Consider the following 111,745-nt stretch of genomic DNA (forward strand, 5'->3'; position numbering starts at 1 on the left):
GCGCATGCCGTCCACCACGCCAGCCGCCCGCCGACCGCCTGGGCGGCGATGGCGTTTCACCCGATCGAGGCGCTGACCGGCGCTGTGGTAATTCCGCTACTCGTCTTCCTCATTCCGATCCACGTCGGTGCGCTTGGACTGGTCCTGACCATCATGACAGTTATGGGTGTCACCAATCACATGGGTTGGGAGATTTTCCCGCGGTTCATGTGGAAAGGCCCAGTGGGGGCATGGCTGATTACCGCCAGCCATCACCAGCGGCATCATGAGCGTTACGGGTGTAATTATGGTTTGTATTTCCGCTTCTGGGACCGGCTGTGTGGCACCGACGACGGGCTCGGCGATTTCACGCGCAGCCACGAGCGGAGCCGGGCGCGCGCTGCTGCTGGCGCTCGGGGCGGGAATGCTGATCGGGGCGGCGCCGATCGCGCGGCTTGATGTCGGGTTCGATGCCGTCCGGTCGAACAAGGGGATGCTGCGCATCTGCCTGACCGGCGATCCCGCCAATTTCCCCGATTGCGTCGATGATACGAACGCCACTACCCGTTCGGTGTCCGCCGATATCCGGAAGGTCCGCTTCGAAGGACTGCCCTATGGCGACTATGCCGTTGCGGTTATCCATGACGAGAATGGCAATGCCAAGCTGGACACGTTCGCCGGCATCCCGCGCGAAGGGTTTGGCTTCTCGCGCAATCCGCCGATCCGCTTCGGCCCGCCCAAGTTCGACGCCGCGCGTTTCAGCATCAAGGATGATGCGGAAAAGCAACAGGTGAAGATGCGTTACATTCTGTAAACGGGCGCGCCGGAGCCAAATCGCGAGGCGAGTGTTACGGTGCGGACCATTAGGGGACGTTTTCCGTGACCGCCAAATGCCTGTTCGGCCTTGCTGCCGCTCTTTCCATGTTCCCGACCATCGCTGCCGCGCAGGACAGCGCACCCGCCGCGGGCCCCGCTGCCGCGCTCGCCGATCGTGCAGGGGGCGATGCGATCACCGTCGGTCTCGGCGCCGGCTACATGCCGGATTACGAAGGCTCCAACGATTATCAGTTCACCCCCGTCCCCGGCGTGATCGGGACGGTGAGCGGCATCAATTTCCAGGTGCTGGGCAATCGCGCCAACGCCGATCTGATCCCGAGCCAGCCCGGCCCCAGCTGGGACTTTCAGGCCGGACCCATCGGCGTTTTGAACTTCATGCGCACCAAGCGGTCGAGCATCGATGACCCGCGCGTCCGCGCGCTGGGCACGCGCGCCACGGCGCTTGAGCTCGGCGGGTTCGTCGGCGTTGGCAAGACGGGCGTCATCACCAGCCCGTACGACAAGATTTCGCTGTCGGTCAGTTACCGCCACGACGTCACCGGCGTGCACAAGAGCGGCATCTGGCAGCCGACGATCAACTATTTCACGCCGCTGTCGACCAGGGCGGCGGTGGCGCTGTTCGGGTCGGCCGAGCGGGTAGAGACCAAATATCTCAGCACCTATTTCGACGTGGCGCCGAGCCAGGTGGCGGCGAGCGGCCTTCCCGCCTTCCGTGGTCGCGGCGGCTGGAAGAGCTGGACCGTCGGCGCGGTCGGCACCCATTCCATCACCGGCGACTTGCTGAGCGGATTCAAGGTGGTAGGCGGCGTGACCTATCGCAAGCTGATCAACGATGTGGGTGACAGTCCGATCGTCAGCATCGCGGGTTCGCGCAATCAATGGCTGGGCGTGCTGGGACTGGCCTACACGTTCTAAAACTTGCCTGAGCCGCCGCGCCACCCGTTGATCCGCCGCTGCCGGTGGCGCATAGGGTGGCAATGGTTCACCTTTCGTTCGGCGGGCATGACCTGACGCCCCTGCCCCAAGGTGCGATATTCTGGCCCGCGCGGCGCGCCCTGCTGGTCGCCGATCTGCATCTGGAAAAGGCGAGCTGGTTCGCGCGCGCCGGGCAGATGCTGCCGCCGTACGACAGCTTCGTCACATTGGCGGACCTGACCGCGCTGGTGGAAGAGACCGGCGCGCGGGAGGTCTGGTGTCTGGGCGACAGCTTCCACGATCCGGAAGGATGCGCGCGATTGCCGCAGCGGGCGCAGGACATGCTGCGGTCGCTGACCAGCGCGACGCAATGGACGTGGATCACCGGCAATCACGATCCGCACGGCGTTGATCGCTGCGGCGGCGAGGTGATGGACGAGGCGGTGGTGGACGGGCTGGTGCTGCGGCACGAAGCGACGCTGAGCGAGACGCGACCCGAGCTGTCGGGCCACTTTCACCCCAAGCTGCGGATCCGGATCCGTGGCAAATTGGTGTCGCGACGCTGCTTCGTCGCGGCGAGCCACAAGCTGATCCTGCCGGCCTTCGGCGCACTGACCGGGGGGCTCGACGTTGACCATCCGGAGATCGTGCGGGCGGTGGGGCGTTCGGCACAGGCGCTTATTCCGGTCGAGAATCGCCTTCTTCGCTTTCCGCTGGCGGCGTAAACGAGCCCAGCGCGAAACGGGCCGCGCTGGCGCCGATCAAGCGGACCAGATCGACTTGGCCGCGCGTGCGCGTCTTGGCGAACAGGCGCTTGGAATAGTTACGCGTCGTTTCGATCGTCAGGCCGAGCTGCGCCGCGGCGTCGGACAGGGTGGCGCCCGCGGCGATGGCGGCCGCTAGGCGCGCCTCGCTGCCGGTGAGGCCGAACAATGCCGCGAGCAGCGCCGGTTGGGCATCATCCCCAGGTCCTGCGTTGAGCGCCATTAGGCCAAGCGCCACGGGGGCGGTGGCGAGCGGCGTCCGGGGCAGATCGAGCGGAATGAGCAGCATCGCCGCGGCCTCCTTTGGCCGCAAACTCACGACCATTGGCCTGCGTTCGGCCACGCAGGCGGCAACGTCGGCCGCTATTGGCCAGAAGGAACCGCCGCGCGCCGCAAAGACCTCCGAGCGCGCAAGCGGGCGTCCATCGGCGCCGAACGACGCCCAGGCGATCCGGCCGGCGGAGACCGCCCGCTCGACCACCGACGCGGTGGTGGCGGCATGATCGAGTGCCGCACGCGTGCGCAGCGCGATCGCGAGATGCGGTGCGAGGCGGGCAAGAAGGGCGCCGTCGGCCGCACTGAAATCGGACTGCGCACGGCGAATCACGAGCACCGCGGCGGCACCGCCGGGATCATCGACGCGGATCAGCCGCGCGTAGCCGCCTTCCTCCTCCGCATAGACGCGGTGCGCCCGCAAGGCGGTGAGATGATCCTGATCAGGCGGCGGAGCGATTCTAGAGTCGAGCCAGCGCCATTCCCCCTGCCCCGCACGCACCGCCAGCACGGCCTGATCGGCGCGTACGCGGCGCTTCAGTCGCTGGAGGAAGACCGCGAACGGTGCCTGCTCATGCGCGCCGTCGTGCAGCGGCAACAACAGGTCGGTCTCGTCGGGGCGGGTGATCGCCATATAGCACCACTCCCATATGGGAGGTGCCGTGTCACCCCGGCGCGGCCATGTTGCAGATCAGCCGGATTGGCGTTGCGGGGATTTTTCGATGACGGCGCGGACACTGACCCACCTCGAGCGGCTGGAGGCCGAATCGATCCACATCATGCGCGAGGTGGTGGCGGAGAGTGAGCGGCCGGTGATGCTCTATTCGGTCGGCAAGGATTCGGCGGTCATGCTGCATCTCGCGCGCAAGGCGTTCCACCCTGCCCCGCCGCCGTTCCCGCTGCTGCATGTCGACACGACGTGGAAGTTCAAGGCGATGTACGCGCTGCGCGATCGCATGGCGCGCGAGAGCGGCATGGAGTTGCTGGTCCACCGCAATCCCGAGGCGGAAGCACGCGGGATCAATCCGTTCGATCACGGCCCGCTGCACACCGACATGTGGAAGACGGAAGGGTTGAAGCAGGCGCTGGATCAATATGGCTTCGACGTCGCCTTTGGCGGCGCGCGGCGGGATGAGGAAAAGAGTCGGGCCAAGGAGCGGGTCTTTTCCTTCCGCTCGGCCAACCATCGCTGGGACCCGAAGAACCAGCGCCCCGAGCTCTGGAACCTCTACAACACCCGCAAGGCACGTGGTGAATCGATCCGGGTCTTTCCGATCTCCAATTGGACCGAGCTGGATATCTGGCAGTACATCCAGCTGAACGACATTCCGATCGTGCCGCTCTATTTCGCCGAGCGACGACCCACCGTCGAGCGCGACGGCATGCTGCTGATGGTCGATGATGATCGCTTTCCGCTGCGCGACGGCGAAGTGCCGGTCGAACGATCGATCCGCTTCCGCACCCTGGGCTGCTATCCGCTGACGGGCGCGGTGGAGAGCGAGGCGGCGACGCTGGAAGAGGTGATCCAGGAGATGCTGCTGACCACCACCAGCGAACGGCAGGGACGCGCGATCGACAAGGATGGCGGCGCGGCCAGTATGGAGAAGAAGAAGCAGGAGGGGTATTTCTGATGGCGTCGCAGTCATTGGCGCCGGCGGCGCCTTCCTATCAGGCGGATCGGCTGATCGCCGACGACATTCATGCCTATCTGGCGCAGCATCAGAACAAGTCGCTGCTGCGCTTCATCACCTGCGGGTCGGTCGACGATGGCAAGTCGACGCTGATCGGGCGGCTGCTGTACGATTCGAAGATGATCTTCGAGGATCAGCTGGCCGCACTGGAACAGGATTCACGCACCGTCGGGACGCAGGGCGACGCAATCGATTTCGCGTTGCTGGTCGATGGGCTGGCGGCAGAGCGCGAACAAGGCATCACGATCGACGTCGCTTACCGTTTCTTCGCGACCGAGAAGCGCAAGTTCATCGTCGCCGACACGCCGGGGCATGAACAATATACCCGCAACATGGTGACAGGTGCCTCCACCGCCGATCTGGCGGTGATCCTGGTCGATGCGCGCAAGGGCGTGCTGACGCAGACCAAGCGGCATTCCTATCTCGCGCATCTGATCGGCATCCGGCACTTGGTGCTGGCGGTGAACAAGATGGACCTGGTCGACTATGACCAGTCGGTGTTCGACGCGATCGTTGCGGATTATCAGGCGTTCGCGACGACCATCGGCATCGATGGGTTTACTGCCATTCCAATCTCGGGCTTTCGTGGCGACAATATCACCGCCGCATCCGACCAGACGCCTTGGTACAGCGGGCCGCCGCTGATCACGCATCTGGAGGCGGTGCCGATCGATGCTGAGGCGGACCAGGCGCGGCCGCTCCGCCTGCCGGTGCAATGGGTCAACCGGCCCAATCTCGATTTCCGGGGGTTCGCCGGGCAGATCGCCTCGGGCGTTGTGCGACCGGGTGATCCGGTACGCATTCTTCCGTCAGGCAAGACGACGACGATTGCGCGGATCGTGACGCTGGACGGTGATCTGGGCGAAGCGGTCGCCGGCCAATCGGTCACGGTGACGCTGGCCGACGAGGTGGATTGTTCGCGCGGCGACGTGATCGCCGCCGCGGGTGATCCGCCGCAAGTTGCCGACCAGTTCGAAGCGACGATCGTCTGGATGGCGGAGGAGGACATGCTGCCCGGCCGCGCCTATTGGCTGAAGCTGGGCACGCAGACGGTCAGCGCGACGGTGCAGGCGCCCAAATATCAGGTCAACGTCAACACGCTGGAGCAGCTGGCGGCCAAGACGCTGGACCTGAATGCGATCGGGGTCGCGAATCTTTCCACCGACAAGCCATTGGTGTTCGAGCCCTACGCCGACAGCCGGACGCTGGGCGGGTTCATCCTGATCGACAAGCTGAGCAATGCCACGGTGGCGGCGGGCATGCTGCACTTCAGCCTCCGTCGATCGCAGAACATCCATTGGCAGCCGACCGACGTCAGCCGCGAGACGCTGGCCGCGCTGAAGAACCAGAAGCCGGTGGTACTGTGGTTCACCGGCCTGTCCGGGGCGGGCAAATCGACCATCGCCAATCTGGTCGAGAAGAAGCTGGTGCGGATGAACCGCCACACCTTCCTGCTCGACGGTGACAACGTCCGCCACGGGTTGAACAAGGATCTGGGGTTCACCGACGCCGACCGGGTGGAGAATATCCGCCGGGTGGGTGAAGTCGCGCGGTTGATGACCGATGCCGGGCTGATCGTCGTCACCGCCTTCATCTCCCCCTTCCGCGCCGAGCGGGAAATGGTGCGCCAGATGATGCAGCCGGGCGAGTTCATCGAAGTGCATATCGACACCCCGCTCGCGGAAGCGGAACGACGCGATGTGAAGGGCCTGTATGCCAAGGCGCGCGCCGGGCAGCTGGCGAACTTCACCGGCATCGACAGCCCCTATGAGCCGCCGGAGGATCCCGAGATCCGCATCGACACGACGGCGATGACGCCCGAAGAAGCAGCGGACCTCATCATTGCCAGGATCATCCCGTGACCAACGCCATGACCGACGCCGCGCTCGCCGCCCACCTTGCCGAGACGGCCGGGCAGATCCTGCTGGCGGTGCGCGGTGCCACGGTGTTCAGCCCGCAGGCGCTGGGCAAGGCAGGCGACCAGACCGCCAATCAGTTCCTTGTCCAGGCGATCCGCCATGCGCGACCCGACGATGGCCTGCTGTCGGAAGAGATGAGCTGTGATGGCGAGCGGCTGACCAAGCGCCGCACCTGGATCGTCGATCCGGTCGACGGGACGCGCGAATATGGCGAGGCGCGGCACGACTGGGCGGTGCATGTCGCGTTGGCGATCGATGGTGTCGCCGCGATCGGGGCGGTGGCGCTGCCCGACGCCGGGCTGGTTCTGCGATCGGATCAGACGGCGGCGGTCCCTCCCCCGGCGTCCCCGCTACGGATGCTGGTGAGCCGCACCCGGCCCGCGCCCGAGGCGGTGGCGGTGGCCGAGCGGCTTGGCGCGACGCTGGTGCCGATGGGGTCAGCCGGGGCGAAGGCGATGGCCGTGGTGCAGGGGGAAGCGGATATATACCTGCATTCGGGCGGACAATTTGAGTGGGATTCGGCCGCCCCGGTGGCTGTGGCGGCCGCTTTCGGCCTGCATTGTTCGCGCATCGACGGCAGCCCGCTGCGGTACAATCAGGAGGATGTGTACCTGCCCGATCTGCTGATCTGCCAGAAAGAACTGGCCGGCGAGGTGTTGGCGCTGGTCCGCGAGATCAACGCCCGCTGAGCGAAAGGCGCCTCCCCCGCGCGTGGCGGAGGAGGCGGGTGCCGATTACTTCAGATGTTCGGCGAAGAAATCGGCCGTGCGTTGATCCGCGAGATCAGCAGCAGCCGGCGAGCGGCGGTCGCCCATTTCGGTCGCGAAGCCGTGATCCTCACCCGGATAATCGTACAGCGTGACTTTGGGGTGATCGTCCAGCCCCTCGTGCATCTTCTGCTGGGTGGCCTTGTCAACGAAGCCGTCTTCGCCGGCTATATGGAGGAGAACCGGGTTGGCGATGGCGTGCTTCTCACCCAGCAGGCCATCGATGCCGACGCCATAATAGCCGACGCTGGCATCGATATCGGTGCGGCAGGCGGTCATGAACGCCAGGCGCCCGCCGAGGCAATAGCCGACCGCGCCGATCTTGCCCGACCCGCCGAGCAGCGACCGGGTTGCGTGGATGGTCGCTTCGATGTCGCGAATGCCAGCGTCCTGATCGAACTGGCCGAACAGGTCGAGTCCGCGCTGCAACTCTTCGGGAATGTCCGGGTTCAGCTCGACGCCCGGCGCGATGCGCCAGAACAGATCGGGCGCGATGGCGAGATAGCCCTGCTCTGCCAGGCGATCGCACTTTTGCCGGATGCCCGGGTTCACGCCAAACACTTCCTGGATGACGATGATGGCAGCGATCGGCGTGCCAGCCGGATCGGCGCGATAGGCCTTGAAGCTGCCCTCATTGTTCAGCGCGGTGATGTCGATCATCTGACCCATGAAAATCCTTCTCCTTGTGATGCAGCCCGCTCCCGCAGTTGCGACGGCAGCGGCAGAGCGGGCATAGATGGTGCACGGGTGACGCTATCGCTCCCCGCAGCACGGCTCAAGCGGAGGCGGCCATGAAGATCAGCATTGAGGTGGATTGTTCTCCGGAAGAAGCGCGCCGCGCCATGGGGCTGCCGGACCTGTCGCCGCTGCACGACCGCTACGTCGCGTTGTTGCAGCAATCGCTGGAGCAGAAGGCCGTGGCGCCGGAGGTGCTGGAGGGATTGATGCGCAGCTGGGCGCCCATGGGTGAGACCGGGGCCAATTTCTGGCGCAGCATGTTCGAGGCGGGCTCCAAGCCCGGCGGCTGATGGACACGATCTTTGCCGTATCGAGCGGCCGCCCGCCGGCCGCCATCGCCGTGCTGCGGGTCAGCGGGCCGAGCGCCATAGTGGCAGCAAAGACACTTGCGGGCCCCCTGCCCGCGCCTCGGACCGCAGCATTGCGCACGCTGCGCCATGATGGGCTGGTGCTGGATCAAGCGCTGGTCCTGGTGTTTCCGGGACCACGGACCGCCACTGGGGAGGATCTGGTCGAGCTTCATCTGCATGGCGGGCGAGCGGTCGTTGCAGCGGTAGAGCGCGCGCTCAGTGAGCAACCGGGACTGCGGCCGGCGGAGGCTGGCGAGTTCACGCGGCGGGCGCTGGCCAATGGTCGGATCGACCTGATCCAGGCGCAGGGGATTGCCGATCTTCTCGAAGCGGAAACCGAGCAGCAGCGGCGGCTGGCGATGGACAGCGCCGATGGTGTGGTCAGCCGATTGGTCGCGCAGTGGATGGCCGAGCTTGCGCGTATCGGCGCGCTGATCGAGGCGACGATCGACTTCGACGATGAGGATGATGTCGAGGCGGTCGATACCGTCCGGATTGATGCGGAAACCAGAGCGCTGGCGGATAAGCTGGCGGGGGTTCTCGCCCGTCCATCGGTCGAGCGATATCGCGATGGTATTCGCATCGTTCTGGTCGGCCCGCCAAATGCGGGCAAATCATCGCTGCTCAACGCGCTGCTCGGGCGTGAGGCGGCGATCGTCTCGCCGATTGCCGGGACGACGCGCGACCGGGTTGAGGCGCAGGTCGTTCGTCGTGGGCGGGCCTATACGCTGATCGATACGGCCGGGTTGCGGGAGGAGACGGATGATCCGATCGAGCGGATCGGGATCGAGCGCGCACGCGCCGCGCTGGCTTCGGCGGACATCATTCTGGACCTCGCGGGGACTGAGGACAGCGAACGTGCGATCCGTGTCTTCGCTCAGGCCGACCGCCAGGGCGACACGCCCATGGGCGCCATACCCACGTCGGTCTATGATCCGGCGACCATTGACGGTCTGTGGGGTGAAATCGAGCGCCGCGGGGATGCTGTGTTGGGCGGTGGAGCGGAGGCGACGTTCCACGTGGAACAGCGCCGCGCGATTGACGCCGCGCACCGCGCGCTTGTCGCTTCACTAAACAGCGACGACTTGCTGTTGCGCGCAGAAGAGGTACGAACGGCAACGCGCGCGCTCGCCGGTCTGCTTGGGGTCGACGCCACCGAGACCATGCTCGATGCACTGTTCGCGCGCTTCTGTGTTGGGAAGTGATGTTTCACGTGGAACAATCCATGGATGTTATCGTCATCGGGGGTGGACACGCCGGGACAGAAGCCGCGGCCGCGGCTGCCCGACGCGGCGCCCGGGTCGCGCTGGTCAGCCATGATCCTGGCAAAATCGGCGCCATGTCGTGCAACCCGTCGATCGGCGGGTTGGGCAAGGGTCATCTTGTTCGCGAGGTAGACGCCTTTGACGGCCTGATGGGACGAGCGGCCGATGCTGCGGCCATCCACCATCGGATGCTCAACCGCAGCAAGGGACTGGCGGTTCAGGGACCGCGAATTCAGGCCGATCGTAAGCTCTACTCCGCCGCCATCCGGACGATGTTGGCGGACCAGGCCGGCGTAACGATCGTTGGTGGCGACGCGGTCGCGCTTCGCCTGGAGGGTGACCGCGTGACCGGCGTTACGCTTGCCGACGGCACGACCATTTCAGCCGGCGCGGCCGTCCTGGCAACCGGCACGTTCCTTGGTGGGCGGATCTTTCGTGGCGAGGTGCAGGAAACCGGTGGTCGCGTCGGCGAGACGGCAGCACTGCCGCTGGCTACGCAGCTTCGCGAATTGGGGCTGCCGATGGGGCGGCTGAAGACCGGCACCCCTCCCCGCCTTGACGGCCGCACGATCGACTGGGCGCGGCTCGAACCACAGCCATCGGACGTCGATCCCTGGACGATGTCGCCCATGACGCACGGCCGCCGCCTTCCGCAGCTTGCCTGCGCCATCACCCGTACCACCGGTGAGACGCACGCGATCATCGGTGACAATCTGCATCGCTCACCGCTGCAGACCGGTGCGATCGAGGGCCTGGGTCCACGCTATTGCCCGTCGATCGAGGACAAGATCCGGCGCTTTGGCGATCGCGACGGGCATCAGATCTTCCTTGAGCCCGAGGGACTCGATGATGCCACCGTTTATCCCAACGGCATCTCCACCTCGCTCCCGACCGATGTGCAGGACGCGTTCATTCGGAGTGTGCCGGGGCTTGAAGACGTGCGGATCACCATGCACGGCTATGCGGTCGAATATGATCACATCGACCCACGCGCGCTCGACGCCACGTTAGCGCTGCCGCAGCTGAAGGGCCTGTTCCTGGCTGGCCAGATCAATGGCACCACCGGCTATGAAGAGGCCGCCGCACAGGGACTGGTGGCGGGGGCCAATGCGGCCGCTGCTGCGCTTGATCTAACGCCTTTCCAGCCGGATCGGACCGCCAGCTATATCGGCGTCATGATCGACGATCTGGTCCTGCAAGGCATCAGCGAACCCTATCGCATGCTGACGGCGCGGGCCGAATATCGTCTTGCACTGCGCGCCGACAATGCCGAGGCGCGGCTGAGCGGGGAAGCGGAGCGGCTGGGGCTGCTGTCCCCACGGCGGCAGCGTCATGTCGCGACACGCATGGCGCAGCGCGCTCAGCTCCGCAGTGGCGAGGCAGACCCAGACGGCGCGATCGACGCTGACCTGATCCGCGAGCATGAGGAGGACGTTCGCTACGCCCCCTATCTCGAACGGCAGGCGGCGGAGATTGCGCGGATGAAGAAGGACGAGAAGATCGTGATCGCCAGCGATGTGGCGCTGGACCGGATTGCCGGCCTGTCGAACGAGATGCGCGAGCGGCTCCGGGCAGCGCGGCCGCGTACGCTGGGTGAGGCGTCGCGCGTGCGCGGGGTCACCCCTGCCGCCCTCACCGCCTTGTGGCTTGATGCGAAGGCGGCGCAGCGATGAACGAGGAAGAAGCACGCGCCGCGGTCCGTGCGATCGTTGGTGACGCAGCGATGCCGCGGCTTGAGCGGTTTGCCGATATTGTCCGCGCGGAGAGCGAGCGACAGAATCTGGTCGCCCGGCGGACGCTCGACTCCTTGTGGAACCGGCATTTCCTCGATTCCGCGCAGCTGCTTCCCTTGGCCGATAAGCATGACGGGACGTGGATTGACGTCGGCACGGGCGCGGGTTTCCCAGGCATGGTCGTCGCGCTGGCGAGTGATCGTCCCGTCGTCATGATCGAACCCCGCCGGATGCGGGCAGACTTCTTGCGGGGCGTGATCGAGCAAGAGGGTCTGACAGCGCGCGTCACGGTTCAGCAGGCGAAGGTCGAGCGCGTCGCCGAGCCCAAAGCCGCGGTGATTTCTGCGCGGGCGGTCGCCTCGTTAGCGGAATTGTTGCAATCCACGGCGCATCTGGCGTCGATGAGCACGCTTTACTTGCTACCCAAGGGACAATCGGCCACCACAGAGGTCATGGAAGCGCAGCGCCGCTTCGCGGGATTGTTCCACGTGGAACAGAGCATCACCGACCCTGCCTCCGGCATCGTCGTCGTGACAAATGTGAAGGAACGGCGATGATCCGCATCGCAGTGGCCAACCAGAAGGGCGGGGTTGGCAAGACAACGTCGGCGATCAATCTGGCGACCGCGCTGGCCGCGACGGGCAAGCGCGTCCTGCTGATCGACCTTGATCCGCAGGGTAACGCCTCGACGGGGCTGGGGATCACTCAGGCGCAGCGCGCTGCATCGAGCTATCATGTGCTGGTGGATCAGGCGCCGGTGGAAAGCGCCGTCGTCGCGACGGGCGTTCCGCGGCTCGACGTGCTGCCGGCGACGGTTGACCTGTCCGGCGCAGAGATCGAACTGGTCGAGCTGGAAAACCGGACTCATCGCCTGCACCGCGCGCTCGACGCAGCGCCGCCGCGCTGGGACATTGCGTTGATCGACTGCCCCCCCTCCCTCGGGCTGCTGACGATCAATGCGATGGTGGCGGCGGATTCGCTGCTGGTGCCGTTGCAGTGCGAGTTCTTCGCGCTGGAGGGTCTCAGCCAGCTGTTGACGACCGTCGAGAGGATCCGTGCCAGGTTCAATCCGGCACTGGCGATCATCGGCGTCGCGCTGACGATGTACGATCGGCGTAACCGGCTGACCGAGCAGGTATCGGCGGACGTGCGCGCCGTGCTGGGCAAGGTGGTGTTCGAGACGGTGATCCCGCGCAACGTACGACTGTCCGAAGCGCCCAGCCACGGCCTGCCCGCGCTGATCTACGATCACCGGTGCAGCGGATCGCAAGCCTATATTGCCCTGGCGCGGGAGTTGATTGCCCGGTTGCCGCATGCCAGCGAGGTGGCCGCATGACCGATACCAAGCGCGCCCGCGGCGGGCTGGGCCGGGGTCTGGGGGCCCTGCTCGGCGATATCGCCCGTGATGATTCCCCGACCGCGACCGAGGGCGGGCCGCCCGCGGGCGTGCGAATGATCCCCGTCAGCGCGATCGCCCCCCACCCGGAGCAGCCGCGGCGACATTTCGACGAGGATGCGCTCAACGAACTGGCCGCGTCGATCGCGGAACGCGGCATCATCCAGCCGATCGTGGTGCGGCCACATGGCCATACCTATCAGATTGTCGCGGGTGAGCGGCGCTGGCGCGCGGCGCAGCGTGCACGGCTGCACGAAGTGCCGGTGGTCGTCCGCGACTATACCGACAGTGAAACGCTGCAGATCGCGCTGGTGGAGAATATCCAGCGGCAGAACCTGAATGCCATCGAAGAGGCAGAGGCGTACAGCCGGCTGGTCGACGAATTCGGCCATACACAGGAAGTGCTGGCGCAGACGGTGCACAAGTCGCGCAGCCATGTCGCAAACCTCCTGCGGCTGCTGGACCTGCCGAAGACCGTCCAGGCGCGCGTGGTCGATCGTACGCTGAGCATGGGCCACGCCCGCGCGCTGATCGGCGCGCCTGACCCCGAGGCGCTGGCCGATCAGGTGGTGACCAAGGGGCTGTCGGTTAGGCAGACCGAGAAACTGGCGCAATCGGCCAAGCCAGCGACGACGCGCAAGCCCGGCAACCGCGCGAGTGCTGGTGGCTCCTCGGCGAGCGGTGATGCCGATGTGGCCGCGCTGGAGCGGCAATTGGGCGACCTGCTGGGTGTGCGCGTGCGGATCACCTACAGCCCCAATGGCGGGTCGCTGACGATCGATTATTCGACGCTCGATCAGCTCGACATGATTTGCCAGCGGTTGAGCGGCGAGCCGATCTGATCCTGTGGGTACGCAGGCACTGCCCTGCCCCGTGACTAGCCGCGAAGGCGCTGTGCGAGCGTAAGCATCGCTTGGCTGGCGACCACGTCGCCAGCACTGCCGCCGCCCGCCATTACGGCACGCTCCGCCTCGCGTACCAGCACCATCGCCCGCGCGAGCGCCGCAGGCGACCATTGGCGCAACGCCGCGCTGGTGGCCGTCTCTTCCTTGAAGAACACGCGGTGCCGCTTCATCACGCTACCGACGTCATCGCCTCCCGCAACCTCGGCCTTCATTTCGGCGAGTGCAGCCAGCCGGCGGGCAAGCGCACGAAGCCAGGGGATTGACGATATCCCGGCCTCGTCAAGCTGACGGAGCGCCTCTCCAAGCTCCGCCGGTCGCCCGGCGACGAGCGCCGCGACCACGTCGCCCATGTCGGCATCGCCGAGGTCAGCACCCACGGCATCGAGCGCGTCCTGCTCGCAGGCGGCGGGACGATCGGGAGCGGCGTCGAGGTACAGGGCGAGTTTCTCGATCTCGCGCGCGATCACCGCCCGGTCACCTCCCCCCGCGGCTGCGAGGCGGCGCGCGACGCCCGCGCCGAGCCGTAACCCGACCTCACGCGCGAGGTCATTGGCGATCGACTCCATCTGATCGGCGCCGGGGACGTAGCAGGCGAGTGCCAGAGCAGCGGGTGAGTCGAGCGCGAGCTTGCTGAGCTTCGAACTGGCCTTCAGCGCGGGGGCGATCATCACCACGGGGTTGGCGACGCGATCGGCCTCCAGCAGCGCGGTAGCGGCCGCCAGGCTCTCCTCGCCAGCGGCGCTGACCCGAATATGACGCGGCGTGCCGAACAGCGACAGCGAGGCGGCTTCGTCGACCAGTCGCGCCGGGTCGCTGCGCAGCGTGGCGCCGTCGAGGTCGATCCGCTCGGCATCCGGGCCGAGCGCGCGGGGGAGCCGGTTGGCGAGCGCGATCGCCCCCGCCTCGTCCGGGCCGAACAGGAGATAGAGCCGGATGTCGGCAGGCGGGCGATCCAGGGCCGCCTTGAGGCGGGCTTCGGTCGCCTTCATTGCTTGGCGGCGTTCTGCCCCACGGACACCGAAATCCGCGTGATGATCTGATCCGCGACCACATCGGCGAGGCGTTCAAGCGCCGTGGCCTCCGCGGCAATCGTGGCATAGTCCGAACCGACGACGTCAATGCCTGCGTCTGAGCCGGCCGTCGCATCGAGCACCACGCCGTCGTTGCCGACCTCCACCAGCTGGTAGCGTGCACGCAACGTGCGCCGCTCCCGCGCGACCGAATCGTCGCGGCGGATGGCAAGGCCGGTGATCTGGTCGTCGAGCGCAATCTGGAGGCGGTAGCGCGGGCTGGCCGATGCCGGGACGACGCTCATCCGTTCACGCAGCGCATTGGCCAGCAGCCAGCCGGCGCGCCCCTCCATCGGCACGATCTCGATCTCGCCCAGAACCTGTGCGGCCGGGCTGGCGCTGCCGCTGGAATAGAGCGGCTTGAGGCCGCATCCGCCCAGCATCATGAGCGCCGCGGCGAGGGGCAGCAGCCGCCTCATGCGACGATGTTCACCAGGCGATCGGGCACCACGATCACCTTGCGCGGCGGCTTGCCCTCGAGCAAGCGGGCCACCTTTTCGGAGGCGAGCGCCTGAGCCTCGGCGGTTTCCCGCGGCGTGCCCTTTGGCAGCAGGATCGTGTCGCGGAGCTTGCCATTGACCTGCACCGCGACGGTCACTTCGTCATCGACGAGCAGCGCCGGGTCAACAGTCGGCCAGGCGACATCGGCGATCAGCCCCTCGCCGCCCTGCGCGGCCCAGGCCTCCTCGGCCAGATGTGGCACCATCGGTGCGACGATGCGCAGCAGCGTCGCGAGCGCGTCGCTGCGGTCCTGCGACGGCGCCGCCTTCTCGATCGCGTTGGCGAGCGTGTAGATGAGCGCCACGGCCTTGTTGAACTGCAGCCCCTCAATGGCGTCTGCCACGCCCTTCACGGTGCGGTGCGCGGTCTTGCGCAGGCCGATGTCCTCGCCGCCGTCAGCAGCGCTCCCGCCGCCCTCTGAGGCGACCAGACGCCACAGTCGCTGGATGAAGCGCCACGCGCCCTCGATGCCGTTCTCGCTCCACTCCAGATCGCGCTCGGGCGGCGAATCCGACAGCATGAACCAGCGCACCGCGTCGGCGCCATATTGATCGACGATCGGTTCGGGATCGACGGTGTTCTTCTTCGACTTGGACATCTTCTCGACGCGGCCCACCGTGACCGGCTGCCCCGTCGATACTTCGATCCCGTCCTCGATCTCGCCCGGCGACAGCCAGCGACCGTCGGAAGACTTGTAGGTCTCGTGCGTCACCATGCCCTGGGTGAACAGGCCGGCGAATGGCTCAGCGAGATCAATCATTCCGACATGCTGCAAGGCGCGCGTCCAGAAACGCGCATAGAGCAGGTGGAGGATCGCATGTTCCACGCCGCCGATATACTGGCCGACCGGCAGCCACTGCTCGGCTACCGCCTTGTCGAACGGCTTGTCGTCGGGCTGGCTGGCGAAGCGGATGAAATACCAGGACGAATCCGCGAACGTGTCGAGCGTGTCGGTCTCGCGCACAGCATCCGTGCCGCACGAGGGGCACGCGACATGCTTCCACGTGGGATGCCGATCGAGTGGGTTGCCGGGGACCGCGAAGCTGACATCCTCGGGCAGCTTCACCGGCAGCTGATCGAGCGGCACCGGCACTGCGCCGCAATCGGCGCAATGAATGATCGGGATCGGCGTGCCCCAGTAACGCTGGCGGCTGATGCCCCAGTCGCGCAGGCGGTAGACCGTGGTCCCCTCGCCCCAGCCGCCGGCCTCGGCGCGCAGGATCACCTCACGCTTCGCATCCTCGATGTCCATGCCGTCGAGGAAGTGCGAATTCACCAGCGTGCCAGGGCCGGTATAGGCCTCCGCCTCGTGGAATTCGGGCGAATCCTTCGTCCCTTCGGAGACGACGCGGCGGATCGGCAGCTTGTACTTGGTGGCAAACTCGAAATCGCGCTGGTCGTGCGCGGGAACCCCGAACACCGCGCCGACGCCGTAATCCATCAACACGAAGTTCGCGATATACACCGGTAGCTGGATCGTCGGATCGAAGGGATGCGCGGCCTTGTAGCCGGTGTCGAAGCCCTTCTTCTCCTGCGTTTCCAGCTCGGCCGCCGTAGTGCCGCCACGGCGACATTCCTCGATGAACGCCTGCGCGGCGGGATCGCCAGCCGCCACCGACTGCGCCAGTGGGTGATCCGCCGCGACCGCGACGAAGCTGGCGCCGAAGATCGTGTCGGGGCGGGTGGTATAGACCTCCACGACGCCCTCGCCGGTGCCGGCTGCATCGGTCAGCGCGAAGCGGAACGTCAGCCCCTGGCTCTTGCCGATCCAGTTTTCCTGCATCAGCCGGACCTTTTCGGGCCAGTCCTTCAGGTCGGCGAGGCCGGAGAGCAGATCCTCGGCGAAATCAGTAATCTTCAGGAACCACTGGTTGAGCTTGCGCTTCTCGATCAGCGCGCCCGAGCGCCAGCCGCGACCGTCGATCACCTGCTCATTGGCGAGCACGGTCATGTCGACCGGATCCCAGTTCACCGCGCTTTCACGGCGATAGACCAGCCCCGCCGCTAGGAAGCGGAGGAAGATCGCCTGTTCGTGGCCGTAATATTCGGGATCGCAGGTGGCGAATTCGCGCGTCCAGTCGAGCGCGAAGCCCAGCCGCTTCAGCTGCGCCTTCATCGTGGCGATATTGTCACGCGTCCAACCGCCCGGATGCACGCCCTTTTCCATGGCGGCATTTTCCGCCGGCATGCCGAAGGCGTCCCACCCCATCGGATGAAGCACTTCCATGCCGTTCATGCGGCGGAAGCGGGCGAGCACGTCGCCCATCGTGTAATTGCGCACATGGCCCATGTGGATGCGCCCCGACGGATAGGGGAACATCTCAAGAACATAGCTCTTGGGCTTCGGCGAGGAATCGTTGGCGGCAAAAGTGCGACGCTCATCCCACACCCGCTGCCAGCGGGCGTCGGCGGAAAGCGCGTTGAAACGCTGGCTCATGATGGCTGGATCAGTTCAGCGAGGACGCACGCCGCAAGTCGCGCGCCCGGGTCAGGATGATGTCTTCCAGTTTCTGCGTGGTAGCCGCGGTGACGGGTGCCGCCACCCACTGTCCACCCTGGTTGACCTCCTTCAGCGCCGCGACGCGCACCGCATCGGCGCGCAGATCCTGATCGAGGATCGTGACCGTCACCTTCATCCGCTCATTGGGCGTCTGCGGGTTCACATACCAGTCGGTGACGATGACGCCGCCGTTTGAGTCGGTCTGCAGCAGCGGCATGAAGCTGAGCGTGTCGAGCGAGGCGCGCCACAGATAGCTGTTCACGCCGATCGTGGTGACACGGCTGGCAGCAAGATCGGTGGAAACCTTCTGCCGGCCACCGCCACAGCCCACAACGGCAAGGGCAGCGCAAACGACCAGCGCGGAACGCAACGGGCGGAACATGGGCATCGTCCTGATGGAAAACTGGTGACATCGACCTCTACAGAGGCGACCCATTGCCCGCAAGTTCACGGAACCGACGCATCGCCCGGTCCATTCGTCGCGCATAGTGTGGAAAGCGTGCAACACTCGTCCCAAAAGCAACAAGCCAGCATGGCGGCGTGCGAACGAATCGTGTTAGTTGCGTTGCAAGGGTCGGAGGGATTCGTGATCGCTGTTCGTGCGCTAATTGGTGGGTCTGTCGTGGCGCTTGTCGCCTCGGCGCTCGTCGTTGCGCCGGCGATGGGTGCGTCCGAGCTTGATCGCACCACGACCAAGCGCCCGTCGGCGACCCGTTCGGTGGGTGGCTTTACGCCTGCCGCGGCCGATCCGCGCCTTGCCGCCGCCTTTGCGCGCAGCGGCCTTGCCGATGGCCAGTTCCGTTTCACCCCGTCCGAGAATCGTCAGGGCAACCGCCCGGTGACCGTGGCGGTGCGTGCCCGCTCGACGCAGGTTGCCGATGCCGCGCGGACCACCGCGGCCGCGCCGACCGTCGGCCTGGTGCCGGTCGCCTACAACCTTGGCGTATCGGTGGGCTGGAAGCGGTTCGCCGTGACGGGTGACGTGGCGAAGATCGATCTGGCCGGGCAGCCGGGCAGCCGCGAGGCGGCCGATCTGTCGGTCAGCTATTCGATGCCGCGCTTCACCGGCCGGGTGAAGGCAGCGGCGGATCGTCCGCTGCCGGGCACCGCGACGCAGATGGTCGAGGAAGCGCCGAGCTACTCGCTGGATGTGGGCGGCTCCTATTCGCTGACCCGCAACATCGATCTGACCGCCGGCGTGCGCTACAAGTCGGAACGTGAGCGGCTCGCCCGCTTCAACGACGATCGCCGCGACAGCCAGGCCGTCTACCTGGGCACCGCCTTCCGCTTCTGACGATCGCGCGGCGTGGGTTACGTCGCGATGACTCGCTGATCAGTCCAGCCAGGCGTCGATCGCCGCCCAGCCATCGAAATTAGCGCTTTGTCGGAAACGGCGCGCGTCCATGCCGCCAAGCGCGATCCGCCGCATCGGCAAGGCGCGGGCGAGCGCTGCCGCACGCGCCATCCCCAACCCCCGCGCGCCCGGGTGGGAGCGCGTGGCGAAGACCGGCGATACGAAGGCGATTGCAGCGCCAGCGCGGCGCGCGGCGCGTGCTTCGTGCCGATTATGGACCGGCCAGGTGACGAACGCCCCGGACGTGCCGCGATGCACCCCCATCTCGCCCGGCAATGCCACCTCGCCGGCGCGCACCAGTACAAGCCCGCGCGACCGCGCCAGCCGCAGCAGGCGGGCGAACAGCCGCCGCCGCTGCGCCAGCGGGGTGCGATGATGGCGAAAGACGATCCCTGCCCCGCGCGGCAGGCGTTGGACGGCGTGCCACAGCCGCTTCCCCATCCGCTCGTCCGTCATCAACCAGATGCTGGGAATCGGCCGGGTGGTCGGGACAGGCTGGCGGCGCGGCATCCGCCTGCCTATAGCGCGGGCGATGCACGCCGACGACCGTCTCGCCGCGATCACCACCCGCATCGCGCACGCCGCCAAGCTCGCCCGCCGCAGGGCGAGCGATGTGACGCTGATCGCCGTTTCCAAGACGCATGGGGCCGAGGCCATCGTGCCACTGCTGGAGGCCGGCCAGCGCCATTTCGGTGAGAACAGGGTGCAGGAGGCGGCCGCCAAATGGCCGGCGCTGCGCGAGCAATTTCCCGACGTCACGCTGCACCTGATCGGCCAGCTGCAATCGAACAAGGCGGCCGATGCCGTGGCGCTGGCCGACGTGATCCACGCCGTCGATCGGCCCTCACTGGTCGGCGCGCTGGGCCGCGCGATGGATGCGCAGGATCGTCGTCTGCCCTGCTTCGTTCAGGTGAATATTGGCGAGGAGCCGCAAAAGGGCGGGTGCGCGATCGACGACCTGCCCGCGCTGCTTGCCGAGGCGCGGCAGGCGGACCTGCCGGTCGCCGGGTTGATGTGCATTCCCCCGGTCGGGGTCGATGCCGCGCCTTATTTCGCGCTCTTGGCGAAGCTGGCGCGTGAGGAAGGACTAACGGGCCTCAGCATGGGGATGTCGGATGATTTCGAGACAGCGGTGATGATCGGCGCCACCCATGTGCGTATCGGGTCGGCGCTGTTCGGCGCCCGCACCCAGCCGGAAGCGGCCGCATGATCGAGTTCGACGCGCTGCTGTTCGATTTCGATGGCGTGCTGATCGAGAGCGAGTTTCTCGGCAACAAGCATATCGCCGACTTCCTGACCGCGAACGGCCACCCGATCACGCCGGAGGAATCGATGGCCCGCTTCATGGGGCTGGCCGGTCAGGACTTCCTCAACCGTGTGGAGGATTTCATCGGCGGCCCGCTGCCCGGCAATTGGAACGAGGCGCGTCTGGCCGAGAATGAGCGCGTCCTGCTGGAAGGCGTCGAAGAGGTGGTCGGGGGGGTTGCCTTTGTTCGATCGCTGCCGGCCGATCTGCCCAAGGCGGTCGTCTCGTCCAGCTCGACACGGTGGATCAGCACGCACCTGCGGCACCTGGGGTTGGAAGACGTGTTCGGCGATCATCTATATTCCGGGGGAGAGCATGTCACCCGCGGCAAGCCGGCGCCTGACCTGTATTTGCATGGCGCGGCGCAGCTGGGCGTGCCGATCGAACGCTGCGTGATCCTGGAGGATTCGCCCGTCGGGGCCACCGGCGCGGTTGCCAGCGGTGCACATGTGATCGGCCTGTGCGCCGGCAGTCATTGCGCGCTTGGGCATGACGAGCGGCTGCGCAAGATTGGCGTCCACACGATCGCGCACGATTTCGAGGGCGTCCGCCGCGCGCTCGGCCTGCCGGCGAGCGCGTAACCCCGCCAGCACCGCGGCGCGCCCACCCCATATCGGTCAGAGCTGGTGGCCGGTCCGGTCGCGCTTGGTGGCGAGATAATGCTCGTTGTGCGGGTTGGTCGGCAGGAAATGCGGCACCCGCTCCACCACATTGATGCCATGCGCCTCCAGCCCCTGCACCTTGCCGGGGTTGTTGGTCAGCAGCCGGATGTCGCGCTGGCCGAGCAGGTCGAGCATCCGCGCCGCAACGCCGAAATCCCGCGCGTCGATCGCAAAACCCAGACGGGTATTGGCGTCGACCGTGTCGAAGCCCTGATCCTGCAGCGCATAGGCGCGCAGCTTGTTGACGAGGCCGATTCCCCGCCCCTCCTGCCGCAGGTACAAGAGGATGCCCCAGCCGGCCTGAGCGATCGCCTTCAACGCGGCGTCGAGCTGTGGCCCGCAATCGCATTTCAGGCTGCCCAGCGCGTCGCCCGTCAGGCATTCGCTGTGCAGCCGCACCAGCGGCGGCTGACCGTTGGGCGCGCCGATCAGCAGCGCGACGTGTTCGCCCGGCCCCTCCGGTGTGCGGAAGGCGACGATCTCGGCATCTTCGGCATGGGCGACCGGCAGGCGGGCGCGCGCGGCGATGCTGAGGCGTATCGCGTCCTCGTGCGCATCGATATCTGCTGCGGTCAGCGTGACCTCGGCCGGGCCATCCGGGCGGACGAAGAAGGCCGGCAGCATCCCCGCGACCCGCGCGAGCCGCAGCGCCGCGCGTGCGTCGTCGGGGGAGACCACCTCGATTGCACGGAACGGCCCTTTCAGCGGCGTCGCGAGATCAAGCTGCGGATCGGCCAGCGCAGTGCCGCCGGCAAAATCAATCCATGGCGCACGATCGACCAGCACCGGCGCGTCGGGCACGGCAGCCTCGCGCTGATTGGCGAGCTTCAGCGTCTCCGCACGGCCAGCGGAGAGCAGCACGGGCGCCTCAGCCGTGGGATCGAAGGCCTCCAGCCGCAGCGGATCGGCAGTTTCGATCGGCAGAAGCGCAAGCGCACCGATACGGATCGGCCACCCGCGTCGGAGGGCGTCAATCGCCCGCGCCGCCGCCTTGGGATCGGGCTGGCGCGCGCCGGTCAAAAGTCGAACTCCGTCATGATCGGTACGTGATCGGAAGGCTTGAGCCAGCTGCGGCACGCCTCGAACACCTGATGCGATCGTGCCGCCTCAGCCACGTCGCTGGTCGCCCACATGTGATCGAGGCGCCGGCCGCGATCATTCTTGGTCCAGTCGGGCGAGCGATAGCTCCACCAGGTATGGAGCCGCGCCGGGGCGGGGTAGAAATGCCGGCCAAGATCGACCCAGCTGTTGGATTGCTGCAGCCGGCCGAGCGCCTCGACCTCCACCGGGGTATGGCTGACCACCTTGAGCAATGCCTTGTGGCTCCACACGTCGGACGGCAGCGGCGCGATGTTGAAATCGCCGGTCAGGATAGTTGGGCAGTTGAGCGAGGCGGACCATTCGGTCATGCGCTGCACGAAATCGAGCTTCTGGCCGAACTTCGGGTTCACCTCCCGGTCGGGTACGTCGCCGCCGGCCGGCACATAGACATTTTCCAGCCGTACCCCGTTGGGCAGGCGAACGCCGATATGCCGGGCCTCGCGATTGGCCTGCCAATCTAAACGATCGTCCTCGGCCAGCGGCACGCGGCTGATGATCGCGACGCCGTGATGCATTCGCTGGCCGTGGATCAGGACATGATCATAGCCCAGCGCGCGGAAGCTGGCGGCGGGGAAATCCGCATCGATGACCTTGGTTTCCTGAAGGCACAGGATGTCTGGCGCCGCCTCCCGAAGGAATTGCTCGACAATGTCGAGGCGGAAGCGAACCGAATTGATGTTCCAGCTGACGATCTTCACGCCAGTGGCTGTAGCGGGAGGCTGCGCCGCTCACAACCGATCGGCCGATACCCCGTAGCGCGCCGCGAGAGTAGAACCCGCGGAAAAGGAAAGGCCCTCGCTCCGGGGGCATGGAGCGAGGGCCGACCTGGCGTTCGTCACGCAGGGGGAGTGTGGAACATTGTCCGGGCAACAGGGGGAAAATCCCGGATCGCCCCACATCCGCACCTCATGTTCTAGAATCACATACCTGTCGCCTAGATGAACGGAATCTATCTAAATCAATCAGCTGCGCGGGCTGGTCCTCCGTGGATCGTTCCAGCGGAACGTTCCATCGCTCACCGGCACGTTGAAGCGCTGATTATCGAGCCGGATAGTCGTGCGATTACCCTGGCTGTCGAGCGTCACCCAGCCCTGCAGCATGAGCCCACCCGGGGCTGACGCGTCGCGCGCGAAGACCATGGTGATACGACCATATTCAGGGTGTTTGGGGTCATAGCCCTCCACCGACAGCACGCGGGGGTCCGCGCCCGGGATCACCTTGGCATAACGGCTGATATCGCGATCCGGGTTGATCAGCACGCCGAGCGGCGAATTGGTGATCGGCCAGCGCTGCACCTGACGCACCGAATAGTCGATGAAGGTCAGCGCCTTGCCATCGCCGACGACCAGGATCGGTACGCTCTTTTCATATTGGAAGCGGATCTTGCCCGGCTTCTTGAGCGACAGCGTGCCGGTGACCGTCTTGCCGGCGCGGTCGGTCTGCGTGAAATTCGCCGTCATCGTGTTGACCGCGCGCAGATGGTTCTGGACCTGCGCCAGATCACCCGATTGCGCGGCTGCGGGCGCAGCGATGACGACCGCAACAGCAAATGGCACCACAAATTTCACCATGACTCTCCCGTTGGTCACTGCGCGGCGTATCGGCCGGAGGGGTTGAACGCGTGGTGAACCCCCTCCGGTTCCCGTCAGCCGAAGCGATCGCGGCTCAGAACAGGGTGATGATGCCGACCGTCTCGCCCGTGCCGACCCAGCCTTCGTAGATCATCTTGAACGCAACGAAGACGATCACGGCGAGGCCGATATAGGCGATCCAGCGATAGCGGCCGATGATGCGGGCGATGAAATTCGCGGCCAACCCCATCAGCGCGACCGACAGGATCAGGCCAACGACGAGGATGCCGGGATGCTCGCGCGCGGCACCCGCGACGGCGAGAACGTTGTCGAGGCTCATCGACACGTCGGCAATGGCAACCGCCCAGGCGGCCGACGCGAACGACCGCGCGGGCGCGAGGCCCGACCGCTCGTCGCCCTCGATCTCTTCCGAGCCTGCGTTGATGTGCGAATCGGCCCGTAATTCACGCCAGAATTTCCAGCTGACCCATAAGAGCAGCAGGCCGCCGGCAAAGATCAGGCCGACGATCCCCATCAGCCATGTCACCACCAGCGCAAAGGCGATGCGCAGCACGAGGGCGGCGATAATGCCGATCAGGATGACCTTCTTGCGCTGTTCGGCGGGCAGGCCCGCGGCGAGCGCCCCGACGACGACCGCATTGTCGCCGGCCAGCACCAGATCGATCATCAGCACCTGACCGAAGGCGGCCAGCGCCGCAGGCTCGGACAGGTTCGAGAAATCGGCAAGGATATGCTGCCAGATGTCACCCAGCGAGCCGGGCCCCTGTATGGCAGCAGCCGCTTGAGCAAGAAGAGTGAGGATCAACGCAATGGCTCCGGCATGGCTGGTGGTGGAACGGTCCTGAACCGCCCCGGTTGCGCCACGTCGTTATCCCAGCGCAACAGCGTCCGCCAGCGTCGGCTGATATCCGCCGATCAGGAGGCACTCCGCACGTCGCGGACGAACAAAGCCGCGCTTGGCGTCAGTCACGCCCGGTCAGCGCGCGCTCCGGATCGAGCAGGGTGAGGCGAGCGCCCTCTCCTGCGACGGTCGCGTCGTGCCAGCGCCACAACACAAGGTTACGGCCACCGCGATGCTGCGCCGAGGGAACCAGCGCGCCTTGCGCCTCTTCGGCGATCAGCTTGCTCGCGAGCGCCCAGCTTGGCGGCGTCTTGCGATCGATCATGTAGATCTGCCGCCACAAGGCAAGGGTGATGGCCGGATCTGCGTCACCGAGATCAGCGATCGAATCCGCCGCGACGTCAAAGGCGACGAGCGTTCCGGGACGCACCAGATCCTGGTGCATCTCCTGAATCGCGGTGTTGTAATCCGCTGACAGATACAGCGCCGGCGTGCCGACCGGGTTCCAGCGGCCACCGGTCAGATGCGATCCGCTGTCATAGGGGCGCCGCTGCCACCGGACCCCCAGCATGCGCCAGAAGCGTCCGGTGAGCGGCAGAAGCGGCTGGTGCGGCACGGAGCGTCCGATCGCCCGGGCGAGATCAGGCGTAGCTGCCCTGATCCATGCTTTCGAGCGTCCACATGACCGCATCGGCATGGCCGGCCTCCACCAGTTCCTCCGCCGTCTTGCCGAAGCCGGCGATCGGCTGATGCTTGAACCAGATGATCGCCCTGCCCTCGTCGCCCGCCAGTTCCGCGGCGCGCGCGATGATGCGGGCAATCTCGCCCAGCTTTGTCTGCACGGCGGGGCTGTCGGGACGGGCCGCCATGGTGTTGCGGTTCAGATGTGCCAGCTTCGCCAGACGCGACATAGGCAGGCGCAGCCGCTCCGCCATGCGGCGGGGGGCAATCAGGTCCTGATCGCGGATGTCGTCGAGGAAAGCGGCAAGCATGAGTGCACTCCTTGCCTCATATATGCATCCTAACGTGCTTCGGTTCAATGAACCGGGAGATTTCGGGCAGGGGCCGGTCAGGCGTCCACCGCCCCGATGCGCCAGCCATCCCATGTCTGCAGCAGCGCCTGACCATCATCATAAGCGGCGCCCGCCGCCTCACGCGCGGCGCGGCTCGTGCGACTATGCTCGATCATCGACAGCCAGCGTGCGCGCACCGTCGGCACGCGGTCAGGAAGCAGATAGCGGTGCCACAGCCGGGCCACGCGCCGTTCCCGCCACAGCCGCTCCAGCACCGTGCCGACGCGTTCTACGCGCAGCATCGGCGCACGACGGCGCAGTTCACTGACGAGATACGGCGGATAGACCTCCGACCGCTCGGCCAGGATGCCAAGGATGGCGAGTTCGACGAGCTGGTCGTCCATCGTGGCGTCTCCGCCGAATGACGTGACGGATCTGGTCATCGGGTCAGCGCGATCAGCTGCGCGAGGCCGTTGACCCCGGTCTTGGCCATCACGGCAGCGCGATGATCCTCGATCGTCTTGGGCGACAGGCCGAGCTGGTCGGCGATCACCTTGTTGGGGTGGCCCAGCACCAGCAGGTCGAACACCTGACGCTCACGCGCGGTCAGCTGTGCGGTCCGCGCGTGGGTCTCGCGGCGCTGGCGGCTCCAACCCACCCCCTCGGCCACGGCCGCGACCAGGCGATCCTCGTCGATCGGCTTTTCCAGATAATCGAGCCCGCCATAGCGGCGCACGGAATCAACGGCGTTGGCGGTGGTCGGCCAGGCGGTCATGAAGACGATCGACGTCGCCGGATCAATCGCGCGCACGCGATCGGCAAAGGCAAAGCCGTCGAGATCACCCATCATCACGTCGGTCACGATGCATTGGGCAGGTGCCGCGGCATAGAGGCCCAGCAGCGCGGCGGGATCGACAAACGCCTGCGCAGCAAAACCGTGCCGACCGAGCAGGCGCGCCACGCTGGCGCCGAGATCAGCGTCATCATCGACGACATAGACCGGCGTTTCCTTCATTCCGGATCTCCGATCAGCGGCAAGGTGATGGTCGCGCGCACCATCGCATCGCTGCCCGTCTCGCGGGTCAGCGTGCCGCCATGTGCCTCGAGGATCGCACGGGCGACCAGCGTGCCGACCCCCATGCCGGGCTGCGGCGGCAGGTCGGCGCGATGCCGGTTTGCGACGGTGATGATGGCCATCGCACCCTCCTTGCGCGCGGACAGCACCACCTCCCCGCCCCGGCCGCAAGCCTGAGCGGCGTTGCGGACCAGATTGACCAGTGCCTGGGCAAGCTCGACCTCCTGTCCCTCGATCAGGATGTCCGCGTCCAGCGGCTCAATGGTGATCCTCGCGCCCAGGGCGGTAACCTCCGGGCCGGCGAGCGGCAGGACGCTGTCGAAGAGCGCGGTGAGCGGCAGCGGGGTTGGTTGATCGACGGCACGGCCGCCGTAGCGGCGCAGGCGGCGCACCAGATCGGACAATTGCGTCGCCTTGGCATGAATTAGCGCCGCGGTTTTCTCGACCTCCGGGGAGGCGCCCTGTGCGGATTCATGCAGATGCCGCGCCTCGATCGACAGCGTCGACAGCGGCTGCGAGATTTCGTGGATCACCGCGACCGACATGGCGCGCAGCGTCTTCAGGCGCTCGGCCTGGAAGAGCAGCCGATCACGCCTGGCGAGATCCTCGCGCGCCTGGATCTGCGCGTCGGCGAAGCTGCCGGCGAGATATCCCGCGACCGCAATCGTCGCGAGGCCGAGGTGGAGTTGCAACCGATCGCCGGTGTCCATCGCGCCGGCCGAGAGCGGCAGGACGATCGCCGCCACGCACAGCAGCGCCGCCCAGGCCGCCACACGCCCGAACCGCAGGCCAACCCAGGCAATCGCTACCAGCGCCGGCGCCGGCTGCAGACCAAGGCCGATCCACGCGAGACCGCCGGCCACGCCCAGCCCTGCCAGCAACACCCCGAAGGCCTCGACCAACAGAGCAGGCGACGGTCGTCGCACCGGACGCGCGCTCGGCGCGAGCACGGCGTCGGCCACCCAGAGCAAGGGAGGCGCGACCAGCAGCACGCCAAGAAGATCACCAATGGTGAAGGCGCTGAGCGACAGCACGACGCCGCGCACGTCCGCCACCCCGGTCAGCTCAGGCCGCAACAGCGCCTGCGGCAGGGCGGCAAGGGCGGCCGCGAACGGCGCAGCCACGCTCGCCAGCGCAAACGGCATCGGCGGCGCAAAAAAGGCGTCATCCGCCTTTGCCCCGCGGGTCAGCCACTGGACGGCATAGATCGCCAAGCCATAGGCCAGCGCCGGGCGGATGACGCTCAGCACCACCAAGGCCCAGTCCTCGCCGCGAAGAACGACCGCGCCCGTCGCGAGATTGGCTGCAAGCTCGACCGCCGCGACCGGCAGGGTGAAACGCACCCCTGCCCGCCAGAGCAACGCGAAGCGCAGGCCGGCGGCAGGGAACCATAGCGAATAATAGCCATCGCCACCCCAGCGAACCGCGATGGCATGGGCCAGGAGGAACCCGGCCGCGTAGAGGGCGAGAAGCAGCGCATCGGTGCGCAGGCGCGACGCGGTGGGATGCAGGCCTGCCAGCACCGGGGCGCGCCTGTCACCCGGCGCGAAGGAGAGCAAGCGGCTTGCCATTGCCCTTGCCTTGCGCCGGCAGCGAGCGGTTCGCCACCCGGAAAATTCCCGGAGATGAGCGTCTTACCGGGTTTTTCCCGGATGGTGTCCGACGCGCATCAGCGCTGAATGGCGCGGCATGCTCGCTTCATGTGGTGGAGGCGCGTCGCCAACAGGGGGAGGGCGCGTATCCGCGGGCGCGGTGCCGAGGGGGAGCGGCACCGCGCCACACCGACATGTTCGGTCGGAGGCTGGCGCACGGCACCTGTAATCTCGCAACCAGGACGGGCGGCCGACAGGCGCCTGCCGCCCCGCCCTGACGGAAGCCTTACTGGTTCATGCTGGCGAAGAAATCCTCGTTGGTCTTGGAATCCTTCATCTTGCCGAGGAGGAATTCCATCGCATCGACGGTGCCCATCTGCATGAGGATGCGGCGCAGTACCCACATCTTGCTGAGCTTGTCCTTCTCGACCAGCAGCTCTTCCTTGCGGGTGCCGCTCTTCGATACGTCGATCGCCGGGAAGATGCGCTTGTCCGAAACCTTGCGGTCGAGCACGATTTCGGCGTTGCCGGTACCCTTGAACTCTTCGAAGATCACCTCGTCCATGCGGCTGCCGGTGTCGATCAGCGAGGTCGAGATGATGGTGAGGCTGCCGCCTTCCTCGATGTTGCGTGCGGCGCCGAAGAAGCGCTTCGGACGCTGCAGGGCATTCGCGTCGACACCGCCGGTCAGCACCTTGCCCGACGACGGCACGACCGTGTTGTAGGCGCGGCCGAGGCGGGTGATGTTGTCGAGCAGGATCACCACGTCCTTCTTGTGCTCAACCAGGCGCTTGGCCTTTTCGATCACCATTTCGGCCACCGCGACGTGGCGCGTCGCCGGCTCGTCGAAGGTCGAGGACACGACCTCGCCGTTCACCGTGCGCTGCATGTCGGTGACTTCTTCCGGGCGCTCGTCGATCAGCAGCACGATCAGGAACACTTCGGGATGGTTGAGCGAGATCGCGCGGGCGATGTTCTGCATCATCACCGTCTTGCCGACGCGCGGCGGGGCAACGATGAGGCAGCGCTGACCCTTGCCGATCGGCGAGACGAGGTCGAGCACGCGGCCCGTCTTGTCCTTCAGCGTCGGATCCTCGATCTCCATCTTCAGCCGCTCTTCGGGATAGAGCGGGGTGAGATTGTCGAAGTTGACGCGGTGACGCACCGCGTCGGGATCATCGAAATTGACGCGAACCAGCTTGGTCAGCGCGAAATAGCGTTCGCCGTCCTTGGGCCCGCGGATCTCGCCCTCGACCGTGTCGCCGGTGCGCAGGCCATGCTTGCGGACCTGGTTAGGCGAGACGTAGATGTCGTCGGGACCGGCGAGATAGTTCGCCTCTGGCGAGCGCAGGAAGCCGAAGCCGTCGGGGAGCACCTCGATCGTGCCCTCGCCCATGATCTGCTCGCCTTCCTCGGCCTGGACCTTGAGGATCGCGAACATCAGGTCCTGCTTGCGCAGGGTGGAGGCGCCCTCGACGCCAAGCTCCTCGGCCAGCTGGACCAGCTCTGCCGGGGCTTTCTTCTTGAGATCTTTGAGATGCATGTTTGAGTCCGATGTGAATCGGTTGGGGAGAAAGCCCGGTCGGCGGAAAAGACGTTCGCGCGGCAACGAGACTGCAAGGAGGCAGCGGGCCGAAAGGCCACACCGTAAGCCGCGACGTAGGAGCGCGTCAGGGGATAGTCAAGCGCGTCCTGCGGCCTCCATCACACCGCGCCCGGCCTGTATCCGGGCGACAAACGGCCTGATTCCGGCCGCCGCCGGCCAGATGTCACGCGAGGGCGCTCAGAAGGGCTTCACCACCGCCAGAATCACGATGATGATGACGGCCAGCGCAGGCACCTCGTTCATCATCCGCAGCCGGCGGCCGGGCCAGGGTGCCTTCCCCACGGCAAGCTTCTTGGCATAGCCGACCATGACCGCCTGATAGCCGGTCAGCAGATAGACGACGAACAGCTTGGCATGGAGCCAGGCGAGGCCCTGGATCGTCACCAGCAGGCCGATGTTGATCGCCAGCGCGAGGCCGATGACCCAGACGGCGATCATTGCAGGCGTCAGGATGATGCGGCGCAGGCGGCCTTCGCGCAGCTTCCAGCGGTCCTCCTCAACGGGGTCGCCGAGGCCATCCTGATGATGGACCAGATAGCGCGGCAGGATGAACAGCCCCGCCATCCAGAAGATGACGAAGATGACGTGCGCGGCCTTCACCCAAAGGTAGTATTCGCCGAGAAATCCTACACCCATCAGCCGTGCGCTCCCGACCCGCCTGCCTCTGATCCGCGTACCCTGGCGATCACCTGCTCGACATGCGCGATCGGCGTGTGCTGATCGATGCCGTGGCCGAGGTTGAAAATATGCGGACGGTGGGGAAAGGCCGCAAGGATGCGGTCGACCGCTGAATCGAGCGCTGCGCCCCCGGCGATGAGCGCGAGCGGATCGAGATTGCCCTGTACCGGCAGCATCTCGGGCAGGTTGGCGTCGGCCCAGGCCGGATCGACGGTTTCATCGAGCCCCAACGCATCGACGCCCGTCTCGCGGGCATAGGCCGGCAACTTGCCCCCTGCCCCCTTCGGAAAGCCGATGATCGGCGTGTCGGGATGGCGCGCCTTAAGCGCCGAGACGATCGCGGCATTGGGCGCGATGACCCAGCGTTCGAACTGTGCGGGCGAGAGCGTGCCGGCCCAGCTGTCGAACAGCTGCACCGCCTCCACCCCGGCGTCGATCTGCGCCGCGAGATAATCGACCGTGCTGGCGATGATCGCATCGATGATCGCGCCGAACGCGGTGGGATCGCGATAGGCCATGCTGCGCGTTTCGGCCTGGTCGCGGCTGCCCTGCCCGGCGACCATGTAGGTCGCGACCGTCCAGGGCGAGCCAGCAAAGCCGAGGAAGGTGGTTTCGGCGGGCAGCGCGGCGGCGACGCGGCGCACGGTGGCGTACACCGGGGCAAGCCGTTCGGGCACCGGTTGCAGCGAAGCGAGCGCATGATCCACCAGCCGCGGCGTGAGGCGCGGGCCCTCCCCCGGCCCGAAGGTCAGGTCCTGGCCGAGCGCCCAGGGCACCATCAGGATGTCGGAGAAGAGGATCGCGCCGTCGAAGCCGAAGCGGCGGATCGGTTGCAGAGTCACCTCGGCGGCTGCCTCCGGATCGGTGGCGAGCGCGAGGAATCCGCCCTTTTCGGCCCGGAGCGCGCGATATTCGGGCAAATAGCGGCCCGCCTGGCGCATGAGCCACATCGGTGGCCGCGCGCGGCGCTGCCCTTTCAGGACATCCAACAGCGGTTTGGAATCGGTTTGGGCGTCCATGCTTCTACTCAAAAGTAAGATTCACAGGGTTGTGAGATGATGTTGGCGCGTTGGTGCCGGGGCTTATGCGTTCGTCCCCTGATTGCCAACAGGTTGACCCACGCAGAGTCGCGGACTCCCGGGGATTCGATTCAGCTGTCCCCATTATCCACAGCCTGTGGGGGAAACCATCCGGCGTGGACGGGATTGTGGATAGATGATCGGTTTTCCACGATCCGGTGTCCCGCTTGGCCGGACGCGCCGGTTACGCTACCGCTTATCCCCATGTTATCCACAGATTCATGCCGATGACGGTTAAGCTGCATCTGCACCTTTTGTCGGATTCCACCGGCGAGACGCTGGAGAACATCGCCAAGGCGGCGCTCTCGCAATATGACGACGTGGAAACCGTCCGCCATTTCTGGCCGATGGTGCGCACCGAGGCGCATCTCGACCGCATCCTGCAGGAAATCGCGCAGAACCCAGGGCTGGTGATCTACACGCTGGTCAATCCGGCGACGCGCCGCGCGCTGGAGCAGCGCTGCCAGTCGCTGGGCCTGCCGCTGGTCGCGCCGCTCGATCCGGTCAACGACGCATTGTCCGCGCTGCTCGGGCAGCAGGCCAAGAACAAGCCGGGGCGCCAGCACGTGCTGGACGCGGCCTATTTTGCGCGCGTCGATGCGATCCAGTTCACCATTGCGCATGACGATGGCGTCCTGTGGGAGGAATGGGAGGACGCCGACATCGTGCTGGCCGGCGTCTCGCGATCGTCCAAGACGCCGACGTCGATCTATCTCGCCAATCGCGGGTTCAAGGTCGCCAATATCCCGATCGTGGTGGAAAGCCCGCCGCCCGCGAGCCTGTTCACGCTGAAGAACCCGCTGATCGTCGGGCTGACCACCAGCCCCGACCGGCTGATCCAGGTGCGGCGCAACCGCTTGCTGTCGCTGAACCAGGCGCCCGAGACATCCTATGTCGATCAGGAAGCGGTGATCCACGAGCTGAGCTATGCCCGGCGCATGTTCGCCGACCATGGCTGGCCGGTGATCGACGTCACCCGCCGCTCGATCGAGGAAACGGCCGCCGCCGTCATTTCCTTGTTCAACGAGCGCGCGGGCGGCACCGGCATGATGGAACGCTGAAGGAATAAAGACGCCGTGACGCCTGCTGCCCCCGGTTCGAGCGCGCTGACGCTTGTGCTTGCCTCCCAATCCGCCTCGCGCATGGCGATGCTGACCGCCGCCGGCGTGCCGTTCCACGCCGAGCCGGCGATGGTGGACGAGGATGCCGCCAAGGCGGCGCTGGGCGCGATCGCCCCGCGCGACCTGGCCGATGCGCTGGCCGAGATGAAGGCGCTGAAAGTGTCGCAGCGCCATCCGCAGGCACTGGTGCTGGGGTCGGATAGCCTGGCGGTGCTGGAGGATGGCACGATCCTGTCCAAGCCGGAAAGCCGCGAGGACGCTGCGCGCCACCTGGCGATGATGTCGGGCAAGCGCCACGACCTCGTCAGCGCGGCGGTGATTGCCGAGGGCGGCCGGCCGGTGTGGCGCCATGTCGATCGTGCGCGGATGATGGTGCGGCCGCTGTCCGAGGCCTTTATCGACACCTATCTCGACGCCGAATGGCCGGCGATTGCGGGCTGCGTCGGCTGCTACCGGATCGAGGGGCCGGGCGCGCAATTGTTCAGCCGGATCGAGGGCAGCCAGTTCACCGTGCTGGGCATGCCCCTGTTGCCGGTCCTCTCTTACTTGCGTGAACGGAGCGTGTTGCCGGCATGACCAGGCCCTATGCCGAAGTGATCGGGGATCCGATCGCCCATTCCAAGTCGCCGATCATCCACGGCTTCTGGCTCGAGAAGCTGGGGATCGACGCCGAGTATCGCGCGACGCGCGTCACCAGCGATGACCTGCCGCGCTTCATTGCCGAGCGGCGCGCCGATCCGGCGTGGCGCGGGTGCAACGTGACCATCCCGCACAAGGTGGCGATGCTCGACCTGGTCGATGACCCTGGCGGGGTGCGCGATAGCATCGGGGCGATGAACACGGTGGTGCGGCAGGGGCCGGACACGCTGTTCGGGACCAATACCGATGCCGCGGGTTTCTATGCGCCGATCGCCGACGTCGACCTGACCGGCGCGCCGGTGGCGATCGTCGGCGCGGGCGGGGCGGCGCGCGCGGTGCTGTTCGCGCTGTCGCGGATGAACGTCGGACCGGTGACGATCCTTAACCGTTCGCCACTGAAGGCAGCGGCGTTGCTGAGCCGGTTCGGGTTGAAGGGCGAGGTGCTGCCGCTGACCGGGCGGCTGCCGGCGGCGAAGCTGCTGGTCAACACCAGCGCGCTGGGGATGGAGGGGCAGCCGCCGCTCGACCTCGACCTGCTGCCGCTCCCCGCCGACGCGCTGGTCTATGACATCGTCTATGCGCCGCTGCACACGCCATTGCTCGATGCGGCCGAGGCGCGCGGGCTGGAGACGATCGACGGGCTGGAAATGCTGGTCGGGCAGGCGGCGGCGGCGTTCGAATTGTTCTTCGACCAGCCGGCGCCGCGCGAGCATGACGCCGAATTGCGCGCGCGGCTGATCGGCGGCGACGCCTGACGGCACGATGAAGCGCCGCCGCACGGGCGGGCGATGAGGGGAGAAAAGGGAATGCTGAAAGTGGGGCTCACCGGATCGATCGGCATGGGCAAGTCCACCGTCGCGGCGATGTTTGCCGACGAAGGCATTCCCGTGTTCGATGCCGATGCCGAGGTGCACAAGCTGCAGGGGCCGGCCGGCCGCGTCGTTGCCGCGATCGAGGCGCGTTTTCCCGGCACGACAGGCGCGCAGGGGGTCAATCGCACCGCGCTCGCCGAGGCGGTGCTTGGCGACGATGCGGCGATGAAGGCGCTGGAGGCGATCGTCCACCCGGCGGTGGGGGAGGAGCGGGCGGCGTTCCTGGCGGCCAATGCCGATGCGCCGATGGTCATCTTCGACGTGCCGCTGTTGTTCGAGACCGGCGGGCAGCGCGCGATGGACAAGGTGGTGGTCGTTTCCGCCGCCCCCGAGGTGCAGCGCGCCCGAACCTTGCAGCGGCCGGGCATGTCGGAAGCGAAGCTCGACGCGATCCTGGCGCGGCAGGTGCCCGACGCCGACAAGCGCGCGCAGGCCGATTTCGTCATCCCGACTGACGTCCCCATCGAGGAAACACGTAGCCATGTTCGCCGGGTGATCGCTTGCCTGAACGAGGTGGAAGTCCGATAATCAGCGCATGCGCGAAATCGTCTTCGACACCGAAACCACCGGCTTCACCTTTGGCGAGGACCGGATGGTCGAGATCGGCTGTGTCGAGCTGATCAACCGCTGCGAAACGGGGCGCACCTTTCACGCCTATTTCCATCCCGAGCGCACGATGCCGCCGGGCGCGTTCGCGATCCACGGCCTGTCCGACGCGTTTCTCGCCGACAAGCCGCTGTTCCCCGCGGTGGCGGAGGAGCTGATCGCCTTTGTCGGCGATGCGCCGCTGATCGCGCACAATGCCTCGTTCGACTTCGGCTTTCTCAATGGCGAACTGGGGCGGTGCGGGCGCGACCTGATTTGCACCAGCCGGATGGTCGACACGCTGGCGATCGCCAAGCAGCGCCATCCCGGCGCGAAGCTGACGCTGGACGCCTTGTGCTCGCGCTATGGCATCGACCGGTCGCACCGCGTGCTGCACGGCGCATTGCTCGACGCGCAACTGCTGGCGCAGGTCTATGTCGAGCTGATGGGCGGGCGGCAGATCGGCCTGTCGCTGGTCAGCGATCTGGTGGTGGAGGAGGTGGCCGTCGCCGACGCTCCGCCGCGCCCGGTGCGCGCCCCGCGGCATTTCGCACCCAGCGATGCGGAACTTACCGCCCATTCAGCGTTCATGACAAAGATCAAGAATCCGATCTGGGGGGCCGCGGCGTCCGGTTGACGCCCAACGCACCGGCGCAAGCACGCCGGGCCAGCAATGGAGAATGAGTCGATGGAAATCCGGGTATCTGGTCACCAGGTGGAAACGGGTGATGCGCTGAAGGATCATGTCGACACTCGGCTGCAAGGCATGGCCGAGAAATATTTCAGTCGCGCGATTTCGGCGCAGGTGACATTTGGCCAGGGACCCAATGGCGGGTTCAGTTGCGACATCGTCGCGCATGTCATGCAGGGACTGGTGCTGAAGGGCCGGCATGACGCGCCGGACGCGCACCTCGCCTTTGACGGTGCGGCGGAGAAGATCGAGAAGCAGCTGCGCCGCTACATGCGCCGGCTGAAGGACCGCAACGCCGGGCAGGCGCAGGCGCTGGCGGAGAATGGCGCCTACGACAATCTGGACAATGCCGGGTACACGCTGTTCGCCGAGCGGATGGGCGAGGACGAGGAACAGGACGCCCCGCTGATCATCGCCGAAACGCGCGTGGACGTGCCCGATGCGACCGTGTCCGACGCGGTGATGATGCTCGACCTGCGCAACACCAATGCGCTTTTGTTCAAGAACAGCGGGACGGGCTCGTACAACATGGTCTATCGGCGCGGCGACGGCACGATCGGCTGGGTCGAGCCGCAACGAGCGGGGTAACGCCGACTACGATGGCGAGCGATTTGAGTGACCTCCTCCACCCCGACCTGGTCGTGGTCGGGGTGATGGCGAACAACAAGAAGATCCTGTTCCAGCAGCTGGGCGCGCTTGCCGGCCCGCCGCTGGGGCTGGATCCCAGCATGGTAACCAATGCGCTCGCCGAGCGTGAGAAGCTGGGCTCGACCGGCTTTGGCGGCGGCGTGGCGATCCCGCATGCGCGGCTGCCGGGGCTGTCGCGCATCGTGGTGATCGTCGCGCGGCTGGCGCAGCCGATCGAGTTCAACGCGATCGACGACATGCCGGTCGACATCGTCGTCGGGATGCTGTCCCCCGCGAGCGCGGGGGCGGATCATCTGAAGGCGCTGGCGCGTGTTTCCGGCCGGTTCCGCGACCATGGCTTCGTCGCCAAGCTGCGCGGCGCGGGATCGCGCGATGCGATCTACGCCCTGCTGACGGCGGACGAGCCGGGGATGGGCCGGGATGCAGCCTGAAGGCGCCGAGGCGCATCATCGCGCGCTGGAATCGCTTTATGCGGCGGCGCCGATCAACCGCCTGTTCGCGTCCACCCTGTCGATTCCCGAGCCCGGCGTGGCGCGGATCAGTTTCGAGGTGACGCGCGATCATTACCATGCCGCCGGCGCGGCGCATGGCACGACCTATTTCAAGATGCTGGACGATGCGGCCTTCTATGCCTGCAACAGCCTGATCACCGATCGTTTCCTGCTGACCACGCAGTTCAACCTGCTGCTGACCCGCCCGCTGTCGGCGGGGCCGGTGGTCGCCGAAGGGCGCTGGGTCAACGGCCAGCGGCGCGTGTTCGTCGGGGACGCGCGCCTGATCACGGCGGATGGCGAGGAAGTCGCGCGCGGCACCGGCACCTTCATGCGCAGCCGAATCGCGCTGGCCAGCCTGCCCGGTTATCGCAGCGCCTGACCCTATGACACGCCGCCTGCCCACCCATCTGCTGGTCGCGGCGCTGATCCGCCGCGTCAACGATGCGGGGGGAATCGCCGTCGTGCGGGCGCGCGGGGATGCCGATGCCGGCGCGATCCTGATCATCCTGGAGCGCGAAAACACCGTCGTCGAACGCGCGATCGGGCCCGATGGCGGGGACATTCTGGTCGAGAGCGGGCCCGGCGCGACGCGGGACGAGTCGATCGAGGATTATTGGAAACGGCGGCGCCAGCGCGATCCCGATCTATGGGTAGTGGCTCTGGACGTCGCGGACTCACAACGGTTCGCCGCTGAAACGATCCTGGCTTGATTGACTCGCCGCGCGGCCGGGGCAAATCCCGCCAGCATAGTTTCAAAGCGTTGTGCCGCGGTGGGTGCGATCCACATCGGTGACGCAGTCGGGGGGGTCCCGGTCGATCGCTGTTTCCACGGAAACCCGGTCGTGTCCGCGTAACCACCGCACTTGAATGTAGAAGATGTCGTTTCTTTCGCGGGCCGCGCTTGCCGCAGCCATGACGATCACCTTTTTCGGCCTGACTGCGCAGAGCACGGCCGGACTGGCTGCCGAGGTTGAGCACATGCTCCCCCAGCCGAACGCTACCGCACCGATGACCGCGACGGTTTTCACGCCGACGACGGTACAGGTTCCCAATCCTACCGACCTCGCCGATGATGAACTCGCGAACGAGGAAACGGTTGCATATCCGTCGCTTGCCGCCGCCGTGGCTGCCCAGTCGACCCATGATGGCGACGATGAGGCGCTGCAGTGCCTGGCCGGTGCGATCTACTTCGAAACCCGCGGTGAGCCGCTGTCGGGCCAGCTGGCAGTGGCCGAGGTCATCCTGAACCGCGCCAAGTCGGGCCGTTTCCCCTCGGACGTCTGTGACGTGATCACGCAGCGTGGCCAGTTCGGCTTCGTGCGTGGCGGCCGCATCCCGTCGATCAACGAGGACAGCAAGGCCTATCGTACCGCCGTCGCGGTGGCGAAGGTCGCGCTGAACGACGCATGGGACGATCAGGCCGGTCCGGCGCTGTATTTCAACCGTGGCCGTCCGCCCGCATCGGGGCTGAAGAAGGTCGCGTCGATCGGCAACCACATCTTCTGGCGCTGAGCCGCCGTTGATGCCGATTGCGGGCTGAGCCCTTCTCATTGTTCCTGCAATGTTCTATGAAGCGGGCGTGCTGACCACGCCCGCTTCTTGCGTTGACGATCCCGATTCGCCGCTGTGCGCCGCCGATGTGGCGCGCGGGGTGACGCGATTGCTGCTGCGCCACGAACTTGTCGCCATGCCCGAGGTGCCGCTGGACGGCGGGCGGCGCGTCGACCTGATGGCGCTCGACGTGCGCGGCCAGATCACGATCATCGAGATCAAGGTGTCGCGCGCCGACCTGCTTGGCGACAACAAGTGGCAGGAATATCTGCCGCATTGCGACCGCTTCTTCTGGGCGGTGCCGGCGGGGTTCGATCACGGCCCGATTGCTGGCCCCGCCTTCCTGCCCGAGCGTACCGGGCTGATCGTCGCCGATCGTTATGACGCGGCGGTGGTGCGCGAGGCCAAGACCGAGGCGATGAGCACCCATGGGCGCAAGAAATGCACGCTCGCCTTTGCCCGGCGCGCGGCGCGGCGGCTGATCGCCCAGGTCGATCCCGACGCGATCCAGGGCTGGTAGGCCAGCCGCGGTTCCAGGCTGGTAAGCCGCACACGGCGCCCGGCTGGTAGCCATACACGGCATAGCGTTGCTGTTGCCCCCTGACGGATTCGTCATTTGCCTCCACCGCCGTGACGGCGCAGGACATTTGCGATGAGCGAGGGGGCGTCATGAGCGGGGCGGCGGGGGAGGGGCACCGGCCCCCCGATCCGCTGCGGGCGCACCTTGCCGCCGCAGCGGCGCAGCATGAGCGGCACCGGCTGGCCGCGTGCGAGCGGCTCGACACCCTGTTCGATGAGGGCACGATGATGCCGATCGCGGTCGGCGCGGGCGTGATCACCGCCGCCGGGCTGGTCGGCGGGCAGCGCGTGATGGCCTTTGCGCAGGACGTGACCGACCAGGGCGGGATCGCCACTGCCGATCAGGCCGCGCACATGGCAGAATTGCTGGCGCGGGCGCAGGCGGCGCAGGCGCCGGTCGTCGGCCTGTATGATTCGGGCGGGCTCGCGCTGGACGAGGCGCAGGCGGCGCTGGCCGGACAGGCGACGATCCTTCACGCATTGGCGAATGGCGGCCGCCGGCGTGTGCCGCATCTGGCGCTGGTGTTCGGCGATGCGATCGGCGCGGCAGCCTTCGCCCCGGCGATGGCGCATCTCACCTTCATGCTGGAGCGCGCGAGCCGGCTGTATGTGTCGGGGCCCGACGTGCTGCGCGACGCCACCGGCGAATTGGCGACGGCGGAGGCGCTGGGCGGGGCGATGCTCCACGCAACCACCAGCGGGATTGCGGATCGCATCTTTGCCGATGAGATCGAGCTGCTGTTCGCCGCGCGGATGGCGATTGGCTTGTTGGTGCGCGACGTCGCACCATCGGTTGATCCAGCCACCCGGGTCGCGGCGCATCTCGATACGCTGGTGCCGGCGGATCCGGCCGAACCCTATGACATGCGCGAACTGGTGCAGGCGATCTGCGATGATCGCGCGTGGCTCGAGCTTCAGCCCGATCGTGGCGGCGGGATGCTGTGCGGGATCGCCCGCATTGGTGGCCGCAGCATCGGCATCATGGCGAACCAGCCGATCGTGGCGGGCGGGGTGATCGACCGTGCCGGCATCGCCAAGGCGACGCGGCTGGCGGCGCTATGTGCCACCTGCCGGTTGCCGATCGTGACGCTTGTTGATTCGCCCGGGTTGATGCCGGGCGCGCAGGAGGAGGCGGGCGGGATCGTCGCGGCGGGCGCGGCGCTGCTGGCGACGGTTGCGCGTGCCGACGTGCCGGTGATCACCGTCGTCACGCGGCGGGCAACCGGGCCGGCGTGGCTGATGATGGCGCCGCGCGGCGCGGGCGGCGCGCGCTTCGCCTGGCCGACCGCGGAGATCGCCGCGATGAACGCCGCTGGCGCCGCGCGGCTGCTGCTGCGCCACGGTGATGATGCGGCGACACGCGAGAAAGTGCGTGACTATGCCGCCAGCATCGCTGATCCGGTCAATGCCGTAGCGTCAGGCATCGTCGATGCGGTGATCCGCCCCGCCGATACGCGGGGCGCGATCGCACTGGCGCTGGCGCGCCATGATGCGCAAGGTTCCGGCAGATCACTGCCACACCCGGATCCCCAGGGGAGCGGGACATTGAAGGAGAGAGACCGAAATGGCTGATTACGAAACGATCCTGACCGAAAAGAAGGGCGACGTCCTGGTCATCACGCTCAACCGTCCCGAGCGGCTGAACGCGGCGTCGATCCAGCTGGCGGAGGATCTGACGGTCGCGCTGTACGATCTTCAGGGGGCGCGCGCCGTGCTGCTGACCGGCGGGGGCCGGGCATTCTGTTCGGGTGCCGACCTGCAGGCGCGCGGCGGCGGGGAAACCCGCATCAAGGGCGGCGACACCAGCCACCGGGCATTGATGAACTTCTACAACCCGCTGATGAGCCAGATCCTGAACCTGTCGGTGCCGGTGGTGACCGCAGTGAACGGTCCGGCGGCGGGCGTCGGCTGCTCCATGGGCCTGGCCGGTGACTTCGTGTTCGCGGGCAAGAGCGCCTATTTCCTGCAGGCGTTCGTCAACATCGGCCTCGTGCCCGACGGCGGTTCGACCTGGCTGCTGGCCAAGACGATCGGCAAGGCGCGCGCGACTCAGATGATGATGCTGGGCGAGCGGATCAGCGCCGAGCAGGCCGAGCAATGGGGCCTGATCTACAAGGCGGTCGATGATGCCGTGCTGATGGACGAGGCGCTGGCGCTGGCGACGCGCCTGGCGGCCGGCCCGACGGTCGCGCTGTCGGCGATGCGCCGCAACATCATGACGGCGCTCGACGGCACGTTCGACCAGGTGCTGCGCGCCGAGGCCGAGGGCCAGCGGCTGGCGGGCGGATCGGAGGATTCGCGCGAGGGCGGCATGAGCTTCCTCGAAAAGCGCAAGCCCGTGTTCAAGGGGCGGTGAACCGTTGGCGGCCGCCGTGCCGCAGTGAACATCCATGGCGTTCCGGTGCGTTGAGCATCGGAACCGCTATGGAGACGATGATGATCAGGATGCTCACCCTTGCGACCGCGGCGACGCTGTCGATGGCGGCGCCGGCCGGCGCGCAGACCCAGGCGAGCATGAACGCGCAGGCCGCACAGGACCTGCGCCGCGCCGATGCGGCGCTCAACGCCCAGTGGAAGCGCACCTATGCGCAGATGAAGCAGCGCGATGCGCGCGGCGGGGCGGGTGGTTTCGGCTATGCGGCGGCGACGCTTGCCAGCCAGCGCGCGTGGCTGCAATTCCGCGACAAGCAATGCGTGATCGAGGGTGGCGAGTTCGCGGGCGGATCGCTGCAGGCGATGACGCGTGCGCAATGCCTGACCCGGCTCACCCAGGAGCGGACGGCGCAATTGAGGAACATGATGTGGACACGTTGAACCGGACGCACGCGAGCCCCAGCGACGGGACCCGCACCGACTGGACCCGCGAGGAAATCGCCGCGCTGTTCGACCTGCCGTTCGACGAGCTGATGTGGCAGGCGCAGGGCGTCCACCGCGCGCATCACGCGGCGGGGCAGGTGCAATTGTGCACGCTGCTGTCGATCAAGACCGGCGGCTGCCCGGAGGATTGCGGCTATTGCTCGCAATCCGTGAATGCCGACAGCGGGGTGAAGGCGACCAAGCTGATGGACGTGCGCGCCGTGCTGCAACGCGCGGCCGAGGCACGCGATGCGGGCAGCCAGCGGTTCTGCATGGGTGCGGCGTGGCGCAATCCCAAGGACCGCGACATGGACGCGATCGTCGCGATGATCGAGGGCGTTCGCGCGATGGGCATGGAAACGTGCATGACGCTGGGCATGCTGACGCCCGAACAGGCGGAGCGGCTGAGCCACGCGGGGCTCGATTATTATAACCACAATATCGACACCGCACCGGAGCGTTATGGCGAGGTGATCACCACGCGCAGCTTCGACGAGCGGCTCGACACGCTGGCGCATGTGCGCGACGCCGGGATCAACGTGTGCTGCGGCGGGATCGTCGGGATGGGCGAGACGCGCGCCGATCGCGTCGGGTTCGTCCATGCGCTCGCCACGCTGCCGCGCCATCCGGAAAGCGTGCCGGTCAACGCATTGGTGCCGGTAAGGGGCACGGTGCTGGGTGACATGCTGGCGGATACGCCGCTGGCCAAGATCGACGACATCGAATTCGTCCGCACCGTGGCGGTGGCGCGGATCACCATGCCGCGCAGCATGGTGCGCCTGTCCGCCGGGCGTGAATCGATGAGCGAGGCGACCCAGGCGCTGTGCTTCATGGCGGGCGCCAATTCGATCTTCACCGGCGACAAGTTGCTGACCGCGGGCAATCGCGGCGACAGCGCCGACGCATCGCTGTTCGCCAAGCTGGGGCTGCAGCCGATGGTGGCGGAGGAGCCGATGCGGGTGTGCGAAGTGGCTGCCTGACCGGGCGCTGGCGGCGGGCATGTTCGGCAAGATCCTGATCGCCAACCGGGGCGAGATCGCGTGCCGCGTGATCCGCACCGCGCGGCGCATGGGGATCGCCACCGTCGCGGTCTATTCCGACGCGGACGCGCGCGCGCCGCATGTCGCCATGGCGGACGAGGCGATCCGGATCGGGCCGGCACCGGCCGCCGACAGCTATCTGCGCGGCGACCTGATCCTGGCGGCGGCGCGGAACAGCGGGGCGGAGGCGATTCACCCCGGCTATGGCTTCCTGTCGGAGCGGGCCGATTTCGCCGAGCAATGCGCAGCCGCCGGCGTCACCTTCATCGGCCCGCCGGCGCAGGCGATCGCGGCGATGGGCGACAAGATCCGGTCGAAGCAGATCGCCGCGGCGGCGGGCGTCAACGTGGTGCCGGGCCATCCCGGCCCGGTCGACGATCTGGCCGAGGCGCTGCGCGTCGCCGAAGCGATCGGCTATCCGGTGATGATCAAGGCGTCGGCCGGCGGCGGGGGCAAGGGGATGCGGCTCGCCCGGGACGCGGCGGGCGTGCGCGACGGTTTCGACGCCACCCGGCGCGAGGCCGCGGCGGCGTTCGGCGACGACCGCGTGCTGATCGAGAAGTTCATCGAGCGGCCGCGCCATATCGAGATCCAGCTGCTCGGCGACCGGCACGGCAACATGGTGTACCTCGGCGAGCGCGAATGTTCGATCCAGCGCCGCCACCAGAAGGTGGTGGAGGAGGCGCCGTCGCCGTTCGTCACCCCCGCGATGCGCCGCGCGATGGGGGAGCAGGCGATCGCACTGGCACGCGCGGTCGGCTATCACAGCGCCGGCACGGTCGAGCTGATCGTGTCAGGCGCGGATGCGAGCGGCAGTGGTTTCTACTTCCTCGAGATGAACACCCGGCTTCAGGTGGAGCATCCGGTGACCGAGGCGATCACCGGCATCGACCTGGTCGAGCAGATGATCCGCGTGGCGGCGGGTGAGCGGCTCGCGTTCACGCAGGATCAGGTGGCGCTGAACGGCTGGGCGATCGAGACGCGCATCTATGCCGAGGATCCGTATCGCGATTTCCTGCCCAGCATCGGGCGGCTGACCCGCTACGCGCCGCCGCCGGCCGGCACGGATGGCGCGGGCGCGACGGTGCGCATCGACGATGGCGTGGCGGAGGGCAGCGCGATCACGCGTTTCTACGATCCGATGATCGCCAAGCTGATTACTTGGGCACCGGATCGTTCGGGTGCGATCGACGCGCAGGCGCGCGCACTGGATTCGTTCGACATTGAGGGACCGGCGACCAACCTGGATTTCGCCGCCGCGCTGATGCGCCATCGGCGGTTTCGTGGCGGCGACCTGGAAACCGGGTTCATTGCGCAGGAATATCCCGATGGCTTTGCCGGTGCACCGGTCGATCCGGCGCGGCGACGCGGGCTGATCGGGCTGGCCGTTCTTCTGGAGGCAGAGCGGCTGGGCGGACGGATACCGCGCGACTGGTCGGTGCGGGTCGGCGCGGACGAGGTGCCGGTGAAAGTGACCGATGACGGCGTGCTGATCGATGGCGCGGCGCTGGCGATCGATCACGCCGCCATGCCGGGTACCGATACGATCCGCGCCACCATCGATGGCGTTTCGGTCATCGCGCGGGTGGTGCGAACGCCGCTGGGGATGGTGATGCGCAGCGGCGGGGCGCGGCTCGACATGCGGGTGCTGCCGGCGCGGATCGCGGCCTATGCCGATCATCTGGGGCAGGGCGCGGATGATGACGCTGCGCGCCGCCTGACCGCACCGATGCCCGGCATCGTCGCGCAGGTGTCGGCCCGTCCGGGACAGCACGTACAGGCAGGTGAGCCGCTGGCTGTTATCGAGGCGATGAAGATGGAAAATGTCGTGCGCGCCGATCGGGACGGCATTGTTGCCGCGGTGCTGGTGACGCCGGGCCAGAATGTCGCGGCCGATCAGGCGATGATCCAATTCGCCTGACCCGCGTTGTGGTGCGTTCGGGAGTGGGGAATCTGCCGTGCGACATTTCGCGACACTAAAATGCTGGACCGTTTTTGCCGGCGCGGTCATGCCACAATGATGATGCGATCCAGGTCACCGTTCCTGCTGGCCGCCGTTGCGCTGGGCGCGCTGGTGCTGAGCGGCTGCACCGTCGGGCCGGATTACCGCCCGCGCGCGCCGGCCGAACTTGGCGTGCCCGATGCCTATTCGGTCACCGCGCCGCCGACGCGGGAGGATCTGACGCGCTGGTGGCGCAGCTTCGACGATCCGGTGCTGGGCGACCTCGTCGAACGGGCCGCCGACGCCAATCTCGACATTGTGCAGGCGACCGCGCGGCTGCGGCAGGCGCGCGAGGCGCTGGTGCAGAGCCGCGCCAGCCTGCTGCCGACGATCAATGGTTCGGCGGGCTACAGCCGTTCGGAAACGCTGCGCGGCGGGACGACGGTAATCACGCTTCCCGACGGTACGACGCAGAGCATCGGCGGCGGCAGCGGATCGAACTTCTCGCTGGGGCTCGACGCGCAATATCAGCTTGGCCTGTTCGGCGAGATCCGCCGCACGGTGGAGGCGACAAGCGCGCAATATGAGGCGTCGGGGCTCGATCAGGCGACGGTGCTGCTGTCGGTGCAGGCGGAGGTTGCCCGCAATTACGTGCTGGCGCGGCTCTACCAGTTGCAGCTGGCCAATGCGCGCGACAGCCTGGCGCTGCAGGACGACAATCTCGAGATCGCGGGATTCCGCGTGCAGGCGGGGCTGGTCTCCAGCCTCGACCAGGAACAGGCGCGGGTGCAGCGGGCGCAGACCGCCGCGTCGGTGCCGCTGATCGAGCAGCAATATAATGCTGCCGTGTCGCGGCTCGGCGTTCTGACCGGGCAGGCGCCCGGCGCGCTGAAGCCGATGCTGGCGGCGGTGAAGCCGATCCCGCGCGGGCCCGATACGGCCGGCGTTGGCATCCCCGCCGACGTGCTGCGCCAACGCCCCGATGTCCGTTCCGCCGAGCGCAACCTGGCGGCGGCGACCGCGCAGATCGGCGTTGCCAAGGCGCAATTGTATCCTGCGCTGGCGATTAGCGGCAACATCAGCTCGCGCGCGGGGAATCTCGGCGGGCTGCTCGACACGATCACCGGCGGGCTGTTTGCCGGACTGACTCAGGCGATCTTCAACGGCGGCCGGCTGAACAGCCAGGTGCGCAGTGCGCAGGCGGCGACCGATGCGGCGCTGGCGGCCTATAAGCAGGCGGTGCTGACTGCGCTTGAGGATGTCGAGAACGCTGTCGTGGCATTACGCACCGCCGAGGCGCGCGAGCGCGAGTTCGCCGTGGCGCTGGAGGCGGCGAACAATTCCGCGATCCTCAGCCGCAGCCAGTATCGCACCGGCCTCACCGATTTCACCACGCTGAGCCAGCAGGAGGCAGCGTTGCTGTCCGCGCGCAACAGCGCGGCGCAGGCGCGCGCCGACCATGCCAATTCGCTGGTGCAGCTATATTCCGCGCTGGGCGGCGGCTGGGACGCCAATGTCATTCCGACGGCCCCCGAAGCGCGGGGCATTAGCCAGGACGAGAACCGCTGATGGCGACCGAGCAGCTCGACGAATTTCTTGGGACCAAGGAGCAGCCGGCGTGGCGGCGCTGGGTCAAATGGATCGCGATCGCGGTGGGCGTGATCCTGCTGGTGCTGCTCGCGTTCCGGCTGTTCGGCAAGGCGGAGGCGCCCGGCTATGCGACTGCGCCCGTGCGGCGCGGCGACCTGACCGTGACGGTGTCGGCCACCGGCAAGCTCGCGCCGACCAATCAGGTAACCGTCGGCTCGCAATTGTCGGGGCTGGTCACCCGCGTGGTCGTCGACGTGAACGATCGGGTGAAGGCCGGCCAGGCGCTGGCGCTGATCGATCCCGAGCAGATCGACGATCAGATCCGCGCCGGGCAGGCGCAGCTCGCGGCGCAGGTCGCAGGCGTCAATCAGGCGCGCGCCACCGTCGCTGAGGCGCAGGCGCAGCTCGCGCGATTGCAGGAAGTGTACCGGCTGTCGAACGGGCGCGTGCCATCCAAGACCGAGCTTCAGACCGGGCAGGCGAATGCGCAGCGCGCGGTGGCTGCCCTGCGCGTTGCCGAAGCGAATGTTGCCGCCGCGCGCGCGACTCTGGCGCAGAGCCAGACGCAGCGGCAGCGCGCGATCATCGTGTCACCGGTCAACGGCGTGGTGCTCGCGCGGCAGGTCGATCCCGGTCAGACCGTCGCGGCATCGTTCAACACGCCGACGCTGTTCGTGATCGCCGAGGATCTCAGCAAGATGAAGCTTGAGGTCGCGATCGACGAGGCGGATGTCGGATCGGTGAAGGAAGGGCAGCCGGCGACCTTCACCGTCGATGCCTTTCCCGGGCGCACCTTCCCCGCGGCGATCACCCGCGTCGATCTGGGATCGAACCTGACCGCGAGCACGGCAAGCGCGTCGAGCAGCACGACGGGAACGACCAGCACGGCGGGGCAGGTGGTGTCCTATGCCGCAGACCTGTCGGTGGCGAACCCGACGATGGAGCTTCGCCCCGGCATGACCGCGACGGCGGACATCATCACCAGCGACAAGAAGAACGTCCTGCTGGTCCCCAATGCGGCGTTCCGGTTCAAGCCGACGCAGGCGGCAGCGGGCGGTGACCAGGGCGGCATCGCCGGGTCGCTGACCTTCCGCCCGCGCCGCGGCAGCCGGCCCGAGCGGGAGGCGACGCTGGGGCGTGGCGCGCAGCAGACGGTCTATGTGAAGGGTGCCGACGGCCAGTTGCAGCCGGTTCAGGTGACCACCGGCGATACCAACGGCAATGTGACCGAGGTGCTGTCGGGCGGGCTGAAGCCCGGCATGGAAGTGGTCACGGGTCAGCTTTCCGGCACTGAGGGCAGGGCGGCGGCCAAGGGCGCCGGGCAGCGGAGCGGCCAGCGTGCGGGAGGCGCCGGTGGCGCCTGACGCCCCCGCCGCGACGAATCACGCCGCCGCCGCTGTCGGGCAGGCGCCGGGCATGGCCGAACCGATCATCTCACTGCGCAACGTGACCAAGGTATATGGCACCGGGCCGACCGCGTTTCAGGCGCTGAGGGGCGTCAACCTGGATATCTCGGCGGGTGATTTCGTCGCGGTGATGGGGCCGTCGGGATCGGGCAAGTCGACGACGATGAACATCCTCGGCTGCCTCGACGTGCCGAGCGGCGGCACCTTCCTGTTTCGCGGCCATCATGTCGAAACGCTGAGCCGCGACCAGCGCGCGCTGCTGCGACGGCGCTACCTCGGCTTCGTATTCCAGGGGTTCAACCTGCTGAGCCGGACGAGCGCGCTGGAGAATGTCGAACTGCCGCTGATCTACCGCGGCGATGATCGCAAGGCGCGGCGCGAACTGGGCATGGCGGCACTGGAAAAGGTCGGACTGGCCGATTGGTGGGACCATACGCCGGCGGAATTGTCCGGCGGGCAGCAGCAGCGCGTGGCGATCGCGCGCGCGATCGTTACGCAGCCCGAAGTGCTGCTGGCGGACGAGCCGACCGGCAACCTCGATTCGGAGCGGTCGGTCGAGATCATGCAATTGCTCACCAACCTGAACCAGGAAAGCGGGATCACCGTGCTGATGGTGACTCACGAACCCGACATGGCGGCGTTCGCGCATACCGTGATCCACTTCAAGGACGGGCTGGTGGAGCGGATCGAGGCCAACGATCACCAGCGCGGCGGCGCGGCATGAGCGCGCGCGCGCCCATTGCGGATCGGAGGTAGGCGAATGTTCGGCACGACCTTCGTCCTCGCCATCCGCTCGATCCGGCGGCACCTGCTGCGTTCGTTCCTGACGATCCTGGGCATCGTCATCGGCGTCGCCGCGGTCGTCGCGATGGTGACCCTGGGCAAGGCGACGACCAGCGCGGTGCAGGAGCAGATCTCAGCGCTCGGCACCAACGTGCTGCAGATTCGCCCTGGCCAGGGCTTCGGCCGCGGCGGCGGTGGCCCGCGCCCGCCCGACTTCGATCCGGAGGACGTAACCGCGATCGCGCGGCAGGTGGCGGGCGTCACTGCCGTCGCGCCGCAGGTGTCGACCAGCGCCACCGCGATCTACGAAGGGGCGAACTGGTCCACCACGGTGCAGGGCACGACCAACGACATCTTCGTCGTCCAGCCCTGGCCGCTGGCGCTGGGGCGGACATGGACGCCGGCGGAGGAGCAGGCGGGCAAGTCGGTCTGCATCATCGGCAATACCGTGCGGCAGAACCTGTTCCGCGGCGGTGACCCGATCGGCCGGCGGATGCGCATCGGCGCGATCAGCTGCGACGTGATCGGCGTGCTCAGCACGCGCGGGCAGGCGGGCTTCGGCGGCGACCAGGACGATACGGTGGTGATGCCGATCAAGGCGGTGCAGCGCCGCTTCACCGGCGATCGCAAGGTCCGGCTGATGATGGTCGGGGTCGACCAGGCCTATTCGACCGAGGCGGTGCAGGCGGCGATCACCGACCTGTTGCGCGAGCGGCGCCATATCAGCGGGACCAAGCAGAACGATTTCAACATCTTCGACACCAAGCAGATCAGCGACACGCTGACCGGCACGACGACGCTGCTGACCCGCATCGTCGCGGCGGTGGCGGCGATCAGCCTGGTGGTAGGCGGGATCGGCATCATGAACATCATGCTGGTGTCGGTGACCGAGCGGACGCGCGAGATCGGTATCCGGCTGGCGATCGGTGCGGTCGCCAATGAGGTGCTGATGCAATTCCTGGTCGAGGCGGTGGTGCTGTCGATGCTGGGCGGGCTGATCGGGCTGGCGCTGGCGCAGGTGGTGATCCTGATCGCGACGCCGCTGATGCAGGTGCCCTGGACGTTCGATCCGCAGATCAACATCATCGCCTTTGCCATCTCCGCAGTGATCGGCGTGGTCTTCGGCTACTTCCCCGCCCGCCGCGCGGCATCGCTGAACCCGATCGATGCGCTGCGCCACGAATAGCGCCGCCTGACCGATCGGGCGGTGGCCGTGGCTGCGTGGCTCGCCTACATCGTCGGGCATGAACACGCGCTTCGACAATGTGCCCAACCGTCGCGCGATCGTGGATCGCCGTGCGCTCGCCGAGGAAATCGCCGCGATCGCCACCGACGATCCGGCGCTGCTGCGCCGTGACGCGATCGGCAAGCTGAAGGACGCGCTGGACGCCGGCCGCGCGGAGATCGCGCGGCGGCTCGCCGACCGGCCCTCGCGCGGGCTGGAGGCGGCGAATGCGCAGGCGTTCCTGATCGATCAGCTGTTGCGGCTGCTCTACGATCTGGCGACTCAGCGGCTGTACCCGCTGAGCAACCCGACCGCGTCCGAACGGCTGACGCTGATGGCGGTCGGTGGCTATGGCCGCGGCGAGATGGCGCCGTTTTCCGACGTGGACATCGCCTTCCTCACCCCGTGGAAGCAGCCGCCCTGGGCGGAGCAGGTGATCGAGACCCTGCTCTATTCGCTGTGGGACATGGGGCTGAAGGTCGGCCATTCGTCGCGCTCGCTGGACGACATGGTGCGTCAGGCGAAGGGCGACGTGACGATCCGCACCGCCCTGCTCGAGGGGCGCCACGTCTGCGGCGACGTGCCGCTGTACGAGGAGGCGATCGGCCGCTTCAAGGCGGAGGTGACGCACGGGACCGAGCGTCAGTTCATCGCTGACAAGCTGGCCGAGCGAGAGGCGCGGCACGTGAAGATGGGCGACACGCGCTATGTCGTCGAACCCAATGTGAAGGAGGGGAAGGGGGGCCTGCGCGACCTCCACGCGCTCTTCTGGATCGGCAAATATGTCTATGATGTCGATCGCGCTGCGCAGCTGGTCGACGTGGGGCTGTTCACCCCGGCCGAATACAAACTGTTCCACCGTGCCGACAATTTCCTGTGGGCGGTGCGCTGCCATTTGCACCTCGCGGCGGGGCGCGCGGAGGATCGGCTGACCTTCGACATGCAGCGCGAGATTGCCGAACGGATGCGCTATTCCGACCGGCCGGGGAAGGCCGCGGTCGAGCGGTTCATGCAATATTACTTCCTGCAGGTGAAAACCGTCGGCGCGCTGACCGGCACCTTCCTGACGCATATCGACGAGCAATTTGCGGCGCGCGGCCGCCGGTTCGGCCTGCCGCAGCTGCGCCGACGCCCGCGCAAGCTCAACGGCTTCGTGCTGGAGCGGGGGCGACTGGCGCTGCCGAGCGACGATTTCTTCGTCGAGGATCCGGTGCGCCTGATCGAGATCTTTCACCTTGCCGACCTGCACGAGCTGGAGATCCATCCGCAGGCGCTGCGTGCCGCAACGCGCGACGCGAAGCTGGTCGACGATGTGCGCACCGATCCGCGCGCCAATGCGCTGTTCCTCGACGTGCTGACCAGCCCGCGCGACCCGGAACTGGTGCTGCGCTGGATGAACGAGACGGGCGTGTTCGGCCGCTTCGTGCCCGATTTCGGCCGTGTCGTCGCGCAGATGCAGTTCGACATGTACCACCATTATACCGTCGACGAACACACCATCCGCGCGATCGGCCTGCTGGCGCGGATCGAGCGTGGCGATCTGGCGGTGGAGCATCCGCTGGCCACCGCGATCATGCCGCAGATCGTGTCGCGCCGCGTATTGTATGTCGCAGTGCTGCTGCACGATATCGCCAAGGGGCGCGGCGGCGACCATTCGATCCTGGGCGCGGCGGTGGCGCAGAAACTGTGCCCGCGTTTCGGCCTGACGCGCGCAGAGACCGAAACCGTGTCGTGGCTGGTCCGCTATCACCTGCTGATGTCGGCGACCGCGTTCAAGCGCGACCTGTCGGATTTCAAGACGATCCTCGATTTCACCGCCACCATCCAGTCGCCCGAGCGGCTGCGCCTGCTGCTGGTGCTGACCATCGTCGACATTCGCGCGGTGGGGCCGGGGACGTGGAACGGGTGGAAGCGCCAGTTGCTCGGCGACCTGTTCGAGGCGGCGGAGGAAGTGCTTCGGCTGGGCCACAAGCAGCGTGGCCGCGAGGAACGGATCGCCGCCAAGCAGGAGGCGCTGGCCGAGGCGATGGGCTGGAACGAGGCGCAGATGTCCGCCTATGTCCGCCGCTTCCCGGAGGCCTATTGGATCGCCGAGCCCGACGACGTGCTGGCGCATAACGCGCGCTTCGTGGCGTCGGTGGGCGATGCGCAGCTGGCGATCGACGCGCAGGTCTATGCCGAGCGTGGGGCGACCCTGGTCACGGTCTATGCCGCGGACCATCCGGGCATCTTCTATCGCATTGCGGGCGCGATCCATGTCGCGGGCGGCAACATCATCGACGCGCGGATCCACACCACGCGCGACGGCATGGCGCTGGACAATTTCCTGGTGCAGGACCCGGTCGGCCGCCCGTTCGACGACGAGGGGCAGCTGACCCGGCTGCGCACCGCGATCGAGGATGCGCTCGCCAATCGCGGCAAATTGGTCGAGCGGCTGAAGGCCAAGCCGCTGCCGCGGATGCGCGCCGACGCCTTTCGCATCGAGCCCAATGTGCTGGTCGACAATCGCGCGTCCAACCGCTTCACCGTGGTGGAGATCAACGCGCGCGATCGGCCAGCGCTGCTCAACCAGCTCGCCCATGCGCTGTTCCAGTCCAAGGTGACGATCCATTCGGCGCATGTCGCGACCTATGGCGAGCGCGCGGTCGACACTTTCTATCTGACCGACCTGACGGGCGACAAGATCGCCAGCGGGCCGCGGCTGAAGACGCTGGAGCGGCGCTTGCTGGACGCGGCGGCGGGCAAGCCGCTGGACGAGGCGGCCTGATTCACCGCGCCGCGTCGGCCGCCCGCTTTTCCTGCCAGACAAAAAGAAACCCCCGGGGGCGAACCCGGGGGTGAAGGTGTCCGTAATGGACGGGCGCCGGCGGGCGGCGCCCGATCCGATCAGAAGCGCTTGCGCAGCGTCAGACCATAGGTGCGCGGCTCGGCGAGGAACGACGAGAAGATCTGATTCCCGACGCCGCCGAAGCGCTGCACCTGAGCCAGGCTGCCTGCACCCTGGAACGGCGCGTTGAAGGCGACCTGCTGATAGTTTTCGTTGAGCAGGTTCTGCGCGAAGGCTTCGATCGCCCAGTTGGAGTCGAGGCCGCGCAGGCCGATGCGGGCGTTCATCACGAAGAAGCCGTCCTGCTCCTTCTCGATGAACAGGTCCGAGCCGGTGTTGTAGTCGCTCGACAGACGGCCATCGACATAGAACAGCGCGCTGAGGCCCGAGTCACCGATTTCCGGCGTCCAGCTGACCGACGAGGTCACCACGTTGCGCGGCGCGTTCGACATCTGGCGACCGGCGAGCAGGAACAGCGCCGGATCGAGCGGCTCGCCCGAGGCCGAGCCGACCAGGTTGCGGCGGAACTTGGTGTCGGCCAGCGTGTACCCGAGGTTCACCGCAAAGTTGCGCGCCGGATAGATGCCGAGCTCAAGCTCGACGCCCTGGCTGCGCACGCCCGGACCAACGTCACCCGAGCAGGCGCCCGTGGTGGCCGAATTGTCCTGATCCGCACCGTTCAGGCTGACCGAGCACGAGCCGATGTTCTGGACGACGAAGTTCGTGCCGTTGAACGTGTTCAGCTGGAAGTTCTCGAAGTCCGAACGGAACACCGTCAGGTTGGCGGTGAACTGGCGCGTGGCGTATTTGATGCCCGCTTCGTAGCTGTTCACCAGTTCCGGATCGAAGCGCAGGCGCGCCGCGCCGGCGTTGGTCACCGGAGTGAAGGCGTTGGGTGCCAGTTCCGAACGGTCGAGGTTGTAGCCGCCCGCCTTGTAGCCGCGCGAGTAGCTGGCATAGACCATCAGGTCGCGCGTCGGCTTCCACGAGATGACACCGGTGCCGGTGAACTCGCTTTCGTCGAAGCTGTTGCGCAGGTCCAGCCCGTTGAGTGCGGTCGACGAATTGCCCGTGCAGCCCAGCGTGATGATGCCGCCGGCGAGCGCCGCGGTCGCCGGGTTGGCGAGCAGCGGGCCGAGACCCTGCTGCAGCTGCGGGCAGACGGTATTGTTGTTGTCGAAATTGGCGCGGAAGTCCTTCGACTCATGCGTCCAGCGCAGGCCCGCGGTGATCGACAGCGTATCGGTCAGCTTGAAGATGTTGTGCGTGAAGAACGCGTAATTCTCGCTGTCCTGATAATAACGCGCGTTGCGATCGCCCAGGTTGTTGAGCGTCGACAGCGTGCGCAGGCCGTTGATCAGTGCCGGTCCGGCGACCGGACCAAAGGCGCCGCTCAGCTTCGCGGTGCCGGCGGGGCTGAGACAGCCCGGTGCCGCCGGGTTGCGCAGCGCGGCGGCGGCATTGACCGTCGCGACGATGCGGCAGGCGGCGAAGGCGCCGTACTGCGAACCGAACTGGAGGTTGTCGCCAATCACCAGGTCTTCGTTCGAGTAGAAACCGCCGACGAGCCAGTCGAGGCGATCGCCGAACAGCGAACCCTGCAGGCGGACTTCCTGCGTGAAGGTGTGGAACTGGCGGAAGGCGCGGCCGTCGTCGGCGCGATAGCCCAGGTCGACATTGCCGTAATCGATGTCGGCGGCGTTGCCGGCCTTGTACTCGCGATAGGCGGTGATCGACGTCAGCGAGGCGTTGCCGAAATTATAGTCGATCTGCATCGACCCGCCGTAATCCTTCGTCTCGTTCGAATACGCACGACCCGGCGAGAAGGCGATGCGGCGGTTGTACGGATCGCCCGCGCTCGGGAACACGCCGCCCAGGCTCTGCAGCACGTCGACGATGCGGTTGCCGGCGGGGTTGATCGTGACCTCGCCCGGCTGGCCCGGCACGGCCTGCTTCTCGCGCAGGTCGACATAGACCGCGCCGCAGCACTTTTCGTCACGCCACGTATAGTCGCCGATCAGGCGGACCGACAGGTCGGTGGTCGGTTCGAACAGCAGCTGGCCGCGGACGAACCAGCGGTTGCGGTTGTTGTAATCGGTGTCGTTGACGACATCGCGGTAGAAACCGTCGCGCTTGTTCCACACGCCGTCGAGGCGGAACGACAGCACGTCCTCCACCACCGGGCCGGTGATCGCGCCGGCGATGCGGACGTTGTCGTAATTGCCGTAGGTGCCCTCGACATAGCCGCCGAAGGTCTGCGACGGCGCCTTGGTGTAGACGTTGATCGCGCCGGCCGATGCGTTGCGGCCCGACAGCGTGCCCTGCGGCCCGCGCAGCACTTCGATCCGGTCAACTTCGCCGATGTCGTTGAGGCCCGAGCCGGTGCGGCTGCGGTACACGCCATCGATGAACACCGCGACCGAGCTTTCGAGGCCGGGGTTGTCACCCACGGTGCCGATGCCGCGGATACGGGCGGAGGCGTTGGCCTCGCTGCCGGTGGAGGAGATCAGCAGCGACGGGGCGAGCTGCACCACGCCGCGAATGTCGTTCGCGCCCGAATTCTGCAGCGATGCCTGGCTGACCGCGGAGACGGCGATCGGCACGTCGGCAAGGCGCTCGGCACGGCGGGTGGCGGTGACGACGATGTCACCGGCGCCGGTCTGGCTCTGGTCAAGATCGGTATCCGCGGCGGGAGCGCTCTGCGGCTGCTGGACCGAACCGGCGGCGAGCGGATCAGCGCTGGGCTGTTCCTGCGCGAGCGCGGGCAGGGCAACGAAGATCGCGGCAGTAGATAGAAGCGAAGCAACGCGGCGCATGAGCTCTCCTGAATCTCGTTTTTGAACTTTGAGTTTGGAGCGCAGCGTTTAGTGGGAGTGCGGTTCACGCCTAAGTGATTTTCACGCAACCTCTTGTTTTTGAATGTGGCTGTCGCGGAAATGCAACCATTGGTCCGAAACGGTACTGTCACAAATGACAGTTGACGCTACGGCAACACGCAAAAAAGCCGCGCCCGGTGGGGGGCGCGGCTCTTTTCAGCCGGTGGTGGCGAAAAATTTTACTTCGGTGCCAGGACCATCAGCATCTGGCGGCCTTCCATGCGCGGGTAAGCCTCCACCTTGGCGACCTCGGCCACCTGCTCGGCAACGCGCTGCAGCACGTTCATGCCCAGCTGGCCATGGCTCAGCTCGCGGCCGCGGAAGCGCATGGTGACCTTCACCTTGTCGCCTTCCTCGATGAACTGCACGACCTTCTTCATCTTGGTGTCATAGTCGTGGTCATCGATGTTCGGACGCATCTTGATCTCCTTGATCTCCTGCGTCTTCTGGCTCTTGCGGGCGAGATTCGCCTTCTTCTGGGCCTCGTACTTGTACTTGCCCACGTCCAGGAACTTGGCGACCGGCGGATCGGCGTTCGGCGACACCTCCACCAGGTCGAGCCCGACCTCCTTCGCCTGCGCAATAGCCTCGCGAGTGTACATCACGCCGAGATTCTCGCCCTCGTGATCGATCACGCGGACCTTCTGGCTCTGGATCCACTCGTTGAATCGGGGGCCGTTCATCGGCGGCGCCTGCATTGGCCGGCGCATCATGGGCGGACGTATGGTCAATTCTCCTGTTGCTTCAATCTCCCATATATAATGCCTGATGCGGCCAATCAAAAGGCATCAATCGCGGGGCCGGTGCGAGAAGATGCGCGCAGCCCTCAGGCGGTCATCCGGCGGCGGTTGCGCAGCACCTGCGCGCTGTGGCCGATCGTCGCGCGCGGGCTGCGGGTGCGCACCGTGTCGACGAAATGCCAGTCGTTGCTGACCCGGTCGGGCGCGACGGTCAGCGTCATGTAGCCGCGCCGGCTGGTGTCGCACCATTTCAATTCCGGGCTGGCGGCGACCAGCGCGCGCGCGACGGTGGCGGGATCGACCGCCAGCGCCGTCTCGAACCCGCTGGAGGTGACCGACTGGCCGGCGAACTCCACACCGACAGGCGCGCCCTTGCCGCCGTCCAGCGCCAGATCGAACGCCCAGGCATTGTGGCTGTCGCCGCACAGCACCACCAGATTGGCTTCCGCTGCCTGCGCGGAGCCGAGGAACCGCTGGCGCGCCGCGGGATAGCCGCCCCAATTGTCGAGGTCGGTCGGCAGCCCCGCCTGCCCCGCGGCGACCGCGGCCTGGATATAGGGCGCGGCGCCGGGGCGTGCCTGCGAGATCCAGCCCGCGGTTTCGGGCGGCACGCGCATCGTGCCCATGATCGTGCCGAAGCCAACCAGCTGCCACGCCGCGCCGCGCTTCACCGATTGCGCCAGCGCATGGTGCAGCCATGCCTCCTGCTGGGTCCCAAGCATGGTGCGCGCCGGATCATGCCATTCACTGTCGCGGTACTGCGCCATCGCGCGCACCGGATCGCCCGAGCGCAGCATGGTGGAGAGTTCGGGCGAGGCCGAGCGGCCGGCGAGCCGCGTGTCGGTGCGGAACAGTGTCGCCAGCGTGCCGATGTCATAGGCCTTCCACGGCTCGTCGGAGACCGGCATCCATTCGCGCCATGCCTGGATCGCGGCGGCCTTTCGTTCGTGCCATGCGCCCTCGCTCGCCGGATCATGGTTCTGCGCGCCGCCTTCCCAGCTGTTGTTCGCGCTTTCATGGTCATCCCAGGAGGCGATCATCGGCAGGCGCGCATGGAGCGCCTGAAGGTCCGGGTCGGCGCGGTAGCTGGCGTAGCGCAGGCGATAATCGGCCAGATGGATGCTCTCGCCCTTCGGCTGGGGCAGGCGATCGGCGATCACCTCGGCCAGAGCCGGGTAGGTGCCATTGGCATATTCGTAGAAATAATCGCCGAGGTGCAGCGCGAGATCGAGGTCGTCGCGCGCCGCGGCATGGGCGTAGGCGTTGAAGAAGCCGAAGCCGATGTTGGAGCAGGAGAAGATCGCGGTGCGGAACCGCTGCGCGCGATCATCGGGCAGGGTGCGCGTGCGGCCGACCGGCGAGACGGTGCCGTCGGGCGCAACGAAGCGATAATGATAGGCGCGGCCCGGCTGGAGCCCCAGCACCGTCACCTTCGCCGTCCAGTCGCGCCACGGCCCCGTCACCGCCTCCACGCCAGCGGCGATGCGCGCGAAATCAGGCGTCTCGCTCAGTTCGACCCGCAGCCGGGCATGATCGCCGCTGGCAGGAACGTAGCGCGTCCATAGCAGGATCTCGTCCGCCCCCGGCTCACCGCTCGCCACCGAATGGGTGAAGCCGCGCGCCGCCAGGATCGTGTCGGCGGCAGCAAGACCGCTGATGCCGAGCGCCCCCGCGCCGAACATTCCGGTGGCGAGAAGGCTGCGGCGGCTCAGGTCGATCATCTGTTCGCTCCCGACAAGGAGGGTTGGTCAGCGGCCCATGGCGCAGGAAGGTGACAGATCGGTGTCGCGGGGCAATAGTCGGCGGCGATGGAAGGGCGCGGCGCACAGCGGCATCGCGTGGCGATCTTGACCGCGGTCGCGGTGGCGGCGCGCGCGGGCACGTTCGGCAACCCCAACATCCATGTCGACGAGCAATTCTACCTCTATGTCGCGCGCCGCATGCTGGAGGGCGCGCGGCCGTTCGTCGACGTGTGGGATCGCAAGCCAATCGGGCTGTTTGCCCTGTACCTGCCGGCGGCGGCGCTGCCCTATTCCTGGTCGATCTGGGCCTATCAGGCGCTGGCGCTGGTCGCGGTGGTCGCGACCGGCTGGCTGGTCATGCGGATCGCCCAGGTGGTCGGCTGGGGCCGCGGCGCGCTTGCTGCCGGTCTTGCCTATATCCTGCTGCTGAACTGGTTCGGCGGGCAGGGCGGGCAGGCGCCGGTATTCTACAATACGCCGGTCGCGCTCGCCATGCTGCTGATCCTGCGCGGCGGCGCACGGCGGGAACTGGCCGCCATGGCGCTGATCGGCCTTGCGCTTCAGATCAAATATTCGGTGGTGGTCGAGGGCGTGTTCGCCGGCCTCTGCATATTGTGGCGGCATTGGCGCGCGGGGGAGCGTGGCGGGCTGCTGCGGCGCGCCGTGTTGCTGGTGCTGGTGGCGCTGGCGCCGACCGCGGCAGTATGGCTCTGGTACGCGGCGCAAGGCCAGTCGGCGGCGTTCGTCCATGCCAATTTCGTGTCGATCCTGCAGCGCGGCGGTGATCCGGCGGCGCCTCGGCTGGCGTTGCTGCTGACGCTGCTCGGCTGGATGGCCGTGCCGGTCGCGATGGCGGTGATGGGCCTGCGCGGCGGTGATGCGGGGGGGCGGCGCTTCGTCGCCGGATGGCTGGCCGCCGCGCTGGTCGGCGTCGCCGTACCGGGCGGGTGGCTGCTCCATTATGCGCTGCCGGTCATGCTGCCGGTGTCGGTGGCGATCGCCGGGCTGTTCTGCGTGCGCCCGCGGCTGACGATCGGCTTCCTCGTCGCCGCCGCGTTGGTGGGGCAGGGCGTCCTGTGGTCGAACCGGCAGGGGCGCGGCACGCCTGCCGCGTTCGACGCCCTCGCCGCTCGCCTGCGCGCGCCGCCGCCGGGTTGCCTTTATATCTATTCGGGTCCGCCCGGCCTGCTCGATGCCAGCGGGCGCTGCGCCTCGTCGCGCTATGTCTTTCCCGCGCATCTCTATCGTATCCACGAATCGGGCGCGGTCGGCGTCGAGCAGGCGCAGGAGGTGAAGCGAATCTTCGCCCGGCGACCGGCCGTGGTCGTGCTGCGACCATTTTCCCCCGGTGAGCGGCCGGAAATCCGCGCGCTGGTGGAATCGCGCCTCGCCAGCGCCTATCGCCCGTTGCCGCCGGCACGATTGGGAAGCGAGACGCTGCAGATATGGGTTCACCGATGACCGGCGCGGCCGCACGTTTCGGCTGGCACGCCGACAGCTACGACACATCGCTCGCCTCGATCCGCTATCGCCTGCTGATGCCGCTGGAGGCATTGCAGGCGCAGGGCGTGCCGATCGCGCGCTTCGATCCCGCGCGTGATCCCGCCAGCTATGATGCGGTGATCTTCTCCAAGTCGCATTCCGCGGGAGCGGTGGCCGCGGCGCAGGCGCTGCGGGCGGCGGGGCGCGGCGTGATCTTCGACCTGTGCGACAATCTGATCGCTGCCCATGCCGTGCGGCATGTCAGCGACGCGCGGCTCGCCCGCTTCCGCGCGATGCTCGACGCGGCGACTCACCTCACCTTTTCCACCGCCATGCTGGCCGAGCAGATCGGCGCTGCCGTGCCCGGTGCCACGGCCGATCGCCGCGTCATCCCCGATGCGCTCGACATGCCGGATACGCTGCCGCCGCCCAGCTCGCGCGATGGACTGCGGCAGATGGCGGCGCTTGATCGCTTTCTCGCCCGCCGCCCGGATGCGCTCCACGCCATCTGGTTCGGCAAGAGCCTGGGCAGCGTGTCGGGCTATGCCCACCTTCACGCCGTCGCCGACCTGCTCGCGGCGCAGCCCTTCCCGATCACGCTGACCGTGGTCAGCAACGCGCCGCTGCGCTGGCTGCTCGGCCGCTGGCGCTGGCGGCTGCCGGTCCATTATGTCGGCTGGCGGCAAGAGACGGCGCATGCCGTGCTGCAACGGCACCGGGTCGCCGTGCTGCCGGTCGCGTCGAACGATTATACGGTGGGCAAGACGATCAACCGCCCGGCCACCGCGCTGCTCGCGGGGCTCGGCGTCGTGGCCGATTCGATTCCCTCCTATGAGGAACTGCGCCCGTTCGTCGCGCTCGACGATTGGGAGGGGGGACTGGCCCGCTACTACCGCCAATGGGAGGCGGAACAGCCGCTGCTGGCGGCGGGCCGCGCGCATCTTGCGGCGCGTTACAGCCCGCTGGCCGTCGCGCGCCAGTGGCGGGCCGTTCTCGACCGCCTCTAGGCCGCGCGCGCCTGCTTTGCGGCCAGTTGCGCGGCATAATAGGCCATCAGGTCGACGGTATGCTCGCGGTCGGTGCGCACTTGGCCCGCCGCCACGATCGCCGCCCGGCGCAGCATCGCCGGGTCGCGCGCCTGCATCCGGGTGATCGCGCGGGCGCAGTCGATCGGGTCGCGCGCGGTGTACAATTCGGCGCAATGCGGGTCGGCCACCTCGGCGCACCCGCCGGTATCGGGCACGATCAGCGGCAGCCCCGACGCCATCGCCTCCGACGCGACCAGCCCGAACGGCTCCGCCTCCGACCCGTGGATCAGCGCGTCGCAGCTCGCCATGATTCGTGCCAGCCGGTCGCGGTCATAGACCGGTCGGAACAGGCGGATATGCGGCGATCCCGCAATCCGTTTCTCCATCCGCTCGGTATCCACGCCCTGCCCCAGCAGGATCATGCCGACCGGCAGGCGGGCGCCTGCGCGCTCGACCGCGTCGATCACCATCGGCCAGCGCTTTTCGGGATGGTGGCGGCCCAGCCCCAGCAGCAACAGGCCATCCGCCGGCAGCCCGCATTGCGCCAGCAGCGCCTCGCGCAGCCGTTCATCGCGGAAGGTGGGTGAAAAGTGGCTGCGCTCGATCCCCAGCGCCATCGCCGCATCGATCCTGAGGCCGCGCGCGCGCAGCCGCTTTTCCAGCGCCGGGCCGTTGGTCACCACGCAATCATACAGGTCGAGGAAGCGCGCCATGTAGCGGGTGTACCAGCCGAACGCCCGCTCGATCCGCTCATGGCTGGCGACGCCTTCGAACCAGCGCTGCGCATAAGCGGCCATATTGTCATTGTGCATGAAGAAGGACTTGAGCGCGCGTCCTTCCCATTGGCCGACGAACCACGCCGGGCGCCACGGCGACGAACATTCCACCACATCGGGATCATAATGATCGAGCAGGCGCGTGATCGCCTCGCGATCCCAGAACAGGCCGTAATTGCTGTCGAACGGCAGCCGCGGTGAGCGGACGTAGTGGATCGCGCCGCCGCCGGGGCGCTCCTCGATCCGATCCTCGGTCCCCGCGGCGAGCACGATCAGCTCGTGCCCCAGATCGTTCATGATGCCGATCTTGCGGTCGATATACGTCCGCACCCCGCCGCCAGTGGGGGAGTAGAATTCGTTGACGTCGACGACGCGCATGATCAGCGCCCCACCGGGCCGAAGCTGGGGATGACGCCGCGCAGATATTGCGCGCGCACGGTGACTCGCGCGACGCCGCGCGGCACGGTGACGATCGCCTGCGACAGCTTGGGCTTCGATCGGCCGAGCCGCTCGTTCGATGGCACGCCGGCGCCGTCGGTCCAGACGTTGAACTTGTTCTTGCCGTCGCGGTCGTGCGTCACGAACAGCGCATAGCGGCCCGGCGCCGGCGCCTTGATGCACAGGGTGATCGGGTCGGCGGACGGTGTCGGCACGCGTACCCGGCGGAAGAACTTGCCCTCCTTGATCAGGTCGCGGTCGTCCTTGAGGAAATCCTCCTCGGTCGCGGGGTACAGCTCCAGCTTCAGCGATCCGGTGCGATCCTTCAGCCCCTGGATCGTGACCTCGATCGCCGACCCGTCGCGCTGGACACAGGAGGCCGCGTCATTGCCGAGCACGCGCGCCTGCGCCGCCAGCGGCATGGAGGCGGCGGCGAGCGCAGCCGCGGCGAGGATCATGCGCGCCATAGCTTCAGTCCCTTCCATCCGGCGACAGCCGCAAACGCCGCCATCAAAATCACATGCACGCCCAGCGTCAGCGCCGAGACGAAGGCGATCATCTCGCTGAGCGCCTGATCCTGGCCAATCAGTAGGATCGCGAAGCTGGCGAACAGCAGGTCCTTGTTGGGCACCAGCGGCAATCGTGACACCAGCAGCCGCGCGGCCGACAGGAACAGCCACATCCACAGGGGAACGTCGGGCATCGCGAAATGCCACGCCAGCGCCAGCAGCAGCGAGCTGACCGCGATTCGCGCGCAATGGACGAGGAAGATGAACCACAGGTCGCGGCGCGGCAGCGAGAAGACGCGCTTGGAAAACAGCAGCAGGGCAAGGCTGATGCCCAGGGTGATGATCGCGGAACCGACGATGGCGTGCAGCACGGTCGCCGGCATCAGCTGATAGCCGACCGGCAGCGCCAGCGCGCACAAGAGGATCGTCGCGGCATTGCCGGCAATGGCCGACAGCAGCGATACGTCCTTCACCGCGCCGAACGGCGCCGCCACCAGCCGAGCGCGCGCCCGCGCCCAGGCGTAGAAATAGGCCTCGCCCGAATAGCCGAGCACCACGTCGTTCGCGATCCGCTTCTTGTGGAGCGCGACAAAGCCGGCGGCGGGAATCCGCCACAGCCGGCGAAAGATGATGAAATCCCCGGTCGGCGCCGTCATGTAGAGCGCAAGGAAGGCGACGTAGAACCAGGGGGAGGTGGGCGTGGCGCGGCTGAGCCCGGCCAGCCCGGAATCCAGCAGCTCACGACCGAGCATCACCACCATGGCAACGCTCAGCACGCCGCCAAGGATGGTGGGCCAGCGACGCTTCAGCGTCCGGGTCGGTTCCAGAGCGGCGATGTCGGGCAGATCGCTGTCGATCACGCCCGCCGGCACGCTGGTGGCTTTCGCGGTCAAAACGTTGAACTTCCTTTGCACGCATTCCGCATAACGCCCCCGCGGAATGGTTCGGGCAGATGCCGGGGGAATGTGGTTTCTTTTCGGCGGAAATCTGGGCGGGAGGTAGCAGGATACAAGATGAGCAGCGCCGAACACATCCTCAGCTACGCCCAGACGCTTCGTGGCGGCGGGGTGGAACGGGCGTTGTTGCGGCTGGCTGGCGAGTGGATTGCGCTGGGGCGACGCGTCACGCTGGTGATCGGAAGCAAGGAGGGGCCGCTGGCACGCGAGCTTCCCGGAGGCGCCGATGTCCTGTTGCTCGATTCGCCCGCATACCGCGCCTTGCTGTCGCTGCCGCGCCATGTGCGCGCGACGCGCCCCGACGTGATCTTCTGCCCCGGCAGCCATTATACCGGCGTCGCGGCCTGGACCCGCTGGCGGCTGGGCGCGGCGACGCCGCCAATCGTCGGCAAGGTTTCCAATGCGCTCGCCCGCCCCGATCATGGCGCCGTGACCGGCCTCGCCCATGCGCTGTGGCTGCGGCAGCACCCGCGATTCCTTGACCGGGTGGTGGCGATGACCCCGGCGAGTGCGGCGGAAACGGCGGCGGCGATGCGGCTGACGCCATCATCGGTGCCGATCATCCCCAACCCGCCGGCGCGGCCGATCGCGGGTGCCCCCCAACTCAATCTGCCGCCGCGCTATGTGCTCGGCGTCGGCCGACTCGCGCCGCAGAAACGGTGGGACCAGCTCGTGTCGGCGATCGCCGCGATGCGCGAGCGGGTGCCGCTGGTCATCCTGGGCGAAGGGGAGGGACGCGACGCGCTGATGGCGCAGGCGCGCGCGCTTGGCGTCGACCTGATCCTCCCCGGCCATGTAGCCGATCCGCTGCCCGCCATGGCCGGCGCGGCGCTCCTCGCGCTGACGTCCGATTTCGAAGGCTCGCCGGGCGTGCTGCGTGAAGCGCTGTCGATGGGAGCGCCGGTGGTATCGACGGATTCATCGCCCGCCGTGGCGGAGATCATCGCCGACCCGGCCTGGGGTGCGGTGGTGCCGCGCGAGGATCCGGCAGCGTTGGTCGCGGCACTCGACCATTGGATGGTCGCGCCGCGCCCCGCGCCGGTCACGCCGCCGGGCAGCGATTCGGCGGCGCGCTACCTCGCGCTGTTCGATTCGCTCATGCCGGCTTGACCCGCTCCGGCGCGGCAGCCTGCACCGCGGGCAGCGCCAGATTGGCTGCCTCGGCGGCGCACAGCCGGGGATAAGGCGTCAGATCCATCTCGAACCGGCGCGCATTGTACAATTGCGGCACCAGGCAGATGTCGGAAATGTCCGGGCTGTCGCCGCCCAGGAAAGGGCCATCGCCGGCCATCTGCTCGAGCGCGGCCAGCCCCTCGGCCACCCAGTGGCGGTACCATGAATCCTTGGCCGGCTGATCGGCGCCGAATTGCGATTCCAGCCGCTTCAGCACGCGCAGATTGTCGATCGGGTGGATATCCGCCGCGATCACCAGCGCGCGGGCGAGCTGACCGGCGCGCACGAACGGATCCTTCGACACCATCGGGGGATCGTCGAAGTTCGCGTCCAGCCAGTCGACGATGGCGAGGCTCTGCACCAGCGGCCGCCCATCGACGACCAGGGTCGGGACCAGCCCCTGCGGGTTGAGCGCGCGGTTCGCCGGCGCTGCCTGCTCCCCCGCCACCAGGTTCACCGGCACGCTGTCGTGCCGAACGCCCTTCAGGTTGAGGCAGATCCGCACGCGATAGGCGGCGGACGAGCGCCAGTAATCGTGCAGGACGATCTTCATGCTTCTGGCGCCTCGTCATCGTCGCGCACCGTTTCGCTGCGACGCTCCATCGCCGCCTTGATCATCGCGGTCATCGGATCGGCAAGCGCAAGGCCGAGAATGCCGAACAGCGCGCTGGCGAGGATCTGCGCGCCCAGCGTCAGCGCCGGCGGCATGTCGACGGTGCGCTTCGCCACCATCGGGATCAGCACATAGCCGTCGAACGTCTGCACGATCACATAGGTGCCGATCGCCCACAGCCCGGTGTCGACCCCGGCGGAAAAGCCCACCGCGATCATCAGCGCGCCCGAGATGAAGGCGCCGATATTGGGGATGAAGGCGAGGATACCGGTCAGGATGCCAAGGATCATCGCCATCGGCACGCCGCCCAGCATCAGCGCGAGCCAGGTCAGCACGCCCTCCGCGATCATGCCGAGGATGCGGCCGAATAACAGGCGGCGCAGCGTGTCGCCCATCCGTTCGGTGGTGATGGCGAATTCCTCGCGCTGATCCTGCGGGATCATCCACTGCAGCCCACGTTCGTACACGCGCGGGTCCATCGCGATGAACAGGCCGATCACGACGATCATGAACAAGGTGGTGAGCGCGCCCACCGCGGTGCCAACCCAGGAGGTCAGCCGCCCGACGGAGCTCATCGCCTCGCGCGCGAGGCCGCTGAAATCGGACGCGCCCGGCATCAGCCCCTGTTCGGAGAGGAAGCTGGTGAGCCTGATCGCCTGCGCCTCCAGCGTGGTGCGCAGCTCGTTCACCTGCTCGGCCACCTGCACGCCGGTGAGGACAAAGGTGCCGACCAGGAACACGACGGTCAGCAGGCAGACGATGAGCAGGCGCCACGCCCGGCCGATGGGAAGAACCCGGCCCAGCAGGCGTACCCCGCCGTCCAGCAGCGAGGCAAAGACCAGCCCGGCGAAGATGATGAGCAGCGGCTGCACCAGCAGCACGACGAGCGCAATCGCCGATGCCATGCCCAGCCATACTGCCGCTCGTCTTATTTCCCGGCGTGTCTCGGGATTGCGCACTTCATTCGGGCTGGCACCTTCGACCAGCCTGACCTGCCCCTCGCTCACTCGCCCTCCGGTCGCAGCGAAGTGCCGGCACGGCCGCTGCGCAGCGATCCAAACCATGTCAGCGGGTTAATGGTTGCCGATCCATCGACGGAGAAGGTGATGAATTCGGCACGACCGCCGATATTCTCCCACGGCACCGGACCCCCGAGGCCCTTTTCACTGCCACCCAGCGCAAAACGGCTGTCGGCGGAGCGATCGCGGTTGTCGCCCATCAGGAAGACGTGATCGGCCGGAATCTTGATCGGACCATAATAGTCACCCGGGCTTACGCCCAGCTCGACCGTGTCGAAGCGGCGACCGTTGGGCAGCGTCTCGGTGACGATCGGCAGGCGGCAGACGATCTTGCCGTCTGGGCGGGTGATGCGCGCGCCGGGATATTGCCAGGGATCGCAGGTCGCATTCTTGTCCACCGGCATGTCGCGATAGTGGATCGGGCCGCGCTCGACCGGCTTGCCGTTCAGGATCACCGTGCCCGCGCGCACCTCCAGCGTGTCGCCCGGCAGGCCGATGACGCGCTTGATATAGTCGCTGGTCTGGCCCGGCGGGGTGACGATGACGACGTCGCCGCGCTCGGGCATCTTGCCCCACACGCGGCCGCGCCACGCCGGGAGCTGCACCGACCAGCTCTCCACCGGCCGCCGCAGCACCACGTTCTCGACGATCGCGGCCGGATTGGGGATCGTCGGCGACACGAACGACCAGCCATAGGCATATTTGGACACGACGAGGCGGTCGCCGACCTCCAGTCCCGGCAGCATCGATTCGCTGGGGATGTAGAACGGCTTGGCGAGCAGGCTGTGGAAGCCGAGCACCGCGATGATCAGCCAGAACATCCCCTTGGCCTCGCCCCACCAGTCGAACCGGCTGGCGTGGCGACGCGGCGCGTCGTCGGCGGGCGGCTCGGTCGTCTGCAGTTTTTCAGCCAGGTCGTTCACAGGATGGGGATCACTTGTCCGGGATCGCCTCGATGATCACAAAGGCCTGCGCCCAGGGATGATCGTCGGTCAGGGTGAGGTGGATGGCGGCGCGGTGGCCGAGGGGAATCATCGCGTCGAGCCGCGCCTTGGCGCCGCCGGTCAGCGCCAGCGTCGGCGCGCCCGATGGAGCGTTGACCACGCCAATGTCCTTCATGAACACGCCGCGGCTGAAACCGGTGCCGACCGCCTTGGAAAACGCCTCCTTGGCGGCAAATCGCTTGGCGTAGGTGCCCGCGACGGTGAATGGCCGGCGGCGCGCCTTGGCACGCTCGACATCGGTGAAGACGCGGTTCTCGAACCGTTCGCCGAAGCGGTCGAGCGAGTTGCGGATCCGCTCGATGTTGCAGAGATCGGATCCCAGCCCGATGATCACCGCGCCACGTCCATCGCCGCGCGCATGCGGCGGATCGAGTCCGCAAGGCCGATGAAGATCGCCTCGCCGATCAGGAAATGGCCGATGTTGAGCTCCACCACCTGCGGGATCGCCGCGACCGGCGCAACATTGTCGAAGGTGAGGCCGTGGCCGGCATGAACCTCGATCCCGTTCTTCGCGGCCAGCGCGGCGGCATCGGACAGGCGGCGCAGCTCCTCGGCGCGGGCCGGCCCGTCGAGCTCGCAATAAAGCCCGGTGTGAAGCTCCACCACGGGCGCACCCAGGCGCAGCGCAGCATCGATCTGGCGCGCGTCGGGCTCGATGAACAGCGACACGCGCGAACCAGCGGCGGTGAGTTCCGCCACCATCGGCTGCAGGCGATCGTGGAGCCCGGCGGCATCGATGCCGCCCTCGGTCGTCCGCTCCTCGCGCTTCTCGGGGACGATGCACACCGCATGCGGCCGGTGCTTCAGCGCGATGGCGAGCATTTCGTCGGTCGCCGCCATTTCCAGGTTCAATGGGATGGTCAGTTGCTCGGTCAGCCGCGCGATGTCGTCATCGGTGATGTGGCGCCGGTCCTCGCGCAGGTGAGCGGTGATCCCGTCCGCGCCCGCGTCCGCCGCCAGCAGCGCGGCGCGCACCGGATCGGGGTACGTACCGCCGCGCGCATTGCGCACGGTGGCGACGTGATCGATGTTGACCCCCAGGCGCAGCTTCTGGCTCACGCGGCGGCCCGGCTCCCCGGCTTGATCGCCGGAATTGCTGCCAGTTCGGGCGGAACCTCATCCGGCTGGTAGGTCGGTACCTCCAGCTTGATCAGCGGGAAGAACGGGACGCCGATGTCGGCAGCGCCGTTCGAACGATCGACCAGCGCGGCGCCGGCGATGACCCGGCCCCCTGCCGCCTCGATCGCCTTGATCGCCTCGCGGGAGGACAGCCCGGTGGTGACGACGTCCTCCATCATCAGCACTTCCTGCCCCTCGCGCAGGCGGAATCCACGGCGCAGCTCAAAGGTGCCGGTCGGGCGTTCCACGAACATCGCCTCGACGCCCAGCGCGCGGGCCATCTCGTGCCCCGCGATCACCCCGCCCATCGCCGGGGAGACGACCGCCGTGATCCGCTCGCGCAGGTCGGCGGGCAGGCGCGCGGCCAGCGCCTCGGCCAGGCGCGCACCGCGGCGCGGGTCCATCAGGACGCGGGCACATTGCAGGTAGCGGGACGACCGCAGGCCCGATGACAGGATGAAATGCCCCTCTAGAAGCGCGTCCGCCGCGCGAAATTCGGCCAGCACATCGTCGTCGGTCACTCTACGCCCTTTCGTAATGTCCCGATGAATAAGGTCGCGCCGGGCGCCGCGCAACAAAGCGAAACGCCCTGTGGGCAAATAATGGCACATGCGCGCTTGAGGCGCGCGAAACCCCTCCGTATAGGCGGCAGAGTCTAAGGGTCTGCGCAGGGGGTGCGCTGGCCGCACACCGGAGAGGTAAGGTTACCGCACGGATGAGAAGCGCGTTCAAGGGATGGATGCTGGCCGCTGGGCTCGCGCTGGCAGGCCTTGCGCCTGCGGCTGCCCAACCGGCCGCAACGGAGGGCAATGCCGCAAGCGCGCCCGCAGCAGTGGGCACGATCGGCAATTCGGCCAACACGGCAGAGCGGGCGCCTGACCAGGCACCCACCGCGCCGCAAGTTGCCGCCGACGGCGCGCCGGTATTGTCGTCGGAACCGATCATCGGCCAGCCGACCGATCGCCTGATGTCGATCCAGCCGCAGGTGACCAAGAACGGTCAGCGCGCGATGGGTTTCCACAACAACATCCTGCTGCCGCTGATCGTCATCATCTGTCTGCTGGTGCTGGTGCTGCTGGTGTGGGTGGTGATCCGCTACCGCCAGGCCGCCAACCCGATCCCGTCCAAGACCAGCCACAACACCATCATCGAAGTCGTGTGGACGCTGGCGCCGGTGCTGATCCTGGTGGCCATCGCGGTGCCCTCGATCGGTCTGCTCTCCGCCCAGTACAAGCCTGCCCCGGCGGGCGCGGTGACGCTGAAGGCGATCGGCAACCAATGGTATTGGAGCTATCAGTATCCGGATCATGGCGGCGTCGAAATCACCGCCAACATGCTGAAGGAAAAGGACGAGGTCGCCGCTGGCGAGCGCTTCCGCACCGACGCTGACGGCCCCCGCCTGCTTGCCACCGACAACCGCGTCGTCCTGCCGGTCGGCGTGCCGATCCGCCTCATCACCACGGCCAATGACGTGATCCACAGCTGGGCGATCCCGGCCTTCTGGATCAAGCTGGACGCCGTGCCGGGCCGCCTCAACGAAACCAGCTTCACCATCGAGAAGCCGGGTGTCTATTTCGGCCAGTGCTCCGAACTGTGCGGCGCGCGCCACGCGTACATGCCGATCGCGGTCGAAGCCGTCCCGCCGGCGCAGTTCGCGGCGTGGATCCGTTCCAAGGGTGGCTCGATGCCGGGTGCGGCGCAGCCGTCATCGGCCGAGATTCCGCAGCCGGGCGCCGACAATTCGGCGAGCGTCGCGGCTGACGCGAACACCGCCGACATGATGACCGGCCCGACGCAGAACGCGACGGCCGAACCCGCCACCTCGCCTCAGGGCGCCACCGGCAATCCGGGCGGCACCGGCGACACGGGACGCTGAGACCATGACCGATACCGCACTTCAACCATCCGCCTTCCAGGCGCATGACGATCACGCGCACCACCATGACGCGGATCACAAGCCGTCGTTCTTCGCGCGCTGGTTCATGTCGACGAACCACAAGGACATTGGCACGCTCTACCTGATCTTCGCGATCTTCGCGGGGATCATCGGCGGCGCGATTTCCGGCCTGATGCGCGTCGAGCTGCGCGATCCGGGCATCCAGTATCTGCCGACATGGCTCGCCATGCTGCATGGTCCTGGCACGTTCGACGACGCGCTTCACCTGTGGAACGTCCTGATCACCGCCCACGGTCTGATCATGGTGTTCTTCATGGTCATGCCGGCGATGATCGGTGGCTTCGGCAACTGGTTCGTCCCGCTCATGATCGGCGCGCCGGACATGGCGTTCCCGCGCATGAACAACATCAGCTTCTGGCTGCTGGTCCCATCGTTCATGCTGCTCCTTGCCTCGCCGTTCTTCGGCGCGGGCGCGGGCACCGGCTGGACCGTCTATGCGCCGCTTTCCACTTATGGTGAGCCGGGGCCGTCGGTCGACATGGCGATCCTGTCGCTGCACCTGTCGGGCGCCTCGTCGATCCTGGGTGCGATCAACTTCATCACCACCATCTTCAACATGCGCGCGCCGGGCATGACGCTGCACAAGATGCCGCTGTTCGCCTGGTCGGTGCTGGTCACCGCGTTCCTGCTGCTCCTGTCGCTGCCGGTTCTCGCCGCGGCGATCACGATGCTGCTGACCGACCGTAACTTCGGCACGACCTTCTTCGATCCCGCCGGCGGCGGCGATCCGGTGCTCTATCAGCACCTGTTCTGGTTCTTCGGTCACCCCGAAGTGTACATCATGATTCTGCCGGGCTTCGGCATCATCAGCCACATCATCGCGACGTTCAGCCGCAAGCCGATCTTCGGCTACCTCGGCATGGCCTATGCGATGGTCGCGATCGGCGTGGTGGGCTTCGTCGTGTGGGCGCACCACATGTTCGCCACCGGCCTCAGCGTGAACACGAAGATGTACTTCACCGCGGCGACGATGGTGATCGCGGTGCCGACCGGCATCAAGATCTTCTCGTGGATCGCGACGATGTGGGGCGGCTCGCTCACCTTCAAGACCCCGATGGTCTGGGCGATCGGCTTCATCTTCATGTTCACCGTGGGCGGCGTGACGGGCGTCGTGCTCGCCAACGGCGGCGTCGACGATTACATGCACGACACCTATTACGTGGTGGCGCACTTCCACTACGTGCTGTCGCTGGGCGCGGTGTTCGCGCTGTTTGCGGGCTTCTACTACTGGTTCCCCAAGATGTCGGGGAAGATGTACAACGAGTTCCTCGGCCAGCTGCACTTCTGGGTGTTCTTCGTCGGTGTGAACATCCTGTTCTTCCCGATGCACTTCCTGGGCCTGCAGGGCATGCCGCGTCGCTACCCGGATTATCCGGACGCCTATGCCTATTGGAACCAGATCGCGACCCACGGCTATGAGATCATGGCGCTGGGCATGGTGATCTTCTTCATCAACCTGATCTGGTCGCTGGCGGCCGGCAAGAAGGCGCCCGACAACCCCTGGGGTGAAGGTGCGACGACGCTGGAGTGGACGCTGTCCTCGCCGCCGCCGTACCACCAGTTCGAGACTCTGCCGGTGATCGAGGACAGCAAGCACCATTGATCCCCAGCCGTCACGGCACCAACGAAGCGCCCCGCGAGGAAACTCGCGGGGCGTTTTCGTTTGGGGAAATGGCCGGGTGGCGCGCGCTGCCGTCGGCGGCACGCGCAGGCCGACGTGGGGCACGAACGGGCCCAGCCACGACCAGGGCAGCAGGAAAGGGCCAGACGCGCGTGCAGCGCGCCACATGTGCCGTGAGATAAGAGGGGCAGCCGGCACGCCACATCGCGCCGCAGGCATCACGCTGCGGCTACCGGGTCACCATCGCTGTCAGGAAGAAGATGGTGCCCAGGGACGGGATCGAACCGCCGACACTGCGATTTTCAGTCGCATGCTCTACCAACTGAGCTACCTGGGCACACCGACAGAACGTCGGCGAGCGGTCCCCCTAATCGGCTGAAGCGCCGCTGTCCAGCCCATCCGGGTCGATCTGTCGTCCGGGAATGCGATATCCTTCACCCAGCCATTGCAGCAGGTCGCGATCCTTGCACCGGCGGGAGCAGAACGGGGCATTGGCGGCGTCGCTGGGCTGCGCGCACAGGGGGCAGGTGTCGGTCATTCGTTGAATATGGGAACGCGCCCGGTGCGTTGCAGCAGGGCGGCGAGCCAATCGGGGCGGGCAAGGATTCGCGCGCGTACCGCCGGCGGCAGGCGGAAGCGGTTGGGTGACGACGCTGGCGTGCGCTCGATCTGGCGCAGCGCCGCCCGTGCGGCGGCACCGACGGGGTCCGCACGAAGTAATTCGGGTAGCGAGGGCCGCGACCGGCCCCGCACGATCTGCAGAAAGCCGAAGCCGTTGACCGCGGTACGCTCGAACGGCTGCGCGAGCAGCGAATCGATCGCCGCAGCCACCGCCTGCCGCGCCTCACGCCCCGCCAGCGTCGGAAAGTCGATCCCGATCGATCCGCCGATGTCGAGCCGCTCGATCGCGGCGGCAACCGCGGTCGCGGCGCGCACCGCCAGCGCGTCGAGCGGCGGATCGCCATCGACGTCGAACAGCGCCATTGCCGGCGTCGGCCAGAAGCGCAGCATGCCGCCCGGGAAGGAGATGTCGCCCGTCACCGCTTCCTCCAGCACCTCGGACCATCCCGCAGCCTCCAGCGCGTCCGGTTCGTGCGCCCGCAACGTGCGGACCGGTGCGTCGCGTAGCCGCTCCAGCAGCGTCGGGGCGGGGCAGGGGGCCGCATCGGTGATCCGGCCCCGCGGCGGCTTGGGGCGGCCGGGCTCGGGGATGGCGCCGCGCGTCACCTCGACCCGAACCGCCGCACCCAGCGTCGCCCCAGCGGCGGGGCGGACCAGCGCTATGTCCTCGCCGGAGTCGAGCCGGGCAAGGTCGCGTTCGATGAGGCGGGCGGGCGCGATCAGCCCGGGTTGCGGGCCGGCATCGTCGCACGCGATGCGGGCGCGGAGAATATGGCCGTCATCGTCGATCAGGGCGGCGCGCTGCTCGCCGATCCCCGCTTCGTATAGCCACTCAGCCAAGGATCACGCCGGCCGTGGCCAGCAGCGTGCGCGTTTCGAATAGCGGCAGGCCGACGACACCGGAATAGGAGCCGTCGATGCGGCGCACATAGGCCTCCGCGCGGCCCTGGATGGCATAGCCGCCTGCCTTGCCCAGCCCCTCTCCGCTCGCGACATAGCTGCGGATCTCCGCCTCCGTCAGCGGCTTGAACGCGACCATCGTGTCGGAGAGCCGCGTGCGCATCGTGCCCTCGCAGTCGACGACGATCACGGCGGACAGGCAATGGTGACGCCGGCCCGACAGGAGCCGCAGCATCCGCGCGAGATCGTCCTCGTCGGCGGGCTTGCCAAGGATGCGGGGTCCGACCGCGATGCTGGTGTCAGCGGCCAGCACGACCTCGCCGTCGCGGCGTGGCACCGCGGCTGCCTTGGCGGCAGCGACGCGCAGGACATAGTCGCGCGGGCGTTCCGCCTTCAGCGGCGTTTCGTCGACGTCGGGCGCGACCACGCGCGCGGGCACGACGCCGATCTGCGCCAGCAGCGCGAGGCGCCGCGGCGAAGCGGAGGCAAGGATCAGATCGGCCGCCATGCGCCGACCCCCGTTACGTTACAGGCCGCGCTTATTGCGGGCCGGGGCCGCCACGGCCGGGCATGAAGCGGTAGGTGATGCGCCCCTTGGTCAGATCATAAGGGGTCAGCTCGACGAGCACTTCGTCACCCACCAGCACGCGGATGCGGTTCTTGCGCATCTTGCCTGCCGTATGGCCGAGGATCTCGTGATCATTCTCCAGCCGGACGCGGAACATGGCGTTGGGCAGGAGCTCGACCACCTGGCCGCGCATTTCGAGGAGTTCTTCTTTCGCCAAAAAATCGATCTTTCTGCGGATAAGGGCGCGCGGGCGCTTAGCCGAAGCAACGCCAAAAGAAAAGGCGCGCGGCGAAAGCGCAGGCGGCAACGCAGCCAAAATGTGGCTGGGCGGGGAATGTTTCAACCACCGTGGCGCAATTGCCGCGGTGGTGCCGGTCGATGGCGACCGGCACGCCAGCGCCTAGCGCGTCGGGACGGGCGTGTCGCCGCTATAGTCGTAGAAGCCGCGCCTGGTCTTCTTCCCGTACCAGCCGGCCTCGACATATTTCACCAGCAGGGGGGCCGGGCGGAACTTGGGATCGCCGGTCGACTCGAACAGCACGCGGGTGATTTCCAGGCAGGTGTCGAGGCCGATGAAGTCGGCCAGCGTGAGCGGCCCCATCGGGTGGTTCAGGCCGAGCTGGCAGGCAAGATCGATGTCGCGGATCGTGGCGACGCCCTCGCCCAGCGCGAAGCACGCCTCGTTCAACATCGGCATCAGGATTCGATTGACGATGAAGCCCGGCGCATCATTGGCGTGGACCACGGCCTTGCCCAGCGCGGTGGCATAGGTCTCGACCGTCTTGACCGTCTCGTCGGCAGTCGCGAGACCGCGGATCACCTCGATCAGGCCCATGACCGGCACCGGATTGAAGAAATGCACGCCGATGAAGCGCGCGGGATCGGGCGAGGCCTGCGCCAGCCGCGTGATCGGGATCGACGAGGTGTTTGAAGCGAGGATCGCCTGATGGCCGAGCACGGTGCCGACCTCGGCGAAGATCGCGCGCTTCACTTCCTCGCGCTCGGTCGCCGCCTCGATGATGAGGCCGCACGACGACATGCCCTGCACGCCCTCAATCGGCTCGATCCGCGCCAGCGCCTGTTCGCGCGCCTGCGGCTCGATCTTACCCTTCTCGACCGCACGATCGAGTTGCCGCGCGATGCCGGCCTTGCCGGCCTCGGCGCGCGCCTTGTCGACGTCGGTCAGGAGGACGCGATAGCCGGCCTGGGCGGAAACCTGCGCGATCCCCGCGCCCATCTGCCCTGCGCCGATGACGCCGACTGCCTGCATGATTGTCTTCCCTTGTTCGAACTCACGAGGGGAGCGCTCTAGCCGCTCGCGACACGATTTGTCGAAGCGGGAATCAACGCCGGGCGCGGTTCGACGTGCGCCGCAGCCCGGTCAGGAAGCGGAAGGGGGAGCGTGCCGCTCCCCGTCTTGATTGTCGCTCAGGCGGCCTTGCGCAGGTCCAGGCGATCCCAGATCTCGACCAAGGCGTCGGTCAGTTCCTGCATCATTGCTTCGCTGTGCGCAGGCCCCGGCGTGAAGCGCAGCCGCTCGGTGCCGCGCGGCACGGTCGGGTAATTGATCGGCTGAACGTAGATGCCGTATTCGGCCAGCAGTACGTCGCTGATCTTCTTCGCCTTCACCGGATCGCCGACCATCACCGGCACGATATGCGTGTCGCCGATCATCACCGGCAGGCCGGCCTCGGTCATCATCGCCTTCAGCCGTGCGGCCGCAGCCTGCTGGCCGTCGCGCTCGACCGAGGAGCTCTTGAGGTGGCGCACGCTCGCCAGCACGCCGGCGACCAGCACGGGCGAGAGCGAGGTGGTGAAGATGAAGCCGGGCGCATAGCTGCGGATGACGTCGATGATCGTCTTGTCCGCGGCGATATAGCCGCCCATCACGCCGAACGCCTTGCCCAGCGTGCCCTCGATGATGGTCAGCCGGTGCGCGACCTCGTCACGCTCCGAAATGCCGCCGCCGCGCGCGCCGTACATGCCCACGGCATGGACTTCGTCGAGATAGGTGAGCGCATTATACTTGTCGGCGAGGTCACAGATCGCCGCGATCGGGGCGACATCGCCCTCCATCGAATAGACGCTCTCGAACGCGATCAGCTTGGGCGTCGCGGGATCGTCGGCGGCGAGCAGTTCCTCGAGATGCGCCAGGTCATTGTGGCGGAACACGCGCTTCTCGCAGCCCGCGTTGCGGATGCCGGCGATCATCGAGGCGTGATTCAGTTCGTCGGAATAGATGATGCAGCCCGGCAGCACTTTGGCCAGCGTCGCCAGCGTCGCTTCGTTGGAAACATAGCCCGACGTGAACAGCAGCGCGCCTTCCTTGCCGTGTAGGTCGGCGAGCTCGGCCTCCAGGTCGACATGGTAATGCGTGTTGCCACCGATGTTGCGCGTGCCGCCGGAGCCCGCGCCGACATCGTGCAGCGCCTCTTCCATCGCCGCGATCACCTTGGGGTGCTGCCCCATCGCGAGATAATCGTTGGAGCACCAGACGGTGATCGGCTTCGGGCCATTGTGGCCGGCGAAGCACCGCGCGCTGGGATAATGGCCCTTGTTGCGCAGGATATCGATGAAGACGCGGTAACGGCCTTCGGCGTGGAGACGGTCGATCGCCTGCGAAAAGGCGCGGGTGTAATCGACCGGCTTGGCCGAAAGAGCGTCGATGGACATGCGGGCGCACTTACTCTCCCCAACCCGCAGTTTCCAGCGGATTCGGGCTTTTTCAGTGATCGGCCGGGTCGCTAACTCGGCTCCGCGGCATCGGTTCCCGCCGGCATGTGGCGGAATCAGAGCCGCTCGACGCGATCGAAACCATAGCGTGCCAGCGCCCGATCGAGCCCCGGCGCAACATCGCCGGTGAAGACCGCGAGGTCAGCCTGATCGCGGGCGAACGTCTGCCCCTGCGTCAGATAGGCGATGCGCCGCCCAATGCCCGGGCCGCCATCGACAAAGGTGACTGGCCGGCCGACCGCCTCGGCCAGTTCCTCGCTCAGCAGCGGGAAATGGGTACAGGCGAGCACGATCGTGTCGATCGCGTCGCCGCCGGGCGCGGCGAGCATCGGCGCGATCGCGTCGCGCACCGCGTCGGGCGACACCGCCTCACCGCGCAGCTTCGCCTCCGCCAGCGTGACCAGGTCGGCCGAGCCGTGGCGGATGACCTGGCAGTCGCTGGCGAAGCGGGTGGCGAGGTCGTCGACATAGGCCTGCCGCACCGTCGCCGCCGTGCCAAGGACGCCGATCACGCGGGTCCGGCTGATCGCCGCGGCCGGCTTGATCGCGGGCACGGTGCCGACGATCGGCACGTCGAGCGCGGTGCGCACGGCGCCCAGCGCAATCGTCGAGGCGGTGTTGCACGCGATCACGATCAAGCGAGGCCGATATCGCTCCGCAAGGCGGCCGAGCAGCGCCGGAACGCGGCCGGCAATCTCGGCTTCCTGCTTCACCCCATAGGGAAAACCGGCCGAATCGGCGGCGTAGATCAGGCGCGCGACGGGCAGTTCGCGGCGGGCGGGGGCGACGATCGACAGGCCGCCGACACCCGAATCGAAGAACAGGATCGGGCGCGGATCGCTCATCCCCGCCTCTTACGGATCCGACGCGCGGGGGAAAAGCGCGAGTCGCGGCCGGCCCTGTCGCGATGCTCGCCAAAGGGCGGCATTAATGCATGTTAGTAGTAACAGCCGTTTCGTTCGGCTAACGTCACGAGCAACGGAGGAAATGTCTCTGCCGACCGAGATCATCTGGGGACCACCGCTTCTCGCGCTGGTGATTGGCTATCTGCTGGGATCCATTCCCTTCGGCGTTCTGCTCACCCGGGCGAGCGGCGCTGGGGACCTGAGGCAGATCGGCTCCGGCAATATCGGCGCGACCAATGTGCTGCGCACCGGCCGCAAGGGGCTGGCCGCCGCCACGCTGCTGCTCGACCTTGCCAAAGGCTGGGCGGCGGTGGTGATCGTCGCAGCGCTGCTACCGGGCTACGAACAACTCGCCGCGGCCGGTGCTTTCGTCGGCCATTGCTATCCCGTGTGGCTGCGTTTTCGCGGCGGCAAGGGCGTCGCGACGTTGATGGGCATCGTGCTGGCGCTGCATCCGCCGCTGGCCTTGGTCTATGCGATCGTCTGGCTGGGTTTGCTGGCGACGCTGCGCATTTCCTCGGTGGCGGGGATGGCCGCTGCGGCCAGCGCGCCGGTGGCGGCCGCCGTGTTCGACCGGTTCGATCTGGTCCCCCTGCTGCTCGCGCTCGCGCTGATCGTGATCTGGAAGCATCGTGACAATATCGGGCGATTGCTCGACGGGGCGGAGCCGCGGGTCGGCCGCAAGGGTGGCTGACGCCGATCCGCGCGACGATGGTGCCGACCGACTTCGGCTGATCCGGACGCCGGGCGTCGGGCCGGTCACCTACCGCCAGCTGCTGCGCCGCTTCGGCACCGCGCGCGCCGCCATCGAGGCGCTGCCTGAGCTATCCCGCCGCGGCGGTGGGCGGGTGCGAACCGCGGCCGATCCGCGCGTGATCGCTCGCGAGATGGAGACGGTGGCGCGGCTTGGCGCGCGGCACGTGTTCCATGACGATCCCGACTATCCGGCGCTGCTTGCCACCTTGGCTGATGCGCCTGCGGTGCTGACGGTCCGCGGGCATTTCCCTGACCCTGCCGCCAACAGCGTCGCGATTGTCGGTGCCCGCAACGCCTCGGCCGCGGCATGTCGCTTCGCACGCGGTCTGGCGCATGATCTGGCCGCGGAGGGCGCGGTGGTCGTGTCAGGACTGGCGCGCGGGATCGACACCGCCGCCCATGTCGGCGCCGGCCCTGCCACGGTCGCGGTCATCGCCGGCGGGATCGACATCGCCTACCCGCCCGAAAACGCCGCGCTGCAGGAACGGATCGCGGCGGAAGCGCTGCTCGTCGCCGAAATGCCGGTTGGCACAGAGCCGCGCGCGCGCCACTTTCCCCACCGCAACCGGATCATCGCCGGCTGGGCGCAGGGCACGTTGGTGGTGGAGGCGGCGCCCAAATCGGGCTCGCTGATCACCGCGCGGCTGGCGGGCGAGGCAGGGCGCGACGTGATGGCGGTGCCGGGCAGCCCGCTCGATCCACGGGCGCAAGGGTGCAATCTGCTGATTCGCGACGGGGCCACGCTGGTCCAGAACGCCCACGACGTGCTGGAGCAGATTCGGCCGTTCGATCCCCGCGTCGTCCGCGCGCCATCCCTGCCGTTCGAGGCGCAGCCGCCCGCCGACGCCGATGATCAGGCGCGCCGCGCCGTGGTCGCGCTGCTCGGCCCGGTGCCGACCCCGGTGGACGAGGTGATCCGCCAATCCGGCGTGCCGGCCGCGGTGGTGCAGATGGTGCTTCTGGAACTGGAGATCGCCGGTCGGCTCGATCGTCATGCCGGCGGGCGAATCAGCCTGACGATGTGACCGGCGCGCCCGCGTCGATCAGGCCGCGGGCGGCAGCCACGACAGATCGAGCCCCGCCAGCCGGTCGGTGTAATTGGCCGACCGCCCCAGCCGTCCTTCATCGAGAAGCGTCACACGGCCCGAATCGCGCCGGATCAACGCCTCGTCCTCCAACTGGCGCAGCATGCGGTTGACGTGCACCGCAGTCAGCCCGGTCGCATCGCCAATCTCTTCCTGCGTCAGCCCCAGGATGAAGCTGTTGTCGATCGTAGGATCGAGCCGCCTCAGGCGATTGCGTACGTCGAGCAGCACCGAGGCAACGCGCGCCTTGGCCGACGTGCGGCCGAGCGCGGCGATCCGATCGGTCAGCATCGCCCGTTCCGCCTGATCGAAGGCGACGATGACCGCGAACAGCCGCGGCTGTTCGAGTGCAAGCTGAGTCATCAACGGCCGGTCGAATGGGCACACCACGCTGTCCGCCAGCGCGCCCACCGTCTCCGGCACGCGTGAGAACACCAATGCAGGCAGTGCGATGACGTCGCCGGGAAAAATGAAGCGCAGGATCTGACGACTGCCATCGGGCAGGATGACATAGCTCATCATCATGCCGCTGCGCAGGATGAACAGCTCCCCGGCCGGGTCATTCTCCCGCACCAGCGTCGCGCCGCGGCGAAGCGTGCGCTCACGCTCCTCCAGACGCAGAAGCGCTGAGCGTTCGCCAGTGGATAATGGGACAAAGTCACCGAGACGTTCGGCAAAACAGCTACTTGGCACGCGTGGAGGGCCCCCTTGGGAACAAAGAACGCTAGTCGCCTCGGGGCCGGTGCTGCATTAAAGTCGATCAACATCGTTACGCGGCCGTCGCTTGGCGAGCGCGCCTGCGTTCGGTAGATGCGTGCCGATGGACCGTATCCTTATTCGCGGTGGCAATCGCCTGTCGGGCAAGCTGCCGATCTCCGGCGCGAAGAATGCAGCGCTCACCCTCATGCCCTGTGCGCTGCTGACCGATCAGCCGTTGACGCTACGGAATCTGCCGCGGCTAGCCGATGTCGATGGCTTCGGCCACTTGCTCAATCAGCTTGGCGCCTCCACCGCGATCGAGGGGACCCGGCCCGAGGAATTCGGCCGCGTCATGACGATCCGTGCGGGGCAGCTGACCTCTACCGAGGCGCCCTATGACATCGTGCGAAAAATGCGCGCGTCGATCCTTGTGCTGGGGCCGATCCTGGCACGGGCCGGCGAAGCGCGCGTGTCGCTGCCGGGCGGCTGCGCGATCGGCAATCGCCCGATCGACCTTCACCTGAAGGCGCTGGAGGCGATCGGCGCGGAGCTGGAGATGAGCGCCGGCTATGTCGCCGCGCGCGCGCCCAAGACGGCGTCCGGCAGCGCCCGGCTGAGCGGCGGGCGCTATCGCTTCCCGGTGGTGTCGGTCGGTGCGACCGAGAATGTCGTGATGGCGGCGGTGACGGCCAAGGGCAGCTCGCGGATCGAGAATGCCGCGCGCGAGCCGGAGATCGTCGACCTGTGCCGCTGCCTCGTCGCGATGGGCGCGCAGATCGAGGGGATCGGCACCGAGACGCTGGAGATCGAGGGCGTCGATCGGCTTCACGGCGCCACCTATGCCGTGATGCCGGACCGGATCGAGGCGGGCAGCTATGCGTGTGCGGCCGCGATCACCGGCGGCAGCCTGGAACTGGTCAACGTCGACGCCGAAAGCATGGGTGCAACGCTGACCGCGCTCGCCGATGCGGGCGTGCTGATCGAGCTGAAGAAGAATGCGGTATGCGTGACGGCGCAGGGGCCGCTGCAGCCGCTGACGCTGACCACCGCGCCCTTCCCGGGCTTCGCCACCGATATGCAGGCGCAGTTCATGGCGATGCTGTGCAAGGCGGACGGTGCCAGCGTGCTGACCGAGACGATCTTCGAGAACCGCTACATGCACGTGCCCGAACTGGCGCGGATGGGCGCGGACATCACCGTCAGCGGGCGGACTGCCGTGGTGCGCGGCGTCGAGCGGCTGGTCGGCGCGCCGGTAATGGCGACCGACCTTCGCGCATCGATGAGCCTGATCCTCGCTGGCCTCGCCGCCGAGGGTGAGACCTCGGTCAACCGCGTCTATCACCTCGACCGCGGCTATGAGCGGCTGGAGGAAAAGCTGTCGGCGGTGGGTGCGGATATCGAGCGCGTCAGCGACGGCTGAGACGGGAGCTGATGTCTTCCAGCCTCTCCCCTGACGGGGAGGGGCTGTTCCCCGATCACCGCAGCGCGACGGCCTCGCGGTCAAGCTCCGCAGTCTCGGCCGCGTAGCTGGCGCAATCGCCGGCCCAATTCTGGTACACGCGGCCGTTGGCGGCCTTGTACCAACTGCGGCAGTGCGGGTCCGACCAGACGGTCGCGGACAACAATTGCGTGATCCGCTCGTTGAAGCGGCGCTGGCCATCGGGGGTGACGCCGGCCGCCTTGGCCTCTTCCGCCTCCAGTGCCGCCAGCGTCTTCAGCATGTAGCCGACCTGCTGTTCGATCATGAAGCTGATCGAATTGTGCCCCAGGTTGGTGTTCGGGCCGTACAGCATGAACATGTTGGGGAAGCCCGACACCATGATGCCGAGATAGGCCTCAGGCCCTTCCTTCCACGTTTCCTTGAGCGTCGCGCCATTCTCCCCGACCACGTCCATGGACCAGTCCCATTGCGTGGTTTCGAAGCCGGTGGCGAAGATCAGCACGTCGAGTTCGTGGAAGCCGTCCCTGGTGCGCACGCCATTGGCCTCGATCGCCTCGATCCCGGCGGTTTCCAACGTCACGTTGTCGCGCATCAGGGCGGGATAGAAATCATCGGTAATCAGGATTCGCTTGCACCCGATCGGATAGTCCGGCGTCAGCTTTGCCCGCAGTTCGGGATCGGGCACCTGCGCCTCGAGATGGTCGAGCGCGGTGCGGGTGTAGGCGGCGCGCCCCTCCGGCGTCCATTTGAACGCCTGCCAGAAATAGGTGTCGGCATTGTCGAAGATCGCCGCACGCTGCTGCGCACCGAGCTTCATGGCCATTTCGAGGTTGGTCGCCATCAGCGCCTTCACCTCGGGCGTGACGTGGCTGTCGTTGCGCGGCACCACCCAATTGGGCGTGCGCTGGAAGACGGTGAGGTGGCCGGCAATCTTGGCCACCTCCGGGATGAGCTGCACGGCGCTGGCGGCCGATCCGATCACGCCGACCCGCTTGCCCGTCAGGTCGACGCTGTCGTCCCATTCGGCGGCGTGCCATTTCGGCCCGGCGAAATCATGAACGCCGGCGATTTCAGGAAAGCAGGGGCGGCTGAGCTGCCCGAGCGCAGGGACGATCGCGTCGAAGGTTTCGCGCGCGCCCTTTTCCGTTTCGATCGTCCAGGTGCCGTCGCTCTCGTTCCAGGCCGCCTTTGTCACCCCTTCGTTGAGGCGCAATGCGTCCGCTAGGCCGAACTGGTCGACGAGGCTCTTCGTATAATCGTGGATTTCCGGACCGCGCGCGTAATTGTGGCTCCAGTTCGGATTGGGCGCGAAACTGAACTGGTAGAGAATGGCCGGTACGTCGCAGGCAACGCCCGGATAGCGATTGGCGCGCCAGGTACCGCCAACCGAGTCGGCATGTTCGAACACGGTCACGTCATGGCCTGCCTCGCGACCCTTGATGGCCGCGCACAAGCCGCCCATGCCTGCACCGATTACCGCGATCCGCTTGCTCATCCACTCTCTCCGCTCGCGGTCTTTGCCGCTCTGCGTGCACGATGCCGCGTCCTGCCGCGGGAGGGAAGAGGTTTTAAGTCGATCGCGTTAGATCTCGCCCGCCTGACCGCGCGATGCGGGCAGGCAGGCGAGCATCTATCTTAACGGCAGCGGACGTTGTCCTTGTCGATCGCCTGGCCCAGCGCTGCGCCGCCCGCACCGCCCAGGATCGCACCCAGCACGCCCGAGCCGCCGGGCTTGATCACGGTGCCGAGCACGCCGCCGGCGATACCGCCAACGATCAGGCCGGTCGTGCCATCGTCGCGACGGCAATAGTATCGACCATCACGGCCAGCGTAGATGCGATCGTTGGCGCCCAGGCGGCGCTCACGATAGCGGCGGTCGTCGCGATAATAGCGTGCCGCATCATAATCGCCGTAGGCCGGATCGGGCCGGTTATAGTCATAGCCGCCGTAGCCGCCGCCCCAGCCGCTACGCGGACCATTGTCGTTGACACACCCAGTTACCATTACCGCCGCGCCGATGGCGGCCAACGCAACACTCCGCATCGCTTCCTCCGTTCCGTTTTGGATGAAGCGGTAATGGCTGGAGCAGGAAAATGGTTGCGCTACCGATATCGAGTTTGCGCAGCCAGGCCATTGCCGCGATGTGCCGGACTCGCATCGGGGTTAGGCCGGGCGGCTGGGGCCTCAACGCCCCCGCCGCCCGGTATGTCACTGAATCAGCGTGCGATCCCGCCCGCCGCCAGTACGGCCAGCGTCATCAGATCGCTGGCGGTCGACGTCATGGGCGCGATCTGCACCGGCTTCTCCATCCCGATCAGCATCGGGCCGATCACGCTGTCGCCGCCCAGCTCGCGCAGCAGCTTGGCGGAGATGTGCGCCGTCTGCAGCCCCGGCATGATCAGCACGTTGGCGGGGCCGGACAGGCGCGCGAACGGGTAATTTGCCATCTGCTTGGGGTTGAGCGCTACGTCAGGCGTCATCTCGCCCTCATATTCGAAGCCGACGTTGCGCTTGTCGAGCTCGGTCACGGCATCGCGGATCCGCTCAAGGAACGTGCCCTTGGGATTGCCGAAGGTTGAATAGCTGAGGAACGCGACGCGCGGCTCATGGCCCATGCGCCGGGCGACCGCCGCGGTCTGCTCCGCGATGTCGGCCATCTGCTCGGCGGTGGGCCGCTCGTTCATCGTCGTGTCGGCGATGAAGACGGTGTGGCTCTGGCCGACCATCAGGTGGATGCCGAACGGCGTGCGGCCGGCCTCCGGATCGATCACGCGGCGCACTTCGCGCATCGACTGCGCCCAGGTGCGGGTGATGCCGGTGATCATCGCATCGGCATGGCCCAGCTGCAGCAGCACCGCGCCGAAGATGTTGCGATCCTGGTTGATCATCCGCTCGCAATCGCGGCGCAGATAGCCGCGGCGCTGGAGGCGGGCATAGAGGAAGTCGACCATCTGCGGCACCAGCGGCGAAATGCGGCTGTTGTGCAGCTCATATTCCTCGGGGTTACGGATGCCGAGCGCGCGCAGTCGATCAGGCACATCGTCACGACCGACCAGCACCGGCGTGCCATAACCGCCTTCCTTGAACGCGATGGCGGCGCGAAGCACGACTTCCTCCTCGCCCTCGGCGAACAGCACGCGCTTGGGATGCGCGCGGGCGCCCTCATACGCGAGGCTGAGCACCGAGGTGGTCGGGTTGAGCCGCGCGCGCAGGCTCTGGCGATAGCCTTCCATGTCGAGGATCGGGCGCGTCGCGACGCCCGAATCCATCGCTGCCTTCGCCACGGCGGCGGGCACGATCTCCATCAGGCGCGGATCGAACGGTGCCGGGATGATATATTCGGGACCGAAGACGTGCTGCACCCCGTACGCGGCGGCGACTTCCTCCGGCACCCGCTCACGCGCCAGCTCCGCAATCGCCTGCGCTGCGGCGATCTTCATCGCATCGTTGATCGCCGAGGCGCGCACGTCGAGCGCGCCGCGGAAGATGAACGGGAAGCCCAGGACATTGTTGACCTGGTTGGGATAATCTGACCGGCCGGTGGCGATGATCGCGTCCGGGCGCGCTTCCTTGGCCACTTCGGGGCGGATCTCCGGCTCCGGATTGGCCATGGCGAAGATGATCGGCGCCGGCGCCATGTCCTTCACCATCTCCGGCTTCAGCGCGCCGGCGGCGGAAAGGCCCAGGAACACGTCGGCGCCGTGCAGCGCCTCGGTCAGCGTGCGGCGGTCGGTGACGGCCGCGTGTGCCGACTGCCACTGGTTCACGTCCTCGCGGCCCTGGTAGATGACGCCGGTGCGATCGCACATGATGACATTGTCATGCTGCACGCCCATCGCCTTCATCAGCTCGGTGCAGGCGATCGCGGCCGCGCCCGCGCCGTTCACGACGATCTTGACGTCGCGCAGCGACCGCTTGGTCAGGAGGCAAGCGTTGATGAGGCCGGCGGCGGTGATGATCGCGGTGCCGTGCTGGTCATCGTGGAACACCGGAATGTTCATGCGTTCGCGAAGGGTCTGCTCGATGATGAAGCATTCGGGTGCCTTGATATCCTCAAGGTTGATGCCGCCGAACGACGGCTCGAGCAGGGCGACGCAGTTGATGAAGGCGTCGACATCCTCGGTCGCGACCTCGAGGTCGATCGAATCGACATCGGCGAAGCGCTTGAACAGCACCGCCTTGCCTTCCATCACCGGCTTTGACGCGAGCGCGCCGAGGTTGCCCATGCCCAGGATCGCGGTGCCGTTGGAGATAACGGCGACCAGATTGCCCTTGGCAGTATAGTCGTAGGCGGTGGCGGGGTCGTCGGCGATCGCCTGCACCGGTACCGCGACGCCGGGCGAATAAGCGAGCGACAGGTCGCGCTGCGTCGCCATCGGCTTGGACGCGATGATCTCGATCTTGCCGGGGCGTCCTTCGGAGTGGAACAGCAGCGCCTCGCGCTCCGAGAACTGGATGGTGTTGCTGGTCTTGTCGGTCATTGCGCCCCCGGCCCACGGTTTCGAGCCGGACCTTTAGGGCGAAGGCGGGAGGATGAAAACCGCAGGAATGGGATCAAAGCAGCGCGGCTTCTCCGCGTTCGAGCGCGAGCAGCAATTGCTTGTTCGGCAGCCCGTCGCCGAAGCCGGTGAGCGTGCCGTTGCTGCCGATCACGCGGTGACAGGGCGTGACGATGGGGATCGGGTTGCGCCCGTTCGCTGCGCCGACCGCGCGAGTGGCGGTGGGGCGGCCGATCGCGCGGGCGATGTCGGCGTAGCTGCGCGTCTCGCCATAAGGGATGGTGAGGAGCGCGCGCCACACGTCGCGCTGGAACCCGGTGCCGACCGGATCGAGCGGCAGATCGAAGGTGGTGCGCGTGCCGGCGAAATATTCGTCCAGCTGGCGGATGGTGGCGGCGATCACGGGATGGTCCGGATCCGCGCGGCGGGGCGAATAGCGCGCCTGCATCGCTGCATCGTCATCCCACAGGATCGCGGCGAGACCGGTGTCGCTGGTGATCAGCGTCAGATCGCCGGTCGGCGAGGGGATGGTGGCGGTCGCAAAGGTCATGGCGCGGCTCCTTCGGCTGGCCCTTAATAGCGGCCGAACGAGCGCGCGTCCCGATGCTTGCGGCCAAAGCGCCACTCGTCAGCGGCGGCATGTCTGGCTAGACGGGGGTGATCGCCGGGCGGCGCTGCGTCCGCCTACCCGCATCCGCACCTCATCCGTTTCGACACCCGGAAAATCATGGCCGAACCCACCGCTCCGACGCCGATGATGGCGCAATATCTGGCGCTGAAGGAAGAAGCGGGCGATTGCCTGCTGTTCTATCGCATGGGCGATTTCTTCGAATTGTTCTTCGAGGATGCGCGGATCGCAAGCCAGGTGCTCGACATCGCGCTGACTGCGCGCGGCGAACATGCCGGCGCGAAGATCCCGATGTGCGGCGTGCCGGTCCATGCGGCGACGGCCTATCTCCAGCGGCTGATCAAGGCGGGCCATCGCGTCGCCATCGCGGAGCAGACCGAAAGCCCGGAGGAAGCGCGCAAGGCGCGTGGATCGAAGGCGCTGGTCAACCGCGCGATCATCCGCTTCGTCACCGCGGGGACGCTGACCGAGGAAGCGCTGCTGGATGCGCGCAGCGCGAACTGGTGCGTGGCGGTGGGCGAGGCGGCGGGCGGCGTCGCGATCGCGGCGGCGGATGTGTCGACCGGGCGGTTCGAGGTGATCGCCTGTTCGCCCCAGGCGCTGGGCGCGGAGCTCGCCCGGCTGGCGGCGGCGGAAGTGGTCGCGGCGGAAGGGAGCGACGCGCCGGCGACGGTGTGGCGGCCACGCGGCGAGTTCGACAGCGCGCGCGGCGAAGAACGACTGAAGCGCCTGCACGGCGTGGCGACGCTCGACGGCTTCGGCCAGTTCGACCGCGCGATGCTTGCCGCGGCGGGCGGGCTGATCGCCTACCTCGACCATAATGGAAAGGGCACGCTGCCGTTCCTGCGCGCGCCGGTGATCCGCCGCAGCGCCGAGGCGATGGCGATCGATGCGGCGACGCGCGAGAGCCTGGAGCTGACCTGCACCGCCGGCGGCACGCGCAAGGGCAGTTTGCTGGATGCGGTGGACCGCACGGTGACGGGGGCGGGCGCGCGTCTGCTCGCCGCCGATATCGGTGCGCCACTGATGGACCGGGCCGCGATCGAGGCGCGGCTGGCGCTGGTGACGCTGTTCCACGACGATGGCGACATGCGCGCCCGCCTGCGCGAGCGGTTGCGCGCGCTGCCCGACATCGGCCGCGCGATCGGGCGGCTGGTCGCGGGACGAGGCTCCCCGCGCGATCTGGGGCAATTGCGCGATGGCCTCGACGGTGCGTGGTTGCTGGCGGAGACGCTGCAATCGATCGAGGCGCAGCTGGTCGATGGTGCGGGTGGCGACCTGCTCGCGCAATTGACGCCGCGGCTGCGCGGTCATGGCGAGCTCATCGACCTCCTCAAGCGCGCGCTGGTGCCCTCGCCGCCGATCGATGCGGCGAACGGCGGCTTCATTGCGGAGGGCTATGACGCGGCGCTCGACGATCTGCGCGACGCGGGGTCGGGCGGGCGCAAGGCGATTGCGGCGCTGGAGGCGCGCTATCGCACCGAAACCGGGATCAATGCACTCAAGATCCGGCACAACAATGTGCTCGGCTATCATGTCGAGGTGCCGGCGAAGAATGCCGAGGCGCTGATGAAGCCCGACAGCGGCTTCACCCATCGCCAGACGATGGCCGGGGCGGTGCGCTTCAACGCACCCGAGCTTCACGAAGTGGCGAGCCGGGTGACTCAGGCCGGCGCGCACGCGGTGGCGGCGGAGGCGGCGCATCTCGAGGATCTGATCGCTGCGGCGCTGGCGCGCGCGGAGCCGATCGCGGCGACCGCGGATGCGCTGGCGCGGCTCGACGTCGCGGCCGGGCTGGCGGAGCGCGCCGCCGAAGGCGGCTGGGCGCGGCCCGCTCTGGTCGAGCATCCGTGCTTCGAGATTCTCGGCGGGCGGCATCCGGTGGTGGAGGCGGCGGTGGCCAAGGCTGGCGAGCGGTTCGTCGCCAATGATTGCCTGCTTTCCGAAAGCTCGCGGCTGTGGCTCGTCACCGGGCCGAACATGGGCGGCAAGTCGACGTTCCTGCGGCAGAATGCGCTGATCGCGGTGCTGGCGCAGGCGGGAAGCTATGTGCCCGCGACCAGCGCGACGCTGGGGCTGGTCGACCGGTTGTTCAGCCGCGTCGGCGCCTCGGACAATCTGGCGCGCGGGCGCTCCACGTTCATGGTCGAGATGGTCGAGACAGCGGCGATCCTGGCGCAGGCGACGCCGCAAAGCTTCGTCATCCTCGACGAAGTGGGGCGCGGCACCTCCACCTATGACGGCCTTGCCATCGCCTGGGCGGTGGTGGAGGCGATCCATGAGGACAATCGCTGCCGTTGCCTATTCGCGACGCATTACCACGAACTGACACGGCTGGCGGAGCGGTGCGACGCGCTGTCGCTGCACCATGTGCGGGCGCGCGAGTGGAAGGGCGAACTGGTGCTGTTGCACGAACTGGCCGACGGGCCGGCGGATCGCAGCTATGGCCTTGCCGTCGCGCGGCTGGCGGGAATGCCGCCGGCGACGGTGGCACGGGCCAAGGCGGTGCTGGCGAAGCTGGAGGCGGGGCGCGCGAAGACCGGCGGGCTGGCCGCGGGGCTGGACGACCTGCCGCTGTTCGCTGCGGCGGCGGCGGCCGTGCCGGAGGAGACGGTGGACCCGCTGCGCGCGGCGTTGGAGGAGCTGGACGTCGATGCGCTGTCCCCGCGCGAGGCGCTGGACCAGCTCTATCGGCTGAAGGGGATCGTACGGGAGGCGTGAAGGCACGCGCGCCCGCTTGATCCCCTGCCACCGCGCCCCGATATGCGGGCGCGATGAAGGACACACTTACCCCCAAGGCAATCGTCGCCGCGCTCGACGCGCATATCATCGGACAGAAGGACGCGAAGCGTGCCGTTGCGGTGGCGCTGCGCAACCGCTGGCGCCGGCAGAAGCTCAGCCCCGATCTGCGCGACGAGGTGACGCCCAAGAACATCCTGATGATCGGCCCGACCGGCTGCGGCAAGACCGAGATCAGCCGCCGCCTGGCGAAGCTTGCCGATGCGCCGTTCGTGAAGGTGGAAGCGACCAAGTTCACCGAGGTCGGCTATGTCGGGCGCGACGTGGAGCAGATCGCGCGCGACCTGGTCGAGGAAGCGGTGCGGCTGGAAAAGGAACGCCGCCGCAACGCGGTGAAGGACAAGGCCGAGGAAGCGGCGATGGACCGGCTGCTCGATGCACTGGTGGGCAAGGATTCCAGCCAGGCGACGCGCGAGAGCTTCCGCCAGCGCTTCCGTGACGGCCATCTCGACCAGACCGAGATCGAGCTTGAGCTTCAGGTCGCGCCGCAGATGCCGTTCGAAATGCCGGGCGGCGGCCAGATGGGCATGATCAACCTTGGCGAAATGTTCGGCAAGCTGGGCGGCGGGCAGACCAAGCGGCGCAAGCTGCTGGTGCCGGCGGCGTGGGAAAAGCTGGTCGAGGAAGAGGCCGACAAGCGGCTTGACCAGGACGAGGTGAGCCGCGTCGCGCTGGCCGATGCCGAGGCGAACGGGATCGTCTTCCTTGACGAGATCGACAAGATCGCGGTGAGTGACGTGCGCGGCGGTTCGGTGAGCCGCGAAGGCGTTCAGCGCGACCTGCTGCCGCTCATCGAGGGCACGACCGTCTCGACCAAATATGGCCCGATGAAGACGGACCATATCCTGTTCATCGCGTCGGGCGCCTTCCATGTCGCCAAGCCGAGCGACCTATTGCCCGAGCTTCAGGGCCGCCTGCCGATCCGCGTCGAGCTGAAGGGCCTGACCGAGGATGATTTCGTCGCGATCCTCTCCGACACCAAGGCATCGCTGCCGGCGCAGTACAAGGCGCTGATCGGCACCGAGGGCGTGACCGTCGAGTTCACCGAGGACGGCATTCGCGCGGTGGCGCGGATCGCGGCCGAGGTGAATGGCGAGATCGAGAATATCGGTGCCCGCCGGCTGCAGACGGTGATGGAGAAGCTGCTGGAGGAAGTGAGCTTCGACGCCGAGGACCGCGCGGGCAGCTCGGTCACGGTGGATGCGGCTTATGTCGAGCAGCATCTCGCCGGTGTTGCGCGCAACACCGATCTCAGCCGCTTCGTGCTGTAATCGACGGGCGGGCGGCCCGCTGCGTGGCCGCCCGCTCGCCGCTCAGAGTTGCAGTTCCTGCCGCATCAGCGCGGCATAGCGTTTCGCATGATGGTCAGCCGCGCCGAACTGCTGTTCGATCGCGGTGGCGCGGCGGAAATAATGGCCCACCGCCAGCTCGTCGGTCATCCCCATGCCGCCATGAAGCTGAACCGCATTCTGGCCGACGAAGCGGACCGCGTCCGCCACGGTCGCCTTGGCCGCCGCGACCGCGCGGGCGCGTTGCTCGGCCGGTCCCTCGACATGCAGCGCGGCGAGATACGCCGCGGAGGTCGCCTGTTCGACGGCAATGAACATGTCGACCATGCGATGCTGCAGCGCCTGGAAGCTGGCGAGCGGCTGGCCGAATTGCCTGCGTTCCTTGGTGTAAGCGACGGTATCCGCCAGCAGCTTTCGCGTCAGCCCGGCGGCCTCGGCGCATAAGGCGGCAATCCCTTCATCCCGCGCCTGTTCCAGCAGCGGCAGCGCGCCCCCTTCCGCGCCGAGCAGCGCGTCCGTCGGCACCGTCACGTTGCTGAGCGTCAGGTCGGATGCGGGCAGGCCGTCGATCAGCGCATAATCATGCCGCGACAGGCCGGCGGCATCTGCGGGGACCAGGAACAAGGAGACACCGCGCACATCGCGCGGGCCACCCGACGTCCGCGCCGTAACCAGCAGCCACTCGGCCCCCGGCGCGCCCGCGACCACCACCTTTTCGCCATTGATCGCCCAGCCGTCCGCATTCTTTTTCGCCGTCGTCGTGACCGCCTCCAGCGCCTGCCGGCTGTCAGCCTCGCCCGCGGCGAGGACCGCGCGTACGCTGCCGTCGGCCAGCTGCGGCAACAGCGCCGTCGCCCGTTCCCCGCCGGCGCGTTTCAGCAGCCCTGCGGCGATCACGGCCGTCTCGATATAGGGGAGGGGCGCCAGCGCCTCGCCCAGCGCGTCGGCGATCACCATCGTCTCGACCGCGCCTCCGCCCAGGCCACCCGCCTCGACCGGCAGCGACGCGCCGAGCACGCCGAGATCACGGCCAAGCGCCTGCCACAGCGCCCCGGCGTCGCGCGGCCGATGCGGATCGAACGCGAAGCTTTGCGCCAGATAGCGCGTGAGCGTGTCACGCAGCATCACCTGCTCGTCGCTGAGCGAAAGATCCATAGCCCTCTCCCGACTTATTCTTGGAACGCGCTATGAATTGGCGCGGGAGAGGACGCAAGGCTCAGTCGGCGGCGACAGGACCCGCCCCATTGGCGGCCGGGCGGCGGCAGAACCAGACGATGATCAGCAGCGCCGCGCTGAGCCAGGCGGAGAGGCGGAAGAGGTCGGTGGAGGCGAGGAGATACGCCTGCCCCACCATCTGCCGCGTGATGACCGCCGCTGCCTGCGTTGCGTTCAGCCCCAGGTTCATCAGCGCCTCGCTCGCCATTTGATAGGGCGTGCCGTTGCCGATCACTTCGGACAGGCGCCCCTGGTGCAGCGCCTCGCGGCGGTCCCAGGCGGTGGTGATCATCGATGCGGCAAAGGCACCGGCGACGATGCGGGTGAAGTTGGAAAGGCCGGTGGCGGATGGCAGGCGCTCGGGCGGGATGCGATCGAGCGATATGGTCAGCATGGCGAGGAAGAAGGTCGACATCGCGACGCCCTGCACCAGCAGCGGCAGCACGAAATCCCAGAACCCGGCGTAGGTGGTGTACCCCGAGCGCATCCAGTAACTGATCGCAAAGGCGACAAAGGCGACGCTGGCGAGGATCCGCGCGTCGATCTTGCCCGACAGGCGCGCGCTCAAGGGAGTGAGCAGCACCGCGACGATCCCGCTCGGCGCGGCGACCAGACCCGCCCACGTCGCGGTGTAGCCGAGCTGGGTCTGCAGCCAGAGCGGCAGCAGCAGGATGTTGGCGAAGAACACCGCATAGCCAAGGCAGAAAGCGAGGTTGCCGATTGCGAAATTGCGGTTGGCGAACAGCGACAGGTCGACGATCGGGTTGGCGTCGGTCAGTTCCCAGATCAGCCACGCGACGAAGCCGACCCCGGCGATCACCGTCAGCACCACGATCATCGGATCGTTGAACCAGTCGGCGTTCTTGCCGAGATCGAGCATCACCTGAAGGCAGCCGACCCACAGCACCAGCAGCACCAGCCCGATCGTGTCGATCGGGACCTTGGCGGTCGGCGTCTCGCGGTTCTTCAGGTTCGACCAGCAGATCGCGATGGTGAAGATGCCGAAGGGCACGTTGATCAGGAAGATCCAGCTCCAATGGTAATTATCGGAGATGTAGCCGCCGAGGATCGGCCCCATGATCGGCGCCACCAGCGTCGTCATCGACCAGATGCCCAGCGCAGTGGCGCGCTTTTCCGGCGGGAATACCGAGATCAGGAGGGCCTGGCTGCCCGGCATCATCGGTCCGGAGACGGCGCCCTGCAGCACCCGGAACGCGATCAGCGAGGGCAGGCTCCACGCGATGCCGCACAGAAAGGAGGCCAGCGTGAACAGCGCGAGCGAGGTGCAGAAGGTGCGTACCACGCCGAAACGGCGCATCAGCCAGCCGGTGAGCGGCACCGAAATGCCATTGGCGACGGCGAAGGCGGTGACGATCCAGGTCGAATTGTCCGAGCTGACGCCGAGATTGCCCGCGATGGTGGGCAGCGATACGTTGGCGATGGTGGTGTCGAGCACCATCATGAAGGTGCCGAGCGCCAGCGCGAAGGCGACGAGGCCGAGCCGCGCACCCGACAGCGGCACCGGACCAGCGCCAGCGGGGGCCGCCGCGCTAGCCATGTGGCCGCGCTTTCGTTGATCCGGGCGTGGAACGGGCGCGCGTCATCGGATCAGCGGTTCGCCGCGATGATCTCGGCGATCTTCGCCTCGACCGCCGGATCCGCCTCGCTGATGGAGCCGCGATAAGGTTGAGCAGCCGGCTGGGCCAGGCGTGGCCCGCTGGTGTCCGCAGTATCTACTGTGGCCATCACCGACAGGCCGATGCGCAACGGGTTGGCGCGAAGCTCCTTCGGGTCGAGCATGATCCGCACCGGAACGCGCTGAACGATCTTGATCCAGTTGCCGCTGGCATTCTGCGGCGGGAGGAGGGCGAAAGCGTTGCCGCTGCCGGCGGACAGACCGACGACGCGGCCGTGATACACCACCTCGTCGCCATAAGCGTCGGCGACCACCGTCGCCGGCTGGCCGATGCGCAGGTCCTTCAGCTGCGTTTCGCGGAAGTTCGCATCGACCCACAAGCGCCCGAGCGGCACGACTGCCATCAGCGGCGTACCGGCCGCGATCTGCTGGCCGAGCTGCGCCTGGCGCTGCGCGACGACCCCGTCGATCGGCGAGACGATATGCATGTGGCTGCGCACGATCGCGGCGCGGCGGTAATTGGCGATGGCGGCGAGCACTGCGGGGTTGGTCCCGACGGCCGTTCCCTGCACCGTGGCCTGCGCCTGGGTGCGGCGGCTGCGCGCCAGATTGAGCGCGGCGCTGGCGACCTTCACCTGGTCGGCGGCGTGGCTCAGTTCCTCGCCCGATACTGCGCCTTCACGCGCCGCGCCTTCGCGGCGGGCGTAATCGGCGCGCGCCGCGGCGAGCTGCGCCTCCGCCTGGACCACGGCCGCGTTCGCCTCGCCGACGCGCGAGAAGTCCGATCGCGTGCCGCGCACCGCCCGTGCCAGCTCCGCCTCGGCAGCAGCCAAGTTGACGTCGGCGGTGGTGGGATCGAGGTCGATCAGCGGCTGCCCCGCCTTTACCGCCTGGGTGTTGTCGGCATGAAGCGCCACGATCGTGCCGGGGTCGCGCGCGGTGATCGCCACCACGTCGCCCGCGACATAGGCGTCGTCGGTCTCCTCCTCGGGCTTTGCCAGCAGGAAGTGGAACACGGCCCAGATCGCGAGGCCGACCAGCACGATGATCGCAAGGGCCGTCAGCAGCCGGCGGCGCAGCAGGGGGCGGCCCGCGGGCGGCGGCGGTGCAGCGGTGTCGGTCATGGTGTCGGGGTCCGCGTGAAGGGGGTCGGTCGGGAAGGATCGAAGCCGCCGCCCAGCGCGACGGCCAGCCGCGCACGGGCCGCCAACGCGTCGACCGCTAGCGTCGCTTCGGCCAATTGCGCATCGAGCAGGCGGATATCGGTGTCGATGCCACTCAGCCGGGAGTCGAGCCCGGCGCTGATGCGGATGGCGTTCAGCCGGTTGGTTTCGGCGAAGCCCCGCACCACCGCGGCCTGTGCGCGCGCCTCATTGGCCGCGGCGTCGATGGCGGCCAGCGCATCCGCGGCCTCGCGCACGGCGCGCACCACACTGGTGTTGTAGTCGGCGATCGCCACGTCGACGCCGGCGGTGGCGTTGTCCAGATCGGCGCGCAATCGGCCCGCATCGAAGATCGGCAGGTGCAGCGCGCCGCCCGCGCCCAGCGTGCCCGCTTCGGGGTCGAACAGATTGCCGATGCCGACTGCCTGAAGCCCGGCGAGCGCGATCAGATTGACGTTGGGGTAGAAGGCGCGCCGCGCGACCTGCCGATTGGCGGCGGCCGCATCGACCCGCGCGGCGGCGGCGGCAATGTCGGCGCGGCGCGCGATGAGGTCGGCCGGGATCGTCGCGGGCAGCGGCAGCCCGGCCGGATCGGCCAGCCGCGTCGCACCGATGCCGGCGGCATAATCCGGCCCGCGTCCGACCAGCGCCGCCAGCGCATTGACCGCCAGCACACGCGCCGCCTCCGCCCGGGTCAGCGCGACGCGCGCCTGCGCCAGCAACGTGGTGGCTGCCTGCACGTCGATCTGGCTGGCGAGGCGGTTGTCGCGGCGCACGTTGATCAGGCGCACGGCGCGTTCGCGCGTGGCGATCGTCTGTGCCGCCAGCGCGCCGACGCGCTCGGCCCGGGCAACCTCGGCATAGGTCGACACAATCGACCCGGCCAGCATCAGCCGCGCCGCCTCGGCATCCAGCGCGGTGGCTTCGAGCGCGGCACGTGCGCCCTCGATCGCTGCGCGCTGGCGTCCGAACAGGTCGAGGTTCCACGACAGGTTCGCCGTCGCATTGCCAAGGAAGCGCACGCTGCCGGCAAACGGCGGCGGGATGGTGTAACGGCCCGAAATGCGCGCTTCTTGCGCGGTCACGTCGGCGGTGAGATCGGGCCCGCGCTCGGCATCACGGCGCGCCAGCGTCGCCTGCGCCTGGCGCACCCGGGCGAGCGCGGCGTCGAGCGTCGGGCTGCCGGCCAGCGCATCGGCGACAATACGGTCGAGCTGCGGATCGCCGAACGCCGTCCACCAGGCAGGATCGATCACCGGCATCGGCGCGCTGCTCAGCCCGAGGTCGGCCGGCGCACGCTGCGTCAGCTGCGGCCGGGTATCGGGCGGCGTGCAGGCGGCGAGTCCCGTCGACAACAGCGCCAGCACGGCGAGCGACCGCGCACTGCGGCGACGACGGGCGTCAGCCAGGGTTGCCACGCTCATCCCTGACATGCGTCGCTTTCCTCCATGGTGTTCCGCAGGCGCTGCAGCATGTGCACCAGATCCTCCACCTCTCGCTCGCTCCAGTCCGCGAGAAAGCCGTTCCAGCAAGCGATCACCTTTTGCTTGGCGGGAAGCGCCGCCGCCCGGCCGGCGTCGGTCAGCGTCAGCCGCACGACTCGCCGGTCGTCGGGATCGCGCTGGCGCAGCACCCAGCCGTTCGCCTCGATCTGATCGATGATGCGCGTCATCGCGCCCTTGTCATGCGCCATCCGCCGCGCGAGCCCGGCGCAGGTATCGGCATGATCGAAGTAGAGGGACACCAGCGTCATCCACTGGGTCGCCGTCATCCCATCTTCGGCCAGCGCACGGTCGATCGCCGCCACGCTCATCTGATGGATCACCCGCACCAGATATCCGGGCGACACATCGGGATAGAAGGACGAGTCGGTGAAGATCATATCCGTTGCTTAGGCAATGATTGTTTCGGCAGTCAATATTTGTATCGAAACGTTGCCGGCTTTCGCCGGTCGACGAGCAGCGTTAGGCTGGCGCATCTGTATGGAGTCTTCCGCCTTGCGTCTGATGATCCGTCTCACCGCGAGCGCCGCGGCGCTTGCGCTCGCCATGCCTGCTTTCGCGCAGAATGCCCCGGCCGCCCCCGCCGCCACGGCGCGTGCTGCCTCTCTCCCCAAGGCCGCGCCGGTCGCCGATCTCGTCAAGGCGATCGACATTCCCTACGAGCAGTTCACCCTGCCCAACGGGCTGCGCGTGGTGGTGCACACCGATCGCAAGGCGCCGGTCGTCGCGGTGTCCGTCTGGTATGACGTCGGCTCCAAGCATGAGCCGAAGGGCAAGACGGGCTTCGCGCATCTGTTCGAACATCTGATGTTCAACGGCAGCGAAAATGCGCCCGGCGATTTCTTCGAGCCATTGAAGCAGGTCGGCGCGACCGATCTCAACGGCACCACCTATTTCGATCGCACCAATTATTTCGAGACGGTGCCGACCGCGGCGCTCGAACAGGCGCTGTACCTCGAAAGCGATCGCATGGGCTGGCTGACCGGCGCCATCTCGCAGGCGGTGCTCGATGAGCAGCGCGGCGTGGTGCAGAATGAAAAGCGCGAAGGCGACAACCAGCCCTATGGCCTGGTCTCCTACAAGCTGATCGAGGGCACCTTCCCGGCCGATCACCCTTATGGCCACAGCACCATCGGCTCGATGGCCGATCTCGACCGCGCGTCGCTCGATGATGTGAAGAGCTGGTTCCGCGACCATTATGGCCCCAACAATGCGGTGCTGGTGCTCGCCGGTGACATCGACGTTCCCACCGCGCGCCGGCTCGCCACCAAATATTTCGGCCCGATCAAGGCTGGTCCCAAGAGCGTCGCGCCCAATGCGCCGGTGCCGGTGCTGGCGCAGCCCAAGAGCGAGGTGATGAAGGACCGGGTCGCCGCACCGCTGATCGTCAAGAGCTGGCCCGTGCCCGGCCTCAACGATCCGGCGGCACCGGCGCTCGAGGTTGCGGCCTATGTGCTGGGCGGCCTCGCCAGTTCGCGCTTCGACAATGCGCTGGTGAAGGGCGACAAGACGGCCGTGCAGGTGAGCGCGAACTATTCCGATTTCGCGCAGGTCGGCACCTTCACCGTCCAGGCGGTGGTGCGCCCCGGCGTCGATCCGGCGGTGGTGCAGAAGCGGCTGGACGAACTGGTCGATGATTTCGTCCGCAACGGCCCGACCGCCGATGAAGTGCAGCGCACGCTGACGACCATGGTGTCGCGCCGCATCGGCGGGCTGGAATCGGTCGGTGGCTTCGGCGGCAAGGCGGTCGCGCTGGCCGAAGGCGCGCTCTATTCCAACGATCCGGGCTTCTACAAGAAACAGCTCGCCGCGCTTGCCGCGCAGACGCCCGCAACGGTCAAGGCGGCGGCGCAGCAGTGGCTGGCGCGCCCCGGCTACACGCTGACGGTCGTTCCCGGTGAGCGCGATGCCTATGATGAGGCGCAGGTGCCGCCGGCCGCGCCGCAGACCGCCGCGCCGGAGGTGGCCGCCAAGGGTACGCGCGAACCGATGCCCAAGGTGGGCGAGGTCGGCGCGCTTTCCTTCCCGACGGTGCAGCGGGCCAAGCTGCGCAACGGGATCGAGCTGGTCTATGCGCAGCGCACCGCCGTACCGGTGACTCAGATCGTCGCCAGCTTCGACGCCGGCACCGCCGCCGACGATGCGAACCGGCTGGGCACGCAGGCGATGACGCTGGCGATGATCGACGAGGGCACGCCGCGGCTGAACTCGATCCAGCTTGCAGAGGCGAAGGAGCGGCTGGGGCTCGACATCTTCACCGGTTCGTCGCCCGATCGCACCACCATCAGCTTCCGTGCGCCGAGCGCCAATCTTGCGCCGGCCGTCGACATCTGGTCGGACCTGCTGCGCGCGCCGACCTTCCCGGAAAGCGAGCTGCCGCGCGTCCGCGGGCAGGTGCTGGCGCAGATCGCGCAGGAACTGACCGATCCCGCCGGCATTGCCCAGCGCATCGTGCCGCCGATCGCTTATGGCGCGGGCAGCCCCTATGCCAAGAACGTGGGCACGGGTGACGCCGCGGCCGTTCAGGCGCTGACGCGCAACGATCTGATCGCCTTCCAGCGCGCCTGGCTGCGGCCCGAAAAGGCCAAGATCTTCGTCGTCAGCGACCGGCCGATGGCGGAGGTGCAGCAGGTGCTGAACGCCCGGCTTGGCGACTGGCAGGGCGCCGGCCCGGCGGGGACCAAGGTGTTCCGCGAGGATCGCAGCCTGCCGGCACCGCGCATCATCCTGGTCGACCGGCCGGATTCGCCGCAGTCGCGCATCACCGGCGCGCTGCGCACCAGCCTGCGCGGCACGCAGGATCTGCTGCCGGTAATCACCGCCAATGACGCCCTGGGCGGCGATTTCCTCGGCCGGATCAACATGGACCTGCGCGAGACGAAGCATTGGTCCTACGGCGCCTATGGCGCGTTCCAGCGCAACGCCTTTGCCGCGCCCTATCTGGTCAATGCGCCGGTGCAGGCGGACAAGACCGGCCCGGCGATTGCCTCGCTGCGGCAGGAGATCGGCGCGTTCGTCGGTGACAAGCCGCTGACCCAGGCGGAGTTCGATCGCAGCATCACCGGCGCGATTCGATCGCTTGCCGGCAATTTCGAGACCGCCGGCGATGTCCTGAGCGCGATGCAGGCCAATGACCTCTACCAGCGGCCCGACAATTATTACACGACCCTGCCGCAGGCCTATCGCGCGATGACCCGCGACGAACTGGCCGGCGCAATCCGTAGCGTCATCGATCCCGAGCGCTTCGTCTGGGTCGTGGTGGGTGATGCCAAGGTGGTCCGGCCGCAACTTGACAGCATCGGACTGCCGGTTGAGGTGATGAGTGCTGCGTCCGTGGCGGGCGCCCCACAGGAGAGAAAATGATGGCTGGAGTCGATGGCACCTACGACGTTGTGGTGAAGTCCCCGCTGGGCGACCAGAAGTCGACGCTGACCGTAAAGAGCGACGGCAACACCTTCACCGGCACCAATTCGGGCGCAATGGGCGCTGCCGATGTTTCGGGTGAGGTGAACGGCAACACGCTGACCTGGAAGCAGCAGATGACCGTGCCGATGCCGATGACGCTCGACATGAACGTGACGATCGATGGCGACACCGTTTCGGGCACCGTCGGCGCCGGCGCGTTCGGCAGCTTCCCGCTGACCGGCACCCGCACCGCCTGAACCAGGCGCGCGCCGCCCCGATCGATCGGTCGGGGTGGTGCGATTGGCGCCCATGGGCGTTAGGCGTCGTCCTGACGCGAAAAGTCCCCCGTGCGCACCGCGCCGTCACGCTCATAAACGGCCATGATCACCCCGGTGCCGCTCACCCGGTGATCCACCAGCCGCAGCCCCGCTGGCGCCCCGCCGGTCAATGCACGCCGCCCGGTCCCCAGGATGATCGGCACGATGGTCAGGAACAGCCGGTCGATCAGCCCCGCCCCCAGCAGCGCGGGGTAAAGCTGGCCGCTGCCCTGGATCAGCAGATCGGGCCCGTCCGCTTCCCGCAAGCGCGCGACCGCCACGGCCGGATCGCCGACCAGCGCCTGTGATCCCTCCCAGCCGAGCGTCCCGGGCGTCGACGTCACGACATATTTGGTGATCCGGGCGAACCGCTCGCCGACCGGATTGTCCCGGTGGCGCGGCCAGTAATCGGCGAAGATGTCATAGGTGCGCCGGCCGAGCAGCAGGTCGTATTCGGCTCCCATGATATGCTCGCCGATGAAGGCGTCGGTGACGTCATCGTCATAGCCCGCCATCCACCCGCCATGGGCAAAGCCGCCGCTCGGGTCCTCCTCGGGCCCGCCGGGTGCCTGGATCACCCCGTCGATCGAGAGGAATAGGCCGCCGATGATCCTACGCATCGATCGCCGTACCCCGCCGTGCCCGTTCGATCGCTGCGATGTCGATCCGGCGCATCGTCATCATCGCCTCCATCGCGCGTTTCGCGGCGGCGCGGTCGGGATCAGCCATCGCCTCCATCAGCGCGCGGGGCGTGATCTGCCACGAAAAGCCCCAGCGATCCTTGCACCAGCCGCAATCGCTTTCCTGCCCGCCGCTGCCGACGATCGCATCCCAATAGCGATCGGTCTCCTCCTGCGTCTCGGTCATCACCATGAAGCTCACCGCCTCATTGGGGGAGAAGGCCGGGCCGCCGTTGAGGCCGAGGAACCGGCGCCCGAGCAACGTGAACTCGACCGTCAGCTCGCCCCCCGCAGCCATCGAGGGATTGTCCGCGGGCGACGTCTGGATGCTGTCGACATGGCTGTCGGGAAAGGTCGCGGCATAGAATTGCGCGGCGGCACGGGCCTCTCCCCGGTCGAACCAGAGGCAGGTGACCATCTTGTCGTGGCTCATGATGCGTCTCCGGGCGATGCGATGCCGAACGATGCGCCGTGTGGATCGCTGGCGACGATCACCCGGTCGCCGCCGGGTACCTCCATCGGCCCGGCGTGGACGGTGCCGCCCCCCGCCGTCACGGCAGCGGCTGCCTTCTCTATGTCGGGCGCGCGAAAGTAGAACAGCCAGCCCGGCGTCGGCTGATGCTGGTTGACCTGCATCGTCGCGCCGAATGTCTCCTCGCCCACGGCGGCAAAGACATAATCGCCCATGCCCTCGGGCATCGGCATCTTCCCCGGGAAGGTCCAGCCGAAGATGTCGGCATAGAAGGCGTTGGCCGCCGCCTGATCGTTGGTGACCAGTTCGTGCCAGTTGCACTTGCCCATGCCGGTCCGCTCCCACGCCGTGCTGGGCGCGTCGACCGCGCCGCGCATGACGTAGAAGGTGTTGCCCTGCGGATCGGCGACCATCGCCAGCCGGCCCACACCGGGCATGTCGAACGCGGGCAGGTGGATACTGCCGCCCGCCGCGGTGATCCGCGCCACCGTCGCATCGACATCGTCGACCCCGATGTAGAACAGCCATGTCGGCCGCGCGCCGCCCGCCACCATCGCCGGATCGAGCGACATCATCCCGCCGACATTGCTGCCGTCCGCCGTCACGAGCATCCGGTAATCCGGTCCCTCCGACGGCTTCGGCCCGATCGTCCACCCGATCGCCTGCCGATAGAACTCGCCCGAAGCGTCAGGATCGGTGGTCAGCAATTCGTACCAGATCGGCGTTCCATGCCCGTTGCGCATCGCCTTCCTCCCGCTCGCTCAGCCATCGACGGCGGGTACGAAGCCGCCGAACATCATGCGCTTGCCGTCGAACGGCCGGTCGCCGCCGCCCGACAGCCGCTCATCGTTCATCAGCGCTTCCCAGCCGCGATCGCGCACCGCCTTTGATGGCCATTCGATCCAGCCGAAGGCGACGGTTTCGCCATCCTGCACCCGCGCCGCGCGGCGGAAATCGGTGACCTTGCCGACCGGCACGTCGTCGCCGAACCCATCGACCACGCGAGTGGCGCCATGATCGAGGAAGGCGGCGGCGGATGTTTCGGCAAAGCGCCGATAGTCGTCACGCCGCGCCACCGCGACCGGCAGGACGACGCCATCGACATAGCCGCAATCGCCGCCCGGCCCCGCCTCGCTGATGACCTCGAACCCGCCAAAGATCATGCGCTGGCCGTCGAACGGCATCGGTCCCAGCTGCTCCATCCGCGGATCGCTCATCATCTGCTGCCCGGCGGCGTCGCGGCTCGCCTTGTCGGGATATTCGATCCAGCTGAACAGGACGGTCTCGCCGTCGCGCGCATCGACTGCGCCCCACAGGTCGTTGACCTCGCCACGCGGCACGTCATCGCCCCATCCCTCGACGTTGCGCGTCGCGCCGAACTCGCGCAGCAGCACCCGCGCTGCCTCGGCATGGGCGATGTAGCGATCCTTGTTGGCGGTCGGCGCGACCACCACGAAGCCATCGACATAGGTCATGCCGCCGCTCCTTCCCGCGCCGCGAGCCATTTGGCGATTTCCGGCGGCGGCGCGCCGGTGAAGCCGGCAAGCTGGTCGGCCAGCGCGCGCTGGAACGCCGGCCGGTCGGTCCCCCGCGCGACATAGGCGCGCAGATTGTCGTACCGATCGAGGTAGCCGTCATCCTCCAGGATGCGCACCACCGACACCATCAGCAGGTCGCCCGCGGTGAACACATCGTCCTCCAGCCAGGTGCGATTGCCCAGGCGGCGCGACAGTTCCTCCAGTCGCTCGTGGATTCGCGCCTCGACCGAGGGCAGCCGTGGGCGCGACCATGGCTGGTCCGCCTCGAACAGGGTGGCGATGGCATGATCCATGATCGGCGGCTCGACGGTGTTGAGCGCGGCGAACATCCATTCGATCGCCCGTGCCCGCGCGCCCGGCTCCTGCGGCAGCAACGTGCCGTGGCGCTGGGCGATATGCAGCACGATCGCGCCCGATTCGAACAGCACCAGATCGCCTTCCTCATAGGTCGGCACCTGCCCGAACGGCTGGCGCTGGCGATGCTCCGGATGCTTCTGGCTGCCCTGCGACAGATAGGTGACGTCATAGGGCTGTCCCACTTCCTCCAGCGCCCAGCGAACCCGCAGGTCGCGCACCTGCCCCTCGGCAAAGGGCGGCACCCAATCGAACGCGGTAATCCTTGGCCGTTCCATCCTCTCGCTCCTCGTCCTTCTGTGTCGTGGCGTGTCCGGGCGGGCGCGGCGGTTCAGGGGCGCGCGCTCATTCTTCCCGGTGCTCGTCAGGCGGCCGTCGTGTCCGGCTGCCCCATCGCCTCTTGCGCGGCGGCCATGTTCATGAACATCGGCTCCCACACATGGCCGTCGGGGTCCTCGAACGCGCGCCCGTACATATAGCCCATGTCCTGCCGCTCGCGCGTCTCCCGCCCGCCGGCCGCCAAGGCAGCCTCGGTGATGGCGTCCACCTCTTCCCGGCTATCCTGCGAGATGGCGAGGAGCACGCCCGAGGTCGTATGCGCGTCGATCAGCGTCTTGTCGGTGAAGGTCGCGTAGAAAGCACGATCGAGCAGCATCACGTTGATCTCGTCGGACCACACCATCGCTGATGCCTGTTCGTTGGAGAACATCGGGTTCCGGCGAAACCCCAGCGCTTCGTAGAAGGCGGTGGCGCGCGCCACATCGCTCACCGGCAGATTGACGAAGATCATTCTCGCCATCGCACCTCTCCCTTGCGACTCGTTGCTTGTGGTTTGTGCGCCTCGTAGTTATTAAAAGCAACAATGAAGTCAGAAAAAGTAACTGCGGTGTTTCTGGGCCGGCGCCGATGGTATGATGACGCCTGCGGCACGGCGCTGGCGATGGAACTGGTCGGCGAGCGCTGGTCGATGCTGATCGTGCGCGAATTGATGTTCGGCGCGCGCCGCTTCGGCGAGTTGAAGGCGTCGCTGCCCGGGATCAGCGCCAATGTCCTGACCCAGCGGCTGGAGGGGCTGGAGGCCGCACGCATCCTGAAACGGCACCGGCTGCCGCCGCCCGCCAGCGTGCAGGTCTATGAACTCACCGCCTGGGGCTATGAGGCGGAAGGCGCGATCAAGGCATTGGGCGCCTGGGCCGCGCGATCGCCCGATCATGATCCGATGCTGCCGTTATCCTCGGCATCGATGATGCTGTCGCTTCGCACCATGATCGATCCGGTTAAGGCCAAAGCGTGCCCGGATTGCACCGTCGCCTTCACCTTCGGGGCCGAATCATTCCTCGCCCGGCTGGTCGACGGCGACTTGCCGATCGTCCGCGGGGCCGGGGAGGCCGATGTGCATTTCACCACCAATGCGCGGATCATGGCCAACATCGTCTATGGCAAATGGCCGATCGAGGAGGCGGAGGCGGCCGGAGAATTGGTGTTCGCCGGCAACCGTGCGCTCGCCCGTCAGTTCATCGATCTCTTCCATCTGCCGGCAAAGGCAAAGGTTGAATAACCACCGGCGACGGGCCTAAGGCAGTCGTGTTAATTCCGAGGCGCGCATGACCGATATCCCGAACACGCTTCCCGACAGCCGCGAAACGACGATCCTCGACGCGCCCGACAAGATGGTCAGCGTGCGTGAGATGTTCGGGATCGACAGTGACATGCAATGCCCCGCCTTCAGCGAGGCGGATGAGCGGGTGCCCGATCTCGACCCCGCTTATGTGTTCGATCCGGACACGACGCTCGCGGTGCTGGCCGGCTTCGCGCACAATCGCCGCGTGATGGTGCAGGGCTATCACGGCACCGGCAAATCGACGCACATCGAACAGGTGGCGGCGCGGCTGAAATGGCCGTGCATCCGTATCAACCTCGACGCGCATATCAGCCGTATCGACCTCATCGGCCGCGACGCGATCGTGCTGAAGGATGGTCAGCAGATCACCGAGTTCCGCGAAGGGCTGCTGCCCTGGGCGCTGCAGACGCCGACCGCGCTGGTCTTCGACGAATATGACGCCGGCCGCCCGGACGTGATGTTCGTGATTCAGCGCGTGCTGGAGACGGAGGGCAAGCTGACGCTGCTCGACCAGAATCGCGTGATCCGCCCCAACCCCTATTTCCGCCTGTTCGCGACCGCCAATACGGTGGGCCTCGGCGACACCAGCGGGCTGTATCACGGCACGCAGCAGATCAACCAGGGTCAGATGGACCGCTGGAACATCGTCGTCACGCTGAACTACCTGCCGGCCGCGACCGAGGCGAACATCGTGCTCGCCAAGTCGGGCGAATATGACAAGCCGGAGGGCAAGAAGCAGGTCGAGGACATGATCCGCGTCGCGGACCTGACCCGCAAGGGCTTCATCAACGGCGATATTTCCACCGTGATGAGCCCGCGTACGGTGATCACCTGGGCGCAGAACACGCTGATCTTCAAGGACGTGGGCTTCGCCTTCCGCCTGTCATTCCTCAACAAGTGCGACGAGGCGGAACGGCCGCTGGTCGCCGAATATTACCAGCGCGTGTTCGGCAAGGACCTGCCCGAAAGCGTGGTGGGCAAGGCTTGATGCCGCGGAGGGCCTGACCCACCTTGTCGACCGGGGAGACATGGCTGGCGACGCCTGCGCCCACCGTCCTTCCGGCGTGTCGCCCTGATCACCGGGGCGTACGCCGGGCCGGGCTCTCCCATGTACGTCGCGACGCCGGCATGGCGCGCAAGGAATACAGCTGATGGCCACCGAAACCCCGCTCGATCGGTTCAAGAACGTCCTCGGCGGCGCGTCGCGCGCCTTGTCGGAGGAGCAGGAGCTTGAACTCGCCTTCACCGCCGATGCGCCGACCCAGTCGGGCAAGCATCTGAAGGTGCCGATGCCGGCGCGCAGCCTGCCGGCCGACCAGGTGGCGGAAGCGCGCGGCTTCGCCGACGGTTTCGCGCTGCGGCTGAAGCACCATGATCCGGCGATGCATGCGCGCGGCGCCCCGCAGGAGGCGATTGCGCGCGCCGTGTTCGACGCGGTGGAGGGCGCCCGGGTCGAGGCGCTCGGCAGCCGCGGCTATGCCGGCATCACCAACAATCTGGCGCAGGCGCTCGACGTTCGCCTGCGCGCCGATCCCATCACCCGCGCACGCAACCGTGACGAGGTGCCGCTGTCCACCGCGCTCGGCCTGATGGTGCGTGAGGCACTGACCGGGCAGGAATCGCCGGCGAGCGCCGCCGCGGGCCTCGCGCTGGTGCGCGACTGGATCAACGAGCGGGCCGATCTCAGCGGCATGGCGCTGGCGCTCGACGATCAGCGCGCCTTCCAGAGCCTGGCGATGAAGCTGCTCGAAGATCTCGAACTGGTCGAGGGTGACCGGGCGCCAGAGGATGCCGATGACGGCGGCAACGAGGACGAGGGCACCGACAGCGAGCAGCAGGACGAGGGCGAGGAAGGCGAAAGCCAGGACGGCGAGGGTCAGGCCGAATCCGAGCAGCGCGGCGAGCAGCGCGAATCGGAGGATACCGAGGGCGAGGGGCAGGAGCAGGGCGAGGACAATCTCGACGACCTCGATGGCGATCCGACCGATGACGGGGAGGAGGGGATGCAGCCCGTCCGCCCGAACCGGCCCACCACCGATTGGTCGCCCGACTTCGACTATAAGATCTGGACCACACAGTTCGACGAGGTGATCGCCGCCACCGAATTGTGCGACACGGACGAACTGGCGCGGCTGCGCGGCTATCTCGACCAGCAGCTCGTGCCGCTTCAGGCTGTGGTATCGCGGCTCGCCAACCGGCTGCAGCGGCGGCTGATGGCGCAGCAGAGCCGGTCGTGGGATTTCGACCAGGAAGAAGGGCTGCTCGACGCCGCCCGTCTCGCCCGGGTCGTCATCAACCCGATGCAGTCGTTGTCGTACAAGGTGGAAAAGGACACCGAGTTCAAGGACACGGTGGTCACGCTGCTGATCGACAATTCCGGCTCTATGCGCGGCCGCCCGATCTCGATCGCGGCGATCAGTGCCGACATCCTCGCGCGCACGCTGGAGCGGTGCGGGGTCAAGACCGAGATCCTCGGCTTCACCACCCGCGCGTGGAAGGGCGGGCAGAGCCGCGAGACATGGCTTGCGGCGGGCCGTCCGCCGCAGCCCGGCCGCCTCAACGACGTCCGCCACATCGTCTACAAACAGGCCGACGAGCCGTGGCGCCGCGCGCGCAATTCGCTCGGCCTGATGATGCGCGAAGGGTTGCTGAAGGAGAATATCGACGGCGAGGCGCTGCTGTGGGCGCACGGCCGCCTGATCGCCCGGCCCGAGGAACGCCGAATCCTGATGGTGATCTCGGACGGCGCGCCGGTCGACGATTCAACGCTGTCAGTGAACAGCGGATCGTATCTCGAGCGTCATCTGCGGCAGGTCATCGACTGGATCGAGCGCCGCTCACCGGTGGAGCTCATCGCGATCGGCATCGGCCACGACGTGACGCGCTATTACAATCGCGCAGTGACGATCATGGATGCCGAGCAGCTCGGCGGCACGATCATCGAACAACTCGCGGCATTGTTCGACGCTGAATAAGCAGCGCGTGGCAAGCGCCTTTCAGTAAACAGCCGCGGCCTTAATGTCCGTAACGCTTGATCCCGCGGCGCCGCAGCTTCTCCCGCTTTCGGCGCTGGAGTAACGCGATGATGACCGGAGTCGCAACGAGCGCGACCGTTCCGATCAAGCCGTAGGCAATCATCTCCCGACTGACATCAATCACGTTTGCAGAATCCGGAATGGCTAAAGGGCTGAGATTGAACAAATCCTCTGCCAGCGCGGCGGGACAAAGAACAGCCCAAAAACGGCGCCGTTTCGGAGGGAAAACGAAACTAGCCGTCAATTGTTCCGAACCGGGATCATCTAATGGCAGCGGGCGCGCTGATGTTGATCGTGATCAATGTCGGTTGTTCTTCATCATCGGTTGACCGTGCACTCTGATCATTGCGCAGATCGCACCGCGATGGCGGCGACGGTTGATGCGCTGGAACACACTGCGTACAGAACCCGTCCCGGGCAGCGGACGGCACTGCCATAACGAGGGCCATACATGCGTATCACGATGATCGGTTCGGGCTATGTCGGACTCGTTTCGGGGGCCTGTTTTGCCGATTTCGGCCATCAGGTGACCTGCGTCGACAAGGACGACAGCAAGATTGCGGCGCTCCACGCTGGGCGGATGCCGATCTACGAGCCCGGGCTCGATCAGCTTGTGGCGAACAACGTCGCCGCCGGCCGACTGACGTTCACCACCGATCTTGCGGCCGGTGTCGCTGGCGCGGACGCGGTGTTCATCGCGGTGGGCACGCCCTCGCGCCGCGGTGATGGCCACGCCGACCTCTCCTACGTCTATGCCGCGGCCGAGGAGATCGCGCGCGCGGCAACCGGACCGCTGGTGGTCGTCACCAAATCGACGGTGCCGGTCGGTACCGGGGACCGAGTCGAGCAGATCCTGCGCGATACCCGGCCGGACGTGGATTTCGCCGTCGTCTCCAACCCCGAATTCCTGCGCGAAGGCGCCGCGATCGGCGATTTCAAGCGTCCTGACCGGATCGTCGTCGGCACCGATGATCCCCGCGCCCGCGAAGTGATGAGCGAAATCTACCGCCCGCTGTATCTTGGCGAGAGCCCGATCCTATTCACCGGCCGTCGCACGTCCGAACTGACCAAATATGCCGCCAACGCCTTCCTCGCGACCAAGATCACCTTCATCAACGAAATGGCGAACCTGTGCGAAGCGGTCGGCGCCGATGTGAAGGACGTCGCGCGCGGCATCGGCCTCGACAATCGCATCGGGCGCAAGTTCCTCCATGCCGGCCCCGGCTATGGCGGCTCGTGCTTCCCCAAGGACACGCTGGCGCTGCTGAAGACGGCGGAGGATTATGACGCGCCGGTCCATGTCGTTGAGGCGGTGGTCAAGGTGAACGACGCGCGCAAGCGGGCGATGGGCCGCAAGGTGCTGGCGCAACTCGGCGAGGAGCCGCGTGGCAAGACCGCTGCCATCCTGGGCCTCACGTTCAAGCCCAACACCGACGACATGCGCGATGCGCCGTCGATCGCGATCGTGCAGAGCCTGGTTGATGCCGGCGTGACGGTGAAGGCCTATGATCCCGAAGGGATGGAGGCGGCCCGATCGGTGATGCCGGCTTCCCTGACCTATTGCAGCGGGCCGTATGAGGCGGCCGAGGGCGCGGACGTGGTGGTGATCGTCACCGAATGGGATGCGTTCCGCGCGCTCGACTTTCAGCGGCTGAAGTCGACCATGGCGGCGCCGGTGCTGGTCGATCTGCGCAACATCTATGATCGCGAAGACGTGGAGCGCGTCGGCTTCCATTACACGGGTGTCGGCCGGTGATGCGCCCGCGCATCGCCGGGCTGCTCGAAACCGCGCTTTATGTCGATGACATGGCGCGGTCGGTCGGGTTCTTTCGCGATGTGCTCGGCCTGGCCCCGATGATCGAGAGCGACCGTCTGACCGCTTTCGACGCCGGGCATGGCGGTGTCCTGCTGGTGTTCGCCCGCGGCCAGTCGACTGAGGATGTCGCGACCCCGGGGGGCACCATCCCGGGGCATGACGGCCACGGCCCGCTCCACATGGCCTTTGCGATTCCGGCGTCGGATCTCGATGCCTGGCGCGCGCATCTCGCCGGCTGCGGCGTTGCCGTGACGCAGGAGGTGAGCTGGCCCGCTGGCGGTCACAGCCTTTATTTCAACGATCCCGACGGCCATGTGCTCGAACTGGCGACGCCCGGCCTGTGGAAGAACGATGCGGATCGCCCGAAGCGGGCGGGAGGCTGACCCCACGCCCGCAAGCGTCGGCGATAGCGTGCCCGCGCCATCACACCCGGGCGGGAACCGCCCTCCGCCCGGCGCCCCCGGCTTGACGAGCGAGTCCGCCAGGCAGATGATCGTCGCCGATTATTTCACGACATTGTTGGGGGCGTAGAGGCATGGCGAGCAAGGCGCAAACGTCCTTGTGGCGCGAGACGGTCAAGGCGGGGGCGGTTCGCAGCGGCGCGCTGGCGACCGCGATCGTCCTGTTCATCGCCACCGCGCTGATGGCGCTCGCTCTGGCCAGCTATCGTCCGGGCGACGGGTCGCTCAATACCGCGTCGGCCGGCGTCACGGGCAATCTGATCGGCGTGCCGGGCGCCTGGTTCGCTGACCTTGCGCTCACCCTCTTCGGCCCCGCCGTGGCGCTTCTGCTCCCGATACCGGCGATTGTCGCCATGCGCCTGTGGCGTGACCGGCCCGCGGGCGCGTGGAAGCGGATGCTCCGCCAGGCGCTGATCGGCGTCGCGCTGATGGCGATCGCCTTGGCGTGTGTCTCGGATGATGCGGTGCTGGCGCTGCCCTTCGGCTGGGGCGGTGCGATTGGCCTCGGCGGCGTGGCCGCGGCACGCTGGGCGCTCGCCTTTGCCAGCAACCCTCAGGTCACCTGGTGGAGCATCATCGCGCTGGGCGTGGTGAGCGGCCTGTCCGGTGCGATCGTCTGGGGGCGCAGCCTTGAGGTGGACCTGCCGCGCGGCTGGATGCCCCGCCCCCGGCTGCGCATCGCCCGGCGCTCCGCCGATGGTGGTCCGGTCGACGACGAGGGGCTGGACGACGACGCGGAGGAACTGCCCCGCCGCGGGATTGAGCCGCGCGCGACCGCCCTGCCCGATTCCCGCCCGGCCCCGGTCATCAACGATCGCCCGGCGCCGCCAGCCACCGGCACCGGAAGCAAGGAACCGCGCCAGACGAAGCTCGCGCTGCGCGACGATTACGAGCTTCCCACGCTCGAGATGCTGACGCCCGCGCCCCCGTCGCAGAACCCGCAGATCGACAAGACCGCACTGGAACGCAACGCGCGCCTGCTCGAAACCGTGCTCGACGATTTCAACGTGAAGGGCGCGATTGTCGAGGTGCGCCCCGGTCCCGTCGTGACGATGTACGAACTGGAGCCCGCGCCGGGCATCAAGGCGACCCGCGTCATCAGCCTGGCCGACGACATCGCCCGCAACATGAGCGCCATTTCGGCGCGCGTGGCGACGATCCCCGGCCGCACGGTGATCGGCATCGAACTGCCCAATCCGAAGCGGGAGACGGTGTCGCTGCACGAACTGATCGGCAGCCAGGCGTTCGAGGATCAGAACGCGCAACTCCCGGTGATTCTGGGCAAGAATATCGCCGGCGATCCGGTGATCGCCGATCTCGCGCCGATGCCGCACCTGCTGGTCGCCGGCACCACCGGATCGGGCAAGTCGGTCGGTCTCAACGCGATGATCCTGTCGCTGCTCTATCGGCTCACCCCCGATCAGTGCCGCATGATCATGATCGATCCCAAGATGCTCGAACTGTCGATGTATGACGACATTCCGCATCTTCTCTCCCCCGTCGTGACCGATCCCGCCAAGGCGGTCCGCGCGCTGAAATGGGCGGTGGAGCAGATGGAGGATCGCTATCGCCAGATGTCCTCGCTCGGCGTGCGCAGCCTCGGTGGCTTCAACGAAAAGGTGCGCGCGGCCAAGGCCAAGGGCGCGCCGTTGGGGCGCAAGGTCCAGTCCGGCTGGGACGAGAACGGCCGCCCGGTCTATGAGGAGGAACAGCTCGATTATCAGGTGCTGCCGCAGATCGTCGTGATCGTCGACGAGCTCGCCGACCTGATGATGACGGCGGGCAAGGAAGTCGAATTCCTCATTCAGCGCCTCGCGCAAAAGGCGCGCGCCGCCGGCATCCACCTCATCATGGCGACGCAGCGCCCCTCGGTCGACGTCATCACCGGGGTCATCAAGGCGAATTTGCCGACCCGCATCAGCTTCCACGTCACCTCGAAGATCGATTCGCGCACCATCCTGGGCGAACAGGGCGCCGAGCAGCTGCTGGGCAAGGGCGACATGCTCTACATGCCCGGCGGCAAGGGTATCGTGCGCGTCCACGGCCCCTTCGTCAGCGACGAGGAAGTGCAGCGCGTCACCGATCACTGGCGCTCGCAGGGGACGCCGGACTATATCTCTTCCGTCACCGAGGAGCCGGAACAGAGCTTCGAGATCGAAGGCGCCCCCACCGGCGAGGATTCGGCCGAGGACCAGCAATATCG

General features: G+C 67.4%; 109 protein-coding genes and 1 tRNA gene (2 of these 110 only partly in view). 55 read left to right on the forward strand and 55 right to left on the reverse strand.

The genetic code is table 11. The features are described from left to right. The 4 genes from ACH0BU_RS09035 to pdeM all read left to right on the forward strand — a co-directional run. A protein-coding gene (locus ACH0BU_RS09035) for a sterol desaturase family protein (protein WP_334656310.1) crosses the window boundary here: on the forward strand, positions 1-438 show its 3' portion. The gene continues 369 nt to the left of window position 1, outside the view; the window shows 438 of its 807 coding nt (coding positions 370-807); its start codon lies off the left edge, out of view; the stop codon is at positions 436-438. Beyond that, positions 404-793: a DUF2141 domain-containing protein gene (locus tag ACH0BU_RS09040; RefSeq protein ID WP_125945344.1), complete on the forward strand. Its 390-nt coding sequence runs from the start codon at positions 404-406 to the stop codon at positions 791-793. Before ACH0BU_RS09035 ends, ACH0BU_RS09040 begins: the two co-directional genes overlap by 35 nt. Positions 794-858: 65 nt before the next feature. Beyond that, positions 859-1,731 (forward strand): MipA/OmpV family protein, encoded by an 873-nt coding sequence (locus tag ACH0BU_RS09045; RefSeq protein WP_500263957.1) that lies wholly within the window; start codon positions 859-861, stop codon positions 1,729-1,731. A gap of 62 nt (positions 1,732-1,793) precedes the next feature. Then, positions 1,794-2,456 (forward strand): ligase-associated DNA damage response endonuclease PdeM, encoded by a 663-nt coding sequence (gene pdeM, locus ACH0BU_RS09050; protein WP_334656311.1) that lies wholly within the window; start codon positions 1,794-1,796, stop codon positions 2,454-2,456. Here pdeM and ACH0BU_RS09055 read toward each other — a convergent pair. After that, positions 2,410-3,402 carry a hypothetical protein gene (locus ACH0BU_RS09055; RefSeq protein ID WP_500263958.1) on the reverse strand — a complete coding sequence of 331 codons (993 nt, stop codon included), beginning with the start codon at positions 3,400-3,402 and terminating at the stop codon, positions 2,410-2,412. The two genes, pdeM and ACH0BU_RS09055, sit on opposite strands and share 47 nt — an antisense overlap. An 88-nt stretch (positions 3,403-3,490) precedes the next feature. Here ACH0BU_RS09055 and cysD point away from each other — a divergent pair, with 88 nt between their 5' ends. Genes cysD through ACH0BU_RS09070 form a run of 3 tightly spaced genes read left to right on the forward strand, consistent with a single transcriptional unit; the run spans position 3,491 to position 7,067 of the window. Beyond that, a complete protein-coding gene (gene cysD, locus ACH0BU_RS09060) occupies positions 3,491-4,399 on the forward strand; it encodes a sulfate adenylyltransferase subunit CysD (RefSeq protein WP_334656313.1) in 909 nt (302 codons plus the stop codon). Continuing rightward, the gene (gene cysN, locus ACH0BU_RS09065; RefSeq protein ID WP_500263959.1) at positions 4,399-6,321 is read left to right on the forward strand and encodes a sulfate adenylyltransferase subunit CysN; all 1,923 of its coding nucleotides are present in this window, start codon (positions 4,399-4,401) and stop codon (positions 6,319-6,321) included. The genes cysD and cysN overlap by 1 nt, the downstream gene beginning before the upstream one ends. A gap of 8 nt (positions 6,322-6,329) precedes the next feature. Beyond that, a complete protein-coding gene (locus tag ACH0BU_RS09070; RefSeq protein ID WP_500263994.1) occupies positions 6,330-7,067 on the forward strand; it encodes a 3'(2'),5'-bisphosphate nucleotidase CysQ in 738 nt (245 codons plus the stop codon). Between the two features lie 45 nt (positions 7,068-7,112). Here ACH0BU_RS09070 and ACH0BU_RS09075 read toward each other — a convergent pair whose 3' ends face one another. Continuing rightward, on the reverse strand, positions 7,113-7,814 hold the full coding sequence (locus ACH0BU_RS09075) for a dienelactone hydrolase family protein (protein WP_500263960.1): 702 nt from the start codon (positions 7,812-7,814) through the stop codon (positions 7,113-7,115). Between the two features lie 122 nt (positions 7,815-7,936). Here ACH0BU_RS09075 and ACH0BU_RS09080 point away from each other — a divergent pair, with 122 nt between their 5' ends. From ACH0BU_RS09080 to ACH0BU_RS09105, 6 genes are read left to right on the forward strand one after another with little or no spacing between them, the layout of a single operon-like run. Beyond that, positions 7,937-8,173 (forward strand): DUF6489 family protein, encoded by a 237-nt coding sequence (locus ACH0BU_RS09080; RefSeq protein WP_046409420.1) that lies wholly within the window; start codon positions 7,937-7,939, stop codon positions 8,171-8,173. Beyond that, entirely contained in the window at positions 8,170-9,438 is a 1,269-nt protein-coding gene (gene mnmE, locus ACH0BU_RS09085) for a tRNA uridine-5-carboxymethylaminomethyl(34) synthesis GTPase MnmE (protein ID WP_500263995.1), read from the forward strand. The genes ACH0BU_RS09080 and mnmE overlap by 4 nt, the downstream gene beginning before the upstream one ends. A 20-nt stretch (positions 9,439-9,458) precedes the next feature. After that, positions 9,459-11,171 carry a tRNA uridine-5-carboxymethylaminomethyl(34) synthesis enzyme MnmG gene (gene mnmG, locus ACH0BU_RS09090; protein ID WP_500263961.1) on the forward strand — a complete coding sequence of 571 codons (1,713 nt, stop codon included), beginning with the start codon at positions 9,459-9,461 and terminating at the stop codon, positions 11,169-11,171. Next, the gene (gene rsmG, locus ACH0BU_RS09095) at positions 11,168-11,788 is read left to right on the forward strand and encodes a 16S rRNA (guanine(527)-N(7))-methyltransferase RsmG (protein WP_500263962.1); all 621 of its coding nucleotides are present in this window, start codon (positions 11,168-11,170) and stop codon (positions 11,786-11,788) included. Before mnmG ends, rsmG begins: the two co-directional genes overlap by 4 nt. Further along, the gene (locus ACH0BU_RS09100) at positions 11,785-12,567 is read left to right on the forward strand and encodes a ParA family protein (protein WP_136450919.1); all 783 of its coding nucleotides are present in this window, start codon (positions 11,785-11,787) and stop codon (positions 12,565-12,567) included. Before rsmG ends, ACH0BU_RS09100 begins: the two co-directional genes overlap by 4 nt. Further along, entirely contained in the window at positions 12,564-13,469 is a 906-nt protein-coding gene (locus ACH0BU_RS09105; protein WP_145117667.1) for a ParB/RepB/Spo0J family partition protein, read from the forward strand. Before ACH0BU_RS09100 ends, ACH0BU_RS09105 begins: the two co-directional genes overlap by 4 nt. Positions 13,470-13,504: 35 nt before the next feature. Here ACH0BU_RS09105 and holA read toward each other — a convergent pair whose 3' ends face one another. Genes holA through ACH0BU_RS09125 form a run of 4 tightly spaced genes read right to left on the reverse strand, consistent with a single transcriptional unit; the run spans position 13,505 to position 17,985 of the window. Then, a complete protein-coding gene (holA, locus tag ACH0BU_RS09110; RefSeq protein WP_500263963.1) occupies positions 13,505-14,521 on the reverse strand; it encodes a DNA polymerase III subunit delta in 1,017 nt (338 codons plus the stop codon). Next, positions 14,518-15,021, reverse strand: coding sequence for an LPS assembly lipoprotein LptE (gene lptE, locus ACH0BU_RS09115; RefSeq protein ID WP_136450916.1), 504 nt, complete (start codon positions 15,019-15,021; stop codon positions 14,518-14,520). Before lptE ends, holA begins: the two co-directional genes overlap by 4 nt. Next, positions 15,018-17,540, reverse strand: coding sequence for a leucine--tRNA ligase (gene leuS, locus ACH0BU_RS09120; RefSeq protein ID WP_500263964.1), 2,523 nt, complete (start codon positions 17,538-17,540; stop codon positions 15,018-15,020). The genes lptE and leuS overlap by 4 nt, the downstream gene beginning before the upstream one ends. Positions 17,541-17,550: 10 nt before the next feature. Next, a complete protein-coding gene (locus ACH0BU_RS09125) occupies positions 17,551-17,985 on the reverse strand; it encodes a DUF3576 domain-containing protein (protein WP_046409438.1) in 435 nt (144 codons plus the stop codon). Positions 17,986-18,189: 204 nt separating this feature from the next. On the opposite strand from ACH0BU_RS09125, the gene ACH0BU_RS09130 reads away from it, so the two are divergent. Continuing rightward, positions 18,190-18,897 (forward strand): porin, encoded by a 708-nt coding sequence (locus ACH0BU_RS09130; RefSeq protein ID WP_241212585.1) that lies wholly within the window; start codon positions 18,190-18,192, stop codon positions 18,895-18,897. Between the two features lie 39 nt (positions 18,898-18,936). Here ACH0BU_RS09130 and ACH0BU_RS09135 read toward each other — a convergent pair whose 3' ends face one another. After that, positions 18,937-19,413 carry a thiamine phosphate synthase gene (locus ACH0BU_RS09135; protein ID WP_136450914.1) on the reverse strand — a complete coding sequence of 159 codons (477 nt, stop codon included), beginning with the start codon at positions 19,411-19,413 and terminating at the stop codon, positions 18,937-18,939. Between the two features lie 76 nt (positions 19,414-19,489). Here ACH0BU_RS09135 and ACH0BU_RS09140 point away from each other — a divergent pair, with 76 nt between their 5' ends. Beyond that, entirely contained in the window at positions 19,490-20,167 is a 678-nt protein-coding gene (locus tag ACH0BU_RS09140; protein ID WP_136451069.1) for a YggS family pyridoxal phosphate-dependent enzyme, read from the forward strand. Continuing rightward, positions 20,164-20,844, forward strand: a complete 681-nt coding sequence (locus ACH0BU_RS09145; protein WP_500263965.1) for an HAD family hydrolase — start codon at positions 20,164-20,166, stop codon at positions 20,842-20,844. Before ACH0BU_RS09140 ends, ACH0BU_RS09145 begins: the two co-directional genes overlap by 4 nt. A gap of 36 nt (positions 20,845-20,880) precedes the next feature. Here ACH0BU_RS09145 and ribA read toward each other — a convergent pair whose 3' ends face one another. The 12 genes from ribA to hemE form a co-directional block, all read right to left on the reverse strand. Next, a complete protein-coding gene (ribA, locus tag ACH0BU_RS09150; protein WP_136450912.1) occupies positions 20,881-21,945 on the reverse strand; it encodes a GTP cyclohydrolase II in 1,065 nt (354 codons plus the stop codon). Beyond that, positions 21,942-22,724 carry an exodeoxyribonuclease III gene (locus ACH0BU_RS09155; protein ID WP_500263966.1) on the reverse strand — a complete coding sequence of 261 codons (783 nt, stop codon included), beginning with the start codon at positions 22,722-22,724 and terminating at the stop codon, positions 21,942-21,944. Before ACH0BU_RS09155 ends, ribA begins: the two co-directional genes overlap by 4 nt. Positions 22,725-22,988: 264 nt before the next feature. After that, complete coding sequence (locus ACH0BU_RS09160; RefSeq protein ID WP_046409447.1) at positions 22,989-23,597, reverse strand: LolA family protein; 609 nt, start codon at positions 23,595-23,597, stop codon at positions 22,989-22,991. Between the two features lie 94 nt (positions 23,598-23,691). After that, positions 23,692-24,429: a YjbE family putative metal transport protein gene (locus ACH0BU_RS09165; protein WP_496001755.1), complete on the reverse strand. Its 738-nt coding sequence runs from the start codon at positions 24,427-24,429 to the stop codon at positions 23,692-23,694. 151 nt (positions 24,430-24,580) lie between these two features. Next, entirely contained in the window at positions 24,581-25,075 is a 495-nt protein-coding gene (locus ACH0BU_RS09170; protein ID WP_500263967.1) for an RES family NAD+ phosphorylase, read from the reverse strand. A gap of 25 nt (positions 25,076-25,100) precedes the next feature. Continuing rightward, positions 25,101-25,451, reverse strand: coding sequence for a hypothetical protein (locus tag ACH0BU_RS09175; protein WP_496001611.1), 351 nt, complete (start codon positions 25,449-25,451; stop codon positions 25,101-25,103). A gap of 77 nt (positions 25,452-25,528) precedes the next feature. Then, entirely contained in the window at positions 25,529-25,876 is a 348-nt protein-coding gene (locus tag ACH0BU_RS09180; protein WP_500263968.1) for a hypothetical protein, read from the reverse strand. Between the two features lie 35 nt (positions 25,877-25,911). Next, positions 25,912-26,487: a response regulator transcription factor gene (locus tag ACH0BU_RS09185; RefSeq protein ID WP_500263969.1), complete on the reverse strand. Its 576-nt coding sequence runs from the start codon at positions 26,485-26,487 to the stop codon at positions 25,912-25,914. Next, entirely contained in the window at positions 26,484-28,118 is a 1,635-nt protein-coding gene (locus ACH0BU_RS09190; protein ID WP_500263970.1) for an ATP-binding protein, read from the reverse strand. The genes ACH0BU_RS09185 and ACH0BU_RS09190 overlap by 4 nt, the downstream gene beginning before the upstream one ends. Before the next feature lie 307 nt (positions 28,119-28,425). Beyond that, complete coding sequence (gene rho / locus ACH0BU_RS09195; protein ID WP_046409453.1) at positions 28,426-29,682, reverse strand: transcription termination factor Rho; 1,257 nt, start codon at positions 29,680-29,682, stop codon at positions 28,426-28,428. A 240-nt stretch (positions 29,683-29,922) separates the two neighbouring features. Next, a complete protein-coding gene (locus tag ACH0BU_RS09200; RefSeq protein ID WP_046409455.1) occupies positions 29,923-30,381 on the reverse strand; it encodes a HemJ family protein in 459 nt (152 codons plus the stop codon). Continuing rightward, the gene (hemE, locus tag ACH0BU_RS09205) at positions 30,381-31,442 is read right to left on the reverse strand and encodes a uroporphyrinogen decarboxylase (RefSeq protein ID WP_500263971.1); all 1,062 of its coding nucleotides are present in this window, start codon (positions 31,440-31,442) and stop codon (positions 30,381-30,383) included. The genes ACH0BU_RS09200 and hemE overlap by 1 nt, the downstream gene beginning before the upstream one ends. Before the next feature lie 287 nt (positions 31,443-31,729). On the opposite strand from hemE, the gene ACH0BU_RS09210 reads away from it, so the two are divergent. The 21 genes from ACH0BU_RS09210 (at position 31,730) to ACH0BU_RS09310 (ending at position 52,291) form a co-directional block, all read left to right on the forward strand. Then, entirely contained in the window at positions 31,730-32,563 is an 834-nt protein-coding gene (locus ACH0BU_RS09210) for a pyruvate, water dikinase regulatory protein (RefSeq protein WP_046409657.1), read from the forward strand. A gap of 45 nt (positions 32,564-32,608) precedes the next feature. Then, a complete protein-coding gene (locus tag ACH0BU_RS09215) occupies positions 32,609-33,199 on the forward strand; it encodes a Maf family protein (protein WP_500263996.1) in 591 nt (196 codons plus the stop codon). After that, a complete protein-coding gene (gene aroE, locus ACH0BU_RS09220) occupies positions 33,196-34,017 on the forward strand; it encodes a shikimate dehydrogenase (RefSeq protein ID WP_046409458.1) in 822 nt (273 codons plus the stop codon). The genes ACH0BU_RS09215 and aroE overlap by 4 nt, the downstream gene beginning before the upstream one ends. A gap of 51 nt (positions 34,018-34,068) precedes the next feature. Beyond that, positions 34,069-34,662 (forward strand): dephospho-CoA kinase, encoded by a 594-nt coding sequence (gene coaE, locus ACH0BU_RS09225; RefSeq protein WP_500263972.1) that lies wholly within the window; start codon positions 34,069-34,071, stop codon positions 34,660-34,662. Positions 34,663-34,669: 7 nt separating this feature from the next. Continuing rightward, positions 34,670-35,356, forward strand: coding sequence for a DNA polymerase III subunit epsilon (dnaQ, locus tag ACH0BU_RS09230; RefSeq protein ID WP_046409462.1), 687 nt, complete (start codon positions 34,670-34,672; stop codon positions 35,354-35,356). Between the two features lie 51 nt (positions 35,357-35,407). Then, positions 35,408-35,998, forward strand: coding sequence for a ribosome hibernation-promoting factor, HPF/YfiA family (hpf, locus tag ACH0BU_RS09235; protein ID WP_500263973.1), 591 nt, complete (start codon positions 35,408-35,410; stop codon positions 35,996-35,998). A gap of 11 nt (positions 35,999-36,009) precedes the next feature. Continuing rightward, complete coding sequence (locus ACH0BU_RS09240) at positions 36,010-36,489, forward strand: PTS sugar transporter subunit IIA (RefSeq protein WP_125945320.1); 480 nt, start codon at positions 36,010-36,012, stop codon at positions 36,487-36,489. Beyond that, positions 36,479-36,931 (forward strand): PaaI family thioesterase, encoded by a 453-nt coding sequence (locus tag ACH0BU_RS09245; protein WP_046409466.1) that lies wholly within the window; start codon positions 36,479-36,481, stop codon positions 36,929-36,931. Before ACH0BU_RS09240 ends, ACH0BU_RS09245 begins: the two co-directional genes overlap by 11 nt. Positions 36,932-36,935: 4 nt before the next feature. Next, positions 36,936-37,262 carry a DUF1491 family protein gene (locus ACH0BU_RS09250; RefSeq protein ID WP_046409468.1) on the forward strand — a complete coding sequence of 109 codons (327 nt, stop codon included), beginning with the start codon at positions 36,936-36,938 and terminating at the stop codon, positions 37,260-37,262. Between the two features lie 166 nt (positions 37,263-37,428). Further along, entirely contained in the window at positions 37,429-38,064 is a 636-nt protein-coding gene (locus tag ACH0BU_RS09255; RefSeq protein ID WP_500263974.1) for a cell wall hydrolase, read from the forward strand. Positions 38,065-38,113: 49 nt separating this feature from the next. Further along, positions 38,114-38,623 carry an MmcB family DNA repair protein gene (locus ACH0BU_RS09260; RefSeq protein ID WP_136450903.1) on the forward strand — a complete coding sequence of 170 codons (510 nt, stop codon included), beginning with the start codon at positions 38,114-38,116 and terminating at the stop codon, positions 38,621-38,623. Positions 38,624-38,772: 149 nt separating this feature from the next. Further along, on the forward strand, positions 38,773-40,254 hold the full coding sequence (locus ACH0BU_RS09265) for a carboxyl transferase domain-containing protein (protein ID WP_500263975.1): 1,482 nt from the start codon (positions 38,773-38,775) through the stop codon (positions 40,252-40,254). Continuing rightward, positions 40,247-41,038 (forward strand): enoyl-CoA hydratase-related protein, encoded by a 792-nt coding sequence (locus ACH0BU_RS09270; protein ID WP_046409474.1) that lies wholly within the window; start codon positions 40,247-40,249, stop codon positions 41,036-41,038. The genes ACH0BU_RS09265 and ACH0BU_RS09270 overlap by 8 nt, the downstream gene beginning before the upstream one ends. 80 nt (positions 41,039-41,118) lie before the next feature. Then, positions 41,119-41,496 (forward strand): lysozyme inhibitor LprI family protein, encoded by a 378-nt coding sequence (locus tag ACH0BU_RS09275; RefSeq protein WP_231621949.1) that lies wholly within the window; start codon positions 41,119-41,121, stop codon positions 41,494-41,496. Further along, positions 41,484-42,518: a biotin synthase BioB gene (bioB, locus tag ACH0BU_RS09280; RefSeq protein WP_500263976.1), complete on the forward strand. Its 1,035-nt coding sequence runs from the start codon at positions 41,484-41,486 to the stop codon at positions 42,516-42,518. The genes ACH0BU_RS09275 and bioB overlap by 13 nt, the downstream gene beginning before the upstream one ends. 19 nt (positions 42,519-42,537) lie before the next feature. Next, positions 42,538-44,499: an acetyl-CoA carboxylase biotin carboxylase subunit gene (locus ACH0BU_RS09285; RefSeq protein ID WP_500263977.1), complete on the forward strand. Its 1,962-nt coding sequence runs from the start codon at positions 42,538-42,540 to the stop codon at positions 44,497-44,499. A 102-nt stretch (positions 44,500-44,601) separates the two neighbouring features. Next, positions 44,602-46,089 carry an efflux transporter outer membrane subunit gene (locus ACH0BU_RS09290; protein WP_046409665.1) on the forward strand — a complete coding sequence of 496 codons (1,488 nt, stop codon included), beginning with the start codon at positions 44,602-44,604 and terminating at the stop codon, positions 46,087-46,089. Then, complete coding sequence (locus ACH0BU_RS09295; RefSeq protein WP_125945316.1) at positions 46,089-47,474, forward strand: efflux RND transporter periplasmic adaptor subunit; 1,386 nt, start codon at positions 46,089-46,091, stop codon at positions 47,472-47,474. The genes ACH0BU_RS09290 and ACH0BU_RS09295 overlap by 1 nt, the downstream gene beginning before the upstream one ends. Positions 47,475-47,526: 52 nt before the next feature. Then, positions 47,527-48,240 carry an ABC transporter ATP-binding protein gene (locus ACH0BU_RS09300; RefSeq protein WP_125945315.1) on the forward strand — a complete coding sequence of 238 codons (714 nt, stop codon included), beginning with the start codon at positions 47,527-47,529 and terminating at the stop codon, positions 48,238-48,240. Positions 48,241-48,276: 36 nt separating this feature from the next. Next, positions 48,277-49,485, forward strand: a complete 1,209-nt coding sequence (locus ACH0BU_RS09305) for an ABC transporter permease (protein ID WP_046409482.1) — start codon at positions 48,277-48,279, stop codon at positions 49,483-49,485. 58 nt (positions 49,486-49,543) lie between these two features. Then, positions 49,544-52,291 carry a [protein-PII] uridylyltransferase gene (locus tag ACH0BU_RS09310; protein WP_500263978.1) on the forward strand — a complete coding sequence of 916 codons (2,748 nt, stop codon included), beginning with the start codon at positions 49,544-49,546 and terminating at the stop codon, positions 52,289-52,291. Positions 52,292-52,410: 119 nt separating this feature from the next. Here ACH0BU_RS09310 and ACH0BU_RS09315 read toward each other — a convergent pair whose 3' ends face one another. The 3 genes from ACH0BU_RS09315 to ACH0BU_RS09325 all read right to left on the reverse strand — a co-directional run bounded on the left by ACH0BU_RS09315 (position 52,411) and on the right by ACH0BU_RS09325 (position 57,688). After that, positions 52,411-55,167 (reverse strand): TonB-dependent receptor, encoded by a 2,757-nt coding sequence (locus ACH0BU_RS09315; RefSeq protein WP_500263979.1) that lies wholly within the window; start codon positions 55,165-55,167, stop codon positions 52,411-52,413. Positions 55,168-55,406: 239 nt separating this feature from the next. Further along, positions 55,407-55,940, reverse strand: coding sequence for a translation initiation factor IF-3 (infC, locus tag ACH0BU_RS09320; RefSeq protein WP_046409487.1), 534 nt, complete (start codon positions 55,938-55,940; stop codon positions 55,407-55,409). 113 nt (positions 55,941-56,053) lie between these two features. Next, positions 56,054-57,688, reverse strand: a complete 1,635-nt coding sequence (locus ACH0BU_RS09325) for an alkaline phosphatase D family protein (protein WP_500263980.1) — start codon at positions 57,686-57,688, stop codon at positions 56,054-56,056. Between the two features lie 117 nt (positions 57,689-57,805). Here ACH0BU_RS09325 and ACH0BU_RS09330 point away from each other — a divergent pair, with 117 nt between their 5' ends. Together ACH0BU_RS09330 and ACH0BU_RS09335 are read left to right on the forward strand one after the other, a co-directional pair. Then, positions 57,806-59,170, forward strand: a complete 1,365-nt coding sequence (locus ACH0BU_RS09330) for a glycosyltransferase family protein (protein ID WP_500263981.1) — start codon at positions 57,806-57,808, stop codon at positions 59,168-59,170. Continuing rightward, positions 59,167-60,198, forward strand: coding sequence for a glycosyltransferase family protein (locus ACH0BU_RS09335; RefSeq protein ID WP_500263982.1), 1,032 nt, complete (start codon positions 59,167-59,169; stop codon positions 60,196-60,198). The genes ACH0BU_RS09330 and ACH0BU_RS09335 overlap by 4 nt, the downstream gene beginning before the upstream one ends. Here the strand turns inward: ACH0BU_RS09335 and ACH0BU_RS09340 are convergent. Genes ACH0BU_RS09340 through ACH0BU_RS09350 form a run of 3 tightly spaced genes read right to left on the reverse strand, consistent with a single transcriptional unit; the run spans position 60,195 to position 62,835 of the window. Continuing rightward, positions 60,195-61,373 carry a glycosyltransferase gene (locus ACH0BU_RS09340; RefSeq protein ID WP_046409495.1) on the reverse strand — a complete coding sequence of 393 codons (1,179 nt, stop codon included), beginning with the start codon at positions 61,371-61,373 and terminating at the stop codon, positions 60,195-60,197. The two genes, ACH0BU_RS09335 and ACH0BU_RS09340, sit on opposite strands and share 4 nt — an antisense overlap. A gap of 2 nt (positions 61,374-61,375) precedes the next feature. Continuing rightward, the gene (locus ACH0BU_RS09345) at positions 61,376-61,900 is read right to left on the reverse strand and encodes a DUF2141 domain-containing protein (protein ID WP_500263983.1); all 525 of its coding nucleotides are present in this window, start codon (positions 61,898-61,900) and stop codon (positions 61,376-61,378) included. Next, positions 61,888-62,835: a hypothetical protein gene (locus ACH0BU_RS09350; RefSeq protein ID WP_046409500.1), complete on the reverse strand. Its 948-nt coding sequence runs from the start codon at positions 62,833-62,835 to the stop codon at positions 61,888-61,890. The genes ACH0BU_RS09345 and ACH0BU_RS09350 overlap by 13 nt, the downstream gene beginning before the upstream one ends. A gap of 120 nt (positions 62,836-62,955) precedes the next feature. Between ACH0BU_RS09350 and ACH0BU_RS09355 the strand changes: the two genes are divergently transcribed. Beyond that, entirely contained in the window at positions 62,956-64,008 is a 1,053-nt protein-coding gene (locus tag ACH0BU_RS09355; protein ID WP_125945309.1) for a glycosyltransferase, read from the forward strand. Here ACH0BU_RS09355 and maiA read toward each other — a convergent pair. Genes maiA through pyrE form a run of 6 tightly spaced genes read right to left on the reverse strand, consistent with a single transcriptional unit; the run spans position 63,995 to position 68,347 of the window. Then, positions 63,995-64,624 (reverse strand): maleylacetoacetate isomerase, encoded by a 630-nt coding sequence (gene maiA / locus ACH0BU_RS09360; protein ID WP_046409504.1) that lies wholly within the window; start codon positions 64,622-64,624, stop codon positions 63,995-63,997. The two genes, ACH0BU_RS09355 and maiA, sit on opposite strands and share 14 nt — an antisense overlap. Further along, positions 64,621-65,691 (reverse strand): AI-2E family transporter, encoded by a 1,071-nt coding sequence (locus ACH0BU_RS09365; protein WP_046409506.1) that lies wholly within the window; start codon positions 65,689-65,691, stop codon positions 64,621-64,623. The genes maiA and ACH0BU_RS09365 overlap by 4 nt, the downstream gene beginning before the upstream one ends. Continuing rightward, entirely contained in the window at positions 65,688-66,605 is a 918-nt protein-coding gene (lepB, locus tag ACH0BU_RS09370) for a signal peptidase I (RefSeq protein ID WP_500263997.1), read from the reverse strand. Before lepB ends, ACH0BU_RS09365 begins: the two co-directional genes overlap by 4 nt. A 31-nt stretch (positions 66,606-66,636) precedes the next feature. Then, on the reverse strand, positions 66,637-67,041 hold the full coding sequence (acpS, locus tag ACH0BU_RS09375; RefSeq protein WP_046409508.1) for a holo-ACP synthase: 405 nt from the start codon (positions 67,039-67,041) through the stop codon (positions 66,637-66,639). After that, positions 67,038-67,766 carry a pyridoxine 5'-phosphate synthase gene (locus ACH0BU_RS09380; RefSeq protein ID WP_136450890.1) on the reverse strand — a complete coding sequence of 243 codons (729 nt, stop codon included), beginning with the start codon at positions 67,764-67,766 and terminating at the stop codon, positions 67,038-67,040. The genes acpS and ACH0BU_RS09380 overlap by 4 nt, the downstream gene beginning before the upstream one ends. Then, positions 67,763-68,347 (reverse strand): orotate phosphoribosyltransferase, encoded by a 585-nt coding sequence (pyrE, locus tag ACH0BU_RS09385; protein WP_136450889.1) that lies wholly within the window; start codon positions 68,345-68,347, stop codon positions 67,763-67,765. Before pyrE ends, ACH0BU_RS09380 begins: the two co-directional genes overlap by 4 nt. Positions 68,348-68,541: 194 nt before the next feature. Here pyrE and coxB point away from each other — a divergent pair, with 194 nt between their 5' ends. Next, a complete protein-coding gene (gene coxB, locus ACH0BU_RS09390; RefSeq protein ID WP_500263984.1) occupies positions 68,542-69,702 on the forward strand; it encodes a cytochrome c oxidase subunit II in 1,161 nt (386 codons plus the stop codon). A 4-nt stretch (positions 69,703-69,706) separates the two neighbouring features. Continuing rightward, positions 69,707-71,386 (forward strand): cytochrome c oxidase subunit I, encoded by a 1,680-nt coding sequence (ctaD, locus tag ACH0BU_RS09395; protein ID WP_046409516.1) that lies wholly within the window; start codon positions 69,707-69,709, stop codon positions 71,384-71,386. A 279-nt stretch (positions 71,387-71,665) separates the two neighbouring features. On the opposite strand, the gene ACH0BU_RS09400 is transcribed toward ctaD, so the two are convergent. The 8 genes from ACH0BU_RS09400 to murI form a co-directional block, all read right to left on the reverse strand. Next, positions 71,666-71,741 (reverse strand) — tRNA-Phe (locus ACH0BU_RS09400). 30 nt (positions 71,742-71,771) lie between these two features. After that, a complete protein-coding gene (locus ACH0BU_RS09405) occupies positions 71,772-71,942 on the reverse strand; it encodes a DNA gyrase inhibitor YacG (RefSeq protein ID WP_082103002.1) in 171 nt (56 codons plus the stop codon). Beyond that, entirely contained in the window at positions 71,939-72,865 is a 927-nt protein-coding gene (locus ACH0BU_RS09410; protein ID WP_500263985.1) for a ribonuclease, read from the reverse strand. Before ACH0BU_RS09410 ends, ACH0BU_RS09405 begins: the two co-directional genes overlap by 4 nt. Then, positions 72,858-73,433, reverse strand: a complete 576-nt coding sequence (locus tag ACH0BU_RS09415; RefSeq protein WP_046409522.1) for a Maf family protein — start codon at positions 73,431-73,433, stop codon at positions 72,858-72,860. Before ACH0BU_RS09415 ends, ACH0BU_RS09410 begins: the two co-directional genes overlap by 8 nt. A gap of 31 nt (positions 73,434-73,464) precedes the next feature. Further along, on the reverse strand, positions 73,465-73,710 hold the full coding sequence (infA, locus tag ACH0BU_RS09420; RefSeq protein ID WP_026325702.1) for a translation initiation factor IF-1: 246 nt from the start codon (positions 73,708-73,710) through the stop codon (positions 73,465-73,467). A gap of 183 nt (positions 73,711-73,893) precedes the next feature. Further along, on the reverse strand, positions 73,894-74,763 hold the full coding sequence (locus ACH0BU_RS09425; RefSeq protein WP_500263986.1) for a 3-hydroxyacyl-CoA dehydrogenase NAD-binding domain-containing protein: 870 nt from the start codon (positions 74,761-74,763) through the stop codon (positions 73,894-73,896). A 158-nt stretch (positions 74,764-74,921) separates the two neighbouring features. Further along, positions 74,922-76,166 carry a 5-aminolevulinate synthase gene (gene hemA / locus ACH0BU_RS09430; RefSeq protein ID WP_145117624.1) on the reverse strand — a complete coding sequence of 415 codons (1,245 nt, stop codon included), beginning with the start codon at positions 76,164-76,166 and terminating at the stop codon, positions 74,922-74,924. Positions 76,167-76,282: 116 nt separating this feature from the next. Beyond that, a complete protein-coding gene (gene murI, locus ACH0BU_RS09435; protein WP_046409529.1) occupies positions 76,283-77,071 on the reverse strand; it encodes a glutamate racemase in 789 nt (262 codons plus the stop codon). A 142-nt stretch (positions 77,072-77,213) separates the two neighbouring features. On the opposite strand from murI, the gene plsY reads away from it, so the two are divergent. Both plsY and dprA read left to right on the forward strand, forming a co-directional pair. Beyond that, the gene (plsY, locus tag ACH0BU_RS09440) at positions 77,214-77,825 is read left to right on the forward strand and encodes a glycerol-3-phosphate 1-O-acyltransferase PlsY (protein WP_082103004.1); all 612 of its coding nucleotides are present in this window, start codon (positions 77,214-77,216) and stop codon (positions 77,823-77,825) included. Further along, entirely contained in the window at positions 77,818-78,912 is a 1,095-nt protein-coding gene (gene dprA, locus ACH0BU_RS09445; protein WP_500263987.1) for a DNA-processing protein DprA, read from the forward strand. The genes plsY and dprA overlap by 8 nt, the downstream gene beginning before the upstream one ends. Positions 78,913-78,930: 18 nt before the next feature. Here dprA and ACH0BU_RS09450 read toward each other — a convergent pair whose 3' ends face one another. Continuing rightward, positions 78,931-79,665, reverse strand: coding sequence for a Crp/Fnr family transcriptional regulator (locus tag ACH0BU_RS09450; protein WP_046409533.1), 735 nt, complete (start codon positions 79,663-79,665; stop codon positions 78,931-78,933). A gap of 127 nt (positions 79,666-79,792) precedes the next feature. On the opposite strand from ACH0BU_RS09450, the gene murA reads away from it, so the two are divergent. Then, entirely contained in the window at positions 79,793-81,091 is a 1,299-nt protein-coding gene (gene murA / locus ACH0BU_RS09455) for a UDP-N-acetylglucosamine 1-carboxyvinyltransferase (protein ID WP_500263988.1), read from the forward strand. 55 nt (positions 81,092-81,146) lie between these two features. Here murA and ACH0BU_RS09460 read toward each other — a convergent pair whose 3' ends face one another. The 4 genes from ACH0BU_RS09460 to ACH0BU_RS09475 all read right to left on the reverse strand — a co-directional run bounded on the left by ACH0BU_RS09460 (position 81,147) and on the right by ACH0BU_RS09475 (position 86,161). Beyond that, complete coding sequence (locus ACH0BU_RS09460) at positions 81,147-82,607, reverse strand: flavin-containing monooxygenase (protein ID WP_046409537.1); 1,461 nt, start codon at positions 82,605-82,607, stop codon at positions 81,147-81,149. A gap of 140 nt (positions 82,608-82,747) precedes the next feature. Then, complete coding sequence (locus tag ACH0BU_RS09465) at positions 82,748-83,155, reverse strand: hypothetical protein (RefSeq protein WP_046409539.1); 408 nt, start codon at positions 83,153-83,155, stop codon at positions 82,748-82,750. 173 nt (positions 83,156-83,328) lie between these two features. Further along, on the reverse strand, positions 83,329-85,593 hold the full coding sequence (locus ACH0BU_RS09470) for an NADP-dependent malic enzyme (protein ID WP_046409540.1): 2,265 nt from the start codon (positions 85,591-85,593) through the stop codon (positions 83,329-83,331). 73 nt (positions 85,594-85,666) lie between these two features. Continuing rightward, positions 85,667-86,161, reverse strand: coding sequence for a methylated-DNA--[protein]-cysteine S-methyltransferase (locus ACH0BU_RS09475; RefSeq protein WP_500263989.1), 495 nt, complete (start codon positions 86,159-86,161; stop codon positions 85,667-85,669). A gap of 204 nt (positions 86,162-86,365) precedes the next feature. Here ACH0BU_RS09475 and mutS point away from each other — a divergent pair, with 204 nt between their 5' ends. Then, entirely contained in the window at positions 86,366-88,960 is a 2,595-nt protein-coding gene (mutS, locus tag ACH0BU_RS09480) for a DNA mismatch repair protein MutS (protein WP_296221093.1), read from the forward strand. A gap of 53 nt (positions 88,961-89,013) precedes the next feature. Continuing rightward, on the forward strand, positions 89,014-90,309 hold the full coding sequence (gene hslU / locus ACH0BU_RS09485; protein ID WP_046409542.1) for an ATP-dependent protease ATPase subunit HslU: 1,296 nt from the start codon (positions 89,014-89,016) through the stop codon (positions 90,307-90,309). 42 nt (positions 90,310-90,351) lie between these two features. Here the strand turns inward: hslU and ACH0BU_RS09490 are convergent, their stop codons facing one another. The 5 genes from ACH0BU_RS09490 to ACH0BU_RS09510 all read right to left on the reverse strand — a co-directional run bounded on the left by ACH0BU_RS09490 (position 90,352) and on the right by ACH0BU_RS09510 (position 96,223). Then, positions 90,352-91,482, reverse strand: coding sequence for an acyl-CoA dehydrogenase family protein (locus ACH0BU_RS09490; protein ID WP_296221080.1), 1,131 nt, complete (start codon positions 91,480-91,482; stop codon positions 90,352-90,354). A 61-nt stretch (positions 91,483-91,543) separates the two neighbouring features. Next, complete coding sequence (locus tag ACH0BU_RS09495; RefSeq protein WP_314471968.1) at positions 91,544-93,100, reverse strand: DHA2 family efflux MFS transporter permease subunit; 1,557 nt, start codon at positions 93,098-93,100, stop codon at positions 91,544-91,546. Between the two features lie 50 nt (positions 93,101-93,150). Then, complete coding sequence (locus ACH0BU_RS09500; protein WP_296222841.1) at positions 93,151-94,302, reverse strand: HlyD family secretion protein; 1,152 nt, start codon at positions 94,300-94,302, stop codon at positions 93,151-93,153. Beyond that, complete coding sequence (locus ACH0BU_RS09505; protein WP_500263990.1) at positions 94,299-95,765, reverse strand: efflux transporter outer membrane subunit; 1,467 nt, start codon at positions 95,763-95,765, stop codon at positions 94,299-94,301. Before ACH0BU_RS09505 ends, ACH0BU_RS09500 begins: the two co-directional genes overlap by 4 nt. Next, positions 95,762-96,223 carry a MarR family winged helix-turn-helix transcriptional regulator gene (locus ACH0BU_RS09510; RefSeq protein ID WP_296218865.1) on the reverse strand — a complete coding sequence of 154 codons (462 nt, stop codon included), beginning with the start codon at positions 96,221-96,223 and terminating at the stop codon, positions 95,762-95,764. Before ACH0BU_RS09510 ends, ACH0BU_RS09505 begins: the two co-directional genes overlap by 4 nt. A gap of 124 nt (positions 96,224-96,347) precedes the next feature. On the opposite strand from ACH0BU_RS09510, the gene ACH0BU_RS09515 reads away from it, so the two are divergent. Further along, entirely contained in the window at positions 96,348-99,206 is a 2,859-nt protein-coding gene (locus tag ACH0BU_RS09515) for a M16 family metallopeptidase (RefSeq protein ID WP_296218868.1), read from the forward strand. Continuing rightward, the gene (locus ACH0BU_RS09520) at positions 99,206-99,505 is read left to right on the forward strand and encodes a hypothetical protein (protein WP_046409550.1); all 300 of its coding nucleotides are present in this window, start codon (positions 99,206-99,208) and stop codon (positions 99,503-99,505) included. Before ACH0BU_RS09515 ends, ACH0BU_RS09520 begins: the two co-directional genes overlap by 1 nt. 59 nt (positions 99,506-99,564) lie before the next feature. Here ACH0BU_RS09520 and ACH0BU_RS09525 read toward each other — a convergent pair whose 3' ends face one another. The 6 genes from ACH0BU_RS09525 to ACH0BU_RS09550 all read right to left on the reverse strand — a co-directional run bounded on the left by ACH0BU_RS09525 (position 99,565) and on the right by ACH0BU_RS09550 (position 103,408). Then, positions 99,565-100,185: a dihydrofolate reductase family protein gene (locus ACH0BU_RS09525; protein ID WP_296218864.1), complete on the reverse strand. Its 621-nt coding sequence runs from the start codon at positions 100,183-100,185 to the stop codon at positions 99,565-99,567. After that, positions 100,178-100,678 carry a VOC family protein gene (locus tag ACH0BU_RS09530; protein WP_136450879.1) on the reverse strand — a complete coding sequence of 167 codons (501 nt, stop codon included), beginning with the start codon at positions 100,676-100,678 and terminating at the stop codon, positions 100,178-100,180. Before ACH0BU_RS09530 ends, ACH0BU_RS09525 begins: the two co-directional genes overlap by 8 nt. After that, the gene (locus tag ACH0BU_RS09535; protein ID WP_296218863.1) at positions 100,675-101,460 is read right to left on the reverse strand and encodes a VOC family protein; all 786 of its coding nucleotides are present in this window, start codon (positions 101,458-101,460) and stop codon (positions 100,675-100,677) included. The genes ACH0BU_RS09530 and ACH0BU_RS09535 overlap by 4 nt, the downstream gene beginning before the upstream one ends. Before the next feature lie 18 nt (positions 101,461-101,478). Then, on the reverse strand, positions 101,479-102,192 hold the full coding sequence (locus tag ACH0BU_RS09540) for a DUF1428 domain-containing protein (RefSeq protein ID WP_046409675.1): 714 nt from the start codon (positions 102,190-102,192) through the stop codon (positions 101,479-101,481). Next, complete coding sequence (locus tag ACH0BU_RS09545; protein ID WP_296218862.1) at positions 102,189-102,887, reverse strand: glutathione S-transferase family protein; 699 nt, start codon at positions 102,885-102,887, stop codon at positions 102,189-102,191. Before ACH0BU_RS09545 ends, ACH0BU_RS09540 begins: the two co-directional genes overlap by 4 nt. Positions 102,888-102,973: 86 nt before the next feature. Beyond that, a complete protein-coding gene (locus tag ACH0BU_RS09550; protein ID WP_296218861.1) occupies positions 102,974-103,408 on the reverse strand; it encodes a VOC family protein in 435 nt (144 codons plus the stop codon). A gap of 63 nt (positions 103,409-103,471) precedes the next feature. Here ACH0BU_RS09550 and ACH0BU_RS09555 point away from each other — a divergent pair, with 63 nt between their 5' ends. The 6 genes from ACH0BU_RS09555 to ACH0BU_RS09580 form a co-directional block, all read left to right on the forward strand. Next, entirely contained in the window at positions 103,472-104,167 is a 696-nt protein-coding gene (locus ACH0BU_RS09555; RefSeq protein WP_145117600.1) for a winged helix-turn-helix transcriptional regulator, read from the forward strand. A 46-nt stretch (positions 104,168-104,213) separates the two neighbouring features. Continuing rightward, positions 104,214-105,218, forward strand: a complete 1,005-nt coding sequence (cobS, locus tag ACH0BU_RS09560) for a cobaltochelatase subunit CobS (protein ID WP_046409563.1) — start codon at positions 104,214-104,216, stop codon at positions 105,216-105,218. Between the two features lie 163 nt (positions 105,219-105,381). Continuing rightward, positions 105,382-107,205 (forward strand): cobaltochelatase subunit CobT, encoded by a 1,824-nt coding sequence (cobT, locus tag ACH0BU_RS09565; protein ID WP_136450873.1) that lies wholly within the window; start codon positions 105,382-105,384, stop codon positions 107,203-107,205. Between the two features lie 511 nt (positions 107,206-107,716). Further along, the gene (locus tag ACH0BU_RS09570) at positions 107,717-109,021 is read left to right on the forward strand and encodes a UDP-glucose dehydrogenase family protein (RefSeq protein WP_296218859.1); all 1,305 of its coding nucleotides are present in this window, start codon (positions 107,717-107,719) and stop codon (positions 109,019-109,021) included. Then, positions 109,021-109,464, forward strand: coding sequence for a VOC family protein (locus tag ACH0BU_RS09575; protein WP_296218867.1), 444 nt, complete (start codon positions 109,021-109,023; stop codon positions 109,462-109,464). The genes ACH0BU_RS09570 and ACH0BU_RS09575 overlap by 1 nt, the downstream gene beginning before the upstream one ends. 152 nt (positions 109,465-109,616) lie before the next feature. After that, positions 109,617-111,745, forward strand: the 5' portion of a protein-coding gene (locus ACH0BU_RS09580) for an FtsK/SpoIIIE family DNA translocase (protein ID WP_296218858.1). The gene runs 187 nt beyond the window's last position; the window shows 2,129 of its 2,316 coding nt (coding positions 1-2,129); its start codon is at positions 109,617-109,619; its stop codon lies off the right edge, out of view.

Source organism: Sphingomonas olei (assembly GCF_045369765.1).
In the GTDB taxonomy this organism is placed as follows: domain Bacteria; phylum Pseudomonadota; class Alphaproteobacteria; order Sphingomonadales; family Sphingomonadaceae; genus Sphingomonas; species Sphingomonas panaciterrae.

Excerpts from the sequence above, each read along its gene's own strand:
- ACH0BU_RS09040 (WP_125945344.1), top strand. The coding sequence starts at position 404 with ATGCTGATCGGGGCGGCGCCGATCGCGCGGCTTGATGTCGGGTTCGAT.
- pdeM (WP_334656311.1), top strand. The coding sequence starts at position 1,794 with ATGGTTCACCTTTCGTTCGGCGGGCATGACCTGACGCCCCTGCCCCAA.
- ACH0BU_RS09055 (WP_500263958.1), bottom strand. The coding sequence starts at position 3,402 with ATGGCGATCACCCGCCCCGACGAGACCGACCTGTTGTTGCCGCTGCAC.
- cysD (WP_334656313.1), top strand. The coding sequence starts at position 3,491 with ATGACGGCGCGGACACTGACCCACCTCGAGCGGCTGGAGGCCGAATCG.
- cysN (WP_500263959.1), top strand. The coding sequence starts at position 4,399 with ATGGCGTCGCAGTCATTGGCGCCGGCGGCGCCTTCCTATCAGGCGGAT.
- ACH0BU_RS09070 (WP_500263994.1), top strand. The coding sequence starts at position 6,330 with ATGACCGACGCCGCGCTCGCCGCCCACCTTGCCGAGACGGCCGGGCAG.
- ACH0BU_RS09075 (WP_500263960.1), bottom strand. The coding sequence starts at position 7,814 with ATGGGTCAGATGATCGACATCACCGCGCTGAACAATGAGGGCAGCTTC.
- ACH0BU_RS09080 (WP_046409420.1), top strand. The coding sequence starts at position 7,937 with ATGAAGATCAGCATTGAGGTGGATTGTTCTCCGGAAGAAGCGCGCCGC.
- mnmG (WP_500263961.1), top strand. The coding sequence starts at position 9,459 with ATGGATGTTATCGTCATCGGGGGTGGACACGCCGGGACAGAAGCCGCG.
- rsmG (WP_500263962.1), top strand. The coding sequence starts at position 11,168 with ATGAACGAGGAAGAAGCACGCGCCGCGGTCCGTGCGATCGTTGGTGAC.
- ACH0BU_RS09100 (WP_136450919.1), top strand. The coding sequence starts at position 11,785 with ATGATCCGCATCGCAGTGGCCAACCAGAAGGGCGGGGTTGGCAAGACA.
- ACH0BU_RS09105 (WP_145117667.1), top strand. The coding sequence starts at position 12,564 with ATGACCGATACCAAGCGCGCCCGCGGCGGGCTGGGCCGGGGTCTGGGG.
- holA (WP_500263963.1), bottom strand. The coding sequence starts at position 14,521 with ATGAAGGCGACCGAAGCCCGCCTCAAGGCGGCCCTGGATCGCCCGCCT.
- lptE (WP_136450916.1), bottom strand. The coding sequence starts at position 15,021 with ATGAGGCGGCTGCTGCCCCTCGCCGCGGCGCTCATGATGCTGGGCGGA.
- leuS (WP_500263964.1), bottom strand. The coding sequence starts at position 17,540 with ATGAGCCAGCGTTTCAACGCGCTTTCCGCCGACGCCCGCTGGCAGCGG.
- ACH0BU_RS09125 (WP_046409438.1), bottom strand. The coding sequence starts at position 17,985 with ATGTTCCGCCCGTTGCGTTCCGCGCTGGTCGTTTGCGCTGCCCTTGCC.
- ACH0BU_RS09135 (WP_136450914.1), bottom strand. The coding sequence starts at position 19,413 with ATGACGGACGAGCGGATGGGGAAGCGGCTGTGGCACGCCGTCCAACGC.
- ACH0BU_RS09140 (WP_136451069.1), top strand. The coding sequence starts at position 19,490 with ATGCACGCCGACGACCGTCTCGCCGCGATCACCACCCGCATCGCGCAC.
- ACH0BU_RS09145 (WP_500263965.1), top strand. The coding sequence starts at position 20,164 with ATGATCGAGTTCGACGCGCTGCTGTTCGATTTCGATGGCGTGCTGATC.
- ACH0BU_RS09160 (WP_046409447.1), bottom strand. The coding sequence starts at position 23,597 with ATGGTGAAATTTGTGGTGCCATTTGCTGTTGCGGTCGTCATCGCTGCG.
- ACH0BU_RS09175 (WP_496001611.1), bottom strand. The coding sequence starts at position 25,451 with ATGCTTGCCGCTTTCCTCGACGACATCCGCGATCAGGACCTGATTGCC.
- ACH0BU_RS09180 (WP_500263968.1), bottom strand. The coding sequence starts at position 25,876 with ATGGACGACCAGCTCGTCGAACTCGCCATCCTTGGCATCCTGGCCGAG.
- ACH0BU_RS09185 (WP_500263969.1), bottom strand. The coding sequence starts at position 26,487 with ATGAAGGAAACGCCGGTCTATGTCGTCGATGATGACGCTGATCTCGGC.
- ACH0BU_RS09190 (WP_500263970.1), bottom strand. The coding sequence starts at position 28,118 with ATGGCAAGCCGCTTGCTCTCCTTCGCGCCGGGTGACAGGCGCGCCCCG.
- rho (WP_046409453.1), bottom strand. The coding sequence starts at position 29,682 with ATGCATCTCAAAGATCTCAAGAAGAAAGCCCCGGCAGAGCTGGTCCAG.
- ACH0BU_RS09200 (WP_046409455.1), bottom strand. The coding sequence starts at position 30,381 with ATGGGTGTAGGATTTCTCGGCGAATACTACCTTTGGGTGAAGGCCGCG.
- hemE (WP_500263971.1), bottom strand. The coding sequence starts at position 31,442 with ATGGACGCCCAAACCGATTCCAAACCGCTGTTGGATGTCCTGAAAGGG.
- ACH0BU_RS09210 (WP_046409657.1), top strand. The coding sequence starts at position 31,730 with ATGACGGTTAAGCTGCATCTGCACCTTTTGTCGGATTCCACCGGCGAG.
- aroE (WP_046409458.1), top strand. The coding sequence starts at position 33,196 with ATGACCAGGCCCTATGCCGAAGTGATCGGGGATCCGATCGCCCATTCC.
- coaE (WP_500263972.1), top strand. The coding sequence starts at position 34,069 with ATGCTGAAAGTGGGGCTCACCGGATCGATCGGCATGGGCAAGTCCACC.
- dnaQ (WP_046409462.1), top strand. The coding sequence starts at position 34,670 with ATGCGCGAAATCGTCTTCGACACCGAAACCACCGGCTTCACCTTTGGC.
- hpf (WP_500263973.1), top strand. The coding sequence starts at position 35,408 with ATGGAAATCCGGGTATCTGGTCACCAGGTGGAAACGGGTGATGCGCTG.
- ACH0BU_RS09240 (WP_125945320.1), top strand. The coding sequence starts at position 36,010 with ATGGCGAGCGATTTGAGTGACCTCCTCCACCCCGACCTGGTCGTGGTC.
- ACH0BU_RS09245 (WP_046409466.1), top strand. The coding sequence starts at position 36,479 with ATGCAGCCTGAAGGCGCCGAGGCGCATCATCGCGCGCTGGAATCGCTT.
- ACH0BU_RS09250 (WP_046409468.1), top strand. The coding sequence starts at position 36,936 with ATGACACGCCGCCTGCCCACCCATCTGCTGGTCGCGGCGCTGATCCGC.
- ACH0BU_RS09255 (WP_500263974.1), top strand. The coding sequence starts at position 37,429 with ATGTCGTTTCTTTCGCGGGCCGCGCTTGCCGCAGCCATGACGATCACC.
- ACH0BU_RS09260 (WP_136450903.1), top strand. The coding sequence starts at position 38,114 with ATGTTCTATGAAGCGGGCGTGCTGACCACGCCCGCTTCTTGCGTTGAC.
- ACH0BU_RS09265 (WP_500263975.1), top strand. The coding sequence starts at position 38,773 with ATGAGCGGGGCGGCGGGGGAGGGGCACCGGCCCCCCGATCCGCTGCGG.
- ACH0BU_RS09270 (WP_046409474.1), top strand. The coding sequence starts at position 40,247 with ATGGCTGATTACGAAACGATCCTGACCGAAAAGAAGGGCGACGTCCTG.
- ACH0BU_RS09275 (WP_231621949.1), top strand. The coding sequence starts at position 41,119 with ATGATCAGGATGCTCACCCTTGCGACCGCGGCGACGCTGTCGATGGCG.
- ACH0BU_RS09285 (WP_500263977.1), top strand. The coding sequence starts at position 42,538 with ATGTTCGGCAAGATCCTGATCGCCAACCGGGGCGAGATCGCGTGCCGC.
- ACH0BU_RS09290 (WP_046409665.1), top strand. The coding sequence starts at position 44,602 with ATGCGATCCAGGTCACCGTTCCTGCTGGCCGCCGTTGCGCTGGGCGCG.
- ACH0BU_RS09295 (WP_125945316.1), top strand. The coding sequence starts at position 46,089 with ATGGCGACCGAGCAGCTCGACGAATTTCTTGGGACCAAGGAGCAGCCG.
- ACH0BU_RS09300 (WP_125945315.1), top strand. The coding sequence starts at position 47,527 with ATGGCCGAACCGATCATCTCACTGCGCAACGTGACCAAGGTATATGGC.
- ACH0BU_RS09305 (WP_046409482.1), top strand. The coding sequence starts at position 48,277 with ATGTTCGGCACGACCTTCGTCCTCGCCATCCGCTCGATCCGGCGGCAC.
- ACH0BU_RS09310 (WP_500263978.1), top strand. The coding sequence starts at position 49,544 with ATGAACACGCGCTTCGACAATGTGCCCAACCGTCGCGCGATCGTGGAT.
- ACH0BU_RS09315 (WP_500263979.1), bottom strand. The coding sequence starts at position 55,167 with ATGCGCCGCGTTGCTTCGCTTCTATCTACTGCCGCGATCTTCGTTGCC.
- infC (WP_046409487.1), bottom strand. The coding sequence starts at position 55,940 with ATGATGCGCCGGCCAATGCAGGCGCCGCCGATGAACGGCCCCCGATTC.
- ACH0BU_RS09325 (WP_500263980.1), bottom strand. The coding sequence starts at position 57,688 with ATGATCGACCTGAGCCGCCGCAGCCTTCTCGCCACCGGAATGTTCGGC.
- ACH0BU_RS09335 (WP_500263982.1), top strand. The coding sequence starts at position 59,167 with ATGACCGGCGCGGCCGCACGTTTCGGCTGGCACGCCGACAGCTACGAC.
- ACH0BU_RS09340 (WP_046409495.1), bottom strand. The coding sequence starts at position 61,373 with ATGCGCGTCGTCGACGTCAACGAATTCTACTCCCCCACTGGCGGCGGG.
- ACH0BU_RS09345 (WP_500263983.1), bottom strand. The coding sequence starts at position 61,900 with ATGGCGCGCATGATCCTCGCCGCGGCTGCGCTCGCCGCCGCCTCCATG.
- ACH0BU_RS09355 (WP_125945309.1), top strand. The coding sequence starts at position 62,956 with ATGAGCAGCGCCGAACACATCCTCAGCTACGCCCAGACGCTTCGTGGC.
- maiA (WP_046409504.1), bottom strand. The coding sequence starts at position 64,624 with ATGAAGATCGTCCTGCACGATTACTGGCGCTCGTCCGCCGCCTATCGC.
- coxB (WP_500263984.1), top strand. The coding sequence starts at position 68,542 with ATGAGAAGCGCGTTCAAGGGATGGATGCTGGCCGCTGGGCTCGCGCTG.
- ctaD (WP_046409516.1), top strand. The coding sequence starts at position 69,707 with ATGACCGATACCGCACTTCAACCATCCGCCTTCCAGGCGCATGACGAT.
- ACH0BU_RS09405 (WP_082103002.1), bottom strand. The coding sequence starts at position 71,942 with ATGACCGACACCTGCCCCCTGTGCGCGCAGCCCAGCGACGCCGCCAAT.
- ACH0BU_RS09415 (WP_046409522.1), bottom strand. The coding sequence starts at position 73,433 with ATGGCGGCCGATCTGATCCTTGCCTCCGCTTCGCCGCGGCGCCTCGCG.
- ACH0BU_RS09425 (WP_500263986.1), bottom strand. The coding sequence starts at position 74,763 with ATGCAGGCAGTCGGCGTCATCGGCGCAGGGCAGATGGGCGCGGGGATC.
- hemA (WP_145117624.1), bottom strand. The coding sequence starts at position 76,166 with ATGTCCATCGACGCTCTTTCGGCCAAGCCGGTCGATTACACCCGCGCC.
- murI (WP_046409529.1), bottom strand. The coding sequence starts at position 77,071 with ATGAGCGATCCGCGCCCGATCCTGTTCTTCGATTCGGGTGTCGGCGGC.
- plsY (WP_082103004.1), top strand. The coding sequence starts at position 77,214 with ATGTCTCTGCCGACCGAGATCATCTGGGGACCACCGCTTCTCGCGCTG.
- murA (WP_500263988.1), top strand. The coding sequence starts at position 79,793 with ATGGACCGTATCCTTATTCGCGGTGGCAATCGCCTGTCGGGCAAGCTG.
- ACH0BU_RS09460 (WP_046409537.1), bottom strand. The coding sequence starts at position 82,607 with ATGAGCAAGCGGATCGCGGTAATCGGTGCAGGCATGGGCGGCTTGTGC.
- ACH0BU_RS09465 (WP_046409539.1), bottom strand. The coding sequence starts at position 83,155 with ATGCGGAGTGTTGCGTTGGCCGCCATCGGCGCGGCGGTAATGGTAACT.
- ACH0BU_RS09470 (WP_046409540.1), bottom strand. The coding sequence starts at position 85,593 with ATGACCGACAAGACCAGCAACACCATCCAGTTCTCGGAGCGCGAGGCG.
- ACH0BU_RS09475 (WP_500263989.1), bottom strand. The coding sequence starts at position 86,161 with ATGACCTTTGCGACCGCCACCATCCCCTCGCCGACCGGCGATCTGACG.
- mutS (WP_296221093.1), top strand. The coding sequence starts at position 86,366 with ATGATGGCGCAATATCTGGCGCTGAAGGAAGAAGCGGGCGATTGCCTG.
- hslU (WP_046409542.1), top strand. The coding sequence starts at position 89,014 with ATGAAGGACACACTTACCCCCAAGGCAATCGTCGCCGCGCTCGACGCG.
- ACH0BU_RS09490 (WP_296221080.1), bottom strand. The coding sequence starts at position 91,482 with ATGGATCTTTCGCTCAGCGACGAGCAGGTGATGCTGCGTGACACGCTC.
- ACH0BU_RS09495 (WP_314471968.1), bottom strand. The coding sequence starts at position 93,100 with ATGGCTAGCGCGGCGGCCCCCGCTGGCGCTGGTCCGGTGCCGCTGTCG.
- ACH0BU_RS09500 (WP_296222841.1), bottom strand. The coding sequence starts at position 94,302 with ATGACCGACACCGCTGCACCGCCGCCGCCCGCGGGCCGCCCCCTGCTG.
- ACH0BU_RS09505 (WP_500263990.1), bottom strand. The coding sequence starts at position 95,765 with ATGAGCGTGGCAACCCTGGCTGACGCCCGTCGTCGCCGCAGTGCGCGG.
- ACH0BU_RS09510 (WP_296218865.1), bottom strand. The coding sequence starts at position 96,223 with ATGATCTTCACCGACTCGTCCTTCTATCCCGATGTGTCGCCCGGATAT.
- ACH0BU_RS09515 (WP_296218868.1), top strand. The coding sequence starts at position 96,348 with ATGATCCGTCTCACCGCGAGCGCCGCGGCGCTTGCGCTCGCCATGCCT.
- ACH0BU_RS09520 (WP_046409550.1), top strand. The coding sequence starts at position 99,206 with ATGGCTGGAGTCGATGGCACCTACGACGTTGTGGTGAAGTCCCCGCTG.
- ACH0BU_RS09525 (WP_296218864.1), bottom strand. The coding sequence starts at position 100,185 with ATGCGTAGGATCATCGGCGGCCTATTCCTCTCGATCGACGGGGTGATC.
- ACH0BU_RS09530 (WP_136450879.1), bottom strand. The coding sequence starts at position 100,678 with ATGAGCCACGACAAGATGGTCACCTGCCTCTGGTTCGACCGGGGAGAG.
- ACH0BU_RS09535 (WP_296218863.1), bottom strand. The coding sequence starts at position 101,460 with ATGCGCAACGGGCATGGAACGCCGATCTGGTACGAATTGCTGACCACC.
- ACH0BU_RS09540 (WP_046409675.1), bottom strand. The coding sequence starts at position 102,192 with ATGACCTATGTCGATGGCTTCGTGGTGGTCGCGCCGACCGCCAACAAG.
- ACH0BU_RS09545 (WP_296218862.1), bottom strand. The coding sequence starts at position 102,887 with ATGGAACGGCCAAGGATTACCGCGTTCGATTGGGTGCCGCCCTTTGCC.
- ACH0BU_RS09550 (WP_296218861.1), bottom strand. The coding sequence starts at position 103,408 with ATGGCGAGAATGATCTTCGTCAATCTGCCGGTGAGCGATGTGGCGCGC.
- ACH0BU_RS09555 (WP_145117600.1), top strand. The coding sequence starts at position 103,472 with ATGAAGTCAGAAAAAGTAACTGCGGTGTTTCTGGGCCGGCGCCGATGG.
- cobS (WP_046409563.1), top strand. The coding sequence starts at position 104,214 with ATGACCGATATCCCGAACACGCTTCCCGACAGCCGCGAAACGACGATC.
- cobT (WP_136450873.1), top strand. The coding sequence starts at position 105,382 with ATGGCCACCGAAACCCCGCTCGATCGGTTCAAGAACGTCCTCGGCGGC.
- ACH0BU_RS09570 (WP_296218859.1), top strand. The coding sequence starts at position 107,717 with ATGCGTATCACGATGATCGGTTCGGGCTATGTCGGACTCGTTTCGGGG.
- ACH0BU_RS09575 (WP_296218867.1), top strand. The coding sequence starts at position 109,021 with ATGCGCCCGCGCATCGCCGGGCTGCTCGAAACCGCGCTTTATGTCGAT.